A 115,343-nucleotide genomic window follows, 5' to 3' on the forward strand; every position below is an offset into this window, starting at 1 on the left:
CGCATAAGGGAAAGCGTCCGAGAGCTTCAATACCTCATCATACGTCAATCTGCCCATCAGCACCGTGCCTACGGTGTCATAAAAGTCGGCATATCCATTGTCCCCACCATCCCCTTTGACATCATACAGCCAGTCCACCGAGCCATCTGGCAGCGCTATATACCCGTCGAGACTCATGGCAATATACAGCACAACTTCATTTGATTTCATATCCTTCATCGTTTATCGCTCCTTTCTATCTCCTATGCTACAATGTATTTATGACATAATTTGTCGTAGTTAAAAGGCGATTTTAATTTAATTTTTTGGCTAAAAGGAGTACCTGATGAACGAACGCCGGATTGCTCTTATGAGGATACTGGATTCCCGAAAAAAATATACGGCACGTGAGCTTGCCGAACGTTTTGATGTCTCCGTGAGGACGATACAAAGAGATCTCGACTATTTGCAGCAGACCGGGTTACCGCTTTATACCGAAACGGGTCCTCATGGCGGATACAGGGCGCTCCCCAATCGACTGCTTCCGCCCCTTCATCTTGCCCGCGACGAAGCCTTGGGACTTTTTCTCATGCTGCAACTGCTGGAAGAGATCCCTGATATCCCTTTCGGATCGATTCGAGAGCATGTATCCGAGCAATATTATGCCGGGCTTCCACAGGATGTGAGGGACAGCATTGATCAATTGAAGGACTATATCTCTTTTCGCATGATGCCTACTCACGCAGAGTCGCCCTACACCTCGCTCATTTTGGAGGCTGCGTTGAATAAGCGCCAGGTGAAGATGCATTACCGCTCCGCTTCCGGGGAAAGGTGGACTGAAGTATATCCGGTCGGGCTATATTTTGATCACGGATATTGGTACATGCCAGCGCATAGCAAAGACCGGATTATCCTGTACCGTTCAGATCGCATAATTGCAATGACGATGCTGGAACAAACCTTACCCAGCCTTCCCACACTTCGGGAATGGATGGCTTCAGATGATTCTCGTACGGGAATTCCGTCAAAAATAAAGTTTACCGCGTTTGGTGCCCGGCTGGCGGAATCAGATCCGCTCTTCCAGAATGTCTGCCATCAGGAATGGGAGGGATATATTCCGTCCGGGGAATTGAGTTATGTATCCAGACTCCTGTTAAAGTATGGGCCAGAGGCCGAGGTTATATATCCAAAAGAGCTGCGTATGCGGGTCAGACAACTGTTGCAGGACAGCCTAAATTCTTATCTGAGGGATGCGGAAGCTGATTGATGAAGAAAAAGAGGCTTGATCCTATAGATTGAGTCTTTTTTGTATAGTTAATCACATGAATACTTAAGGTTATTAACTTATGAGTTTCCATTTATTTTTGCGATAAAGTTTTGAAAAGAGCCCGTTTTCGTATATGATGAAGAGTAATAATTCAAAAGGCTGGACGGGAGACAGATATGAATCAACCGCTTTATGGAATATGGCTCGGAGATGTGTTTTTTTGCTTTTCTGGTGAGACGTCAGAACCACGTATTGATGCGTGGAGCAGTGTGGTCCGCAGGCTGACGCTGAAGGGAGACCTTCGGCCGTTTCGACAGGCTGCGTTGCGTCTTGCTGAGGTGCGGATACCAAACACCGCTCGTGTGGAAGTCGCAGGCAGAGGAGGCAAAAGACGCTCCATGCTGGGGCGCACGCTGGAGGGCCTGGCGCTGGAACCGCGCGAAACGCTGGCCCTGCTGACTCGCATGGACGAAAAGGGCTGTGCCGCGTCAGGCATTACGCTGGGAGAGGAAATGCAATATTGGCAAAAGGCTGCTTATTTTGCGCTGGAACTGATGCAGCGGGGCGAAATTGCGCCATCGCTTACAGAGGCGCGTCCATCGGGACCGCGCCGTCGCGGCCCGGAGGCGGCGGTTGGGGTGTGGATTCCCCAGCTGCGCCAAGAGGAGGACGTTCGCCGCTTTCATGAGCTGGCTTCGGCGATGCCAGCCGTCTGCATGGCGGCTCCCGCCGCCCTCGCGGGCAAGGAGCCGGAAACACGGGAGGATGCAGCGGGAATCGTACTCTATTCCTTCCTGTGTGCGGTCATCCATGCGGAAACGACTGCGGTACTGGCAGCCTCAGACCGTGAGCTGAGCAGATATCGTGCAGAGTATCGGCGCGGGAGATCGCCGCTGGCAGAACTGTGGTGGAACAGTCTGCTGACAGGTTCCCGCCCGATTGCGATACAGGGAACGCCTGCCGAAATGGAGGAGCTGGTTCTCCAGGCGGCCTCTCTTGAAGGCAGTTCAATGCCGGTCACGGAACGGGAGGACCAGGAGCCGATCGAAGGACAGCTTCGTCTGTGCCTTCGTCTGGAGCCTTCACTGGAAGAGAATGTGAAGGAATGGCGCATCACCTTTTGGGCGGAAAGCGATGCCGAGCCAGGGCTGCGACTGCCTGCCTTGGCGCTGTGGGCTCATCCCGAGCGCGACCTGGTGCGCGGCACCATCCTGTACCGCCAAGTGCAGGCCCAGCTATTAATGCGGCTTGGACAGGCGGCCGAGGCGGCACCCATACTGCAAGAAGCGTTGAGTCGCCCCTATCCCGAGGGCCTCACGCTGGAGCCGGAGCTGTTCTTCCGCTTCCTGACGGAAGCCGTACCCGCTCTGCAAAAGAACGGCACGACCGTGCAAATGCCTTCACGCTGGAGCCGGGAGGGCCGCCGCCGTGCAGGCTTGCGGCTCAAAATGCGTTCAGCGGAGCGCGGCACACCGCCGGAAGGCGTGAATACCGACACATCGACGGTCGGTATTAACCGTATGATTTCCTTTGATGCCGAGGCTGTACTGGGCGATACGACCTTGACGATGGAGGAATTGGAAAGCATCGTCGCGGCCAATTTGCCATATGTACGTCTGGGAGGCGAATGGATCGAGGTCGATCCGAAGGAAATCCGTCAGGTACTGCGTTTTATTAAGCGCGGTGAAGAAGGCGAAATGACCTTGTCCGAGTGGATGCATCTGGCCGCGGAAAATGAAGCCGCAGGTGAGGCCTCATGGAAGGGCTTGTCCATCTTTGGCGCAGAATCCGCCGGGTTGCTGGCCTCTCTGGTTGAGGGCGGTATGCTTCGTTCTGTGGAGCCGCGCCCTGTACCGAAGACGCTGCATGGCGCATTGCGGCCTTATCAGGAACGCGGCTTCCAATGGCTGGCTGCCATGCGCGGGCTGGGCTTCGGTGTCTGCCTTGCGGACGACATGGGGCTAGGTAAAACGATTCAGGTTATTACCTGCTTACTCGATGGCGGCATCGGCGCGACGGATCAGCGTCCGGCGCTGATCGTCTGTCCGACCTCGCTGCTCGGTAACTGGCAGCGGGAGCTGAAGCGTTTTTCGCCGGATTTGTCGCTTTATATTCATCACGGCAACCAACGACTTCACGGGGAGGCATTCCAAGAAAGCGTCCGCGAATATGATGTCGTTCTCACGACCTACCATTTGGCGGGACGGGACGGCAGCGATTTATCTGCGGTCTATTGGTCCTCCATCGTGCTGGATGAGGCGCAATATATTAAAAATGCACGGACAAAGCAGGCTCAGAGCGTAATGAAGCTGTCAGCACCGCATCGGATTGCCATGACGGGCACCCCGGTGGAGAACCGGCTGAGTGAGCTGTGGTCCATTTTTCAATTTCTGAATCCGGGTTACCTCGGCACCTCATCTTCATTCCGTCAGCGCTACAGTATGGTGGGAGAGGAGAGAGGGGGCGCGCTGCGTGAGCTGTATCGTCTCGTCTCGCCGTTCATGCTGCGTCGGCTTAAAAGCGACCCGGATATACGCAAGGATTTGCCGGAGAAGCTGGAATTGAAATCGTATTGTGTGCTGACTCCAGAGCAGGCGGGATTGTATCGCGGCGTGGTGGATCAGTTGATGGGGACACTGGACGGACAGATCGGCATTGCCCGCAAGGGGCTTGTCCTGTCTTCGCTGACCAAGCTCAAGCAAATTTGTGACCATCCGGGTCTGATCATTCCGGGCCGGGCTGACACTGGGAAAACTGAAAATTCGGGCAAAATGGAACGGCTGCTGGAGTTGGTGGAGACCATCCGGGAGAATGGAGAATCCGCTCTGATTTTCACCCAATATGTGTCTATGGGAGAGCTGTTGGTAGCACGGCTGGCCCGTATTTTTGGGGAAGAACCCTATTTCCTACATGGGGGGCTGACGAAAACCAGACGGGACGAAATCGTCCACAATTTTCAGCAGGGGGAAGGGCCGAATATATTCGTGCTTTCCCTGCGGGCGGGCGGCGTTGGCCTGAATCTGACGCGTGCTAGTCATGTTATTCACTATGACCGCTGGTGGAATCCTGCGGTAGAAAATCAGGCGACGGACCGGGTATTCCGCATCGGTCAAAGCCGGAACGTGCAGGTGCATAAGCTGATCTGCCAAGGTACGCTGGAGGAACGGATCGACGAGCTGATCGAGAGCAAAAAGGCGCTTTCCGAGCAGGTTGTCGGCTCCGGTGAGCATTGGCTAACGGAAATGACTGACGATGAATTGCGTGGTCTGATTGCGCTGCAAAATGATATATGGATTGAGTGAGCACAGAAAGGATGAAGACGATGACAAGGCTGCGTGTGAAACTGCGGGTAACTAGCGGTCAATGGGAGGCGGAAGTAGAGGAGTATGGGACGGACAACGGTTCGGCGACTGCTCAGGCTGCCCGCTGGACTGGCACCGTGCCTGTACTGGACCCGGAACAGCAGACGGCATGGCTGGAGCAGCTAAAGGCGGAGCCTTGGGACATATACCGTTTTATACAGGGGGAAGCCTGCCTCTCGCTGGATGAGGTCGTACAGGTAGCAGCCGCTGCGGCTACATCCAATCTGGAGGACGGCGCTGGTGCAGCCGACGAAGCGAAGAAGGCTCTCCAAGCGGGGCTGGAAAGCGAGCCGCTGCTTGGGCTGGAACTGATCGGAATGACGCGTGAAGCACTGCTGGAATTCGTATTCAGCGCTTGGGCAGGTGAACTGTCCCATGTGCAGGGGACATCTCCCGCCCTTGAGCCAACCTCGCGGTCAGAGGGCGCACGCAGCGGATCGTCGGCGATCAGCGAATGGATTGCTGAGTCTGCCGCCGAAGGAGCCTTGCACCGTCCCGGCGCGGGCTTTCATGCCATTGAGATTCGCCTGCCACAGAAGCTTGCTCGTATGAATGTAGCGGATATTACGGTATTGCTGCCGGGTCTGCCCCGTGCGGAAGAGGCGCTGAAGCTCATACGTGAGCGTGTAGCTGAACGCGCCCGGGCCACAATTCCGCAAAAACGTCATACTCCCTAACAATTCGGGTCTATTCTTTCTTTTTCGGGCCTATTCAGCTTCATCGAACTGGATCACGGCTTCGAAGAGTATCGGAAGTTCAGTTACAATAGGGGAACGGAAAACCATAGTAAGCCATGCATCAAATGTAATATTGGAGGAGATACCCGCATGAAACAACATATGCAACAGAAACGGACCCCTCAGCGCTGGAGCAAAGCGCTGATCCCGGGACTGATCCTGCCGGGGCTGCTGTTGGCAGCGTGCCAGCAGGGAGGTTCGGGCGGACAGGAAAGCGAGCCGCTGAAATCATCCCCGACGACGCAGGAGAGCGTGCAGCCTGCTACCCAGTCGAATGCGAGCAATCGTAGCACTGAAACTGGACAGGCTGATCCCGTGATGGCGCTGCGAAGCGAGAGTGCGCTGCAAGCCACAGTGGAGGAAGATGGGGGTACGGCCATCGTCACTAACGCGACGTCTGATACCGTCGTGGTGAACAAAAAGCGCAGCTTGCCTGTAGGCTATGCCCCGGATGATCTGGTGGAGCCGAAGGTGCCTTTTTCCTTCGAAGGTCCACATGAGAAGCGACATATGCGGAAGGAAGCGGCAGAGGCACTGGAGAAGCTGTTCGACGGTGCGAAGAAGGACGGCATGGAGCTGCGTGCTGTATCGGGATACCGTTCCTATAAGCGACAGGTTTCCATTTTCAACAACAATGTGAAGACAAAAGGGCAGGAATATGCCTCTAAAGTTAGCGCGGTACCGGGTACAAGCGAGCACCAGACAGGATTGGCCATTGATGTGTCCAGTCCAAGCGTAGGCAATGTGCTGGAGCAATCCTTCGGAGCCTCCAGGGAAGGCGAGTGGTTGGAGAAGCATGCACCGGAATACGGATTTATTATTCGTTATATGAAGGACAAGGAAGATGTGACCGGCTATGTATACGAGCCTTGGCATATTCGTTATGTGGGAATTGACATCGCAGAGGATGTAGCCAAGCAGGGAATGACGCTGGAGGAATATTTTGACGAGAAAAATATCAAGCTGTAGCAGCCGAGAACAAAGCCGTAATCCTGGGGATTGCGGCAGCAGCGGCTATTCCAAATAGTACAACAAACTTTTTGAAGTCCGCATCATTAATCATATTATATGATGTTAAAAACAGTAAAATAAGCTCTACAGAATCTTGATATCTTTGTCGTTACCTGCTCTCTTTGGCAGCCAAGCAAGAGAATGGCTAAATCCTATGCTATAATGTAAAGGATTAACAATAAAGAGCGGTCAAAAGAGGTTTTATTCATTTATGACAAAATTGGTGAACGTCATGCAGGCAAAGCATATAACACTTTTTAAATATATAACCATCATGCTGTTTATTTTTGCTGCATTAGTCGGCATGAGATGGGCGTGGTCTGTCGTTTTTCCCGTATACGACCACCAGCCCCGTGCTGTTGGCGGCGTGCTTGACCTGCGCGGTATTGATCTGGAAAATTCCCCTGTGCTCTATTTGAATGGAGAATGGGAGTTTTATCCTGAAAATTTTGTTACGGGAGACGAGTTTCTGGAGAAGGAACCCGAAGCAAGCCATGTTACCGTACCAGGTGACTGGGGGAGCGCGCTTCAGCAGCATTCAAACAACTCGTACGGGTATGGAACGTATCGTCTTCGCATTTTGATTGATTCGCTTCAGACTCCTGTTTCATTCTGGTTTAAAAAAATTGAGGCGGCATCGGAAATTGAAATTAACGGAAAAAATTTTGCCATTATGGGCAAGCTAGCCGACGCTGCTAATGAATATACACCCAAAAGCATCTCTTTTACCTCTACTTATGACACAGAAGGAGTGACCGAGATTGAACTGGTCATTCGTGCGGCCAATTTCGACAACCCCTATAAGGGCGGCATTGTAACTCCGATTCGCTTTGGCACTGCGGCCACTATTGATTTTGTGCGCTGGTACTCGATTGGATTTCAGATGTTCATTTTTCTTATTCTGCTGCTTCATTGCCTGTATGCTTGCATTCTCTATCTATTCAGCTCAAAAGAGAGGACCTTGTTGATCGCAGCGCTGTTAACGATATCCGTTGGTATTACGATTCTAGTAAGTCACGATAATATACTCTTGTTATGGCTGCCGATTAACTATACATGGGCAATCAAAATTAGACTGATCACTGTGCTGTGGCAAAATGTGTTTCTGCTTCTGCTATTCAAAAGCTTCAACGCAGCCCCGCTGCGAGAAAAATGGTTCCAAACCTACATTGCAGCGAATGTTGCTCTTACCGGCATTTTCCTGGTCTCACCAGCCAATATTGCTTATGCAATCGTCCATTTCAATGTATTTCAAACGATTAATTTCATATCAGTCGTCTGGTTTATATACATAGTAGGAACGATGATTTTGCAAAAAAATAAAGATAATGACGTCATTTTCTTGCTGTTCTCCGCAACAAGCATCTTATCCAACTTACTGTGGAGTATTGCTGAGAGCGCAAGAGATGTTACGACCGTCTACTATCCCATCGACATTATTTTTGCTATTACCGGCTTTTCGGCCTATTGGTTTAAAAAGTATTTTCGAAATTCGATAGAAAACATGGAATTGAACAAGCAGCTACAAAAAGCGGATAAAATTAAGGACCAGTTTTTGGCTAATACGTCCCATGAGCTCCGCACGCCGCTGCACGGTATTATGAACATCGCTTATAACGTTGTCACCAAAGAGAAGACCAGGCTTGCGAAAAGCAGCCTTGAGGATATGCAGCTGCTCATTACGATCAGCAGACGGATGTCACAGCTGCTTGGCGATCTTCTCGATGTCGTTCGGCTTCAGGAACGGCGCATTGTTTTGCAGCGGGAGCCCCTCAGCATTCAGTCCATCGCTCCTGGCGTTGTCGCAATGCTGCAATTTATGAAGGAAAGCAAGCCAATCGAACTGCATATGGAGATACCGGAATCGCTGCCTTTGGTATTGGCGGATGAGAAAAGGCTCGTTCAAATTTTGTATAACCTGCTGCATAATGCGCTTAAATATACCGAGGAGGGAAGCATCTCCGTCTCAGCCGAAATTCGGGACAGGCAGGCTGTTATTCATATTGCCGATACGGGGCCCGGCATGGATGAGGCGACCCAGTCGCGTATTTTTCTCCCTTATGAGCAAGGCTCTGATGGAATAAGCGGTGAGCAGGGCATCGGACTGGGCTTAAGCATTTGCAAGCAGCTTGTCGAGCTGCATAATGGCGACTTGACGGTTCGCTCCAAATTGGGAAAGGGCTCCGTTTTCAGCTTTAATCTGCCTTTAGCAGACGCAGCAGATTTTGAACCCAATCAGGTCCCTATTGCTCAGGCACAAACGAAGGGAATAATAGATGAGGTGCCTGCTGGCTTTCTTTTTCCGCACTCCATTGGGGAAATGGAAGCTGCCGCCGCACTGCCGCCGCTGTTAAAGGAGGACAAAGCCTATATAATTGCCGTTGATGATAATCCGGTCAACCTAAATGTTCTTGTCAGTATCCTTTCAACGGAGCCTTATAACATTACTACCGCTCGTTCCGGACGGGAGGCGATAGAATTGCTGGGGACCAGGCAGTGGGATCTGCTCATAGCCGATGTTATGATGCCGCAAATGTCCGGCTATGAATTAACACAGAAGGTTAGAGAGCAGTTTTCCATGTCAGAGCTTCCTGTGCTGCTCCTTACCGCACGCAGCCAGCAAGCGGACATTTACACCGGATTTTCAGCAGGGGCAAGCGACTATGTGACGAAGCCCGTAGACGCTTTGGAGTTAAAATATCGGATCAGGGCATTGATAGCCCTAAAGCAATCCATTAAAGAGCGTCTACGTGTGGAGGCTGCCTATTTGCAAGCGCAAATCCAGCCCCACTTCCTATTCAACACCCTTAATTCGTTAATGGCGTTAAGCGATATCGATACGGAAAGCATGCGCAAGCTGGGTGAGGCCTTCTCGTCCTTTTTACGAATTAGCTTTGATTATCTCAATACGGGGGAGCTAGTAGAGCTGGCTCATGAACTCGCGCTCGTTGAAGCCTATCTATACATCGAAAAAACGCGGTTCGGGGATCGGCTGTCGATTAAATGGGAGGTGGAGACGGGCATGCGGCTGCTGCTTCCTCCGCTCTCAATTCAGCCGCTGGTAGAAAACGCCGTCAAACACGGTCTTCTCAGCCGAAACGCAGGCGGTACGATTCAGCTGTCCATTACTCGCCGGGAGGGCTTCACCCTTATTGAAGTTAAAGATAACGGCAAGGGAATGGAGCAGGAAAAGGTCAATCAATTGCAAAATGCAACTCAGAGTGAAAAAGCAGGCATTGGCATCCCTAATACGAATCGGCGATTGCAGCAGCTGTACGGTCAAGGCTTGTCGATCGTGAGCCGTGTTAATGAAGGAACAACCGTGTCGTTTGTTATTCCGGATAGATAGTAACAAGGCTCACGTCCTGGGCAGGGATGATACCATGACGTGAGCCTAGCTCAAATTGCCGCTTCTCTGATCGTGACGAGTCCGGGTAATAACTCTTCCGGATTATCTTCTAAAAATTGGACGGGTAGGTACATTTTTAATGTGAATTGGTATAGAGAAGGTGTGAAAAAGATCTGTGAAACCGACATCGGAATGCAGGTCTTTTTTTATTTTATGGACCACTTTCGTTTCTGTGGGGACTATTCTGCAAAGCTACGGGTGATACTGCATAGCAAAAAGGAGTTTGATACAGGCGTTAAGCCAAATTGAAGAGAAAGGAATTCTGATCACATGAGTACCTCCATCTCCCCAACCAAGCCCATTCGTATGGGTGTCATCGGCCTGGGCCTTATCGCTGAATATCACATTAGATCCCTGCAAACCATCTCGGGGGTTTCTCTTGTGGCCGTTAGTGATGTGAACCCCAATCGCCTTCAATTGCTGGGTAAGCAATTGCAACTGCCTGCTTCCAAGCAATATCCCCATTATGAAGCCTTAATCCGTGACCCGGAGGTGGATGCGATTCTGTCGCTGACACCCAACGATGTGCATTTTGACATCATTCGTATTGCTCTGGAAGAACACAAAGCTGTACTGGCGGAAAAACCGTTGACACTCACGTGGGGGGAAGCGGATCAGTTGAAAAAGCTGTATACAGCGAACCCGGTGCCTTTTCTGGTTCATTATAAGCATCGTTACGGCGCTGCTTTCCAATATGCCAAGCAATTGCTGGATGAACACAGGCTGGGCAACATCTATAACATTCAATTTCGATATCTGATGGATGCATTCTCACCATATCGTCAACATCCGTATACATGGCGGCATAATTTAGCGAAGGCAGGCTCCGGGGTCGTGGGCGATACAGCCTCGCATATTATTGACCTGGCCCGTTTTCTGGTGGGTGAATTTAAAAGCGTCGCGGCGCTGCTACATACGATTACACCCGAGCGGCCTGATCCGGTCACAGGTCTGCCTGTAAAAGTGGATGTGGAAGACTTCGCTGCTTTCCATGGCATCGTAGGCGATAATACCGTCGGCACGTTCATTACCCACAAAAATGCCATTGGCAAACGTCACGATATCGAAGTTGATATCTATGGCGAGCTGGGTGCGCTGCACGCCAGTCTCAACAACCGGGAAAATGTTCGCATTGTGCTGCGAGATCTGGAGCACCCGGATGCGGAATACGAGAATTGGGCTGTCCCTGCTATCTATGATCATACGGCCTATGGAGACTTTGTTAAGCTGGCAAGGGGAGAGTCCGTGGATCGTGCCCCATTGTTCGAGGACGGGTACAAAAACCAGTGGGTCCTCGAAAAAATACTGCAATCCTGGAAAGAGAATGGATGTTTAGTGGAAGTGTAGAGAGAAAAAAGTCCTGGACTACCGCTAGTGGATTCAACTATCGTGTCTCGTGAGTTGAATCCACCTCTTTGTATCCATTCAAATGAATCCTGCCTCGATCTGTTGAATAATGGTCAGCAGAAAGGCTTCAGCCAAGCTGTTTTTCAAAATAACCTGTTTGGCTTCCTCCAGCGTAAACCAACGTGCTTGGTCTACTTCCGCACTGAGAGCATCCAGCTTGTCATCGTTCACAATGGATACAAAGTTCAGCATCAGCGTATTGGTTCGTTCAAAATACTCGCTGCGCATATATGTATACTCATCCACTTGCAATCCTACTTCTTCCATGACCTCGCGCACCAATGTCTGCTCGGCGGATTCACCCTTGTTCACATAACCAGCCAGCAAAATAAAATCCTTGATATTGTACTGCTGTATAAGCAGCACTTTATTTCTCTGCCGATTGATCACAGCGGTGCTGATCGCTGTACTGAATATCGGGAATCGAAAGACCTGGCATGTACTGCAATAGGGAATAGGGCCTTCGCCTTCACACTCCTTCACGATTAGTTTTGTTCCACATTCATAGCAATACTTCATCTAAGCGCCACCTTATATCACATTTTCAAATTGTAAATGCTGCTTGTTATTCCTTGTTCGTACTTCGTACGGAATACTCATCATCTTAATTCCACCATACCCATTCTGTCTATGAGCGTTTTCGTTCTTCGGCAGCTGTTATTTCTTTTTCTCCTGTATCTTTGCCCGTCTGGACCCGATCAGCCGCCAGCCTGTCAGTAGTGCCGCCACCAGACAAATGGACGCGGAAGTCATAAAGACCACGTGCATTCCTGACAGAAAAATTTCCGGGTGACCCGGAACCAACCCGGTGACTCGATAACCAGCCTCTTTGCTCATAATATAAAACAGGATCGACGTGGCCAAGGTAATCCCCACCACCATGCCGACGTTGCGGACCAATGAATTGACACTCCCGGCTGAGCCGAGCTGCGTGCGTGGCACCTTGGACATGATTAGTGAATTGTTCGGCGACTGGAATAATCCACTGCCGATACCCAGCATAGCGATCCAAAGACCCACAAACGGAACGGGGCTGCCTGCATGGAGACGAGCCAACCCAATCTGGGCGACTACCATGACTACCAGTCCGGCAAAGGTGAGCAGCTCAGACCCGATTTTATCTGAAAGCGCACCGCTGAGAGGGGCAACGATAACCATGGAGATGGGAAACAGCATCAGCAGGAACCCTGCATAAAAAGGTGACAAGTTCAGCATATTCTGCGCATAGAAAGGCGAAATGATATTAAAGCAGAAATTAGCGGCGAATACGAGAAAAGCACATAGAATACTGAGCGAGAACAACGGATTCTTGAATAAAGCGAGCTGTAACAACGGCTGTGGACGGCGAATTTCCACCCGAAGGAATACCGCAAAAGCAATCACGGCAATTACCAACAAAGCCATGATGCGGATGTCTCCATATCCGACCTGTTGTCCCAGTAGCAATCCGGCGAACAAGGTGAGGATAAAAACAGCAAACACCAGACTGCCGGGAACGTCGATCTTGTCTGTCACCTTGATCAGATCCTTTGGCAGCAGCTTCCAACCGAGAAAAACGGCCACCAGACCAATCGGTACATTGACCCAGAAAATATATTGCCAGCCTAGTGAAGAGACGATAATACCACCCAAGCTGGGTCCCGCGATACTGCCGAGGGAAACGAAGGTTCCGACTAGGCCGAGTGCCTTGCCTCGTTCAGTGGAAGGAAAGATATCCGTGACGATTCCCTGGCTGTTGGCCATGGTCATAGATGCCCCGAGCGCCTGAATGATTCGGGAGATCAGCAGCATGGGCAGCGAAAGGCTGAGACCGCACAGCAGTGAGCCAAGGATGAACACGATCGTGCCGATCTTGAATATTTTAATTTTGCCGACCATATCTCCAAGCTTGCCAAAAAATAAAATGGCTGTACATATAGCCATCAAATAGGCTGTTGTGACCCATTCAATCTGTGCTACGGGTAAATTGAGCGTGCGGGACAAAACGGGTAGAGCAATATTGACGATGCTTCCATCCAGCGTGGACATAAACGTAAACAGATTCAATACAATCAAAATCATCCAACGTTTCTTCTGGATTTCGCTATTTTCCTGATACGTTGCGGCAGCTGTAGCAGTTGAACTCATGATTAACACCTCTTTATCGTTGACCATTACTATTTAGTTGCGCTCGCAACTAAATGACGGTTCTAGTGTACAGCAAATTAGTTGCGCACGCAACAATATTGTTGTAAAATTTGCCTTGGTCCTACCCGAAGATTTGCCATATTTAAGCCACTGAGGTGTATTTAATGAGAAAAAAACCGATTGGAAAGCTGATTTCCCACCTGTACCGACGAAATCAAAAAATACTGTCCCAAAAACTGGCTCCTTATGGGATCGGCAGCGGGGGCCAACACAGCTTTTTAAAGCTTATTTTGCAGCATCCGGGCATTACACAGGAACAGTTGACAAACGAACTTAAATTTGACAAAGCAACTACTGCGCGTTCTGTGAAACAATTGGAGGAATCGGGTTACATTGAGCGAGAAACGGACCCGAATGATCGACGTTCCCATCTTTTGTTTCCAACGGCCAAGGCATTAGAATTTTATCCTGTCCTGCAAGGAATCTTGGATGAGTTCAATGCTGATCTTGTCCATAATTTATCTGATGAGGAAGAAGACCTGCTTATCGCTCTGCTGCAAAAGATTAGTATAGACCCTGGTGAATAAAGGTATACAGTGGAATCCTTGGCCGCCCCCCCCCCCATCGGCTCCAAAATACATCTCCAATAAAATCAAGCCTGTTTCAATCTTTAGAGGGTGTTTGACTATACCAGGCTAAAGTCATTGAATATATTGTTATCATTCATCTTATTTAAAGGTTTTCAAAAAATGGGGAGGAGATCACATTGGCTATCCGCTACAGCATCGTCATTCCAACCTATAATCGAGCCCAACAGCTGCTGCTCACACTCGTTTCATTTGAAACACAAACTTATCCGAAGCATCTATTCGAAGTGATTGTAGCTGATGACGGTTCTACAGATGGAACGAAGGAAATGGTCGAAAGTTTCCAAGCATCCTATCCTCTGATCTATGTTGCCCATCCAGAACAACGCGGTCGATCTGCCGTTCGAAATTTGGGCCTGCGCCGTGCCAAGGGGTTATACATCATCTTCTGCGACGCTGACTTTTTGGTGTTACCTGAATTCATTAGAATTGTGAGCCGTTATCATCGTAAATATCCCAAAGCTGTGCTTTCAGGCTTCCCTCACTCGTGGGATGATGCTTATACCCATTATTACCCTGGTTTTTCTCCTGAAGAAAAGGAGCATTGTCGGAGTATACTCACACAATCAGGCTTATGGAACCCTCACGTTGAAGCAGCAAATGAAATTGTCCCGATCATAACGCCAGAAGATATCCTTCACCAAACGGGTGCATTGTCCAAGGTTATGATCCCTTCCAGAGTTCCCCCAAATATTAAAAAGCAATTTGCCAAAACGGATGTAGCTCCTTGGACGTTATTAGTTACACGTTGTGTATCCATCAGACGCAGCCATTTGGCTCGTATTGGAGGTTTCAATGAACGGTTTGTACTCTATGGACTCGAAGACTGGGACCTTGGCTACAGGCTGCATCGATTGAAAATTCCTTTTTATTGCATCAAAGAGGTAGTCGGATATCACCAGGAGCATCCAACCCACCTCAGAGGAAACGTTTTAAATACGGAAAATCTAAAAATTATGTTTGAAACCTACGGATTCAATGACTCCTCGTTAAATTTATTCGCCCTTGTACATCCATCCCTGGATTTAGAGACTTACAAAAATACGTTGCGGGTACTGCGCAGGGGAAGCCGATCCAAGCAAACACGTTCGTCAGCGCTGTTGTTGAGGAGAACACTGCGAATGGCAGCCAGGCAGTTCGTTCAACCAAACCATACCCATGCGTATAAAAAATCATTACGATGGATAAAAAAGAATGCAGAGGGCCGAAAAAGTCGAGTCGCTCAGGTTTTACGAGACATGGTGCTGAAGTCTGAAAAGCTGGTAGAGTAGTATTGCTCGTTTTCAACGTGCAGCTCATACCTATCACATCTTCCCTATTGTGTGAAGGTAATTCAGGAAATGAAAAATCCACAATCTCACTCGATTGTGGATATAGGAGAAAGATTCAATATGGCTACAGACCGTGTCTACTCCGTACGCAAGAACATAATCATTAAAATGGCTGTTCCCAAAAGGAAACAAAGGGGGGAATAGAGCACACTGTCCCATTTTGCAAAAACGGTTCCTTTCTTTCTCTTGAAGAACCCTACCCATTTGAAATCTCCTATAGAACGTAAAATAAATAAACAAGACAACAAGCCTGCTCCGTAGGAATAGAAGGGGTTGAAAAGCAGGAATGGTGTAACTCCCCCTAGTTCCAAGACGAACCAAGCGGCTAAAGCTAGTAAAATGGCTACAATCGCTGTACCTATTTTGGAGGGCTCAAAGAGCCTATTCGTTCCTGTGCTTGGAATCGCTGCCTTAATGCCTGTTTTTCCACCGAATACCCAATATACATGCATGCCACTCAGTACCAAAAGAATTCCGCCAACTGCCCATGTAAGTAAATCCAACATGTGACATCCTCCTTAAACTGAAATCCACTCCGTCCAAATCATGTGAATATGTTGCTGAATGGCTTCATCACTTAACGTCTCTTGTTTGTGCCGCTCATACCACCCTAAGTAATAATGGTACAACATCCATGATCTCTGGAGGGCTTTCTCTGGCTGCATACCCTTTTGGATAAATAACTGCTGCATAAACTCCATTCTCATTTGTTCCACTTCATCCAGAATGGAGTGATACGTACCATCCTTCAATGACAGCTTCCGTAGATAAAACAAGAAATCGCCCCGTTTCGTCGTCCCGAACATCCGGGTCAGCACGTCTCTGATTCGTTCGTCTGCGGTAGCATGGATGATGGACGCTGCAATAACCTGTTGTGTTGTCTGTTCCTTCCATGTCTCAACAATCTGTCTAATATAGCTGCTGCGATTGTTAAAATACCAATAAAAACTGCTTTTGCTGCATCCTAAAGAAACAGCCATTTTTTCGATAACGAGCTGCTCGATTCCACCCTGTTCAAACCGTTTGATTCCTTCTTGGATCCATTGCTCTTCTGTGACAATGATTTTGGGCAACTTTCCTTTCCCCCTCTTTTTTTGTACGATACCGTCTAGATGAGTATTATATTACAGCGTTTTTTGAGTCGTGTAAACATATGGACATCCGTTCTCACAACCAGATTATGAATATGAGGAGTGAAACTTACATAAACAGCCACTTGAAATAGCTGCGGATTTGATCTATAATGCTGTAGCATATAGTGATATTCAAGGCATTGACCAAAGACATGATTTCCTTGAAGGGCCGTTCAGAGAGAAAAGACTTGGCTGAGAGCTTTTCCGGCAACCGCATGTGAAGTTACCCCTTTGTAGCCGTGACGTTGAACCTGTAGCTGTGCAATGTGACAGTGACATCAGTAAGCGCCTACCGATTGATCCCCGTTAACGGATACCAATGGAGGGTCACGCATGTCGTGCATAAGCATGTTTTAATGAACATGAATGTACGTGCAGGAGCGGACCGAACTAGGGTGGAACCACGAGCTGAACGCACTCGTCCCTTGAGGGAGAGAGGCGTTTTTTTGCGTTCAATTTTGATATATAGCATGTACCTACAATTTGAATGGAGGCTTTAATCGTGAGTATTCAGGTGAAATTGCCAGATGGAGCGGTACGCGAGTACGAGCAGGGCGTAACAATCGCTGATGTGGCGGGTTCGATCAGCTCCGGGCTGAAAAAGAACGCAGTAGCAGGTAAAGTGAATGGGAAGGCTGTGGATCTGAACACCGTTTTGGAGCAGAACGTTGATCTTGAAATTATTACGCTGGACGGTGCGGACGGTCTGGAAATTTATCGTCACAGCACAGCGCATTTGCTGGCACAAGCCCTCAAACGCATTTATGGCGAGAAAAACGTAAAGCTGGGTATTGGTCCGGTCATTGACAGCGGCTTCTACTATGACATTGATATCGAAAACCCGTTGTCCGTTGACGATCTGGCGAAGATCGAGAAGGAAATGACGAAGATTGCCCAGGAAAATCTGCCGATTACACGTCGTGTGGTCAGCCGTGAGGAAGCAACTCGTATTTTTGGAGAGCTGGAAGATCCATTGAAGCTGGAACTGATTCGTGATTTGCCGGAGGAAGCGGAAATTACGATCTATGATCAGGGCGAATTTTTTGACCTGTGTCGTGGGCCGCATTTGCCATCTACAGGCCGCATTAAAGCTTTTAAACTGCTGAGTGTAGCAGGCGCATACTGGAGAGGCGATTCCAACAACAAGATGCTGCAACGTATCTACGGAACTGCATTCCCGAAAAAAGCACAGCTAGACGAGCATCTGCACTTGCTGGAGGAAGCGAAAAAACGCGACCACCGCAAGCTGGGTAAAGAGCTGGAGCTGTTCATGTTCTCCGAGGAAGCACCGGGTATGCCGTTCTATCTTCCTAAAGGTATGGTTGTCCGTACTGCACTGGAGGATTACTCCCGTGAAATTCAACGCTTGCATGGCTATGAGGAAGTACGCACACCGCTGATGATGAACAATCGTCTGTGGGAGCAATCGGGACACTATGAGCATTACAAGGAAAATATGTACTTCTCCGAAGTGGATGAAACTACGTTTGCTCTGAAACCGATGAACTGCCCGGGGCATATGCTTGTGTTTAAAAATGAGCTTCATTCCTACCGCGATCTGCCGATTCGTATCTCCGAATTTGGACAAGTGCATCGTCATGAGCTGTCTGGCGCGTTGAACGGTATGATGCGTGTTCGTACTTTCTGTCAGGATGATGCGCATATTTTTGTTACTCCGGGTCAGATTGAGCAAGAGATTACAGATGTCATCAAGCTGATTAACGAAATGTATAGTGTGTTTGGCTTTGATTTTACAGTGGAGCTGTCCACACGTCCGGATGACTTTATGGGCGAGCCAGCGCTGTGGGATCAGGCGGAGCAAGCTCTGCAAAACGTGCTGGATCACCTGGGCATCAGCTACCGTATCAATGCGGGAGATGGAGCGTTTTACGGTCCGAAAATCGACTTCCACATTCTCGATGCACTCAAACGTAGCTGGCAGTGCGGAACGATCCAATTGGACTTCCAAATGCCAGAGAAGTTCGACCTCACCTATGTGGGCGAGGACAACCAGAAGCACCGTCCAGTCGTTATTCACCGTGCCATCTACGGTTCGATTGACCGCTTCATGGGCATCCTGACCGAGCATTTTACAGGTGCGTTCCCATTGTGGCTGGCTCCTGTTCATGCGAAGCTGTTGCCTGTATCCGAGAACTATATCGAGACTGCCAATGAGATACAGGAAGCGCTGCTGCAAGCGGGTCTGCGTGTCGAAGTAGATACTCGCAATGAGAAGCTTGGTTATAAAATCCGCGAGGCACAATTGGAAAAGGTTCCATATATGTTCGTCATCGGTGAAAATGAAAAAACAACCGGTACTGTAGCGGTTCGCAAACGTGGCGAAGGCGATCTGGGATCGCTCAGCATTGCTGACATCGTTGAGAAAATCAGCACTGAAATTCGAGAGAAGCAATAAACTCTGAATAAAAGAAATAGAGCAAGACAAAAAAATATAGAGCAAAGAGCGCTCAAGCCACGATAAAAGTGGTTTTGAGCGCTCTTTATTTATATAATCAGGATTTTTGCAAAATCCTCATAATGCATAATTAGCAATGCTGAGGCTGAACGAGGCTGTTGACGCCTCAGCCCAATGTTCAAGGATCATGTACACCAATGTCTAGCAGGTCTGTGGCCGGGATTCGGTGTGATCCGTGGCAAGGGAGAGTGTCTTCGAAGAGGATTCCGCAGCAGTTGGATGCTCCGGGGAGTCTGCTTGCTCCTGTTCCTCGCTGAGGGACAAGATTTCGCCGCGCAGCTTGAGCATTTTCTGATCCAGCTCATAGGTTGCACGCGCAGCCTCGGATAATCCGTTAACGACATGCTCAGGCACTTTCTTATCGAACTTATAGTACAGAATATGCTCCATGCTGGCCCAGAAATCCATAGCCAGTGTGCGGAGCTGAATTTCAACCTTGATCCAGCGCGTACCTTCAAACAGAATTAGCGGAACTTCTACAATCACATGAAGGCTCTGATAGCCGTTGGGCTTGGGTTGGGCAATATAGTCCTTGATCTCCAGAATACGGATGTCTTCCCGTGTGCGCAGGTGATCCATCAGGCGGTAAATATCTTTCACAAAAGCACACACGACTCGCATTCCCGCGATGTCATGAATTTCACGCAGTATATTGTCCAGGGTGACTTCATACCCTTTGCGTCGAACCTTTTCCACAATGCTGTGAGGCTCTTTGATTCGGGTCTTGATATGCTCAATCGGGCTAAAGCCGTCCATCAGCTTCCATTCGGTCTGAATCAGCTTGATTTTGTTCTTTAATTCCTCCAGAGCCAACTGATAAAGGACCGGGATTTTTCTCCATTCCTCCAGTTGCTTGGCGTTAACTCCATTCTGCTCCAGCTGTAGCTGAAATTCCTGTAAGGGCAAAGGGACAGCATTCAAGTGCTTCCAATCCGGTTCATTCACAGGCCATTCTCCTAAGTGAGGCTTACGATGTCCTCGTTCTATTTCGTAAATATGCACTACCGTATATATTGTACACTATGTCAAAACCTACAGGCAAAGGAGAAGAGGGAGCGGGAAGAAAAAAAGGATAACAATTTGTATTGTAAAACCGAGTAAACCGATGTATAATTGCTGAAATGTTGCTTCGAAGCATTTTTTTAAAAATTACATGAAGCTCTGTTATAGTCATCTATTCAATATAAATTACAGAAAAAGAGGTCGAGAGAAATGGCAAAAGTAGAAAGCTTTCAACTAGATCACACGATTGTAAAAGCCCCTTATGTAAGAGCAGCTGGAGTAGAGCATGACGAAAAAGGAAGCACAGTCCAAAAGTATGACTTGAGATTTTTACAGCCGAATGAGGATGCGATTCCAACAGCCGCTGTACATACACTGGAACACTTGTTGGCGACGTATTTGAGAGATGAAATTAAAGGGATTATCGATATTTCTCCAATGGGATGCAGAACCGGGTTTTATTTGATTCTTTGGAACGAGCATGAGCCCGAGGAAATTGCAGTCGCTTTGGAAAAAACCTTGAAAAGAATTCTGGAAACCACGGAGGTTCCGGCTGTTACACCTTTGGAATGCGGGAACTACAAGGACCACTCTCTTTTCTCAGCACAGGAATATGTGAAAATTGTATTGGAAGCGGGTATTAGCCGAGATCCTTTCGAAAGAGTATTGTAATTTATGATTTCGATCGACCTATCTCATCAGACAGCGGTAGTGACAGGTGGCAAGTCAGGCATAGGCAAGGGAATTGTAGAGCTTTTTATTCAAAGCGGGGCCAAAGTGATTTCTGCTGATATTTCTTATGAAGAGCCGTATCGAGTGGTTCATCCGCAGTTGGTTGAAACTCACTTGGACATTTCCAGGCCGGACGATATTGAGAGATGGTGCAATGTACTGTTCAGCGAAACGGGAGTTCCCGATATATTGGTAAACTGTGCGGGCACTTCCACGATGGACTATGTCATTGATAGCGAGTTAGCAGACTGGGAGAAGGTATTTTCTATTAATTCAACTGGATTGTATGTGGCGTCCAAACGTTTTGCCAAAGAAATGGTGAATGCTCATAAGCCGGGACGAATTATTCAAATCGCTTCACAGGCTGGAAAAAATGGATATCGGGCAATGGGAGGGTATTGCGCCTCCAAGCACGCGGTTCTCGGATTAACCAAGGTCATGGCGATTGAGCTTGCACCGCAAAATATTTTGGTTAATGCGGTCTGTCCCGGCATTGTGGAAACGCCGATGAAGCATCGGGAACGGATTGAGGGGGGCGTCATTCGTGGAATGACCGCTCAAGAAATATATGAGGAGGATTGTTCTCAGGTACCTCTGGGAAGAACGGCCGAGGTGGAGGACGTCGCCAATGTGGTGCTGTTTTTGGCAAGTCCGCTTTCTGCCTATATGACAGGGCAAGCGATTAATGTTACAGGCGGAATGACGATGCACTAGATCTGGGGGGAAGTAGAGATGAGGAAATCATTCGTTTTACTATTGGGAATCAGTTTATTATTAGTAGCTGCAGGATGTGGCAATAAAAGCTCTGACAGTAGTGGTGCCAGCTCCACTTCCGGTTCGGAAACACAGAAAATAGTCATCGGCTCCATGGGCTCGGACGCACAGATCTGGAAGCATATTGCCCAGTCTCAAGCAGCCAAGGATGCCAAGCTGGACATTCAAGTGAAGGAAATTAACGGAGGAATCGAAACGAACAATGCCACCAAGGAAGGCGAAGTGGATGTGAATGCATTCCAGTCGTGGGCTTATCTCGTTACCTATAACAAGGAAAGCAAGGCAGATTTGAAGGCTATTGCCACAACCTATCTGGAGCCGATGGGTATCTACTCACAAAAATTCAAAAGCATTGATGAAGTGACGGACGGGGCTTTGGTGGCTTTGGCAGATAATCCGGCCAATACGGCAAGAGGTTTGAAGCTGTTGGAGGCATCCGGCCTAATTAAGCTGAAAGCAGATTTTGATGATGCTTTAGGCACGGTCAATGATATCACCAGCAATCCTAAAAACCTGAAATTTGAGCTGATCGACGATAAAACAGGGCCGCGTGTGATTCAGGATGTGGGCTTGGTATTGATCGGGAACACGATTGCTCTAGAGGGTGGCCTGAATGTACTTAAAGATTCTTTGTTCCACGAAGAGATCAGTCAGGCGACTAAAAATAATATCAATGTCCTGGTTACCTCATCCGATAAGGCGAATGACAAAGGACTTCAAAAGTTGGCAGATCTGTATCATAGCGAGGATACCCAAAAATACATTAAAGATGAATTTGGCGGCACCAAAGTAGAGGTTAAAGAGCCTGTTTCTTATTTGGAAGGAAAGTAATACTCGGAAGTAGTAGTCGTTAAAATCATAGTTGAGCGATAGAGGAATGACAGGATGATCCCGATTTCCTCTATTTGCCCATTTTATTGATTATAAATCCAAAAACACAATGTACCGAATATGCAAATAAGCGACAAAGGATATAGCAGCCACTTGCTAACCCTATTTTTAAAAATGATTACCAAACAAACAATACATATCCACGCAACTATCAATTGCCAGAAACCCAATGAATCAACACCTCCCCATGACAGATACTTCGACAAAGTGAACGGACCGACCCAATAGTTCCCAAAAGTTGTGATTGGTCAATATTACTAAATCCATCTTCATGCTAGTATTGCAGATGTGCTAAACTTTTCACCTTTTATTTTTATAAATTAGCGAACTAGCCGCGCTAACTGAGCCTTGAGATAATGCAAGGAGTCCGACTACCACAGTCGAGAGTAAACCTGTCTTCTTTTTCATTTAAAATGGAATTATTGTGTAAATATATTTCCGATATTATCATAGATATAGTATAATGCTCAGTTATTGGAGGTGATGATATTTTTGGTCAAAAAAATAAAATAATTAAGTTCACTTTAAGAATTGTATTTATTTTACTAATATTGGGCTGGATTTATTATTATTCAGGATCTCATCCAAGTGAAACCGCTAAATTAGTCGAAGTTCATGATGATTACTTAGTCATCCAAAGCGATGCCTCTAACGGAGGCGAGATTAAAAAATTATATATTTCTTCAAAATCCGTTATCCCTCCTCTTGTTGTGGGGAAAGAATATTACTTCGTGTCAGACCAAAGGTATTTTCAACGTCCTTATATCCGTTTTGTAGAAGACTAAAACATGAAAGGTCGCTTTGTTGTCCTTTCACAAAAGCGTATTTCTGTTTCCACTCTCTTAAAGTATTTATGGAAATGGTATAAATAGAAAATGACAGATATATAATGAACAATAAGCACCATCATAACCATGTAGCTAGTGGTTTTGATGGTGCTTTTATACATTTTCAGGGGAAGAATGATTTAGTTTATGCCTATCTGGCCGGGATGCTGCGTGTCCCCTCTGTCATCGGGGATGAGCAGAGCGGGCACACTGGCGGCGTGCCTGCTCCAGCCGAAGCCGTTCGGCGGGCGCCTGTCGTATCGCGCCGCATCCACGCCTTGCAGGCGTCGTCGGTGCATTTCCACACGGGCACGCTGATGCGTGGCTCCTCCCGTGTACTTGCCACCGACGAGGCCGTCCGCGCGGACCCGCTGCCCGGTCCGGGTCTGCTGCTCACGCGGGCAGCCGTGCTGGACACGGCCGCTCCGCTGCTGGAGCGGCTACCATGCCCGGCAGCTCCCTTCGGCTGGCTGAAGCTGGTGCGCCGCGTTTCCTGCTTGGAAGCCTCAGGGGGTGTGACCCCATAGGCTTCCAGCAGGAAGCGCGACACGGCGGCAGGCTTGCCGTGGTTGGAGGCGGGGGAGGTGATGTATAGCAGCTCCTTCGCCCGGGTGACGGCCACGTAGGCGAGGCGGCGCTCTTCCTCCAGCGCCGCGTCGTTATCTACGGCCGCTGCGGGGGCTGCGCCTGCCCGCCGATCCTCTGGCAGCTCGCTGTGCAACGCAGAGCTGTGCGGCAGGATGCCTTCGCTGGCGCCGATCCAGTAGACGCAAGGGAACTCCAGTCCCTTGGCTCGGTGGATCGTCATGAGGCGGACAGCATCGCTGTCTTCCTCTCTGCGCAGCGATTCCATCTGACGGTGGCGCTCGGAAAGCTCGTCCGCAAAGCTGACGAACGCCTCCACCGTGTCAAACCGCTTCGCCGCCGTTTCCAGCTCCTCCAGGCTTTCCTGCATTGTTTCCTTATAATGAGTCCATGCGCCTGTATCGCCGCTTTCCAAATATTTATCATAGAAAACACGCCGCATTTCCTGAATGGCATAGGTCGGCTTCATCGTGGTGAGGCTGCGAATCAGCCGGATACGCTCCTTCACCTGTTCACGCTGAAAGTCGCGCAGCCGATCCCAACGGCTGAGATGGATTAACGGATATTTTTTAGCCTGCTGCTTTTCCTCGCGCATAATCCATTCCATCCCTGCTTCACGGGAGACATACAGCGGCCCAAGGGTACTCGGAATGGATTCCATCCGCCGGGGGTTCAACGACAGACGCAAGTGATCCATCAAGGGACGAATCAGGGATTGGTCATAAAATACAGCCCCGGCTCCGTACTGAATAAACGGTACATCCCGCATGATTAATTGCTCAAAAATAGAACGGCTTCCGCTGGCTGTCCGATGCAAAATTGCGATATCCCTATAGCGAAGCCGACCTTCCTCTACCTGTCCGAGCAGATGTGTAACAATATGCGCCGCTTCTTCCTCCGGCCCGGATGGCGTGGCAAACTGTGGGGGCAGGCCCTCACGTCCGGCAGCCGACAGGCGCTTGGAGCGTCGGTGGACGTTTTTGGCGACAATGTTGGAGCCCAGCCCCAAAATCCGCGCATCGCTGCGGTAATTAATATCAAGGGTAATGACTTTCGCATCCTTGTAGACCTTGTCGAACTCCAGAATGGATTCCTGACGTGCCCCGTTAAAGGTGTAGATCGTCTGGTCATCATCACCGACGACCATCAGATTGCGGTGACGGGCAGCCAATCGCTGCACCATTTCATATTGCAGGGCATTCGTATCCTGAAACTCATCGACCATGATGTGGGAAAAACGCCGTTGAAGCGGCTGAAGCACATCCGGGTCACGTAGTAGAACGGAAGCACGCAGCAGAATATCGTCAAAATCCATTTTATTGCGTTCCTGCTTCCAGGCTTCATAAGCGAGCATGGCACGCTTGGCATCCGATTCCTCGCGTACGGTTTCCGGCAGCTCGTCTGCGCTGCGGCCTTCCGCCTTCCAGGCGGAGAGGGCGGACAGCAGGCTTTCAGGCTGGAAGGCCTCGCTAAGCCCGAGCTGGCGCAGCATCATTTTCATAACGGTGTGCTGGGCCTGCGTTTCGCCGAATACTTCATCCTGCACACCGCGATGCCGCAGCATCGCCAAAGCGAACGAGTGGAAGGTACGCGCTTGGACGGCACGTGCGGCTGCCGGGCGCACACCGGGCAGTCCTGCGATGCGCAGCTTCATTTCGGCAGCCGCCTTGCTGGTGAAGGTCACCAGCAGGATGGACGATGCAGGAACATCTCGCAGTGCCATCAGGTAGCCCGCACGGGCGGCCAACACGGTGGTTTTGCCGCAACCTGCCCCGGCTAGTGTCAGCAGGGGGCCTTTACCATGACGGACAGCCTGAATTTGCGGGCGATTCAAGTGAATACCCGCGTTCTCCAAAGCTCTGAAATAAGCCGAGTCGCCGTCACTGTCAGATACCAGCGTTGAGCTGGTATCCATAGAAGCACGGGGGGCCTGCGGGCTTGACGCTGAATAAGGAACCCCGATAGGACGGGGGTAAAAAGCAGGATTTGGGTCCATGATCCTGAAACCCCTTTCGATTATAAAATCTTCCATTTTCACAAATGGGGGTAGTTTTTGGTATGATAGAGTTCTAGTCAGCATAAGCTGCTCTTGAGAACAAGACGATGGACTGAAATATATGCTGAAACGCATGCGGGTCTGGACAGATCGTTAGAACGTCAGAACGTTGCCGCTGATGTTTGCATCCTTCAAAAAGGCGATATGACCGCATTCCATTATACAGGAGTTCGAGGTTTGCCAACAGAAAAAAACTTGGATATATGCACGGTACGGGGAAATCCGGCTGGATATAGGGAGGAAATCACGATGAATCTGATTCAACGTATTAAAGAAGGCGCGAATCGCGCTACAGAAAAGGCACAGCATGCTGTCGAGATTAGTAAAATAAATTCACAAATTACAACGATTCAGCAGGAAATGGATGTTCATTTTTTGCGAATGGGTCAAATTTTTTATGAAGGCTACCGGGCATCCGATATGTCGGTGGCAGAAAAGGAAATGACACAGCTATCTACCGCTTGTGATGAGCTACAGGATGAAATTGACGAGCTGCGCGGTAGAATTGCAGAGCTGAAAAATGCTTATTTATGCACCTGTGGAGCTGTTGTGCCGCTGGATGCGAATTTTTGCCCGAAATGTGGGCGCAAGCTGAATGAGGGACAGGCTGCTTCCAAGCAAGTGGCTGCTGTGCGCGAAGAAGTGCCCACGGGTGTATATTCGTTTGATCTGCGCAAGCAAGAAGAACCAGCCAAGAGCTCTGAGCCTGCTTACAACCATTACGAAGAGCATGGGCCGTATGATCAGCATGAACTGGAGCAGCATGAGCTGAATGAAACACATGATCCATCCAGCCTGGACCGTAACTATACAGTTTCCGATTTTACACCGGAAGAAAAAGCGGCCTTCGATGAAGAGTGGGAGCGTCGTCGCCAGGAAGAACTGGAGCAAGAGCACCGTCGATTGGAGGAGCTGGAACGTGAACGGGAGCGTCAGGAGGAACTGGACGAGCGTATTCGATACTGGAAGGCCAACAACTCCGAGGCAGAAAAGCCAGCAATTCCGGCTGCACAGGTACGTGAGAATGTGAAATGCCAAATTTGCACAGCCGAGCTGCCCAAAGGCTCCAAGTGGTGCCCGCGTTGCGGAGCTGAACAGATTTGACGCAGCCGAGCAGGCTACCGCAGGACATGGACAGAACGCCGGGCAGCATAGGGGGAACGGAATATATGGAGCGTTTGCTGCAACATCTGCGGAATCTGGGATTTACGGAAATGGAAGCCAAGGTTATGATCGAGCTATCAAGGCAAAATGCGGCCTCCGGCTATGAAGTCGCCAAGCGTCTGGGTGCATCACGCTCCAACGTATACGCGGCTTTGCAGCGTCTGGCCGGGCAGGGGTATCTCAGGGCGAGTGCTGGAGAGCCTGTGCGCTACAGCATGCTGCCGTCGGATGAGCTGACCCGGATGATTGAAGGGCAGTTGCAGGAGTCCCTGCGTGCGATTGAGAAGGAAATGCCAAGAGCAGAGCCAGCCCAGCCGACCTTTTATAACGCGGAGGGCGACCGGAATGTACTGGAAAGCCTGTCACGTGAGCTGGAACGGGCGGAGCATGAGATTGTGCTTGATTTGTGGCGGGAGGAAGCTGAGCTGTTACGGGCAGAATTGGAAAAAGCCGAAAAACGGGGTGTACGGCTGCTATGGTCCTGCGATAATGGCGAAAGCGTGCTGGGACCGTGGCTGCCGCGAGCGTCTGGCAACAACGGACAGGAGCCAGCGGGGCGCAAATTTTCTTTTGTCATTGATCGGCGCTGGTGCATGCTGGGCATGCGGGGAGAGAATTGCCCGACACAGGCGCTCATTACCGAGCATCCGGTGATGACAGGACTGCTGCTGAATCATTTTGCCCAGGATCTGATTCTGTACGAGCTGGAGCATGACATGGGCAGTGAACTGTCGACCCGGTATGGCTGGCGGTATGAGGGCATAATCGGTAAATATATGTCCGCTGGAGAATAAAATAAGTTTTATCGGGCGGGAAGTTCCATCAGAGCCCGGCATATAGATGTAATGTATCCGGCCTTATGAGGTACGAATTGATCCGATGTGATCAGGCGACGATGCTGTTCGGGGCTCGGCCCCGAGGATATGCCGTTGGCTTCGAGAAAAGGAATGCGGCCTTCGAAGAGGGCCAGTGCCTGTTCGAGGTCTGCCTCGTATAGCCCGGCCACTTCTTCTTGCTGGAGACGATAGTCCTCCAATGGCTGGTTCGACAGCAATCCAAACACCGAGCTGACCTCACGGTCCCAAAAAGATGTGCCCTGCGCGGTTCCTTTGCTCTCATATCGGACGGCCATCAGCGGTGTCAATGAGGTAAAGGGAACGTGAATGCCCAGTTCTTCCTCTAACTCACGTGCTGCCTGAGATACCTCCTCACCTGCCGTTAAATGGCCTGCTGCCGTAATATCGTAGTAGCCGGGAAAAGTGTCCTTCGTATCCTGGCGCTGTTGAAAAAGCAAGCGGCGGCCTGTTGAAGTATCTCGTGCCAGCCAGCAGTGAAAGGTATGGTGCCAGTATCCCTTGGCGTGTGCATCTTGGCGGGAAGCTGTGCCAAGGGGCTTATCTTCATCATCATAGATGTCCAGAAGCTCGCTAGTCATCGTGGTTCCTCCTCATTATAAGCAGATGTAAAAGGTCTATTTTACAGTATAACGTGTTTTCCGTCCTGACGATATGAAGGCGGCTATGGAATGTGGAGTGGGGTTTGGGGTATGCTGGGAACGTGGAGATTTACGCCATAAAAATAGGTATACGATCGAAAGGAGCGATTTTACATGGAATGTATCGTACATTTTCGGGTCATGCATCCGGAAGAACCCAAGGAGCTGCGCGGATTGATTATGCTGGAAAGCGGTGGCAAGCCGGGTATTGATCAAATCACGGATATGTTCAAAAATATGGGTTATGATGTCCGTCCGGACAATCCGGAGGAATTGATTTTCAAGCCAGTCGATGCCAGAGCGAATTATACATATATCCGGGTTATTGAGCTGGATACGGGTGAGGAAGTTTATCAGGAAGACCGGGATTTACGTGCGATCCTTGAAACCTTGCTGAATAAGCATTAAGAGTTTAGGAGGGCTACGAATAGGATGAGATCAAGCTGTCCTGTTGTCATTTCATAGAAACGGAGAAAAGAAATATGAGATTGTATATCATTCGGCACGCAGATCCTGATTATCCGAACAATACCATAACTCCGGAAGGGCATTTAGAGGCTCAGGCCCTGGCCAAGCGGCTTTCCAGTCATGGACTGGACCGTATTTATGCTTCTCCTATGGGGCGTGCGCTGGATACGATGCGATACACCGCCGATTCTCTCGGTATGACTCATGAAGTGGAGCACTGGACGCAGGAGCTGGGATTGAAGCTGGAGGAAACGCCTTACGGGCGTCTCTCTCATTGGGATTTACCCGGTGAAGTGATCCGCTCTGAGATGCCTCTGCCGACGCATGACTCCTGGAAGGAGATTTCCTATTATCAGGGAACGCAAAGCCCCGAAACCTTCGAGCAGCTAAAGCTGCATTCCGATGAATTCTTGAAGCGCCAAGGCTTTGAGCGGGTTGGGGGCAAATATCGGATTTTGAAGCATACCGAAGACCGGGTGGCCGTATTTTGCCATGGCGGCTTCGGACTGACCTGGCTTGCCCATCTACTGGAGCTGCCACTGGCCCTAGTCTGGTCCGGTTTCTGGATGCCGCCTAGCTCCGTAACCACGATCTTGTTTGATGAGCGTTCCAAGGAGTGGGCGACTCCCCGTTGCATCGGCTTCGGTGACGTCTCCCATCTATACGCAGAGGGCTTGCCCGTCAGGCCCCGTGGCATTATCACCAATTTTAGCTGATCAAGCCTTCAATACTATAATCAAAGCGGCTTAGACGTTTCATCGTCTAAGCCGCTTTTTGTAGTTATATCAATGGTTCTTGATCGACGCTTCCCGGCTGAAATCGGTTAGTGTGCTTCTACGTAACCTTCCAGCTTGGAGGTACAATGTGCGCAGCGGGTTGCAGCCTTGGGAATTTCCGACAGACAGTGTGGACACTCCTTGGTCGTTTTTTCTTGAGGAGGTTTTTCTTCCTCTTTACGCTTCAGCATGTTGATTCCTTTGACCAGCAGGAACACGCAGAAGGCCACGATCATAAAGTCAAGCAGGACGTTAATAAACTGTCCGTAAGCAAGAACGGCGATCCCTGCATCTTTGGCTTGTGCCAGAGTCATGCGTGTACCGTCAGCATTCAAAGGCTCGGCAGTTCTTAAAGCAACATATAGGTCTGGAAAATTCATGCCGCCCAGAAGCTTACCAATCGGAGGCATAATAATATCATTTACTACAGAAGTGACAATCTTGCCGAACGCTCCACCGATGATAACACCGACCGCGAGATCAATCACGTTACCCCGTACAGCAAATTCCTTAAACTCCTTAATAAAACCTTTTCCGTTCATATGAATGCTCACCTTCTTTACATAAAATCATTTATCTATAATACATGCTATGTCAATTGAGGGCAATTCCAAATTGTTTATATTGCACCTTGTCACAAATCCACAGCTTCATTTGTCTTCTAAGTGTAAACCAATGATGGAGGCGATGTTTCGTGAGTTTAAGACTGAATTACAGAGCAGTGAGCCCAAGTACGTTTAAGACTATGATGGAGATGGAAAAATATATTTCCGGACGTTTTACAGACAAGGTGCTGTATGAGCTGCTGAAAATCAGAGTATCCCAGATCAACGGGTGTTCCTATTGCTTGGACATGCATGCCAAGGATCTACTGAAACTGGGGGACTATGGGGATCACATTTTGCAGTTGGCCCTGTGGCGTGAGATTCCTTTGTTCACACAAAAAGAACGTGCTATGCTTGAATTAGCTGAAGCAGTTACCCGTATTTCTGAACAAGGGGTGCCTGCGGATTTGTATAATCGGGTCAGGGAACATTTTAGTGAGGAAGAATATGTGGACTTAATCATGGCGGTTAACGTCATTAACAGTTGGAACCGGATTGCTATTGCGACGGGGATGTATCCGGGTAGTCTCTAATCGAACAGGGGGCCATACTTTGACTGGCAAAGAACACGGGATTGAACCAGAATCGGCGGATTTAAGTCTGGAGGAGCTATATCAAAGGTATCGTAAATATTCTTTTGCCATTGCTTATCGAATGCTTGGGACAGTAACGGATGCCGAGGATGTAGTTCAAGACTGCTTTGTCGAATTGAGGAATAAGCCCCTGAAGAACTTACAGAATCCCAAAGCCTATGTTGCCAAAATGACGATGAATCGGTGTCTGAATCTGCTGAACTCTGCGCGGAAGCAAAGAGAGACATATGTTGGACAGTGGCTGCCAGAGCCGCTTGGTGAGAGCGCCGATCTGCCAGCGGATTGGTTGGAGCGTAAAGATATGATATCTTACGCTTTTCTGGTTCTGTTGGAGCAGCTCAAGCCGATGGAACGGGCTGTTTTTGTGCTCAGGGAAGCTTTTCAATATGACTATAAAGAGATCGCGGAATTACTGGGAAAGACCGAAAGTAACTGTCGTCAGCTGTTCAGTCGCTCCCGCCGTATTCTTGCTTCCGAGGAATCTGCCCATGCTGATTCGATTAGCGGCAGTACGATGAATCCTTCCAGAATAAAGGTGCTGGAACGTTTTACGGCCGCCTTTCTCGCCTACGATGTTAGCGCTATGCTGGAGCTGCTGGCTGAGCAGCCCGTATTTGTGGCAGATGGCGGAGGCAATGTGCATACGGTGATGAGACCCATGGTCGTTCGCAAAGGCGTTCTCGCCTTGCTAACCTCTCGTCGGGTATTAACCGTATTACGGGAGAGAGAACTGGTTCGCACCGTTATCAATGGTGAGGTACAGCTCGTATTCTTGAAAGAAGGCACAGTGAGGGAGGTCTTGTGCATCAGTCTGACACCGGACGGGGAGCATATTCAGGATTTTTACTTGATGATCAATCCGGACAAGCTGGGGCATATTCGGGTATGAGCATAAAAAAGGCGACAAGCCACAAAAACCTTGATTCCTTCTCAGGATCAAGGTTTTTGCTGTTTTTAAATCCTGGTTAAATATACACATGCTCTCACAACTGCCGAGCTTGATGGAGGGCTAGATCACCCATCCAAGGAAGCTTGAGCCACTTGCCTTGTCCAGCATGAATGATCAGGACGATCCATAAGACGATGCCTGCCAGTGTCAGCAGGGAAGCGAGTGGAGGGCCGAGTAGCGGAATGAGTCCTGCGAGCACATGCCCGATCATGAGGGCTACGAACAGAAAAATGGATTGTAGAGCGTGAAACAGAACGAACCGACTTTTCTTTTCCAGCAACACGAAGGCCAATGCACCAAGGAATGCGAACAGGTAGCACAGGACAGCTGCTATATTTTCATCCATTCCTGTGGAAGACTTGTAGACTGACATGTAAGGCCAATCCCCCTTTATAGGTTATTCATACGCAAGCTCCGTACTATACAGGGTATGAGGACAGGAATTAAGGTTATGCCAACCTGCGGCAGAAAAAGTTCAAGCCGAGCATGTGTATAAAAACACGAAAAAAACTGAACGAGTAGGTTTCGCTCAGCCTTTTTCAACGTTATCCACATTTTTTGCACATGTTGTACGCAATTTATCCACTGATTCATAATATTTATCCACAAAATAAACAGTTGTTATACACAATTTGTGCACAAATTGTAGACAACATAGGTTGTATCCACGCTTTGTACACAAATTGTGCACAATATATCAACAAGATATACTTATCTGTGGATATTTTATTTAGATACTTTCTTTCCCGTATTAACGATCTCCGCGTTGTAAACGGCGGCGGGGATGTGTAATTTTACCCTTTTTATTCTCGTCATCCTCTTTGGGGACAAGTCGTTCATCGGTACGTCCGTCATGATGATTGTCAAAGGCGTATTCGGTCATTTTCCACTCGGAATCGCCTAGAACAACATCGGCGGGAAAATGCTGTCCCCGATGTAAATGCTGCTCATGTCCGTCCTCATCGACATAAATACCGTCTACTTCTACCTTCTCACCCGTTAGCGGGAGCAAATCCTTTCCTTTGCGTTCCATTGGTATCCCCTCCGTCTGACTTTTTCAATGTTAATTTGTCCGTATGGAAGGGATTTTATCCACAAGCTGGTGCAAAATATCCTCGGCAATCCGGTCTGCAGGATGAGGTTTGCGTAATTGCTCAATGGACTGTTTCATTCCTATAGCGAGAGAGGGATTGGAGATCAGGTCGACGCAATGTTGAATCAGCTCTTGCGTATTACGGGCAATGCGAGCGGCTCCCTTTTGCTCCAGATACAGGGCGTTATTCAGCTCCTGACCGGGTACAGGCTTGAACACAAGGATGGGCAACTCGGAGGCGATGCTTTCCGAGAGAGTGATGCCGCCGGGCTTGGTAATGACCATATCGCTTGCGTGCATAAGTGCGGGTACATAGTCGATGAATCCGAAGATGTGGATATCGGGGTGGTCTGCATACAGCCCATCCAACTCGGCTTTTAGCTGCGGATTACGTCCGCAGACGATCAGTAGCCGCAGCTGCGGGAGGCGGCTCAATTGCCGACAGATGTCCAATATACCGGACATCACACCATAGGCACCTGCCATAATGAGCAGCGTTGTAGTTCCCGGATCTGGCAGTGGAATTGGATAATCATCAACCACATCAGCATCTTCTGGATCAGTATCATCAGCAAGCCTTTTATAAAACGAAGCATGAATGGGGATACCTGTGGCGACAATCCGCTCAAGAGAAATTCCCCGCTGTGCGGCTTCCTGCTGTATATCCTCGGTTGCCACATAGTAGCGGTCGATATCGGGATGCAGCCAACGTCCGTGCAGGTCAAAATCCGTAACCACGTTTACAAGGGGCAGCTTCATCCCCAATTTGCGGCGTAACGCCGGGAGAGCGAGCTGCGGGAACGTATGTATGACAAGGTCAGGCTTCTCCTTTTCCAGAGTGAACGCAAGCTGGCGCATTCCAAAGGAATGCAGCACACTGCCAAAGGCTGATTTTGCCTGCATTTCACGGGTTATGTTATAGACCCAACCGTAAAGCCAGGGAATGGTCTTGAAGCTTTGCATATAGACAAATTTGGTTAAACCGTTCAACCAGGGGTGGGATTCAGCCATCAGGTCAAGTAACCGAACCTCGCAGCGTCCGAGCCTCCGCAAGCTGTCCATAATAGCTCGGGCGGCTTGCACATGGCCTTCTCCGTAGCTGGCATACAATATTAAAATTTTTGGTGCTGCGGCTTCCATCATGTCTAGCCCCCTATAATTCAATAAGCACATGTAGCTCACTTCAGGAACGTTCGTTTCCATTCTCCTTGTATGTTTATTTATTTTACCCCAAACACATACGCCGCAAAAGCCGATAAATAGGTATACCCTCCTGTAATAGCCAAGATGGCAACTCCAATATGACGTGTAGCGTAAAATTTGGGTAAATTATATGTAAAATTTCTGGAAAGCTGAAAGCTGTACTTGAATATGTTATACTAGGGTAGTGATTCAGCCAATAGAAATTCGGTTAATAATAGTGTCAGGTACATGCCTTGCATAAGGCGTTCCCGACCTAAGCTGCAATTAGACATACTACTTCACTGCATAAGGACATCAATACTTTTCGGCATTCTCTTCAACGGAGCACTTATTTTCAACGTTTTGGGAGGGAGTAACATGGCAACGAAAGGTCACAATGAAGTTAAGGAAAGTCTGCGGGAAATGACTCGAATTTTCCGGCCTAAGGATCCCAAAAAATTTGTAAAGGAATATGTGCGAAAATACCGGATTACAGGAGGGTATGAGGAAGAGTTGACCATGGTGGTGGAAAACGAACTCGGTCGCATAAATTCTTCAGTATCTTAAAGGGTTCGATGACCCGCAAAACATAGGATTACGACTTTTATAAACCGTCTATCCACAGAGGAGACGGTTTTTTTGTGTCCGCCCTGCATACAATGGGATAGGTCGTAAAGGAGGCGGATTCCAATGGAGATAGCCATACGGACACCGGAGGAAATCGGCTATATGAGGGAGGCCGGACGTATTTTGGCAGATTGTCATCGTGCGTTGGAGAGTCGTATCCTTCCGGGAATGACCACGCTGGAAATAGATGCGTGGGTAGAGCAATTTTTGAGCAAGCGGGGAGCCACGCCTGAGCAAAAAGGCTATAGGGGCTTTCCTTATGCCACCTGCGCTTCGGTCAACGAGGTGGTATGCCACGGCTTTCCCTCGGAGCGGGTGCTTCATGACGGGGATATTGTGACCATCGACATCGTCGTCAATAAGGATGGCTGGCTGGCCGACCGGGGCTGGACCTATGCAGTAGGTAACGTCAGTCGCCCGGTAGCGAGGTTGTTACGGCAAACGCATAAGGCACTGGTACGCGGAATCGAGGCAGCCCGTCCGGGCAGGAAGCTGGGTGACATTGGGCACGCAGTGGAAAAAGCGGCAGGTTGGCGGCGGTACGGCATCGTTAAGCCCTTGATCGGGCACGGTATTGGTCGTGAGATGCACGAGCCGCCGGATGTTTTGCACTATGGCCGTGCTGGAACGGGGCTGCCGCTGCGCGAAGGGATGGTAATCACCATCGAGCCGGTATTTACCCTCGGAACGGAGGGGGCTGTATTGTGGGGGGATGATGGCTGGACCATCACCTCGGCGGACGGCAGTTGGGGCGCACAATATGAGCACACGATTGCGATCACGAAGAACGGCCCGTACATTTTGACCGCATAAGGATCGGTACAGCCATAGGGAGTCCCATTTCACCTGGCATGTGCAAGGGGCTCTCTTGGCAGGCTTTTTTATTCAGGAGGACACGCTCATCGTGTTCAGAGAGATTTTTCGGTAAAGCCACAAATAGATACCTAATTCGACGGGTGAGGAAACGGCCATAACGATTCCTGCCACCTGTCCGTCCAGCCCCGGGAAAAAGGAGATGCATAGAATGAGCGCGAGAATCGCAAAGGAAACGGAGAACAATCTGCCGATGAAAACAGGTTTGGTATTGCCGATCAATATCGACCGTCCAATGAAATATTCTACCCATGGATAAAATGCAACATAGATTGAAAGTATGCGAAGCAAGCCTCTCGTTTCTACCAGCAGTTCCCCTTCCAGTCCCAACACATTCCGCAAAATAGGGTCACCTGCAAATTCAAAGGACAACAGCAGCAATAATAATGGCGACAGGGCGGACAGAACGCTCAAAAATATCAGAACCTCCCGACGCTTGCTCGTGTAGAATTGAATGACAATCTGATGCAGGGAGCTACAAAACCAGACGAACAGATTCAGGATTTGCAAAGCGACGGAGAAGGACGCTACGGCCAATAATGGATCGGTTGTATTGTTCAGCGCAGCCTGTATGGACGGATTCAGAACAACTAGCACCAGCGCCGAATACAGCAAGGGAAGATAAAATGGAAGCAGATGCCTTGCATGGTGAATGGTTTGCTGGCCGTTGTCAGGTGGGAGCTTTCTTTTCAAAACGCGGCCTTCCAAAAAGGTAACGACCAGTTCAATGAAGATACCTGCAATAAAGATGGCAGCACCAATCCGCCCGTCATTTGTCCAGCCGGCCTGAATTAGAAACCAGGATGCGATTAGCATCGTGACAATACGGATAGATGAGCTGAACGTCATCCAGGCCGTCCGGTGCTTGTTAATGATAAGCCCCTGATAGATGTTGCGGACGGCTACTAGTATGTATAGCAGAGTAAGCACCTGAAACACACTTTTGGTGGGTTCGATCAAGGCTGGAGATACGCCAAATACATAGTGAAAGACCAGATTACCAGCAGGTGAAAGACCAATACTCCAGCCGATAACCAGTACAGCCGCCGCTACACACGCACATAAAATACCGATGGAACGAACGGATTGACGGTCATATCCGAATTTCGTGGTCATCTGTCGTACGGCGGTTAACGGGGTTTCCAGCAGCAGGCACAGGCTGACTGCCACCGCATAGCTGCTCAATGTGAACGAGGGATGCTCCGAGCGTGCGAGCACGGCATTGACGATGACATGGGTCAGCGCGGCAATCAATGATGAGATGCCAAGCGGAACGTAGAATGAAATGATTTTATTCAAGTCCAATCCTCCAGTAATGAATGATGAGTAAAGGGATTGCCGTTGCATCGAACTTCCGTAAACAATGGTAATTCTTATTATAGATCAAGAATGGGCTCGTCGGTATAATAGAAAGCATAATATTGGAAATGGAAGTGGAGCCAAAATGATGATCAGAGAAGCGACGATATCAGATGCGGCAGGCATCGCCAAGGTGCATGTGGATTGCTGGAGAACCACCTACAAAAATATCATACCCGCTGAGGCTCTGGAGCGGCTTTCCTACGAGCAAAGAACAGAGCTGTGGAAATCAAATATATCCAGTGAAGACGATCATCAGGTATATGTGGTTGAAAATGAGAAGGGGGAAATCAGCGGATTTGTAAGTGGAGGGCCGGAAAAGTCAGGTGAATATCCCCCGTATGAGGGAGAGGTAACTGCTATTTATGTGTTAAAAGAATACCACAGTCTAGGATGGGGAAAGCAATTATTCATGCGTCTTCTTCAACATTTAAGCAGTATGGACATACACTCTGCCATCGTGTGGGTGTTAGCAGATAATCCGGCTCGCTATTTTTATGAGCAACCGGGGGCTAAGCTTATAGTTGAGCAGCACCTTATAAAAATGGGTGACAAGAACCTGAACATGGTGGCTTACGGGTGGGAACATAAATAGCGGAATGTACAAATGGAAAGGAGTCTTTCTCTACATGTAAAGTGGAGAAGACTCCTTTGATGTTACCTGGAAACAAAGGTATACGGCGAGTCATCTTTGTGTAGCGGATAATGATTAATCGGATAAAATCCGTTTCTGTCCTTCCAGAGCGCGAATAGGCGCGATATTTTGTGTGAATTCCAGCGTCCCCAGATAGCGGCCCTCTGAATCACGGATTGCGAAGTACCGAATGTAGACGAATTTATCTTTAATCGGTATCCAAAAATCCTCAGCATCCTTGCGTCCGGCTTTAAAATCCTCCAGCAGCTTCTCTACGACATGCACGCTTTGCGGCGGGTGGCAATTCTGCACGGTACGTCCAATGACGGCCTTCGTACGGGCGAATATTCGCTCTTTGCCATGGGAGAAGTAACGAACGACATCATTTTCATCTATAAAGGTCAGATCGACGGGTAGATGATTCAACAGCAGCTCCAATTGTTGCACAGACACAATCCCCGTCTCGAATCGCACAAAGCCTTGGGGAGTTCCTGATGTTCCTTCCTTTTGCTCATCCATTTCGACAGGCTCCTCTGCTCGCTCAGGTATCCATTCCCGCTCAGGAGCGGTCAGGCAGAACCCGATTTCTGCACTTTCACGAGCTATTTTCAGCCACTCATCCTCTGTTAGCTTACCCAGCGCCATCGGCAGCAGAATATTCTCTTCCTTGAATATCATTTCGTTCACTTCGGTCATGATATGGGTGAGCGTCTGCCCAATCTGTTCACGATCTCCGTTATATTCAGCGAGCAGACTCTTCGCCTCCTTGATGGCGGCACGAATGCTGTCGTCCACACCCCACATGACTTTGGTTGGACCAAAAATTCCATAGCGTTCTAGATAAGGAAAGACCAGATTTTCTTTGCGGCTATAGTGCTTATCCAGATCCAGCAGCAGACTTAAATCCTCCAGCAGCTTGTAAATGATTTTGGGGCTATCATCCTTTTGGAATTGATCTGCGTGCAGTGCGAGCTGGAAGTTGACCAGCCGTTCAATCTCCCGATTTTCCAGCTTGAAGGTATGAACGGGATGTCCCGGCTGTTCCTCCGGTCCGGAAGGACGGTGAATATCCTCAATCGAGCCCTTGAATATCGACGTGTGGACGGAACAGAGACGCTGCACCTCCGACACGGGGATTCCTTCCTCGGTCATCAGGGCGTGCTCCATGGCCGAAATTTCTGCTACACTTACCCCGCCAACTGCCACTGCGAAGCGCGCTTTGACTTCATCCACGCTTTTCCCGTCATGTAGTTCCTTCATAATTTCCTTTAATATTTGCTGGCGTTCTGTGAGTTCCTTTGCTGTGTGTTCGCGGTTATTGATCAGCTCGCTCATGATGGTTCGCTCCTTTATGTTTGAATGCGTTTATCGCCTTGAATGAGAATGTTTATCAGTTACAGGGTAGCATAGGTATTCGCGGGATTTTGTGATTGTACGCACAATTTGGCAGAGTGGACGGATAGGGATTGACAGGTGTGATTCTTAGTTTATATACTGTGCATAAAGATATATACAGTAATAACACTGTATGCTGTGACGGCACCTCAGAAATCATATGAGGCTGAGACGTCGTTACGGACAGTGCAGAAGGGACCTGGATAAGAATATGACAATCATGAAGCAGGCATGGATGATCACCCGTCAGGATTTTCGCAATAATCCTTATGTAATGCTGTGGACGTTACTGTTTATTATGTACCTGGGTGTTACCATGAGCTTTGTTGTAAGTATGCAGTTGGGTGATAGTGCAGCCTTGAATCCGGCAGCCGATTTTGTCATGCTGGTGCTGATTCCGTTTCTTGGATTCATTTATAACCGTCGTGCCTTCAAATATTTGCAGGAGGATTCTTATACGCACATGCTGGCTTTTCTCCGCATATTGCCCATACCGGTGAGCGCGGTGATTATAAGTCGAATTCAACAGGCGGTTTTGGCGTTTATCGTGAATAGCGTGTTATTTTTTATCCTTTTGTTTACGTTATCAGGTACGCTTCGGGTATATGCTGGCACGGGCTTTTTTGTATCGTTTGCGCTCACCTGGGTCGGTTATGGGATGCTGATTCAGGCCATTTATATTCATTTGGAGTTTCTTAAAAAAGGGAAAGCCTATTTCTGGCTATCGCTTGTGATCATGCTGGTTTGCGGAATCATTGCGATGGCAGTTCGAATATACGGGGTGAATCTGGTATCGACGACGGCATATTTCAGCAAGGAGTGGCAGCTATTATCTCCGGTGATGTGGGGAGCGCTGGCGGCAGGGGCTATCGGGATGTTCGTGTCCTACCGGATGACATTGCGCAGGCTCATGAAGCGGGATCTGGCTTAGGGGCGTGTATACAAAGATAAATAAGGGGGGAGAAGCAGGTGAACATACCGGTGCAAATTGATGAGAATAGCGCGGAACCGCTATATGCACAGATTGAAAAGCAGCTTCGTTCACTCATCGTGACCGGGCAGATTGCAGCGGGAACGCTGCTTCCCTCCATACGGGAGTTTGCGGGGACACTCCGTTGCAGCGTGATTACCGTCCGGCGGGTCTATCAGGATTTGGAAAACGAAGGCTTGCTTCGTACCCGGCAGGGAACGGGAACCTTCGTAGCTCTGGTCGAGGAAGATCTACGCTCAGGCTACCGCCTTAAGGCAGTGACCGAGGCATTGGAGGCAGCAATTGCTACAGGTATGGCGGTACAGATGACAGAACAGGAATTGTTGGAACTTTTCGCAGACATGGTGAAGAGAAAGTATAAAGTCCAAGCGAAGGAGTGATGCCCGTGGAAACACCAATCATAGAGATGAGCCAAGTCTATAAAAAGCGGGGAAACCGGGGAATCGGGCCGATTAATTTGACGATTGAACCGGGCTATGTGGTCGCTTTGGCAGGACATAACGGGTCAGGGAAAAGCACTTTGCTGCATCTGCTAACCCAGCTTGTCCACCCGGATTCCGGTGTAATTCGCTGGTTCGGTCAGGCGTACCCGGATGGTATGCCCGTAGATACGCGGCAGTGGGTTGGATATGTGCCGGAGCAGCCGACCCGTGAGGAAGACCGACTTACAGCAGAAGCAGCAGCGGCTTTTCGGGCGTTGTGGTATCCGGGCTGGGACGAAACCCGATTCCAGCGGTTGCTGGAACGCTTTCAGGTTCCACAGCATACGAGATTATCGCGTATGTCCAAGGGAGAGCGCCGCAAGTTTGAGCTGGCTGCTGCTTTGGCGCCTCATCCCCGTTTGTTGCTGCTCGACGAGCCTTCGTCGGGATTGGACCCTTTTGCATGGAAGATTATGCTGGAGGAACTGCGGGATTGTATGGAAAACGGCAAAACGACGGTTATTATTGCGACTCATATCATGGACGAGATCAAGCGTTTGGCCGATTATATTGTCCTGATGCATGAAGGACGGCTGCTCGGCAAGCTGGAAAAGGACCACCTGCTCGAAAATAGCAAGGAAATGTGGTTTGAGGGTACATCTGAGGAAGCATCGGAGCTGCCGGGGGTTATAGAGATAGAGAGTGAAGGCGGATTGCAGCGGATTGTAACGTTGGAGGCCGGAGAAGCCGGCGCGATATTGGAACAGGCGGGTATTCGTCCGATCCGTGTGCGGAGTCTGGAGCTGGATGATATTTTATGGTATTGGTCTGAGGGGCAATTAGCAGGTGAAGAATAGATTATAGAGCGGAAAAAGGGGGCTGGAGATTCATGAGTATGCTGCAATTGGAGCAGGTTGTGAAGCAATATGGCAACCACACGGCGGTTAACGGCATTTCGCTGGATGTGAACGGCGGGGAGATTTACGGACTGTTGGGAGGCAATGGAGCAGGCAAAACGACAACGATGCGCATGGTGCTTGGTCTAATTTACCCTGACGGGGGAAGCATTCAATATGAGGGCAAGCCATACAGCAAGGAGCTTCAACGAACGATGGGTTATTTGCCTGAGGAACGAGGGTTGTATCCCAAGGTAAAGGTGAGCGAGCAAATTAACTATTTGGGCAGGCTGCGAGGAATGTCAGCCAAGGATGCGGACAAAAGTCTGCGCTACTGGCTGGAACGCTTTGGCGTGCCGGAATATTATGACAAGCGGATAGAGGAGCTATCCAAGGGGAATCAGCAGAAAATGGGCTTTATTGCTGCCGTTGTGCATCGCCCGACGCTGCTCATTTTGGATGAGGCGTTCAGCGGACTTGATCCTGTGAACGTCGAGCTGCTGAAGGATACGGTGAAGGAGCTGCGGGACGACGGGGCTGCAATTTTATTCTCGACCCACCGGATGGAGCATGTGGAGGAACTGTGCCGCCATATTACGATTTTGCATCGTTCGAATACCGTTGTACAGGGAAGCGTGTCGGAGATTAAAGGCCGCTACCCGCGTGAAAAAGTTCGTCTCATCGCCACAGGCGAAGTGAAGGGACTGGATCAACTGCCCGGCGTGCGGCGTGTAGAGCGAATGGATCGGGGCTGGCTGCTGCATATTGAACAGCCGGATGCGGCCAAGTTCATTTTACAGACGGCGCTGGAGCAAACGGATGTCGAGCATTTTGAAATTAAAGAGCCTACGCTGAATGAAATTTTCATACGAGAGGTGGGTGATTCTCATGAATAGACTGGGTACGGTTATCGGTTTTACGTTTCGCCAGAAGGCGAGAACCAAATCTTTTCTCATTACGACGCTGGTGCTGGCCTTGCTCATTACTCTTGGCATGAATCTGCCGTATCTGCTTTCTTTGTTTAAGGGAGAAGGAATGGGTGGAGCAGGGGGTTCCGGTAAATCGGCTGCTGAGCATCATCGCTTGGGACTGATCGCCGGAAGCCGGACAGAAGTAGCGAATCAACTGGAGCAATTTACAAAGGCTCAGCCCAACCCGGCAGCTACCTGGGTGCGTTATGACAACCCACAAGCTCCAGCAATGCAGCAAGCCTTGAAAGACGGGGAGCTGCAAGGCTATGTGGAGTTCACGGAGCCTGCCGCAAAGGGAGAAGCTTTTCCCAAAGTAGAGTACGTATCTATTGAAAAAGCACCATCCCCGGCTGTAATCACACTGCTGCAAACCGGACTTCAGGAGGCAAAGGTCAAGGCTATGATCGGTGTGAATACCTTGACCAGTGAGCAAGTCCGTGAAATTAGTACGCCTGTTACCGTGCACAGTCGAGAAGTGAACAGTCCCTCTGAAACAGGTCAGGCTGCTGGAACAGAGGACCAAGAAGCTTCCATGATTAACTATGGCTTGGTCTATGTACTCATGATTTTGTTTTTCACCTCGTCGATGATGACAGGCAATATGATTGCCTCAGAAGTGACTTCGGAAAAAAGCTCACGCATCATGGAAATTCTCATCACGAGCGTATCTCCTTTGACCCAGATGTTTGGGAAAATTATTGGTATCTTCCTGGTGGGTCTGCTGCAAATTGCTGTTTTTGCCGCTGTGGTGTGCGCCAACCTTATGCTGCCGCATAACAGCGCTATCCTCAGTTCGGCTGGGCTGGATCTGTCGCAGTTGAATACCACAGTGCTTGGATATGGCCTGGTTTTCTACATCCTCGGTTACTTCCTGTACGCGGTATTGTTCGCTGCTGTCGGCTCCATTGTCAGCCGTACCGAAGAATTGGGGCAGGCGGTCATGCCGATTACCATGTTGTCACTGGCAGCCTTTTATATCGGTATCTTCAATATCGCCGCACCTGACACGATGTTCGTCAAGGTCGCCGGGTATATTCCGTTTTTTTCGCCGACCGTCATGCTGCTGCGGATTGGTCTGGAGCGGGCGAGCCTGCTGGAGATCTGGCTGTCACTTGCCATACTGGTTGCATCCATTCTGTTCTTCGGCTGGCTAGCCGCCAAAATCTACCGTACTGGTGTCTTAATGTACGGCAAGCGCCCTTCATTCAAGGAGCTAAGAAAGGCCATGAAGGCGTATAAGATATAGGATTGAATTTGATTTTTGTGTGTGGTGTCATAATTAATGAGAATATTTTCAGATCAAATGAGAAAAAAATTTCACAATTGATGAGAAATGAATATTTATGCATCGGTATACATTAGTTAAGTTACGGTGCGGCCTTCATTTTGACACCTTGTTCTAGCGATGGTTTGGGTACTGAAATTGGATGAGAAGATTATTTTCCTTATTGGCTAGTATGGTAGTACTGTATCTCTTTTTCCACAAAAGGATACCAAAAACGTTTGATGCCGCACAATGAATGATACCTACAGAAGCGATTAAAAATCCAAAAAATGTTCCGTATGTCCTGGATCATTCTCGCGGTGCTGTTGGTTGGCTACTTCAGTAAAGGGGCTATTTCCTATGGGAGATAGTCCTTATTTTCTTTCAAGAAGCATTGATTATGCTATTTTTAGCATTCGAGATTTAATGACAGACCCAATAGGGAATTATCTCTTCAAACGTAATACTTGTTGTCTGACTTCCTTTTGCAGCGATCTACGTTGTTCTTCCATTTCTAACGCTAATGATATTTGGACCGCAGGTCCTGAGAGAGTAGGACGCAGCCAAGACTCAAAAGATATGCTCGATTAATTGCGGTCATAAATAGTTATTATTTACCGATCGTTCTCAATATGTTATATTGTTGATGTAGGAGGAATAGGTTAATGTCTAACAAAATCGCACTTGTAACAGGTGCAAATAAAGGAATCGGTTTCGAAGTTGCCAGACAATTAGGTCAGCAAGGAATAACAGTATTGGTTGGTGCACGTACGAAATCGAAGGCCGACGAGGCTGCAAGCAAACTGCAGGTTGAAGGTATTCAAGCTATTGGTGTACAGCTCGAAGTTACGAATGCTGAGCACATTGCTGAATTGGTTCACTTCATTGATAAGGAATATGGCCGTCTAGATATACTGGTGAACAATGCGGGAATCTTGGTCGAAAATTCGGGATATGAAGGGGATTTCCTGCGTGATACGTTCGAAGTAAACACCTTCGCGCCATATTATATTACGGAAGCTTTGTTGCCACTGTTATTAAAAAGCGATGCGGGAAGAATCGTCAATCAAAGCAGTGCTTTGGGATCGATTCAGTTAAATTTATCCAACGAATCTGTGCAGGCGATGGCCAGTCCAGCATATTCGGCATCCAAAGCATCACTAAATTTGCTTACGGTATATTGGTCACAAAAATGGAAGGACACAAACCTGAAAATCAATTCCACGCATCCAGGCTTGGTCAAAACGCAAATGGGTGGGGAAAATGCAGAGCTGTCCGAAGCAGATGGAGCGATTACAGCAGTTCGGTTAGCGACTTTGCCAGAGGACGGCCCGACCGGTGAATTCTATTACATGGACACTCAAGTTCCGTGGTAACCAAATTTAATCATGACCTCGTCGGTGAACTCACATCGTAAGTGATGAATTGTGAGGAACTGGAGACATGAAAGATATATCAATTATGGCTTAGCCATTAATGCATAAGAGTAGTGGTGGATAGATGCAGTCGCAGCTTTTGAATTGATTGGGATCATCTGTTCAAAAGAAAATCAGAGAATTTTTGCAAATATATTAGAATGATCGTTCTTATTATAACAGATGGAGAGGGGATGGATTGAACATGGAATATCGTGTATTAGGAAATACAGGCCTTAAAGTAAGCAGTTTTGTATTAGGTACAGGTACATTTGGTTTTTGGGGGAATAACACGGAGAAAGAAGCTGCAGTCATGTTGGATGAAGCTTTGGCTGGAGGAATTAACCTGATCGATACTGCGGATGTCTATTCAAGTGGTCAATCCGAAGAAATTCTGGGTCACATTCTAAAAGAACGCAGACAGGATGTTATTCTGGCCACGAAAGGCGGAATGCCCATGGGTAGTGGACTTAATCAATCCGGTAACTCGAAATATTGGATTAAGCGTGCAGTTGAGGGTAGCTTGAGAAGGTTGCAAACGGATTATATCGATTTGTATCAACTACATCAGCCGGATCTCCATACCGATATTGAAGAGAGTCTTGACGCACTTACGGACCAGGTTCGTGAAGGGAAGATTCGCTATATTGGTACATCCAATTTTCAGGCATGGCAAGTGACCGAAGCTCAATGGACTAGCGAACGCAAAAATGTAGCACGTTTTGTCTCTGAGCAAGCCCCGTATTCCATTTTAAACCGAAGTATCGAATTCGATCTACTTGCTGCCACAGCAAAATATGGAATGGGTGTTTTGGTTTGGAGCCCACTTTCGGGGGGCTTATTAACGGGAAAATACCGTTCAGGAGAAGCTGTCGCCCCGGATTCAAGAGCAGCCACCTTCGCTGGACGCTTAAAATCTGTTGTTGACCCTAATCGAGAAGAAAACCGCATCAAGTTTGAAGCCATATCCAAACTCCAAACACTTGCAGATGAAGCAGGATTAACTTTACCTCATCTTGCCATGGCATTCACACAAGCTCATTCGTCCATTACTTCTGCCATTGTTGGGGCAAGAACAATTGAACAACTCCGGGAAACGTTAAAGGGTAGTGACATCCGATTAAGCAGCGATATACTGGATGCGATAGATGCCATTGTTCCACCAGGAGTAACCCTAGATGCGTTGGAAAAAGGTTGGACACCCGATTGGTTACAAGCAGACAAACGAAGAATCCTGAGTTAAGTATATAAGATAGGCATCATACCTGTATTCCATACACCAAGAATAAAATCAAGCGACTTATCGTTTGATTTTATTCACGTTCCTCTTTCCAGTTTGCCGATCGTTCACTTCAATGTATAATGATGATTCGAGGTGATTACAATGGCAAGATCCAAGGAATTTGAAGTTAATGAAGTATTAGATAAAGCAATACGCCTGTTCTGGGCACAAGGATATGAGAAAACTTCAATGCAAGAATTGGTTAATTTTATGGGCATTCACCGAAGAAGTATCTATGATACTTTTGGTGATAAGCATGCCTTATTTATGAAGGCACTCGAACGATATGAAACGAAGCAGACCAGCAAAATGAAATGTCTGGTTGAAAGACAAAAACCGGTCAAGGGCTTAATTCGAGAAATGTTCGAGTCGACATTAAGAAATGAAGGAGAACCTCTAGGATGTTTCCTCGTGAATTCAGGCGTGGAACTGGGCGTGTTGGATCCAGAAGTTGCATCCCTGGTACAGAAGAGTTATACCCAAACTGAGGAATTATTGGCTACCCTTATTCTGGAGGGGCAGCAAACGGGTGAGATCAAGGCTAACTTTGAACCTAGAGTTATTTCCCATTATTTAATGAATGCCTGGTTGGGGCTACGGACGTTGGTTAAGACAACAACGGATCAACAAAAATTAAAGGATATTATTGATATGACACTGTCCGGATTAGATTAAAAGTGTAATTACAACTTATCGGGCAAAAGGAGTCACCTAAATGGAAGTTTTTTGTTTCCGCGATACAAGTTCTTGTCCCTCTAGCGGAGGAAAGAACTTGTATCTTATGCCCCAAACAAGACAAGAAATTCGGTCTCAAAATTAAAATTTTTAGCCGCGAAAATAATTCTTTACTGTTCGTTCTAAAATCGATATACTTAAAGCAAGTTAGATCTAACTTTTTTTACCCGAATAAGAATGATCGTTCTAAATTAATTTGTTTTTGAAATTCATGTACAATAATCTGCATTTTATGAAGGAGAGAATATTATGAAGTACACAGTTATCACAGGAGCAAGTTCAGGAATTGGATATGAGACGGCATTGGCATTTGCTGCACGTGGCAAAAACTTAATTTTGGTAGCTAGAAGATTAGATAAGTTAGAAGAGCTTAAATCAACAATTCAGGAAATTGATCCTAATGTAAATGTTATTGTTCGTACAAGTGATCTGTCTGTTACAGATCAGGCCTACACACTGTATAACAATTTAAAGGAATACCAAATTGAGACCTGGATTAATAATGCGGGGCTCGGTGAAGCTTCATTTGTAGTAGAACAGAATTTAGATAAAGTTGAAACTATGTTACGTGTTAACATCGAATCCTTGACGATCCTTTCTACACTATATGTGCGAGATTATGCTGATGTAGAAGGAACTCAGTTAATTAACGTATCATCCGCACTCGGATATGCCATTGCTGTTGGGAGCGTTGCTTATTCCGCATCCAAATACTACGTTAGTGCCTTCACAGAAGGGCTTGCAAAAGAACTAGAACTGAAAGGAGCAAAACTAAAGGCAAAAGTTTTAGCACCAGCTATAACGGAAACGGAATTCGTGAAGAAATCAATAGATGCTGAAGAATTTGATTACAAAGCAAACATGCCTAAGTACCACACTGCCAAACAAATGGCGGGCTTCATGGTAGATCTTTATGATTGCAACGAGGTGGTAGGGATTGTAGACCAGAACTATGATTTCAATCTGAGAGGCGAAATATATCCAATAATTTCAGAATTTTAAATCGAATTTATATATCCGTATAACTTCATTTGAAGAGGAGAGTATCAGAATGGAAAAGTTGTGGAGTAAAACGAACATTGGAATAATGGTACTACCTCATCGTTTAGCAATGGCACCAATGACACGTAGTAGATCGCAAGAAGATGGTACACCGGGATTTTATACGGATAAGCATATTAAAGGATGGAAAAAGGTTACAGTGCAGTGCATGAAGCAGGTGGTTATATGTATATCCAATTAATGCATGCTGGTCGCATGTCGCACCCAGACAATACACACATCATCGTCAACCTGTTGCGCCATCTGCAATCGCGCCAGGTGTAGAAATGTTTACTGCTAAAGGTATGCAGGACATCCCCGTTCCGCGTGAGTTAAGCAAAGAGGATATTCAAACGACTATTGCAGATTTCCGAAAAGCAGCAGCAGCGGCTATTAAAGCAGGTGCAGACGGCGTGGAGCTCATTGCTTATACGATGTGGGGTTGTATCGACCTGGTTAGTGCTTCAACAGGCGAAATGAAAAAACGCTACGGTTTCATCCATGTCAACAAAGACAACGATGGCAATGGTGACCTGAGCAGAACGCCGAAGAAGAGCTTCTACTGGTACAAAAAAGTCATTGAATCCAATGGCGAAGAACTGTAGCCAAATTTGTTTTTGCCCAAGCACAAGAATAGCATGCTTAAGAAACCGTGATAGTTGCGGTTTTTTTGTTTTCTCTATAGGGGGTGTTCAGACAACAATTTTTATGGCTAGCTACAAAAGGAGAATAAACAGAACCTCGTTTGGGAACCCCGCAACAAACTGCTGGTTTAAAAGGTTCTCATGAGAAAGCCTGTTTCCCATCTTGGTTGTGTTCGGCTACAACGATACAGCGTGTTCGCGGAGATGCCCAAGATGACCTTTTCATTGCCAAGTTGATGGAAATGACTTGCTAGATATCATGTTGTCTGAAGTGTCCGAGTGAAGCAAGTTCAAGTTCCCGAGGCCCTTGCATTTTTTCAGTCTTACTCATTTATATTATGAGAAGATGGGGTCACCGACTAATTGTCGAATAACCTTAGAATTTGATGTATTATGGATTTAACAAGTTTTTAGGGACCAAGGAGGGTCATAGTTTGTCTACACCGAGAAGAGCCGAACATCGTCAAAGTAAAAAGATAAGTCTCATATCGTTGCTTACGGGCTTGGTGACGCTGGTGGTTCTGCTAACCTCAAGCATTCTTCTGGTTGGTTCTTATGAGTCCCAAAAGAAATCATTGACGGAGACGACGCTCTATCTGAATTACTCCAACGCTGATCGCATTTCCAGGACGATGGATTCTTTATTTAGATCCATGCGCGGCAGCTTGGAATACAGTGCCGATAAACTTTCCGATGTTGATGCCATGACTTCGAAGCAAGTGGACGATTATTTAGATCTGATGCGCAACAGCAGCAATTTCTTCAATTCCATCACAGTGGTCGAAGCCAACGGGCTGATCCGCAATGTAGCGCCGGCTAGAGTGGGAACGGCAGGTCAGCATATCACGTCTAAGGCCAGTCTGGAAGCTTTGGCACTCCAAAAACCGTATATTTCTTCCCCTTACATGACTCCAAACACTAAGAGACTCATCGTATTTATGAGTCAACCGATTTTCAGCAGCTCCGATAAATATCTCGGTATTTTGAGCGGCACGTTTTATCTTCAGGAGAACAATATCCTGTCAGATATTTTTGGCAACGGTAATGTGGACGATTCCGGTTCTTATTATTATATTGTGGATTCCAACGGACGTCTGCTGTATCACCCGGACAAGCAGCTCCTCGGGAAGGATGTCAGCAGCAACAAGGTAGTGCAGAAGTTGATGAAGGGGGAAAGCGGGGAACAGCAAGTTCGCAACACCAGTGGCGTCGAGATGCTTGCCGGGTACTCCAGTGTTCCGGCCAACGGATGGGGAATTGTGGTCGTTTCGCCGATTAGTCTAATCCATCATCAACTGATGGGTCAAATTCAGACCATTCTCTGGTATTCGTTGTTTCCGTTCATCATGCTGCTGATAGGAGTCATACTTGTGGCGTACATGTTAGCCCGGCCTTTCGTCCATCTGGCAAATCTGGTGAGTAAGATGGGCAAGGAAGAGATTGTAATGCCGGAAGCGAAGTCGCACTGGAGCCAGGAGGCCGATTTGCTCACCAAGGCTGTATTGCTTGCCGTGTTGAATATTCAGAAGCAGACGGATCAATTGACCCAGGAAGCTGTGACGGATGTTCTGACCGGATTAATGAACCGAAGATCGCTTGAAAATACGATGAGTCAATGGATGGCCTCTGGTCTGCCATTTTCGCTCATTATGCTGGATGTAGACAAATTTAAATTCGTAAACGACACCTACGGCCATCTCATCGGTGACGAAGTTCTGAAACATGTTGCCGAAGTTATAGTTACCTCGCTTCGCCCGGATGATGTCTGCTATCGCTACGGCGGCGAAGAGTTCGTCATTCTGCTGAACCGACCTGAGGAAGCCTTCAACGTAGCGGAAAGAGTCCGTCGGGCTTTGGAACAAAGCAGGGCTCCCATTCCGACACGAGTTACGGTTTCTCTGGGCATCGCCCATTATCCTTTGCATGCGTCAGAACGGGAAGAGCTGATAGAGAAGGCGGATCAGGCATTGTACCTGGCCAAGAGCAGAGGAAGAAACAGAACGATAGTCTCTGAGGGTTAAAGTAACTCCTCAAAATGCTTACAACCAGCATATTTGCGCGGAATGGACTGTAATCTATTTCTGACCTCTCAGCCGTCGCCTCTTCTTGTTATAATTTTATTGATAATAAATTAATTGGTTGGTGGACCAACCAATTATCATCTTTTAATTAGGTATGCTGCCGGTCGTAAGGGATCATCCATGAGAATGGTGCATGCAGTGAACGGGGGACTCATCTATGGGTCAACCCTTCAGATTATTTCGATATTCCAAAGGAGAGCAGCCCATTATTTTTTTGAACAGTCTGGAGAAGTAATAAGGGTCCCTAAAACCGAGTTGTATGCTAATTTCTTTAATAGAAGCATTCGTTAAGTCCAAAAGCTGACTGGCCCTCTGTATCTTCATTCTTAAATAGTAATCCACTGGAGAGTAGCCGGTTGATTGCTTGAATATCAAGTTTAAATGCTGCTTGGATACCTGAACATGCCGACTAAGCTCCTCCAACGAGACGGTGGATTCCAATTGTTCGCGCATATAACGTGTTGCCTTATCAACATGGCTCTGGTACGTACTGTCTTCCTTGCGAAATGCAACGGATAATACAAAACTCAGCAGATAACGAACAGTTTGCGACACTTGAACTAAATGTATAATAGAGTATGATTTGTTCAATAAAAGGTCGTAACACTGATGAAATAGCTCCAGTAGTTTGACTTCATCACTGGCAGCCATTGTAACATACGTTTTACAAGGCTCAAATAATGCCATGAAATCGTCCATTTGGTCCCCTTGGAGATGAAACCAGTAAATCGTCCAAGGATCTACATCGTCAGCCCCATAAGCATGCGGCATGTCCCTGGGAATGTAAGCAAAGCTTTGCTCCGTCATGCAAATGGTTACGTTATCCACCGTTCGTACCCAACCTTTCCCGCGGGCACAGTAAATGAATATATAAGAGTCACAACCATGCGTTCTTTCACGAAAATGATGGCGGGCATGGCTAAAGCAGCCTATATCCGTAATATATAGATTTCGTGTAAGCGGATTCAATTTTAATTTATTCAACATATAGGGCGGAAGGACATATAACCTTTCACCCTCAAATCCATCAGCTTTCTTATTCATAATCTATTCATCTCCCAGCCGGATGCATCTCTAATCATGAAATACGTATATAGTCCATCATAAACAGTGGATTGTCAATTGTATGTAGTGTCGCTTACTTGTAAGCTCTGAATATAAGAGCGACTATAAAGGAGTGATGGATTTGAGCATCTTCGACGCTAAGGCACGCGTGTGGGAGGAAACTGTGCAGATCCCTACGTACGGCATTGGCAAACCCGACAAAAATCCAATGTTTCTGGAGAAACGTGTCTACCAAGGAAGCTCCGGTCGAGTGTATCCGCATCCGGTAATTGATAAAATTGAGAATGATAAGAAACTGGAAAATTACCAAGTGGTTTTTCTGGAAAATAAATATTTGCGTATTGAGATCATGCCAGAGCTGGGAGGTCGTATTTATCGTGCGGTCGACAAGACCAACGGTTACGATTTTGTTTACTATAACAAGGTCATCAAACCAGCGCTTGTGGGCTTATTGGGGCCATGGATATCGGGAGGCATTGAGTTTAACTGGCCTCAGCATCACCGTCCCAACACTTACGGACCTGTCGAATACAAGCTGGAAGAACATGAGGACGGTAGCGCGACGGTATGGGTGAGCGAAATTGACCGCATGTTCGGCACGAAAGTAACCGCTGGTTTTACACTTCAACCGGATAAAGCATACCTTAAAATGGGGGCCCAGCTATACAACCGGACTGCCGAGCCTCAAACGTTTCTATGGTGGGCAAATCCAGCCGTAGCGGTACATGATCACACTCAATCTGTTTTTCCTCCGGACGTATCAGCCGTGTTCGACCATGGAAAGCGAGATGTATCCCGTTTCCCGATCGCTACAGGCATTTATTATAAAATGGATTATTCTGAAGGCGTAGATATCTCCCGATACAAAAATATTCCTGTCCCCACTTCATATATGGCCTATAAATCGGACTACAATTTCATAGGTGGTTATGACCATATGAAACAAGCCGGGCTTTTGCATGTGGCCAACCATCATATCTCTCCCGGAAAAAAGCAATGGACATGGGGGAATGGCGAATTCGGCCAGGCATGGGATCGGAATCTAACTGACGAAGACGGTCCTTACATCGAGTTGATGACGGGTGTATATACCGATAACCAACCTGATTTTACATGGCTTCAGCCGTATGAAGAAAAATCGTTCTCGCAGTATTTTATGCCTTATAAACATATTGGTATGGTCAAAAATGCTTCAATTGATGCAGCTGTAAGTTTGGACATGGATCGCAGTGAAGGGACAGCACAGATTGGAGTCTATGTGACTTCTCCATTTCGTAAAGCCGTCGTGGAATTAAGCAGCCAGCGGAGACTCTATATTAAAGAATCTGTAGATTTGGAACCTAGTATGGCCTTTGTACAGAAAATCGATCTCTTGGCTGATGATGATGAACTATGCTTAACTGTCAAAGACGCGACAGGGAGGGAGCTGATTAGCTACCAGCCGAGGAAAAAGCAAGTTGAACAGATGCCTGCTGCGGCAACACCCTTGCCGGAACCGGAGGAATTAAGAACGAACGAAGAATTGTATTTAGCTGGTCAACACTTGGAGCAATACCGTCATGCCACCTTCAAACCCGAGGCGTATTATCTGGAGGGCCTGAAAAGAGATGAGGAAGACAGCCGCATAAATGTGGCATATGGTACGTTGCTTCTCCGTAGAGGGTTGTATTCAGCAAGCGAAGCGTGCTTCCGTAAAGCCATTTCGCGGGTAACCTGGCGTAACGCTAACCCCTATGACGGTGAGGCCTATTATCAGCTTGGTTTATCGTTAAAACATCAAGGGCGACTGGATGAGGCGTTCTCTGCATTTTATAAATCAGTGTGGAGTGCGGCATGGCAAGACAGCGGGTATTTCTCACTTGCGCAGATTGCGACAGAAAAAGGGAACTATGAAGAAGCATTGGAGCTTGTGGAGCGTTCGATCATCCGAAATGCTCGCAACTACAAAGCACGCAACCTAAAGTCGGCTATTTTTCGTAAGCTTGGCAACTACGAAGCGGCAGTAGCTTTTTCCAAGGAAACGATTAAGCTCGATATCGCCGATTTTGGAGCTTACCGTGAGCAAGGATTATCACTAGAGGCTCTCGGGTTACGATCTGATGCTATAACGGTCTTCGATGAATTGAAAAAATGGACGCGTGGAGATGTGCACAATGATATAGCCATAGCCTCGGATTATGCGGCGGCAGGACTCTATGAGGATGCGGCATTCGTGCTGGAAGGCGCTTCAGAGCAGGCGCAAACCTACCCTATGCTGCATTACATTCAGGCCTTCTGCTATGCTAAAATCGGCAAGCACGAGCAGGCGAACAGGGCTCTCGCTCAGGCAGCCGAAGCAGTACCCGATTACTGCTTTCCCAACACTCTGTTTGAGTACGACGTGTTGCAATTTGCAGTTCAAACGAAACCGGGGGATGGAAAGGCACATTATTACTTGGGCAATTTACTCTATGATAAGAAACGGCACTTGGATGCCATTGCTTGCTGGGAAACATCTCGTACCATTGATGATACCTTCCCCGTCGTTCACCGTAATCTTGCTCTTGGATATTTTAACAAGCAAGGCCAAATAGAGCAGGCTCGCCAATCGTTAGAGCAGGCCTTTGCAGGCAATACATCAGACGCGCGTGTTCTTTATGAGCTTGACCAGCTTTATAAGAAACTGAATATCAAGCCTGATGACAGATTGAACCTGCTGGAGAGTTATCCGGGGATCGTAAAGCTTCGCGATGATCTGTTTTTGGAATATGTAACCGTTCACAATATTATGAAGCAGCACAAGATAGCGTTATCCTTGCTGACAGGCAGAACATTTCATCCATGGGAAGGCGGAGAGGGTAAGGTAACTGGACAGTATAAGCAGGCCAAAGTAGAGCTTGCCAAGTCCGACCTGAGGTCTGGGCGGATTGAGCAGGCTGTAAAAGGGCTGCGGGAGGCTTTAGTTTATCCAGAGAATCTTGGAGAAGGCAAGCTAAAGGGTTCGCAGGATAATGATATCTACTATTATTTGGGCTGCGCGTATGAGCGATTGAAATTAACAGATGAGGCAGCGCAGGCCTTTTCCACGGCCTCTCAAGGACTGAAGGAACCCATCAACCCCATGTATTACAACGATCAACAGCCGGATATGATATTTTACCAAGGATTGGCCTGGAAGAAACTTGGTCATGTAAAGGAAGGCAATCGCCGATTCAACAAGCTAATTGATTACGCTGAAAGACACTTGTTCGAACCCGTGAAAATGGATTACTTCGCGGTTTCGTTACCCGACTTTCTCATTTTTGAAGATGATTTGAATATTCGTAATCAGATCCATTGTACCTATATGAAAGCACTGGGCTTGCTTGGATTAGGGCGACAAGACGAGGCTATCCTGCATTTTGAATCTGTGCTTAAGCTGGAAGCTAACCACCAAGGAGCATTGAATCATATGGACTGGGAGGGAAGCTCAAATGAGTAATCTCTTGAGAAATGTACCACGCAAATTGACGATCACGATGTGGGATTTCTCTTGGTATACAATGACACAGGAAGGTGAGCCCTATAGCGATCTTGAAGCCCGTTTTAAAGAAGCGGTCCAAAGAGGCTACAATACGATCCGAATATGTGCTATGCCATTCATGTTGTTTACGGCTGATGGCAAACGCCCCGGACCCTTGGAGTTTGCCAACCTTGGGGAAGTAGGCCAGCGTACGCGCTGGTATAACTGTCGCGGCGGCGCAGTGCTGGATGGGCATGCTCATTTGCTTGAGCTGTTTAGACAAGCAAAGGCTCATAACTGTTACATTATGTTATCCTCTTGGGAATATCAGCAGAGTCCCAGCTTCCTGGCTCATGCTGAGCTTAGAGATGCATTAGCTGCAATTCCTCCTAAGGAAAGATTTATGACCATCGCAAGATCGATGGATCAGTTGATTCGTTTCGTTACAGCGGAAGGCTATAGGAACCAGATTATCTATACAGAGTTGCACAATGAAGTGGAGTTTGGACAGTTAAACGTTGTCGGAACGTCTGAAGGCATAGCTGAAACGGATGTATCAGCCCTCATTGAAGCCATGCAGCCCTATGTAGAGGAAGCTGTTGGATATCTTCGCCAATGTCATCCCGATATTAGGATGACGGCCAGCTATACGTTAAATGAAGCCTACCCTAAAGCTTACGTCGCACGTAATATGCAGGTTGCCCATTTTCATCTTTATATTAAAGGGATGCTCAATGAGCTTATGGAAGCCGCAGGGCTTGATGATGAGTTGTCGCCATTCCCCAATCGATTCGTACAATCCCTATTAAGAGAAGACGCTCCTCCATTTGCAGAGTGGACCCTGCCTTCGGAGCAAAATTGGCGGATGGAAGGTAATCCGGTTGGCATGAGGCTTATTTATTTGCATGACTGGGCAGACCCGGATCAATGGGATTTATTTTTGTACGACCGGTATGGAGACCATAAAATGGCCATGTTGCAGAAGGCGGACACCCGATTGGAAGAAATACATGAATGGACCCGTCATTCCGGCATTCCCATTGTCATAGGAGAAGGCTATGTAGGCTACACGCCGCTGTACGCCCAATTTGAAGAAGGCCCAGTCGGCAAGTTTATCGCTGAATATGTGCTGCGAAAAGGAATGGCACTTGGTTTCTGGGGAATGACCCTCTGCTCCAACTGTGCTCCGCATCATCCATTCTGGAATGATGTAGCCTGGCAGCGCAAGTGGAATCAATTTATCCTGAATTCAATATGAACGAATGAGGGGAGTGAACTTCATGAGAAACTATCGAATTACGGTCAAAGACGATCACAAGCATATTGTTAAAGGTCATATCCAGCTTGGTGGCACCCATCCAAAAGGAGAGGAGATCGGATTCACCAACTATTTTATGGAGAAGGACGGAGAGCCCTTTTTCGGCATTTGTGGTGAATTCCATTATGCCCGTTACGATGAACGCTATTGGGAAGATGAATTGGTTAAAATAAAAATGGGCGGCGTAAACATCATTGCAACCTATATTTTTTGGAACCTTCACGAAGAAATTGAGGGTGCTTTTAATTGGAGTGGGAACAGAAACCTTCGCCGTTTCATCGAGTTGTGCGATAAACATCAGCTATACGTCATGATTCGGATCGGACCCTTCAATCATGGGGAAATCCGAAACGGCGGTATACCGGATTGGTTATTCGGTCGGCCCTTTGAGGTTCGTTCTAATGATGAGGGGTATCTGTTTTATACAAGAAGAATGTATAACCAAATCGGCATCCAGGTTAAGGGATTGTTATATAAGGAGGGGGGGCCGATCATCGGCACCCAAATCGAAAACGAGCATCATCATGCATCTTCCCAGTGGGCATTGACTGTAGGAATTAATGATATGTGGTTAAACAGCGGAAGTGACGGTAACTCACATATGTTAAAACTGAAAGAAATAGCTCTGGAAGCAGGGATTGATACTCCAATCTATACCTGCACAGGATGGGGAGGAGCAACAACCCCTGTACCTGATATGCTGCCCTTGTGGGGCGGGTATGCCTACTGGCCATGGATCTATTACGAAGAGGGACGTTTGGAGGGGATGAACGAGCATCCTGCGACACCGGAATACATTTTCCGAGATAAGCATAATAACAAGATTCCAAAGAGCTACAATTTCGAGCCTCAATACGCCCCTGAAGATTATCCGTACGCTTGCTGCGAGATGGGTGGCGGCATGGTTCAGTTTTATAAATACCGGTTTGCCTTTCCCTATCGTAGTGTTCCAGCAATGACTGTCATGAAGGTTGCAGAAGGCTGTAACCTGATCGGATACTATATGTATCATGGGGGTTCGAATCCTCGGGGGGAGGTTAACCCGTTCACAAATGATCTGGCCACACCTAAAATATCCTATGATTTCAATGCCATGATCGGTGAATTCGGTCAAGTAAGAGAATCATACCAAAGAACAAAGCTCCAGCATTATTTTTTTTCAACGTTCCAAAAGCAATTCTCCCTAACGAAGACCATTCTGCCAGGCGATACGTCCCATATGGATCCTTACGATGTGAATACCTTGCGATATGCAGTTCGCTCCAGTGCCGGATCGGGTTACCTGTTTCTAAATAATTTCCAAGACCATGCCGAAAATGTCGACCTGTGCGATTTTAATGTAAGCATTGAGCTACCCGAGGAAACGATTGTCATCCCTAGTCAAGGGGAGCTGACGTTAGGACGTGAAAGCTTCGCTATATTGCCATTTAATTTCAATCTGGATGGAATGAAGCTCAACTATGCAACGTCACAGCTGATAACAAGGATAGAAGAGGCTGGAGAAGTATATTATTTTTTCTTTATACCGGAGGGCATGACAGGAACTTATGCAATGGAGTCAAAAGATATGATCAGTGCCACCATCGACAAAGGTTCGATAGACCAAATGGATGGGAACACGCTCATTAAGGTTGCTGAAGAGGAAGATAGTCTCATCCACCTGGTATCTAAAAGTGGCAAAAAAGTCGCCATCTACACGATGACTGATGAACAAAGTCTTAATTTTTGGAAGGTAAACCTGCAAGGTCGGGACAGAGTCATAGTGACAAGTGCCAATGTACTTGTATCTGGAGCTGAGATCAAGCTGGAGTCAACGGACCAGGAGATTGTAACACTGAGTGTATTCCCGGATTTTGACACCCCGATCACATCGATTTCTGGTGGAGAGCTGCTTGAAATAACAGAAAGTAAATTCTTTATAACGTATCATTTAAGGGCTCCTAAGAAAGAAATCCAGTTCTATTTGAAAAGGGTTAATGACGATAAACTTACTCTTGGTTTCGAAATAAATGCCTTTGACGGAATCAAGGAGGCTCTACTACGTATCGGTTATACTGGAGATATTGGTTATGCTTTTATTGATGGCGAACTGATTCACGATAACTTCTGCAACCATACGACCTGGGAAATGGGTTTGAAACCATTTGAACATCGGCTTATCGAGCAAGGAATGTATGTGTATGTTTCCCCCATTCGAAAAGGTAAGGTTCTCAACAGCAATACGACCATGGCTGGCTGGAAAGAGACGACAGAGGAACGAATCGTGGACATCGGCTCGGTCAGCATTGTACCTGTGTATGAGATCAAAATCACCATGTAACATGGTCCTCATCATTTAGTTCCTGATTAGAAAAGGGGAGACCTATAACCGTTACTAACAGAAGCTGTTGTGAGTAACGGTTATGATGGAATTTGCTGAATTAATGAGGGGCGAGGAGATCTTCCGCAATCTTTACTAAGTCCTGCTTGACCAACGGACTATTCGGATTGTCATAAATCTCGTAGAACAAATGATGGTTGTCATCTTTCCAACCAAGCCGATTTTTGCTTGTATTAGTTGGCTGTTTTGTCTTACCTGATCCGATGTAATATGCCTCGGTTCCCTTAATCGTCAACTTTTCAGCCGAATCTCGATCATTCTGAAAGATAGTCAGCTTGGATTCAGGTGTGAGTGTACTGATGGAAATGCTCACATAGTTGCTTCCTTTCACATACCGCGCTGTAGTAAGGTCCGCCTTTTTCCAGTTCAGCTTCTTTATAAACATCTTTTCACCTGCTGGAGCGGTTTTGGACTTTTGGATGAGCTCATCAACTAGAGTGCGATATTCTGCATTATTCAGAGATTTAGGGTACATAAAAGCAGGATACACATATCCGTAATCGAAATGGTAGCCGTCCGGCAGATGAGATGGACTATACAAGAGTGGTGCATGCGTCCGTTTAATTTCTTTCTGAAAGCTGCTGAAACTGGAGAATTCAACCCACTTATATTCAAATTTGACCGGATTAAGTCGGTCTTCGTTATTCATAAAATCATCCTTAACGTAATAGGCAGCATATTCTCCCGGCTGAAGCTGATTTTTTACCTTTTGGCTGTATGTATCCAGCACCTGTAAATACTTTTTAACAGAATCCGAGGGTTCATAAAATTTAGCTGTATGTAATACGATGTCACCCTTGCTGTTACGAAATTCAAGGTATTGCGAAGCCGCGTATCCGGTAATAGAAGCACCCAAAACAAAGAACGTGATCATAGCGGGGACTGCGATACCGGGTCGTAGACGCATTTTGGCAGTCGGTCCCGGTTTTCGTTGTCCCTTCTGATAGACCCGATCCATCACCTTGTCCGTGACATCAAACGCCTGGAGTTTCAACGCATTTTCCGGCAGTAAATCCATTTCCTTTATGCTTTTGTCTTGAACAGTGTGTTGAAGTTCACGCATTCCTCTTCCTCCTTCATAGCGTTCATTATTTTTTTGAGCTTTGTTTTCGTCCTGCCGTATTTTTTCTTGACCGCTTCCTGGCTTTTGTTCATGATTTCACCGATCTCGCCAAACGACTTTTCTTCAAAGATTCGCAGCACCAGCAGGCTTCGTTCTTCTGCTGTCAGTTTGTTCAGCGCCCGGCTGAGCGGTTCACTGAAAAGTTGGCTTTCTATATTCTGTGCAGCGCTGTCAGTGGTTGGCATGTTGTGGGTAAACAGACCAAGCTTAAATGCTCGTTGCAATTTCTTTCGGTGAATCAAGTTCAAGCAGTGATGATAAGCCATTTTATATAGCCAGGACGAGAAGCTCACAGTCGGCTTATACATGTTAATTTTCTCAAATGACTTAACGAGAATGTCCTGAACGGCGTCCTCGGCTTCTTGTTCGTTGCCCAGAAGCCGCCAGCAGTACACCAGAATCGGATGCTGGTACTTTTTTACGATAAAAGCGTAATCCTGGATTTCGCCTGCCTGAACCCGTTTAATCCTGTACTCTATTTCTTCATCCAAATCCTGAAGCACCTCCTCTGTGTCCAATATGCAGTTTATATACATATAACAATTGAAGTGAGCCCAAAGGGACACTTTTTCTACATATTCGCTAGAAAAGTCCTGAATTAAATATAGTATAAATAAATTTATACTATAGCCGGCTCCCTTGGAGCTGGCTGTTTTACTAAAAAGAATAGCATCCATGACTGAAATAAAATGGTACAATTGATGTGCATTCTCCATGAGGAGGGATACATGAATGACCATGACCATAGGACAGATTGTGAACCATCTGACCAAGGGAATAAGAACACCCAACACGACCGTAGATCTGCTTAACCCAGGGCATTTGGATACTGAGGTGCAAGGAATTGTAACCGCTTTCTGCGCGTCCCAATATGTGATAGAACAAGCTATTTCTCTAGGCGCAAATTTTATCATTACGCATGAAGGCATTTTTTATAGCCATCTGGGGATACAGGAATGTTTACGACATGATCCTGTCTTTTTGCAAAAATCCCGTCTGATTGCCGACTCGGGTCTAGGTATTTATCGTTTGCATGACACCATACACCGTTATCAGCCGGATGGAGTGATGGTTGGACTTCTCCAGGCACTTGATTGGCACACCTATGTTGTGAAACAGCAGCCGGCGTTCGCCATTTTGACAATTCCGGCTATGGAAGTGAAGGAGGTCGCCGAATATATCAAAGCCAAGCTTCATATTCGTTATGTACGGGTAGCTGGTGAGCTTTCCATGCCATGTGAACGAGTAGGGATTATGGTAGGTTACAGGGGAGGTGCTGAACCGGCCATTCCATTATTTCTAAATGAAAATGTGGATTTGATCATTGCTGGTGAAGGACCCGAATGGGAAACGCCAGAATATGTGAAAGATGCTGTCTATCAGGGCAGAAATAAAGCCCTTATTATGCTGGGACATGCCGAAAGCGAAGCACCTGGTATGAAATACCTCGCTGATGTGCTTTCCAGCCAATTCCCAACAATTCCTATACATTTTATTGAAGATCGCCCGGTGTTTCAAATATTGTAATGGAGAACACGTCTATTGTGATGATTATCCCGCATTGTTGTTATATCCGTTCATCAATTTTTATGAAATGGAGGCAAGATGATGGGAAGCAGAGTGATTACGTCATTCAACACAGACTGGAAATTTATAGAGGGTAATTACACAGGTGCCGAAAAGACAGATTATAACGATGAGCAATGGCGGCTCCTTCAAGTTCCTCATGACTGGAGTATAGAAAAATCCTTTGATCCACATATGCTGTATGGCGGGAATCAAGCTTATTTGCCCAGATGGTCTGTTGGATGGTATAGAAAGCATTTTAATGTGAAGCCCTCTTCTCCCAAACAGCGCGTTTACATACAATTTGATGGTATTCACAATAATAGTGAGGTTTGGATCAATGGGCATTTTGTGGGCAAGCGGCCTTATGGATATGTTAGTTTTCAATATGATTTGACCCCATATATTCGGTGGAATGAGGATAACGTGATTGCTGTCAAAGTGGACAATACGACTCTTCCGCCTGACAGATGGTATTCGGGGTCCGGTATTTATCGTAATGTGTGGCTGATTTGTACGGATTATATTCATGTCACCGGATGGGGGACTTACATCACCACACCTGAAATTTCGCCAGATGAAGCCAAGGTGAGTGCCAGAATCCAGATTACTAATCATCATGAGCATGCTGTAGAGTGTAATATGGTGACTGAAATTCTGGATTCACAGGGACAAGTAAAAGGAAAAATTGAAAACCGAGTGACTCTATCGGGCTTTGAAACGGGCGAAATGGAGCAAAAAACGCGGATTTTAGAGCCAGAATTGTGGTCACCGGAGAACCCGGTGCTCTATGAAGCTCAAACCATCATTTATTGCGACAATAAAGAGGTAGATTGTTATCGAACCCCTTTTGGCATAAGAGAAGTGAAGCTGGACGCTCAAAAGGGGCTATTTCTGAATGGAAGCAGCTTGAAGCTAAAGGGAGTTTGTATTCACCATGATTTAGGCTGTCTGGGAGCTGCTTACCATGATACGGCCATGAAGAGAAGGCTACAGAGGCTGAAGGAGATGGGCTGTAACTCGATTCGTTTTGCTCATAATCCGATGGCGCCTGAATTGTTGGATCTTTGTGATCAGATGGGATTCCTGGTAATGGATGAAGCTTTTGACAAATGGAAATCTCTTTCCTATGAGCATTTATTTGATGAATGGTGGGAAAAGGACCTGGAGGCGATGCTCGTAAGAGACAGGAACCATCCCAGCGTTTTCATATGGAGTGTGGGGAATGAAGTAGAGAACCAGGGTCAACCGTCCATGCTCAAAATGCTGGAGCAGCTCGTTGCCTTTTGCCATGAAAAGGACCCCACCCGGCCTGTTACCTGTGCGCTTGAGCCACATAATACACCGATCAGCCTGCGTGATGGTTCGATTCAAGCTAAGGTGGAGCATACCAGGCTGCTGGCACAACGAGTGGACGTTCTGGGGTTAAACTATCAGGAGCAGTGGTATGAGCACTACAGAAGGGCCATGCCGGATACGCTAATCATTGGAACGGAGACTTTTCCGTATTATCGTGGTAAGGATAATCGGGTTAAAGGTTATTTGCCCCACAATCCCTGGTTTGATGTCGCTAATCACGATTATGTGATCGGTCAATTTGTGTGGAGTGGAATTGACTATCTGGGAGAAACAAGCTATCCCTCCAAAGGGTGGTCGTCGGGCCTGATTGATACTTGCGGGTTCCGCAAGCCTGTGTCCTTTCTTCAACAAAGTTTATGGTCAGATGAGCCTATTGTGCACATTGCTGTACTTCACGAACGTATGAAGCCGGAACACAATCCATCGTGGACGATGCACTGGAAATGTCCGGGTATGGAAGATCATTGGACATTTCCTGAATATGGCGGAAAATTGATACGGTTAGTTACCTTCACCAATTGTGAGCGCGTGGAATTGATCGTGAACAATGAATCTTATGGTGAAAGAAAGCTTGTCGATTACCCTGATCATTTAATCATATGGGAGCTTCCCTATACACCAGGCAAAATCCGGGCTATTGGCAGTAATGGAGATCATAAGGTCTGTGTGCATGAATTAACCACTGCCGGGCTTCCTTATGGTCTAAAGTTGCAGGCTGATCGGGCGGTTCTACCTGCCAATGGTCATGAAATATCTCATGTGGAGGTAACTGTCACAGACCAAGATGGAATTATTGTACCTAATCAGGAATTTGATGTAACATTTAAACTGCATGGTAATGGTCGTATCCTTGGAATAGATAACGGCGATCTCACCCGTGATGAACCCTTCCAGGGAAACCAGATACGAACACACAGAGGCAGGTGTCTTGTTATAGTGCAATCCGGGTATCTGGCAGGTGAGCTGTTGCTTCAAGCTTCAGCAGATGGAGGGTTGCAGGGGGAAGCCAGACTAAATATTGAGCATGAATACAAATGACAATTCAAGGTTGAGGAAACGGTCCATCTGGCGCGTAAAGCGGATGTAGCTGTATTGGTACGGTAGTAGTGCCTCCAGTTCGGCGTAGCCTTACCGATACGGTAACGTCCGAGCTTGTGATCGAGCGTTCATGATAGGTCTGATGATTCATTTTGGAGCGGTGCGCGTTTTTTCACTCGTCTTTGTCCTTTGAAAAACAGTCGAGTTTAAAATTGAAAATGTTGTGTAACTCACAATATTTTCGGAAATAATTATGATAACTCCTTTATGGTGAGCTAGCTTTTGTTAAGAGTTTTTGAAAAACGCATTGTGAAAGGTCTTTGCGTTTTTTTACGCTTTGTTTTCTTCTAAATATAAGCAGTGAGGATGTGTTTCGCATTGCCCAAAACCAATATAAACGGATATAGTATGCATTACACGGATCGTGGAAAAGGGACGGCAATCCTGTTCATTCATCCTCCAGTGTTGACAAGTTCGAATTTTCAATATCAAATTCAGGAATTGTCCGATCGTTTTCGTACAGTAGCTTTTGATATTCGGGGCCATGGTCAAAGTGAGCCTTCCAAGAAAGCGATTACCTATCCGTTAATTGCCGAGGATATGAAGCAGCTTATGGACGAGTTGAAGATAGAGAGGGCATTTTTATGCGGTTATTCGATAGGTGGCTCCATTGTGCTTGACTTTCTGTTAGCCTATCCTGATCGATCCCTGGGCGGCATTATCATCGGTGGCATGTCGGAAGTTGGGGGTAGGGAATTAAAAAACAAAATATCACTTGGACATATGTTCTCCAAACTGGGATTGATCAGTCCGATTGCTTTCTCCACTGCTTGGAGTCAAGCTCATAAAAATTTATCCTTGTTCTGGACGTTGTTTAACGATGCCAGAAAAGGAAACGCCAAAAACGCGGAGCAATATTACAATTATAGTCTGCACTATAACTGTACAGCACATTTGCAGGAAATAAATCATCGCGTCCTGTTAATTTACGGAGAGAAAGACAAACTCTTTTATCCATATGCCCGGTTGTTGCATGAACGATTGCCCCAAAACGAGCTGATTTTTATTGAGGATATGGATCATCGAATTCCTACGAAAGCAGCCAAACCATTAAACCGATTAATTAGCCAGTTTGTAAGCCGCTTCTGAAAAAATTCAGGAGCGGATTGGCCGTATCTCATGATTTCTGTCTCATCGACATCCGCTCCCTGATGGTAACCACCAAATTCACCAATAATCAATGGAAGTCCTTTATTCAGCAGATGAGCCTAAATCCGTAATGGTTAACTTGACATCGAAAGTTACGGGTATTTGACTGAATTTATAATCCCAATCATCCTTTACTTTTTTCCACACTTGAGGTTTTTCAATATATAAGTGTTCGCCAAAACCGGCAACATCGACTTTATATTGCGATTGCAGCTTGTGCATAAGAGTTTTAAGCCTTCTTGTTACTTCTTTTTCAAACTCTTTCTCAGCCTTTTTCATGTTTTGTGTCTTGGTCGGGTCCAATTTATCATCCCAGTCTTCAATTAAACGCCCTTTGGATTCAATCTTGACATGAAAGGAGATGTTATTTCCCTCGGTCACCTTAGTCGTTATTTTGCTATTTACCGACTTGATCTCATAAGTTATAGGTTGATTCCGCTCATCATATGTTTTGATAGCTCCACCCTCAACATCATCTTTAATCCATGCAATACTCTCCACGTCTTGTTGCCCCAAATTGCCGAGCCAGTGGCCGGTGTCTCCCTTAATAATGCTGGCACCTGAAAATTCAAATTCTCCTTCGGCTTCAATAATGTTTTGCAGGATATAGCTTTTTTTGGAATGCATCAACCCATCCAATTCAGACAAATTGATCCCTCTCATTAACTTGCTGGTTCTGAAATGGTTACGAACCATATACAATATATGGAAGGAAGGGACCTCGTCCTTATATTTTGTGACCAATGTGTTAGCTGCTCGTCCCTTACTTAAGAAAACCAGGCAGCTCGGTCGAATATCATTATCACGAAGCACAAAATCCATTAATTGCTGCATCGTCTGTTGTTTCGCCAGTTCGGTAGAAACCACGATGACCTTCAGGTGGTGACCAATAATCGGGCGATCCAAGCGGATGGAGAATTGCCGGAAGATTTCAAGTACAGAATCCCCGGTGCCAGCTATATTGATATAGTTTGGCCCTTGTCCACCGGCTTGTTTTGCTGCGTTTCCAAAAGACTTTTTGGGGACGATTTGCACAGTGGCAGTAATTTTATTTTTCTTGAAGTAACGGCTGCCTTCCTTCTCCAGGTCCTGTTCCACTGTGCTGGGCTCACCCTTATCCAGTGACAGTCCTGTATACATGCTTAGTTCTTCTATTTCTCTGCTGCTCCAGCAACCGACTTGACTTACCAGAAGAATGAAGGCAAGCAGCAAAGATAGGATATGTCGTCTATACATTTTGCTTCATTCCCTTCTTCCTAATTATAAAAATGATGGAAAGAGTTACCGGGACGAGAAAAAATAAAATGATTCCCATGTATCCGATCGCATCGCCCAGACTAAACACCTCAGTCATACGTACAGGAACCATAGTGGAGATGAAAATAAGCGGGATTAAGACAAATATGGCATAGCGATATTGAAGGCCAAACACCTGTGAGACACCTAAGGATGCATTGAAGAAAAAACTGCAGAAATTACAAAACATTTGCATCATCCAAATCACTAGCAGCGGAAACTCAAGACGTTCAAAAAGAAACCCCGGGATTTCAAAGCTGCGCATTAAATTAATGGTGGGCCAGGTGCTTGTCACAGTGGAGTCCACCGATAACCCGCCGACTACCATAACTACTGTCAAAAAGTACAATATCCAAGGGATGCTGATTCCTGCTACCATGGTCTTGGCCGCTTTTTCAGGGTGCTGCAAGAAAGCGACCAATGTCATGATGACTTCACATCCAGTGAAAACAAGGACAGTCGACTTTAGTCCCTTAACTACTGGAAGAATACCGTTACTCAATACAGGACGAAGATGGTCAATTTCAAAGACTTTTAGGCTAAGGACAAAACAGAGGAGCAGAAAGAAAAGACTGATCGGGAGTACAATCTGGTATAACCGCGCGATGGGATTAATGCCTCCAAAAACCAGATAACTTCCCACCCAGATGAATGGAATTACAATCGCCCAGATGGGTGTCCCTTCAAGCAGAAAATACAACGTTACTTCAGCTAAAACGCGAATCTCAAAGCCAGCGATGATGATAAAGTATATGATTAATAACAGACTTAAAAATCCTCCCGGAATGATACCCACGATTCTTCTGGAGTATTGATACACAGTGTTACCGGGAAATTGTTGGCTTAATTTCACCATAAGCAAGACCACGAATATGACAATACATCCGCCGATCAGGACAGAAAGCCATGCATCAGGAGTCTTTACCGTCTCACTTACACCTCTCGGGAGTGTCAAAATCCCTGCTCCCAATACGGTATTGGTCAGGAATACTGCCGCCTGTTTAGATGTGATCTTATCATCAGAGCGTCTGAACACAATTTTCCCTCCTTCCTCCGGGTGCTATGATTTACGCTTGCTTTGCTGAGTTTTCATCATAACGGGTCTTCGTTTCATCAAAGTCAAAGGAGCTCGTATAAACACATCCTTCCAGTCGCTTAGACGCATAGGGGAGAAGGGAGTCACATATGGTACGCCAAAGCTCTTCAATTTCGTCAGATGGATACAAATGATCAGGAAGAACAAAACCGTACCGAACATGCCCAGAAGGGCTGCAAAGAGCATTCCGGCGAAACGTAAGAGGCGCAGGGTAATGCCAGCGCTGTATGACGGTATCGAAAACGATGAAATGGCAGTAACCGAAACAACAATCACAAGGAAAGGACTAACAATGCCCGCATTGACAGCAGCGTCGCCGATGACCAAGCCTCCCACAATGCCCATGGCAGGACCAATAGGCTTGGGCAATCGTATGCCGGCTTCCCGCAGGATTTCGATAGAGATTTCCAGAATCATAACTTCGATGACAGATGGAAAAGGGACGCCTTGACGGGTCTCGATGATGCTAACGATCAGCTTGGTTGGGATCAAACCGGGATGAAACGATATAAAAGAGATATATAAAGCAGGACCCATAAGCGCTATAAAAGCTCCGCAAAATCGCAACACGCGTAAAAGTGTCCCTGGAATCCAGCGCTCATAATAGTCCTCAGGAGATTGGAGCAGCATACTGAAGGTCACCGGAACAATAAGTGCAAAGGGAGTACCATCCAGCAGAATCGCTACTCTTCCTTCCAACAAAGCACTCATGACACGGTCGGGGCGCTCAGTATTATGCGCTTGCTGGAACGGGCTTAAATAATTGTCTTCAATAAGTTGCTCCACATAACCGGATTCAGGTAAAAAATCCATGTCAATTTTTGAAATTCTGTCCTTCACTTCCTGAAGAAGATCCGGATTTACAATATCCTTGATGTACGCGATAACCAGATCTTTTTTGATTCTGCTTCCAACTTGGAATTTCTTTATTTCCAGACCTTTGTTTAGGCCTTGACGTCTAAGCATCGAAGTGTTTTCACTTAATACTTCCGTAAAGCCGATTCTGGGACCCCGAAGTAATGCTTCAGAGGTCGGCTCATTCACGGGTCGAACAGGGCCGTTAGGGGGCCCGACCAGCAGTGCTTCATTTATTCCTTCAATTAATAACACGGTATAGCCCAAAAGGATTAATTCGTACAGATTCTCCATATCTGTAACTTCACTAATTTGCGTAAGTGGCATCAAGCTTTCTTTTATAAAAGACTTACTTATACTTTCTGACTGTTCCTGTTGGCCCTCAAGCATCAATACCTGCAATACCTGCTTGTTTATAAGCCCCTCATCCTGCATACCTTCTATGAAGATTAACACCGACCGTGCATGAAATTTCTTCGCCATAAACTCACGAAAATGCACATCACTATTCTCGCCTATAGCCTCTTGGAGTGATTTCAAATCGGTATCATAATCCCCTGTAATTTTGGAGCCTGTTGCATGCTGCTGATCAGCGTTGTCTTTATCATCCTTAGGACGGTCAGCAGGTTGTTTGGAATTCGCTCCCTTACTTCCTACAAGTGAATAAATCGAGCGGTTTATATAATAAATTCCTAATGGAAAAATCAACGCGAGGGCTGCCTGAAATAACGTAGCCCAGCTTGGAATATAAGGTACTATTTTAGACCACATGATGATGACCCCCAAACGATTCAATTCATGTCCCCGTAGAATAGCAGGTTGTTCATAAAGTATTCCTTGTAAAGGATTTATTTACTCATTAAACGGTCTGATGACTTGCTATCTCTTCATATTTTTGTGGAAATCTGAAAACTTTGGATGGGGAAATGGTAGAAGAAAGCAAAAAAACCGCTTCTGGAGCATGTTGAATGGTAGTTCCATTCTTCCAGAGGACGGTTTCTTTGTCGATTAATCTATAAAATATATAATGTGGAGTGCTATAGAAGTTAAGCTGTTCTGTAGAAAGGATTGCTGTGCGATTAATTAACGGATAGGGATATCCCTTGTACTTTGACGTTTATCATGCCAATGGATAGGCCCGTATATTTCTCAATGGCTTCCCGAACATTCTTCTGTAATTCTCTGCCTACATCGTACATTCTTGTTCCGTAATGAACGACAATGCTTAATTCGACATCCAGTCTTGATTCTGTCAGATGAAGTTCAATGCCATTTTGCAGGCTTTTCCCACTTAACTTGTTAGTGATTCCTTCGACGACTCCTGTTGACATTGATGCAATTCCCATTGTTGCCGTTGCTGTCTTACCAATGATTTTAGAAATAGCATCTTTGGAAATTGCAATACTCCCCAGTACGTTTTGAATTAACATGTAGATTCCTCCTCGCGTGCAGTTGCTTTGAATCCATGGTAAAAAGTATTTACAACCAGTGCCGCTGCAGAATTTTTCGCAATATTGCCGTTCCTTACTTGCTGCCATGTTAGAAATAGCAGCGAGTAGAGGACATTCATGATCCAATCTTTATCGATATGCGGGTGAAAATAACCTTTTTGTTGCAATATTTCAATCACATGCAAGATGGGTTCCCTTAGCTTCTGATCCGCTTCATCAATTTCCTTGTTGAAGTTGACGGATGCATCATGAGCAAGAAAATAAATTTTGTCTCCTAACGGAATAAGTGCCTCAATCAACTCTGGAATGTAATTTTCATAGTTTTCCTCGTTCAAGGAAATCCTTTTCATGGTTTCACTTACGACTTCGATGGCCCGAAATCCAAGATAAATCATCAGTTGCTCTCTGTTTTCAACATATCGATGCAATGTGGCAATACCAATTTCTGCATAATCAGCAATCTCGTTCATGGAAGCGTTTGGCTTTTCAATAAGTAGCATGGTAGCTACATCCAAAAGGCTGTTAAGCCTCACTTGCTTGATCGTTGTCATGTCTCTCTTCATTGGAACCCCTTATTTATTTGATATCATTTATTATTAATTGATAGTTTTTTATATCATTTGATTAAATTCTAAATCAAATATTGAGAAGAGTCAAATAGGAGCATCCACTTTTCAAAAATCGTCATAATAACTCAATTTCAGTTTCTTACCTTAATCCCTTGAATTCGAATAGGGAAATCCCTAAACATTTAAGGTTTTAATTATATTGTGATTGTAATCACATGTAACGCAACTCACGACATTAGAATAGAAGCATAAGCAGTATTCATAAGAACGCAGGCAATGTCGTCGAATGAATGGAGGAATCGGCATATGGCAAACAGTAAACAGAAGCTTGTTGTTATAGGGAACGGGATGGCTGGTATCAATACGGTCGAACAAATTCTAAAATTAACGGATAAATATGAAATTACGGTCCTTGGAAATGAGCCTCATCCGAACTATAACAGGATTATGCTCTCTTATGTTTTGGAGGGAAGTAAAACCATTGAGGACATCATTCTGAACGATTTGCAATGGTACGAGGACCAAGGTATTACTTTATATACTGGGAAAACGGTGCGAAGCATCGACGGAGAAAGAAAGAGGATTTACACTGAGGACGGACTTGAAATAGATTACGATGTAGCTTTGGTGGCTACTGGCTCTCAATCGTTTATCTTGCCTATTCCGGGAAAAGAATTACCAGGCGTCATCGGTTTTAGAGATATCGCCGATTGCTCGGCCATGCTTGAGGCGGCGAAAACCTATAAAACGGCAGCAGTCATTGGTGGAGGGCTGTTGGGACTGGAAGCGGCTAAAGGCTTGGTCAATCTCGGTATGGACGTAACGGTCGTTCATTTGATGGAGGATTTGATGGAGCGTCAGCTGGACCGGGAAGCCTCTGCGATGCTGAGGGCAGAACTAGAACGCCAGGGAATCAAATTTGCTATGCAAATGCAAACTGCAGAGGTGTATGGTCAAGATCGGGTACAGGGGCTGCGGTTTTCGGACGGAAGCGAACTGGCAGCAGATTTGGTCGTTATGGCCGTAGGGATCAAGCCTAATATTCAGGTTGCTGTGCAAAGTGGCATGGAAACGAACCGTGGAATTGTGGTCAATGATTTGATGAGGACCTCCATGCCAGATGTATATGCTGTAGGGGAGTGTGTTGAACACCGCGGGATCTGTTACGGCCTGGTTGCGCCGCTTTTTGAACAGGGAAGTGTGCTCGCAAAGCATTTGGCAGGTGTGGATACAGAAGGCTATACGGGATCAGTGGTTTCCACCAAGCTCAAAATTTCAGGAGTGGATGTTTTCTCGGCTGGCGAATTCATAACCAGTTCTGAACATACGGTGATTGTAGCAAAGGATGAATGGAAGCATACTTACAAAAAAGTGCTGCTTCGGGAAAACAGGATTGTTGGAGCCGTACTGTTCGGAGATGTTAGCGAATCTGCTAGTCTTCAGAAGTATGTGCGGCAGCAAACGTTGATGACAGATGAGATATATGGACAGCTCATGGGTACCGGATGCAGTAAAGACGGGGCTAAAACCTTATCCGCTGAAACGATGGCTGATGATGAAATTGTCTGCGGCTGCAACGGTGTGACCAAAAAGGCAATTGTTGATGCGATCCATGAAAATGGATTGACCACAGTCGACGAAATTAAGGCATGTACCGGGGCAACGCGGTCCTGCGGAGGGTGCAAGCCGGTCGTTGAACAAATTCTCCAGTATGTTCTTGGAGACAGCTTCAAGACGGCTGCCAAGCAAGGAATATGTGGCTGCACAACATGGAGCCGGGATGAAATTGTTGGAGCTATCAAAACCAAGGGGCTTACAACGACACGTGAAGTTATGAATGTACTAGGTTGGCATAATGATGAAGGATGCTCCAAATGTCGCCCGGCACTGAATTATTATTTGGGGATGATGAACCCGGATACCTATGAAAATGAGGAAGATTCACGTTTTGTGAACGAGCGGCTGCACGCGAACATTCAAAAGGATGGAACGTTTACAGTTGTTCCAAGAATGTACGGTGGTGTAACAACTCCAGAGGATTTGAAGAAAATAGCTGATGTTTCTCTTAAATACAACGTTAAAGTCGTTAAAGTAACAGGAGGACAACGGCTTGACTTGATTGGTGTCCGTAAAGAGGATTTGCCTAAAGTATGGGAAGAACTCGATATGCCGTCAGGATATGCCTATGCCAAATCTCTTCGTACAGTTAAAACCTGTGTTGGATCACAATTTTGCCGTTTTGGCACACAGGACTCGATGGGAATGGGAGAGTTGCTGGAACGGAAATTTGAAAGATTGGATTTTCCGGCAAAATTTAAATTAGCGGTCAATGGATGTCCGCGCAATTGTGCCGAATCATGTACGAAGGATATCGGGATTGTAGGCAATGATGGAGGCTGGGAGATTTTTATCGGTGGAAACGGTGGTATAAAAGCACGGTTGGCTGATTCGCTGTGTAAAGTGAAAACTGACGATGAACTGATTGAGATTGTGGGAAGCGTGATGCAACTGTACCGGGAAACAGGCCAATATCTGGAGCGTACTTCGGAATGGGTGGAACGGACCGGCCTTGAAGAGATTCGGAAGGCTGTCGTTCACGATGTAGATCATCGCAAGGCTTTAATAGAACGGATCGAATTTGCACTGCAACAGGTTGAAGACCCATGGAAAAAGATCATCAACGATGCCGATTCGCGCAAAAATTTATTTGAAGTCGTTACACCGTCTGTTGTGTGAATGTATTTAAAATCTTGCCTGGAGAAGGGAGCAATCAAGCGAATGATCAAGCATGCTGAGTGGCTTATCGTCGGTCATAGTAAGGATTTCCCCAATAGAATTGGGCGGACGATCCGGTTGGATGATAACGAAATCGCGGTTTTTCGCACTTCGGAGAACAAGCTTTACGCTGTTGAAAATTCCAGCCCGCATCCTAAAGGGGGGCCGCTTACCGAAGCGATGGTATCCGGTCATTACATTTATGACCCGCTATGTGATTGGAAGATTGATTTGGAGACGGGTATCGTTCAAGAGCCTGATACCGGACAAATTAAAACATTCACCATTCGGGAAGATGGAGAAGAAGTGAAAATATCTCTCTAATATAAATGACAAGAGCCCCGCAGGACCAAATCTTGCGGGGCTCTTGTCATCTTGGATCAGGTAATAGTAATACCTGCGCTCGCATAACCCACGACGGTGTTTACGAGGGAGAGTCCCGTAGCTGTTGCAGAGAAGACAAGGAGCAGGCGAGTCTGCGCAGTTACTGGTATAGCCAATCCGGTAGTGATGCCATTGGAAATGGTACCCAAGGCAATGATGCCAGTCAGTGGTGGAGCTAATGTAACGGTAGCCCCAGGGACAGCTGTAAAGGTGTTATCAGGTGTAGTCGAACTAAACAACTGGGCAGTAATCGTCGCGGTTGATTCAACGAGAGCTAGCGCAGCTGTTGTGCTGAAATATCCAGCAATGGATGTAATTACGCCATCCCGTGGTACAGAAAAAGCAAAGTTAATTAGTGGCCCTACAAGTGTACCTGTCAGGTCAATGACTCCACCTAAAAGGCTAATACCTGTTGCCGAGCTTCCGAAGCCAATCAAACTCGTTGTTCCTACCAACCCGCCAGCAATGGTCGTCAGAATAGCAGGTCCTCCCGAAGCAAATGGAATGATTGCCCCCGAACCGGTGGCACCAGCCGCGCCCGTAGCGCCCGTAGCTCCGGTAGCACCCCCGGCGGGTCCTGCCGCGCCCGTGGCCCCGGTGGCCCCGGTAGCGCCAGCAGCCCCGGTGGGTCCAACAGGCCCAGCGGCTCCGATAGGCCCGGCAGCACCAACAGGCCCGGCAGCACCAACAGGTCCAACAGGCCCCACAGCTCCTTGTGGTCCGGCAGCACCCACCGGCCCTGGTCCACCGACAGGTCCTGGAGCACCGCCCGGACCAGCAGGTCCAGCAGGCCCAGCGGGCCCTTGTGGACCGGGGGTTCCTGCCGTGCCACCCAACGCAATACTGATAGCCGTTTCGGCGCTTCTGATTGCACTGATCAAACTGTCTTTAAGAGCAGGATCAAGGGGTTCCTGCAAAATAATAGACAATAAGACCTCCAACAGTTGTTGCAGTGTCGTTCCAACACCGATCGGGGAGAAAGGAGTGGCTTCCGACGCTACGATAGCCAGTTCCAACGCCGCTAATAAATCTGTCTTGACTGAGCCTCTAAGTCTCAATTTATTTGAGAAAGTTAATAACCGATGTAAAATCTGTTGCAATGAAGTTATATTAGCCGCAGACGGATGTGCGAAAACGAGCGGGATGATGGCGACTAATTCCTTAATCAGTTTGAGAAGTTCTTCCGTTTCTCTGCTAATTTTAGGTGGTTTGCAGTCCTCGTCTTTTTTTGAAGCCCCACTGAACCTGAACGGTTTTCTGTGTTTCATGTTCAAATATCTCCTCCTTCACATTTCTCCCTACTGTAGAGGTGACAGGTGGATCATCGCCCCGCTTCGCAGATATAACAGTATATTTTCTGAAGCGAAAAGGGTGAATCACCATACAACAATTATTATTGGAGGCTTGTACATAAGCTTTAATATCGATTTTCTGTATTTCCAAACCGGGCTTCACCTATTGAAATAGCAAGTCCTTCCGATATAGCATTCTGAATTGCACTATCCGAGTTCGTCTTGAACAAAATATTCACGTCACCAAACTGCTCGGTAAAGTTTCTAATAAACATATCTATATAGTCATCCTTATATAAGTCCATATCAATCACAAACAAAGCGCGGTCTCCAAATAACTCGGAAACCGCGCTGTTTTGCTTATACTCCACTAATATATCTAGATCCATTGGGTACTTAGTCAGTCTTATTTGAAAATACGTTCCAGCAGTTCAGCCATTTCACCTCGGCTGATAGCTGCTTTGGGTTGGAGCGTTCCATCAGGATAGCTGCTGATCCATCCGGAGGATACGGCTTTTTCCAAGGCTGCGGAAGCCCATGCAGCGATCTGCTGTTTATCCTTATAGGATTGCAAGGTGACCGCGCTTGTGGTGGCAGATGCCTTATCCGCCATCGCATGTGACAATATCACCATCGCCTGTTCACGAGTAAGACTCTCATCGGGGCTGAATGTCTGAGTAGTTATGCCTTCGATCCATCCCTGACGATGAGCGGCTTCCACGGTGGATGCAGCCCAGTGCCCTTTCATATCTGTAAATGAGGTAGGCACACTCTCATCTCCATTGGTCCCCAACGCTCGGGTCAGTATGGATACAAATTCTGCGCGGCTTACTGCACGCTCCGGACGCATCTTGCCATCTTTGTAGCCTTGTAGCCAGCCTTTGTCTGCCAGCGATTGCAAGGATTTCGCCGCCCAATGGCCTTGGATATCCGACCATACCGTAGCTGCACCTTGCGAATCCGCTGAATTTGTTGTGCCGTCCTGTACGTTTGTATTATCGGATGGAGATTTTGTATGGGTAGAAACTGCAATCGCAAAGGTACTAAACCGGGTCGTATCGAAGCCCACAGCCGACAGGTTCCCTTTTGAATCCCTCACAGCCGTACCTTTTAGAATCTCCTGCTCTCCATTGTCATGAATAACGAGAACAGAAAACTGGGGTTCCTTGCCCTGCAATTCACGGATGGACTCGGCATCCAGCGGCAGAACGATGTGCGATGTACTACCTGTAACGTTAGCCTTGATTTCCACAGCCGTGCCAATCAGTTTCAGGCTGGATTGTTGTCCGGCCCAATCGCGGATCTGCTGTGTACGCTGTGCATCTGCCCGTTGGAATGACAATGCAACGTCCTGCTGACCCGAGAACATACGGGTTAAGGCATCACTGGATAGCATCAGTGTTCCATATTGGGATATGACTGCGGCCCCGACTTTATCCCATGTATTCAGCGAAGAATAGGGAAGAACAACACGGCTGGTATCCTTTTCCTGTTCCAGATGAATATCCGCGTAAGCCTTGCCTTCCAGGCGGGCCTGAGTGATTTGTCCATCCAGAAATGCCGAAGAAGGAGTAAAGATGATGATGGCTTTTCCCTGTTCAGAAAATCCGGGTTGCAGTTGTATAAGAGAGTTGTTGTAGTCTTCGTCTTGGTCTTTTTTATTAGAATTGCCCGTGTCTACAATGACCTTAGCAGGAACGGTTACTTCGATCTGTTGTGTCAGGGCGTGAGAACCATCGCTTACCTTGGTGACCTCCAGTATTACGGTAACCGCTGTTTGGGTTGCTGCCGGGAAGATAGCTCCATCTGTGCGAATCATATCCGGCTGGCTAGTGCGGCTGATGACCAGGCGGAAGCCCTCAGGTACAGCAGGCAGCTTGAGCAGGGTATCATTTGCAGCAGGTGTTGTTAGGCTTGTGATGGAATCGGCTACACGTTGGGCAGTGAGTCCTTGGGCATACACCAATCTGGAAGGAGCGCTCTCCATGCCATTCACGATCTGTAGCACGTAATAGCTGATTCCCTCAGGAACAGGCGTAAATATATATTTCCCTTCTCCCGAAGCGGTCCCTTCGGCAATAAGCTCCTGCTGGGCATTGTACAGCTCAAGCCGTGCACCCGGCCAGGCGCCTGTAACGAGCACCGAGGGGTTAGTGTCATTGCCCGCTGTGGCTTCAATAGCATGGGGAAGCACGCTTATGTGTCTTTCGGCTGGCTCAGCCGACCAACCAGATTGATCGCTATAAACATAGTTCAATACATATACACCGGGCGCATTCGTATCCACATTGCCGATGCCTGACAGATCTGATACCAGAATATTACCGTATACGCTGTCCAGCACGCTGGCTCCCGGATCGGTGAAGGTGCTGCCAGCTTCCAGAATGATCGGGTTGTTGCCGTTCAAACGTACATAGGGTGTATTCGGTAACGCCTTCAATACTGTGATTATGAATGTTCTTTGTACAGAGGTTGGGCCTTTGGATATAGTTGCTATTAATTGTACATTTACATCACCGTCTATATACTTCGGCCGATTCACCTGCCCCGTACTGCTGAGAACATCCGGTTGATCCGAAGACCAATCAATACGTGTGTCAAATGCTCCTGTATTGGGCAAAGTGATGGAATCCTTAATCCCTTGGGAGTATTCCAGTTTCAGGGTGTTTGCTGCCAAATTCACCGCTTCATCAGCGCTTACGGGCAGTGAAGGCACGAGCAGGCTGAATTTTTTACGAAGCTCCGTTCCGCCTCTTGTCAGAACAGCTTCCAGTGTAATGGGTTGATCGCCCTGTACATAGCTCGGGAACGTGACCTGACCGTTGTGATCCAGGAACTCGGGGTGATTCGAAGTCCACGACACCTGAACGCCGTTCAAGCCTTCTTTCGGCAAATATACGTCCCCGGTTACGGTGGTTACGGGTACATCAAGTGCCGCGTAAGCTGCGTTTACAGCTTCAATATCGTTCATCGGCAGACTGAGCACATGTGCAGTGAAATTTTTTGTTTTCGTTAAGCCTTCGAGAAGCAGGACAGCCGTCAGGGTAACATCTGTATTTCCATCAATATAGGAGGGTCTGCTAAGTGTTCCATCGGGTGCAATAACAAGCGGGTTAGCAGAGGACCATTCGATCTGGACGCCACCATAGCCGGATAATGGGAGAGAGACATTTTCTTGCACTGCGGACAAATTGCCCAAGGATAGGCTATCTGCTGCCTGGTCCAGTGTGTCCTGGGCATTTACCTTCAATACAGTAACCTCAAAGGTTTGAGTATCCGAAGCGGTTCCCTTAGTAATCGTCGCGGTCAGTTTTACTTTCCGGTCGCCCAGATCGTAGCGCGGGCGTGTGACAGTCCCCTCATTGGTGATAATATCCGGGGTATCCGAACTCCAACTCACCGTTGTATCGTTCAATCCAGTCAGTGGGAGTGTCAGCCGTTGTGATACCGCAGCAGCCGAATCTCCTGATGCGAAGCCTGGAGCCAGTGCAGCTTTGGCCTGTGCAACATATTCCGCATCGGTCACTATATTCACCGTGACCTCTACGGGAGCACTATTGCCCTGAACGTTCACAGCCTGAAGGCTGTAAAGAGCCGCACCGGAAGGTAACGACGAAGCATCTGTGAATTGGGTTAATGGCCCTGTATACAGGGTAACGTTATTTCTGATGACCTTGTATGAAGTTGCGTAAGGAACGGCATCCCAGCTCAATTCCACCGCATTTCCTTTTTGGGTTCCTGTAAAATGACCTGGAGCCTGTGGAACGGGCAATCGTTCCCCATAAGCCTCAAATTCCATGACAGAAGCCCACTGGTTGTTTCTCGCATTTCCTTGATCAATATACAAGCGCAAGTATCGTGCAGTCACCGGGGAAATGCTTCGGCTATAACGAGCGTTAGCGTTATTTTGAACAGTATCGGAAGTAACCCAATTCGTTCCATCACTGCTCGTTTGCAATCGGAAACTGTAAGGATCGCGTTGATCCTGCCATCCATTCATGATTCCCATACCTGTTATACCGTAGCGATCTACGATAAACCAGTCCCTCAGATCTATCTGAATCCATTTTTCACCGTTGCTGGCTTGATACCAGCGGCTTGTCGGCTCATAGGAGCCGTCCACTGCTTTGGCGGGTTCATAGGGCTGGCTGTAGCCGCTTGAGGTTACCGGTTTGTTGAGTACTACATTTTGTAAGCCAGCGGCATGAGCTTCATTCGTCCCTATGAGCAGAACCGCACCACCGATAATGGGCAGCAGTGGAATGAGCAAATGATAGGGTTTTATTTTGTTGCGTGTGAAGTTATTGCCTTCGAGCACGCGATCACCTCTTCTTCAGAAAAATAGCATAGCGCTTGGTACACTTATTATGAGCGAGGCGGGTATACACCCTGAGTTGCGATGTAGTAGTTCACGTTCGGCATTGGAGAAGCCCCGCGCAGGTCAGGTAAAGCAAAGGTGGTTCTTCCATCGCCACCAAAATTAGTGCCCAGCAGAGAGAATAATACCTCATTTTGCGAAATGCTCAAGAGCTGACCCTCGCATTTTAACCATCCATTAGGAGCATAAGTATACGGGTACAACGTAATTTCTCCGATATAAGGCTCATACCCCGCGTGTGCCTGCTTGGGACTTACCGCCGTTCCTCCAACCAAAATGACCGCTAACAAACTCAACACAGCGGTTTTCTTCCAAAAATGCTTCTTCATACTTGCAACCCCTTTCAGATTCGAATAATGGACAAAAAAATCAATGAATTTGTGACGCTAGTCATGGAATGAAATGATACTATCATGGAATTGGGTTTTTGGCATCGCTAGACACCCATCAAATCCACCATTTTATACCTTTTATTAGGCGAGAATTTTATCGCACCAAGTAAGCATTCCTTAAAGGGAATATTCCTTGTTATGTCTCGAATGTGATCTGATGGTGAGGTGCGGATCAATGTTCATGCATTTTTTTTTCTAATCCCGGTAAATATATATACAAAATCGTATGTAGGCGAAGGGGGAAGGGACAGTGTGGCAGACAATTGTAACTCATATACCCAAATGTACAGTGTTAATGCAGGCTATCTTTTTGTCCCTTGTATCTTTACTCATCTTGTTGGCGTTCGACAAATTAAAACAGTCGATGGCAGAGAAAGCAGACGCAAGGAGCAAATAGAACTGCTCGAAGAATGCGACCATACAGAGGAAAATGCTCACGTTCCTGCTGAAAGCAAAGATTCGAATGTACGTAGGAATGAGGACGAGAGCTATTCTGAGGATTATGAGGCGAATGTAACGAAGATGAGACAAGCCATCACGGATATGGCTGATGTTAACGAAAAGTCTATTTTTCTGGATCATTTACAGGCTAGGGTGAGTCTGTTTTGTGTAGATGGCTTAACGGACAGGGCTAGCATGGATCAAAATATAATAAAGCCATTGTCAGAATCGGTATTGCGAGGTCCACGGATTGGCTTCACAGAGGTACTCAGCGATAATACAGCCTTATTTCGCAGATACGGAGAAAGTACCGAACTGGCCATGCATTCCTTCAAAGTCGGCAAAAGGGTGCAAAAGCAGCTTATGGTTGTCTATTTCAGGGACATTGCTAATTCTGAGCTTGTAGAGGAGGTCAAACGACGGATCAAAACCATTGGTGTGGATGAAGTCATGGAATCAGGCTATGTAGAGCAACTCATCGAGGACAATTTTCTCAGTCCTTTTATGCAAATTCAAAATACGGAGAGACCTTCGAAAAATGAACATAAAAACGAAGTAGGCGGAATGGTGCTGTACAAGCGAAGCGGTCGCTTTTGTCCCCGGATTTCTACCCCACTATAGATTTTATTCCAGAAATCCGGGGGCGGTGGCGATGGGGAGCACCATCCGACTGCGCAGTGGCGCGATAGGTAACTTTTAAGTTCGGCTTATACATTTCCCTAATTCTCTTGGATAGCAATTACGGTTTAATCAAACAGCGGCAGCGTTTCTTCCAACCACGTAATATAGCTTTCTTCCCGATTAATGGCACGGCTCAGCACCAGATAATGTCCGAATTGTTCAGAGTCGGGAGATTGAAGGTTTTCGTCCAGCAGCCGGAGTGAAGTCTTGCTCTCGTATAAATGCTCCAGCTTCTCTTTGCGTTTGGCAATCTGGTCCTCGAACAATCGCTTGTTCTCTTCTTTCGGGATGGCTGCTGAAAAATATAGCATAAGCATAAATTCATCCTTTTCCGTTTCCGGTAAATCTTTGGGACTCAGCAGCCATTCGGTCAGCTCCCGGGTTCCCTTGGGCGTGATGCAGTACAGCTTCTTTTCCAGCTTGGCTCCTGTAATGGAGGTGCGATATTCGATTAACTCTTCTTCGGTCAGCCTTTTGAGCTCAGGATAAATCTGACTGTGCTTGGCGCTCCAAAATTGCCCGATTTCCTTCTTGAATTGGCTCGTAATATCGTAGCCGCTCATTTCCTCTTTGTGAATTAGGCCCAGAATGGCATATTTTAATATACGTTTCAACGTAGCTCTCCTCGCAATGCGGTATTTGACAGTAGTATACCACAGTGCTACAATTTATATGTAATTAAAAACATGTTTAGATTTACATGTTTAAGATTCTATACTTATTATTTTTGCATGATGTTCAATTCATGACAACTCATAATACGGAAAGAAGGATGCAGGATGGACAAGTTTATCGGCAGTCACATGATCTACACCTACGAGAATGGTTGGGAATACGAAATTTATATTAAAAATGAAGACACAATCGATTATCGCATTCATAGCGGCATGGTAGGCGGACGTTGGGTACGTGACCAGAAGGTGAATCTGGTAAAGCTGGTGGAGAATGTGTACAAAGTGTCTTGGACCGAACCGACTGGTACTGACGTTTCTTTGAACTTTATGCCAGAGGAAAAAAGAATGCACGGCATTATTTTCTTCCCTAAATGGGTTCATGAGCATCCGGAAATCACTGTACGCTATCAGAACGATTTTATTCCGCTGATGGAAGAATCACGTGAAAAGTACGAAACCTATCCCAAATATGTTGTCCCTGAATTTGCAGATATTACATTCATAGAAAATGCGGGTGTAAACAACGAAAAATTGATTTCTCAAGCACCCTACGCAGGAATGACAGACGATATTCGTGCAGGTAAGCTGCAAGCATAATCAAGCATTTGCTGATGGTGTAAAGCCTGGGTCTGTGATGAGCAGCTCAGGCTTTTTTGTGCTGATTGGAGAGAGGGGGATTATCAGTGAGCGGGATTTAGAATGAATAGTAGACCAGACCATGCTCGATCAGATAAGAACGGCTAATCCGTGGTTTGACGATGGGCGTTGCAAGAGAGAGACTTTGCAGGTTCACGTGGGTGGTCAGGTCGGATAAGGCGGACAGAGCCAGCTCTGCTTTGACATGTCCCCAGTTGTCAGCGTGGTGCTGAATATATTGGTGAGCCTCGGTAAAGGATAGACCCTTGAGCAAGGTAAACACGGAAGCCCATCGGACGAGGTCGAAGGTTCCTTTGATTTCAGGTAGCTCATATTCTGCCATACCTTGAGCGCCGTTACACGACATGGTGAGCAAGCCACAGCAGCGGTGCTGAACATGTTTAGAGTCTGGAAACTGACGATAGTCATACTGAATGATTGCCATGGAACCAATCCGTAATTGAGTTGCTTTGGACGTTTTGGGCTGGGCAAGCGTCATGCTCATGCTAGAATGACCTCCTTCGATTCACCGTAAATAGGGATGGGAGAATCATACGTCACAGCGGATGTAATGTAAATCACAAACAAGGGCTTAAAATGAGGATGAGTAACGAAAACCGACTTTTAATACTCATGAAAGCGGATACTTTCATCCGTTTCTTTTATTATCTTGCCGATAGTCCTTTATAATGACAAAAAGACAACCCCGGATATCCTTATCCCGGGGATTGTCTTTATGCTCTCTTAGATCCAAAAATCATAAAACTGATCGCGGCTAGAACCCAGACACCAATACCGCCATAGAGCATGATCAAGCCAAAGCCGTGCACAAGCGCTGCATGGACGACGGCTCCAGACGCATCCAGTGAGGATAGTTCTGGCAAACTCTGCTTGAGAGATACAGTATTTCCGACGGCTATTTTTTCGGCTACAGACCGCAATTGCACTGCATTGAGAGTCCCGGAAAGGGCACCCTTCAAATAGGACAGAATACCTTCCTGCAAGATGAATCCCATCACAGCGATGTTGATGGCTAGACTGATCAATCTGGCACTCATATCTATACCGGAAGCCATGCCTGCACGGGCACTCGGGACAGAGCCGGTAGTCGTGTTGGTCACAGGCGTGTTGGTTAAGCCCAGTCCTATACCAGCCAACAAGGAGCCAGGGAGCATGGTCAACCAACTGGCGTGATCGCTGCCGCTGCCATATTTCATTAAAATGAAGCCCATACCGAGGATGAACATACCTGATGGAATGACTATGCGCGGCTGATAGCGGAGTGAAAAACGCTCTGCCAGAGGTGGAATTACCAAGGTGGGCAGAGCATAAGCCAAGAGAGACAGCCCGGCGGGTACGATGCCGTAACCCAGGCCACTCTGGAAATAGATCGGCAGATAGATCATGAACGGCCAGAAACTGAAGTTCATGCCGATGGAGCCAAGGAGAGCGCCAGAGAAATTACGTATCTTGAATACGGAAAAGTCAAACATCGGATGGGCGCTGAGCTTTTCCGCAAATAGAAAAATAATGAAACTTATTGCTACTGCAATAAGGATGCTGATGGATGCTCTGCTGGTAAAGCCGAGTTCTGGCCCTTGCGTGATAAAGTATGCAAGGCCAAAAACTGTCAACGAAAGCGTGATGATGCCGATAATGTCCAACTTTTTCACCTGCGGATCGCTGGACTCCTCTATGCCACCGAAAACAAGAATCAAAGTGAGGATGGTCAACGGAACGTGGACCAGGAAAACCCAATGCCAGTTCAACACGGCCACGATCATGCCGCCGATGATAGGTCCAAAACCGAGGCCGACACCGAACACGATCCCCCATATGCCAAAGGCTTTGCTGCGTTCTTGTCCTTCCTGAAACCGATGTGAAAGAATTGCTATCTGGCAAATCTGCATCGCACCAGCACCCACCCCTTGAAGAAACCGGCTGATGATCAGAACCGATGTGCTTTGCGCCAAGCCACAAATCAAGGATGTAATACCGAACAAGACGAGGCTGATAATAAAAATACGCCTCCTTCCATACCGGTCAGCCAGCGTTCCAACAGCCATCAGAACTGTGGCACATGCAATGGTGTAAGCGTTCATAATCCATTGCATATCCTTAAGATCGCCATGCAATACTTTTTCCAGAGTTGGCAGTATCACTGGCACACTGGAAATTTCGAGGCCGAACATCAATGCGGACAAACATATAGCGGCCAATGCAATGATGTTTTTGCGGGAGAAGGATAGGCTCACTGCGAGGTCCCCCCAGACTTTTGTTCATCTGCTACTGTTCCTGCCTTATTTAATACGTATTTGCTCAAGGGCAGCCATCCTCTCTATCTTTTCATGTTTGGTTCACCTTATCGATGTGAGTTTTATTATATAATCTATTTCATTCATTTTACATAACGCAATCAATCCATTATGATGACTATACAAAGTAATTAAATGAATTTCTCATAAAAACGTTAAATTTAAAGGAGAGCATTCAAAGTGGATCATGTAGACAAACAAATCCTCTTTCATCTTCAAAGTCAGGCAAGGATTTCAATGACGGAGTTAGGAAAATGCGTGGGTTTGTCCCAACCTGCTGTAACAGAACGAGTTAAACGAATGGAAGAAAAAGGGGTTATCAAGGAGTATCGCACTATCATCTCTCCTGAAAAAATAGGAAAGGATACGGCAGCCTATATATTGTTTCGGACTAGAGATTGCCATGCATTTCTTGATTTTGTCCATACATCTCCACATGTTGCCGAGTGCCACCGTATAAGCGGAGAACACAGTTATTTATTAAAAGTAGTGACCAGCTCGACGCGCACCCTCGAAGAGTTTAGCAACCAGTGTGATAAGTATGGAACCTACACGAGCCTGCTTGTCATGTCGTCACCGATCGATCATAGACTTCTCATTCATTCTCTGGAAGAAGCAAGTGGAGCTGCTCATTCAGAAAAAGATTAAGGATGAAAGAAGACACCCTCGGGTATCGGTATCCCCGGGGGTGTCTTCATCATGAAAATATATAGTTAAGCTGATTAAACGGGCGTTACGTCCTGAATCGCTTCTTCTTCTTTCCAAATCACGTTCTCGCGATAGTTTGATCCCCAATCGTACATCGCTCTCAGTACCGGAATCAGGCTTTCGCCATGCTCGGTCAATGAGTATTCCACATGCGGAGGAACGACAGGATAGACTTTACGAAGAATGAGTTGATCCTCCTCCAACTCGCGCAACTGGTTGGTCAGCATTTTTTGCGTAATGTGGGGAATCAGCTTTTTCAGTTCACCGAACCGCTTGGTGCCTTCTAGGCCGAGATGCCACAAAATAATCAGCTTCCATTTTCCGCCGATGACTGCGAGAGTTAATTCTTTATCACAATTAATCAGCTTCAAATCAATCCGGTCTTTTACAGTAGTGATGTTCATCGACCTCCTGTCCGTAGTTACTCTAAGTATACTATTTATGGCTACTATACGCAAAAGGGGATACATCCATTTTGGAAACTAACCATACTTTTGGATACGGATGGACCGGACAGTGACGAGTAATGATTTGTGAGCGTTTGGGAAAGCTATGACGGTTAAAAAGGAATGACGATGGTGTTAAATGATTCCGGCTCCAGCTCAAAATGATGTGTACCCTCTCCAGCGGACAGATTCAGCACACGTGATTCGTAGAACGGGTTGGCAATGACCACTACCGTTTGTCCGTCAGCATTGCGGAAAGCAACGACATTTCCCGTCCATGATCCATGGAGTCCAATGCGTCTCGCACCCGGCAATACAAAATGAGAAAAGTGCTTCATCACGTAATATTCCGGGTTCAGGGTACGCTTACGATCCGCCGGATCAACGGTGATCATCGAATTTTGCTCCCATCCCCATGTGCTCTTGCCTTTCGGCTCCAAAACCATGTTCCAGTAAATATAAGCATTCACGCCATTGGTGAAGTAGTGCTGGTACAGGTTATATACATATTTGGCATAGTCCCACGAATTTTCTCCGTTCCCGCACTCATTTTCTGTCTGCATGTAACGAAGCTCGGGATAGCTGGCTACGGTGCGCTGGATGGCGTTTTTACCTGCCCACTGATAGCCCACGCCCTTAATATATTTGTAGGCCTCTGGGTCACTCAGCACGGTATGGGCATATTCATCGAACCCGGTGGATGTTTTCTTCATTAATTCTTCCCACGGATCGGGGGCATTAATGGTACCCAGCCAAATTTCAGTATCCAGTCCGTGCTCCTCGAAGGCAGGGCCCAAGTAGTCGCGGATAAATTCCCGCAGTTGTTCTCCGGTCCATACACAGGAAGGGAATTTTTGATCGGCAATGACTTCATTTTGAACATGGACCTGATGAATCGTAATGCCTGCCTCGCGGTAAGCCTGCACAAATTTGACGAAGTATAATGCATACGCTTTCAAAATATCCTTTTCCCAGCGCAGTGTGCCATAATTGTAGGCCTTGGGCGATTTCATCCATGTCGGCGGGCTCCAGGGTGAAGCGAACAGCTTCAAGTCCGGGTTAAGTTGTAATGCTTCCCGAATAAAAGGAATGAGATACTGCTGATCACGCTCGATGGAAAAATGCTTCATCTCCACGTCGCCATCCGTTTCATTGTGGCTGTACCATTCCAGCGCGTAGTCACTGGCTCCAATAGGGAGTCGACAAATCGTGAATTTGTGCTCGCCCTCCGGGTGGAAGAGAGAATGAAGCACCTGCGCCCGTTCGTCGCTCTTCAAATGATTCAAGGCCACATAGCTCAGTTCATTAAAACAGCCGCCAAAGCCTTCGACGAGCTGATGCGTTTCCCCCGTAATGGTCAGGTTGGCCTGCTCTTGGGTTTCGCTAAGATGATGAGATCGGGATTGCCAAGCTTGAGCTTTGGAAGTGGAAAACCACTGAATGGTCTGATTGGACATATATTACCCTCCTGTGAACGCTTTTTGTATCTCTTCTTATTATAGGGTAGGATCATAGGAGATGAGATGGTCTGAGCCAAGACAAATTTGCCCTAATCCAAGCTGGATTCTGCTGATCAGAAGTGCCAAGAACACATAAAGAACACATGTCTTTGGTATGCTGATGTCCTAGAATGACCGAAAGAGGTAAGTCAATTGAAAAAAAGGGTTCTTCTCGTCGAGGATGAAATACGAATCCGTGAAGTCATTGCGGATTATTTTAAACAGAATAATTGGGAAGTCTATGAAGCAGGCAATGGAAAAGATGCGCTTATCTGGTTTGATTCGGTGCAGCCCGACCTGATCATACTCGATATTATGATGCCGGAGCTGGATGGTTGGCAGGTATGCCGTCAGGTTCGCAGCCGTTCCGGGGTGCCGATCATTTTACTGACCGCCAAATCCGGTGATGATGATAAAATATTGGGCTTTGGGCTGGGAGCAGATGACTACGTTACCAAGCCTTTTAGCCCCAAGGTGCTGATCGCCCGCGCGAACGCGCTGATGAAACGGGTAGAGGGCCATGTGCTGCCTGAATCACATGTCCAGCGGTTCGGCACGGCGATTCTCAATACGATGGCTCGTCGGCTTGAGGTGGATCAGGCGGAAGTCGAGCTGACGCCCAAGGAGTATGAGTTGCTGCGGCTGCTTATACATAACAAAGGTATGGTCATTTCACGGGATGCGATACTTAGCCGGGTATGGGGGATCGACTTTGAAGGAGACACACGGGTCGTGGATACGCATATCAAAAAGCTGAGAAGCAAGCTGGGCCGTGAATCACGCCATATCCGAACTGTTTTTGGTACAGGCTACAGGTTTGAGGAGGAAGAATGAACAAACGGGGAGTTACCTTTAAATTGTTCATTATGACCGTTGTATTTTTTCTTTGTTTTTACGGCATGGTGATTTTGAGCCAATTGCTGTTTTTTGAAAAATTTTATCAGCAGCAGAAGATTGGACGCGTGGAAAGCCGTTTGCAAAGCTTTGGTCAAAGCTATGTCAAGGAAGTTTGGGGCTCCGACAAGGTTTCACGGGAGGCAGCCCGTTTTATGTTTCAGAATAAGAATCAGTTGGCGATTGTCACTTTGGACGGCAAAGTAAAGCTGGATGACCCGTTCCATATCAATCTCAGAAAAGCAGACGGACAGATCGTTAAAATATCGCTGTCTCTGTTTATGAGCCAATTTGGAGATGAACTGAGGGCGGCCCGGATTCAGCCGGGCGACTCATTAACCGTTGAAGGCGAAGTGTTGGAAACCAACGGCATCTCTTCTGCCCATTTCATTTATCCGACAGGCATTCAGAAGCCTGGCTCCAAACCTATAGGAACGACATCGGAAGAGGCGAGCACAGAGGGCGGTGTAAGGTTGTCCGGTACGGTGACAGAAATTGTGCTGCCGGATCTGAAAACCTGGAGCCAGCGGCAAGGCTTGCTGTTTAGTGCTTTGGAGGAATGGTTTCCTTTGTCGCAGACCCATTTGGAGAAGCTCAAGAATTTTGAAGTGCTGGAGGAAGAGTGGACGGAGCCTTGGACGGGTGTGCGTAATGCAGTCATTGTCCATCCTGTGCGACAAAGCACCGGAGAGATCGACCTGCTGTTCACAGTGACATCGTTGCAGGAAATCAGCGAGACGAATGAAGCTCTGCGCTGGTTCTATCTGTACTTGGGCATCGGGGGTTTTGCGCTGATTCTTATTTTGTCCTTGTTCTATTCCCGAATGGTAACCCGTCCGCTTATTGCCTTGAACAATACTGCCAAACGGATGGCTAAGCTCGATTTTACAGCCCATACACCGATTCGGCAAAATGATGAGCTGGGCAGCCTGTCCTACAGCATGTATACCCTGTCCCAGAACCTGGACACCGCTTTGCGCGAGCTTCAGGAGGCTAACCAGCAACTGGTTGAGGACATGGAGCAGAAACAGAGGATGGAGGCTGTGCAGCAGGACTTTTTTGCCAACGCCTCTCATGAGCTGAAGACCCCGCTTAGTATTGTTAAAGGCTTCGCAGAAGGGCTACAGGATGGCGTTAGTGCCGGTAAGCAGGACCACTATATCAAGGTGATTGTGGAGGAAGCGGACAAAATGGAGCGACTGGTCAAGGATATGCTAGATCTCGCCAAGCTGGAGTCCGGTACTCTCAAGCTTCGCAAAACGACCTTTATACTGAGCGAGCTGGTGGAGGAAGTTGTGGATAAGCTGTTCCATCTGCTAAAGGAAAAGCATCTGGAGGCGGTCATTATCCCTGCGAATGAGCTGCCGATTCATGCCGATGCCGGATGGCTGGAGCAGGTGATTTTCAACTTCGTCATCAATGCCATCCGGCATGCCGATGAAGGAAGTTCGATTACGATCCGTATCGAAGGCTCCGGGGAAATCAATACCTTTTCCATTGAAAATAAAGGGGAAACGATTCCCGACGATCAGCTGGAGCAAATTTGGGAACGCTTTTACCGGGCCGAGCTTTCACGCAGCCGTCAGACAGGGGGAACCGGACTGGGACTGTCGATCGTCAAACGGATTTTGGATTTGCACGATTTTCGCTATATGGCGGAGAATACCAAGGATGGCGTTCGATTTGTCGTCATATTCGGAGGTTAAGCTATGGCAAAGGAGTCAAGCAGTATGAAATGGAATTGGTTACCCTCACTATGCACGATTGCAAATCTGGGGGCAGGGGTACTATCCCTGTTTTACACGATTCATGAGCAATATACGACCGCTTTTATTCTGATTATGGTGGCTGCCTTGTGGGATGTGCTGGACGGTTTACTGGCAAGGCTGCTGCATTGCTCCAGTGATTTTGGCAAGCAGCTCGATTCGCTGGCAGATGTAGTCTCATTTGGCGTTGCCCCTGCTTTCTTGACCTTGTTCTACCAACTGGGAGGTACACATTGGATGGGGCCCCTTGTGGCTGTTTTGTTTGTGATATGCGGTGCGGTAAGGCTGGCAAGATTCAATCTGTTAGCTTTTAGTAAAGGCTTCGTAGGCATGCCAATTACGGCTGCGGGTGTGATTTTGTCCTTCATGTTTTTATGGAGTGAGCATTTGCGGCCCGAATTATTGCTTGGGCTCATGGTAGTGCTTTCTTTCCTGATGGTTAGCCGTATTCCGTTCCCGTCCTTCAAAAAATAACCGATCAGGAGGTGGCACCCTATGGAATGGGCCATGAGTATGATTACACAATACGGGTACATTGCTATTTTTGCACTTCTTGCTCTCGGAATTATCGGCCTTCCGATTCCTGATGAAATTATTATGGTCTTTGTCGGCTATCTGTCCTCCATCATGGTACTGAATTATTCAATGTCTGTACTGGTCAGCTTTATGGGGGCCATGACAGGCATGATGATCAGCTACACACTGGGCAAAAAGCTGGGACAGCCTTTGGTGGATAAGCACGGCAAGTGGTTCGGGCTGACACCAAAGCGGTTTGCAAGGGTGAAGGCGTGGTTTACACGCTTCGGGCTGTGGACCATTCTGGTCGGTTATTTCATTCCGGGAGTCAGGCATGCGACAAGCTATTTGTCTGGAATTAGCGCAATGCCTGTTCGAAAATATATGCTGGTGGCAAGTACAGGTTCTCTCGTATGGACCCTTATTTTTATCTCCATTGGTTATGTTACCGGAGCAAATATACACTTTCAGTAAGGCTATACCAAAAGTAATGTAGCATTTTTCATGTATTCCACCGATAATAATAAAGAAACGGTACAACCAGTGAGGGGATCTGTAGTGAACGCTTTTATGAAGCATACTGAAAAATTACCTAGTTTTCTGCAAATGATTCTGAATATCTCGTTGTTTCTGGTCGGACTGATTTTAAGCTTCTTGCTGCTGAAAGAAACATGGTCCATTTTCTCCTATGTTTTCTTGTCTACAGAGTTGGATAAGAATTACTACGAATTCACGGATGAGCTGCTTGTATTCTTTATGTATTTTGAGTTCATCGCATTAATTGTTAAGTACTTTAAAACTAATTTCCATTTTCCTTTACGTTATTTCATCTATATTGGCATTACGGCTGTCATCAGGCTCATTATTGTAGATCACGATGATGCCAAGAATACATTTTGGTGGTCCATTGCCATCCTGATCATGGTAGGTTCTCTATTGATCGCTAACAGTAAATTGTTAAAAAGAGAAAGCTGATCGTTAGGACAGATTACAAGGTTGACAGTCAAGAAGGAGAGAGGGAATAAAGACGAATGGTAAGAAATTGGATGAATCATGCGGGTGTTAGGCGGGGAGCCGTCCTTGCGATAATCATTTTGGCGTTGTTTTTATTAAGAAGCATGATGAATATTATTTTGTTAACCCTGCTGCTTACGATCCTGATCGGCAGTATATATAACGGAGTGACCAAGCTGATTAAGCGGTTCGCCAATGTGCCGCCTACGATTGTGCTGCTACTGGTGTATGTGGTGCTGATTCTGATCATCGTATGGGGAGTTTACCGGATGGTGCCGCTGATTAGCGTGCAGGTCAAGCAGGTGTACCTCATGATTCAGCAAGCATATATGTACCCGGATCGTAACAAATGGAACGAAACGATTATCGAATTTATGAATACGCTGAATGTTCAACGACTATTTGAGCCTGGCTTGAATGCAGTCATGAAAGTAAGTCAATTGGGCACACAACTGCTGGTGTCGATTATTTTGAGTTTATTCTTCCTGATGGAAAAATCCTATATTACACGCTTTACAGCTACGTTTAAGTATAGCAAGCTAGGGTGGTTTTTTGAAGAAGTGGGTCACTTTGGCCGCATGTTCCTGGATACGTTCGGGAAGGTGCTGGAGGCTCAACTGCTGATTTCACTGATTAACTGTATATTGACCACAATAGCGCTCTGGATTATGGGTTTTCCCAATCTGCTCGGTCTTGCATTGATCATCTTCGTATTGGGTCTGGTTCCGGTGGCAGGTGTGTTCATCTCACTGTTGCCGCTCGGTCTGATCGCCTTTAGCGTCGGAGGCATTCATTATGTTATCTATCTGATCATTCTGATCGTGGTGATCCATGCGATTGAAGCCTATTTCTTGAATCCGAAGCTGATGTCATCCAAAACCAATTTACCGATTTTCTTTACCTTTGTTGTCCTGATTTTCTCTGAACATCTGATTGGGATTTGGGGGTTGATTGTTGGTATTCCGCTGTTCGTCTTCTTCCTTGATCTGATCGGGGTACAGCGCAAGCAAGAGAAGGATACCTGATTTAACGAATGCCTGCGAAGCCGCAGGCATTTTTAAATTCTGGGTTATCTGTAGTACACTGAGTATAAAGATGTTGCCAGTTAAATAAGGAAACGAGATGATAAGGGTGGATCAGAAAACCAAGATACTGGCTATATCGGGGAGCCTTCGTCAAAAGTCCTCCAATACAGCCTTATTAAAGGCTACCATTGGGTTAGCGCCAGAGAATATGATATTTACGATGTATAACGGATTGGGTGAGCTTCCTCATTTTAACCCGGATCTGGATGTAGAAGACGGGCCGGCTTCCGTCAAGGAGCTGCGGGAACAACTGAAAGAAGCGGATGGGATATTGATCTGTACGCCGGAATATGGGAATGGTGTTCCGGGTACTTTGAAAAATGCATTGGATTGGATCGTTTCTTCGGGTGAATTTGTAAATAAACCTACAGCAGTTATTAGCGCGTCACCTTCTCCTATGGGGGGGAATCTGGCCCATGCCTCTCTGTTGCTCACACTGCAAATGATCAATGCCGAGATTGTGGAAAATGGAAAGGTCATTATTCCGCATATCACATTGAAGCTAAACCAGGAAGGCGTAGTTACCGATTCTGAAACCAGGCAGGAGTTATATGCATTACTTCAAGGGCTTGAGCAAGCTTGCTCAAGATAGACAGTTTAGAGTAAAACAAAAGCAGACCCTTCATGAACACATCATGGAAGGATCTGCTTTTTAACTTAATTAAATGTTAGATAGTATCCAATAAGCTCTCATATACCTTTAATCGGGCATATACCGTTTCAAGTATCGGATATGCATCATTACTGCCAGAAGCCAATGCAAGAAGTGAACCATGCAGGTGACTCGCTTCAATCGGAAGCTTTTTATGCATATCACGCTGCATGGATGACATCATCTCCGGTCGTAAGGACTCCATCGTTTTCAATGTATGAGCTTCCATCTCTGAATCAATCGGCATCCCTGCGTTGCGAGCAAGTGTGACCATCTCATGCAGCAGCTTTTCGTATATAGCACGTGACTCTGCCGTGGCAAGTATAGTCCCGACAGAGGTATCCATTAGTGTTGTGATTCCGCTCAAGCTGGCAACAAATATATATTTCTGCCAAACTTCACGCTGGATATCCTGACTGCGTGTGACTATGAAGCCTGCATGATCAAGATGATTCAGCAGTATTTGTGTACGCTCTGATTGCACACCGTTCCATTCACCGAAGACGATACGGTGGAATGGACTTGTCTGAACGACAGAACCATCATGATCTAGCGTAGTTTCGATATAACAAAGTCCGCCTAGCACTTTTTCCGGCCCGAACTGCTTGCGTAAAGAGTCAAAATGTTCATAACCATTAAGTAACGGAAGAATGATGGTACGTTCACCGATATAGGGCTCAAGATCGAATTGCAATTGGGGCAGATGATACGCTTTGACCGCAACGATAATGCAGTCGAACGGCTCGACAGCTTCACCATATGTAATAGTACGGATTGGCGTCTGGAAATCTCCATGAACACTTTTAACAATCAGACCGTTCTCTTCCAACTGAGATTTTTTGGAAGGACGTACGAAGAAGGTCACGTCTTCTCCTTTTTGAACAAGACGTCCCCCGAAGTAGCCTCCTATCGCCCCTGCACCTACAATCAAAAATCGCATCATAGGGTCCCTCCCTTTGCTTTTGCATTCCCATACAGTCGTTCTACTACGTTCTCATCTGCTTTAAAAACACGCTCTTCGCCCGGAAAAGAGCGATCCTTCACGTCCTTGACATATTGCCCGATGCTGTCGCGGATCAGAGTACCTATATCCGAATATGTTTTTACGAACTTTTTCTCCCGGTAAGGAGAGGAGTATTGCAGCATGTCATGGTGGACTATACCAGCTTCCTCAGCCAAACGAGCAGATGGATAGTCATACGCCGTGATCATGCTTATAGGTAAACCTTCTCGTTTCATTTTCTTCAATTGCCAAATATTAAGCGCTTTTGGGGTTGCCATGGTTACATCCAATCCTTTCCCTACCTTTGTTTTAGATCACAAAAAAAACCTTTCAGCACATGGCCGAAAAGGTCCGAAAGGCAAAAAAAGAGTCAATTTGCGACCGTTCTTTTGTCTCGGTCCTTGCGGATCAGAGCAAAATCCAACGAGTTCACCTCCATAGGCTCACACATCTACATATTGAATTACACTAAACTAGAGTACCGTTCGAAGTTGTCGATACAGCCTCTCACGGAAGTATATCAAAATATAGGGTTCTTGCATAACTTTCTCTGCAATACGAACAGAACAAGCCCTTCCAACTTCCTGATAGGAAGTGAAAGGGCTGTTCAGCTTGCAGATACAGTATATGAAATATCGCTCAAAGCTTTAGGAAAGGTAAACGACCATTGAGAAAATCCGGGCAGAACGGCGGAAAAGGGCATAAAGAAATCCCGTCAGCATTAACGCCCATAGAACAAGGTCCACAATCGGAATCGTCCCGAAGATCACTCCTTTTGCCTGCGCGTCATACTCTCATTGTAGCATGGACGTGATGTATTTGAAGAGCATGAAGATGATATAATAGGGCACAAATAGGTTTATAGGGCGATGACTAGAGCAGAGGAGAGAAGGCTGATGTATGAGAAGATTGTGGCATATGGTCTAAGCAAAAAAGAAGCGATAGAGGATTACCCTTTTGGTCCTGAGCCACTGGTGCTGAAGGTGGGAGGCAAAGTATTTGCTCTCCTAAGGGAAGCGAATGGAATTTGCCAAGTATCTTTGAAATGTGATCCGGTTATTGCGGAAAACCTGCGCGAGCAAAACAAGGCGATTAAGCCAGGCTATCATTTAAATAAAAAGCATTGGAACACGGTAACGGTCGATTCTACTTTCCCTCTGGAGGATTTGTACAGCATGATCGACCACTCGTACGATCTGGTTTTCAAAAGCTTGACCAAAGCGCAACGTGAAGCCATTACGATGAGAATACGGGCAACCGATCTGTGAAAGGTGTGTTATAAACCAGCATACCATCTTTGGCGAGGTAACCGATGGAATGGAGCATGTCGAAGCACTCAAGCGGGGAGACCGGATGCTTGATATCGAACATTTTTACTTGACAGAAAATACTTAAAGATATATTCTTAATTTAAAGATAACTCATTTAAAAATAATATCAAGGAGTGGAACTGGACATGGGCGAATTGGTAAATATTATTCAAGAGAGAAGATCTGCTTCTAAATTTATGCCTGATGTTGCAATAGATAAAAAAGAACTGGAAGAAATATTCCAGCTAGTGAAGTTTGCTCCATCGGCTTTTAATTTACAGCATGCGCATTATATCGTGGTACAGGATGCAGATACAAAACAAAGACTGCATGACGAGGCAAGCAAGCAGTATAAAATATTAACGTCTTCGGCCGCAATTGTGGTGCTCGGGGATACAGAGGCTTATACAAAAGTAGCTGAATATAATGAAGGCTTTCTGAATCTAGGCGTCCTGAGCAAACAGGAATATGACAGAGAGGTGGAATCGGTGACCCAGTTCTATCGCCAGCGAGGACCTGTCTTCCAAAGAGAAGAAGCGATCCGCAATGCCAGTCTGTCGGCTATGCAGTTCATGTTGATTGCCAAGGACAAAGGCTGGGACACTTGCCCAATGATCGGCTTTGACCCGGAGAAGGTACAGGAAGTATTGAATATTCCAGAAAATCTCGTGCCAGTTATGCTGATTACCTTGGGCAAAGAGGATGAATCGGGTCAGCGGCCACGCGGATATCGCAAGCCGGTTGGACAATTTGTGAGCTATAACGGATTTTGAAATTTATTAAATACATGAGTCTAACAAAAGGAGTGATTGAAATGTCATTGAAAACCGCAGGAATTCACCATATCACGTCCTTTGCAGCAGATCCGCAGGGCAACGTTGATTTTTACGCAGGCGTGCTTGGACTGAGATTAATTAAAAAGACGATCAATTTTGATGCTCCTGAAGTATATCATTTGTATTTTGGTAATGAACAAGGCAACCCGGGAACGATTATTACCTTTTTTCCGGCTCCGGGTACACGCAAGGGTAAGCTCGGAGGCGGGCAAGTAGGAATTACAACGTATGTAGTGCCGCCGGGTACTCTGGATTACTGGGAAAACCGCTTGCACAGCTTGAAGGTATCCTTCACGAAATCAGCTCGTTTCGGCGAATCATTTATTCAGTTTCAGGATAATGAAGGCTTGCGTCTTGAACTGGTGGAGCGGAAAGAAGGCCCGGCGAACACGTGGACAGCAGGCGGTGTACCTGCGGATAAAGCCATCAAGGGCTTTGGCGGTGCCGTGCTGTTCAGTGCTAATTCCAAGCATACGCAAGGTGTACTGGAGAATATTCTGGGCATGACTCCCATCGGAGAAGACGCTGATGCAGGCTACATTCGCTATCGGGCGACTGGGGATTTGGGCAACCTGATCGACATTCCGGTCAAAGATGTACCGTGGGGCAACGGTGGCGCGGGTACGGTTCACCATATCGCCTGGCGTGCACAGGACGATGCGGAACATCAGGTGTGGAACGAAACGGTTCGCCAGCATGGCTTTGGGACGAGTGGTATTGTGGATCGCCAATACTTCAATGCAGTATACTTCCGCGAGCAAGGTGGTATTTTGTTCGAGATTGCGACCGATCCGCCCGGCTTCACTGTAGATGAGGAATTGAATGAATTGGGTCACAAGCTGATGCTGCCTGAGTGGTATGAGCCTCAGCGTTCCGTGATTGAGTCTAATCTGGTTCCCGTTGAAGTTAGAGTATTGAAGCAGGATTAATCATGATGGTTCAGATATATAAGGATAAGTAACAAAAGGTCCAATTGCGGGGTGGTTCTACCGCAATTTGGACCTTTTCGTTTTTGGATTTTTCCAGTGGGCCATACTCCATGTGCTGTCTCAATAGTTCGGCTTCATAGCGGTTAAAGCTGCCTAGATCATTAACAGTTCACGAATCTCCAGCTCAGTTAGTGCCGAAATGGTTTCTTGTCCCGGCTGGATAACCTGGTCGATGAGATTTTTCTTTTTTTGCTGTAATTCATACATCTTGTCCTCTACGGTACCTTGTGCGACGAGACGAATTACCTGCACGACTTTTTTCTGGCCCATCCGGTGGGCGCGATTGGCAGCCTGCTCCTCTACAGCAGGATTCCACCACAGATCATACAAAATGACGGTATCTGCTCCAGTGAGATTCAGGCCGGTTCCTCCTGCTTTCAGCGAAATCAGGAACAGATCGCGTTCTCCTTCATTAAAACGGCTGCACAACTCCACACGTTCCGAAGCGGGAGTCTGCCCGTCCAGATAAAAGTAGGGCACTCCTTCCTGAGCCAACTCGCGTCCGATCAATCGAAGCATCGTCGTGAATTGTGAAAAGATGAGCATCCGCTTGCCCGAACTAAGGCATTCCGTAATGATCTCAAGCAACTGCTCAAACTTGGCTGAGCTTCCGGTGTAGCCCTCGATGAACAAGCCCGGATGACAACAAAGCTGGCGAAGCCGGGTCAGCCCCGCAAGGATCTTGATCCTGTTTTTCTGGAAGCCTTCCTCATTCAGATGCTTTAATGTCTCATGCTGGAGCTTGGCCAGATAGGCCGTATACAGCTTCTTCTGATCCGGCAGGAGCCGCGACACCTGAACGGATTCGATTTTTTCAGGTAGCTCCTTCAGGACGTCGCTCTTGAGGCGGCGCAGCAGAAACGGCCGTACCCGCTTGGCGATCACATTCCGGGTGAGATTGTGAAATGCTCTTTTTCCACCGGGAAATAGCTCGGGAAATACAACATCGAAGATGGACCATAGCTCCTCCAGTGTATTTTCCACCGGTGTTCCGGTAAGGGCAAAACGGTAACGGGCTGTTACATCCTTCACAGCCTGTGCCGTTTGGGTGGCATGGTTCTTGAATGCCTGCGCCTCGTCCAGAATCAGCGTGTGGAACGATAGCTTGCCGTACAAGTCTGCATCCCGACGCAGCAGAGGATAGGAGGTGATGATGACATCATACCGCGCTGCGTCCCTAATGATTCGACTACGCTCATCCGCGTTACCGTCTGCAATGGCGACGCGGATATGGGGTGCAAACTTCTCCAGCTCATTCCGCCAGTTGTACACCAGTGACGCAGGAGACACGATGATGGCTGGAAGCTGCTGCTTACGGATTTCCGGCAGTACAGAGACGAGGAAGGCGATGCTTTGCAGCGTTTTGCCCAGTCCCATATCATCTGCCAAAATGCCCCCGAAACGGTAATGCGCCAGCGTCTTGAGCCATTGAAAGCCGTAAACCTGATAATCCCTCAGGATCGGTGCTAGTGTGTCGGGTACTGGAAAGTCGAGATGATCGGGATTGCGTATATTCTCCAGCAGTTGGCGAAACGTTTTACCCAGCGTCAGGTTCTTCCCTTGATCATGGGGATCTATTAAATACAGTCCTTGCGTAACGGGTATGCGAATTTGTGCGGCATCCAGGTCGCTTTTGCGAATTCCCGTTTCGTTCATGAACCGGATCAGTTCCATGTATTCCTCTGTTTCCAGCGGCAGCAAAGCGCCATTCGGCAAGCGGTGATATCTTCGCTTTTCCTCCAATGATTTTAGCAGCTGGCGGATTTCGGATTCCGGAATGCCTTCGATATCAAATTTAAATTCAAGCCAATCGGTGCGTTCGTCCAGCTCTACTCGTACCTTCGGGGTGGGCAGGGTATTGTTTATTTTCGATTTAACAGCACCTGTGGCATATACCTCTACCAGCTTTTCCAGCTGTGGCACCGTATGATACAAAAAATCATATTCCGCATCCTCATCTTCCATAACATATCCACTGTCTGTCTTGGCGAAGGAGCTATGCTCCATCAGATCCAAAATCTGCTGTTCCTGCTCTCCATCCCGTATCAGAATGCGCTCGTTGTCAGGTTTTCGTTCGTCGATCTCCAGTGGGTTCATGATGATCTCCCCGTATTGGAACTCTAGTCCAGCCAGCAGCTTGTCTCTTACCCGATCCAGATATAGCTTCGCCTTCAATGGCTGCTGTGTGACCCGCTCAGAGACAGAACGTGTCATATGGACACGTCCAAGCTTCATCAGCCCGGGAACAACCTTGTCCATAAAGGACTCCATCTGTTCCGGCGCAATCTGAATCTTCCGCTTATGATGGACTTCGACCATCCGTTTTAGCTCGGACAGACGTTGCAGCGGATCATTCTTTTGCTTTACGAGCTTGCCCTCGGCAATGACGATGCCGTAGTCCTCCATAATGGTTAGATCATCCAGTCCTTGAATGCTTAGCTGGTAGCCTTCGGTGTCAGCCTCGGCTTTATCGAATTCGAATTGCAGCGGCAGCATGTTGTCCGACTGAGGAATGCCCTCGGTTGTGTTTCCGTGAATTTCAAATTGGATTCCCTGTGCTGCTGCCAGCAAGGGGAACAGCTTTTCCCAAGCCGCGGGTGGAATGAGCAGCATCCGTTCTCCACTCATATGGCTGCCAGAGGATGAATACGTACCCGAGGTTTCTCGGATCATGCTCTCATTACGGCGAACCTGAACCAACTGCTGAAGAATGGCGTCATGTTCGAGTCTAAATCGGTACAACTGAGGCTCGTATGAAAAGTTTCTTGTAAACATGTAGCTGTCACCACGATCAATGCTGTCGAGAAAAGGTCGTATTTTCTGAACGATATACAATCGTTTGGGTCCTGCTTTCATCTCTATACCAAACACGTACTTCTGGTAACCATAGGCAAAGGGACGAATCACAAACTGAAAATCCAGAATAGCGCGGGTATCCAGCAGGGTAGGGGTGCTGCGAAGCGGCTTCTTGCTGCTGAATAGCTTTAGCATACTGTCGGTCAGCTGGAGGTCGCTCTGCGTGATACCGGAGAATCGTGCCGCCCGGGCGTGATCATACTGAGCAGCGGTAGCGGTATAGATTCCGTCTGCTTCAGTTCCTTGTACTGAATCCTGGGTCATGCCCGAATGGAGTCTGGAAGCATAAGAACGCACAGACATACTTTTTCCGCTCAGCATTTCATGGACGTTAATAAGAACAGCGGCAATATGCTTACAATACCGTCCAGTGGTCTGAAATGTGCTACAGGTGCATTCCGCGCGGATACTGCCGTTGGGGCGGATCATAGCGGCAACCGCATAGAAGCGACTTCCTTTGATCGTAGCCTCATACACACCATCATCATGATCTATTTGCGTGAAGGCCACTCTTTTGGCCCGATAATAGGCGTCCCCGTCGTCATAAGCGGCTTGACTGCATAGCTGTCTAATGACCCGCCGGGTAAGTTCAAAGCTCATGGCTCGCAATCCTCTCCTGAGTCGTTCCGTTTTCTTTTATGATAACAGAACAGGCGTAATCGTGGACACATGCGGATGGTTATTTGTCCGTTTGGAATATTTTGATATTGTTTTTACAAGCTGTACATAGCAGGATACAATGGAAGTGTATAGAAAGGAGGCGGACGTTTTTGCAAGAAGAAGATAAAAAGGCTAATTCCAAATCCGGCTCATCCAAATGGTATCTAGGCAGTGCGGCGGCGCTGCTTCTTTTGAAAGGGAAGTCGTTGCTAGCTCTATTGAAATTTGGTAAATTCGGCGGTGCGCTGATATCTATGGCGACGACGATTGGCTTCTACGCGCTGCTGTACCCGTGGGGGTTTGCGGTTGGTTTTGTGCTGCTGCTGTTCGTGCATGAGCTGGGGCATGTATGGGCTGCCAAGCGGAAAGGGCTTCCCGTATCGGCACCGTTGTTTATTCCTTTTCTGGGTGCGCTGATTACGATGAAACGGCATCCCCTGGATGCGCAAACAGAGGCGTATGTGGCGATGGGCGGCCCGTTACTGGGAACGGTTGGGGCTATGGCGGTATATGCGGGAGCCTATGCAACGGACAGTCCGCTATTGTATGCACTGGCGTATGTCGGTTTTTTCCTGAATCTGCTCAATCTGCTGCCAATTCACCCGCTCGACGGTGGACGAATTTCCACGGCAGTAACGCGGTGGTTGTGGCTAGTCGGCTTGGTGGGTGGAATCGTCGTCATTGTGTATTTAAAATCTCTTCTATTTTTCCTGATATGGGCGCTCTTCGCCTACGATTTGTACAAAAAATATGTTAAACGCAATAAAGGAGAGGTCAAGGTCCTATCTTCATTGCAAAAGCCGCTGGTTAACGTACAGCATCTGTATGAGCAAGGATACCCGCTACCCGGACCGGAGCATACCCGTAGACTATCCTTTAATACCTACTCGGATCTGGAAGGACAGCAATATGTGACGGTGTATATGGAAAGTCTGGATGTGGAGCAGACGCTTTTGCTGCCACAGCAGTGTCTTGTCCAGGATGTACGGCTGAATGGTGTGGAGCATATCCCGACACCGGATGCGTACCAGCTTAAATTGCTGTGTGAGATTGACTACCTTCCGTTTGAAAATGATAAATATTACGAGGTACCCACGTCATCACGCTGGAAATTCGGGATCGGTTATTTGGGGCTGGCCTTGTTCTTAATGGCGATAATGTATGTGGTGCATCAGCATATTGGGGATGTAAGGCTGTGACCCGAATACCCTGAAGGAGTAATCCTGGATGGAGCACGTGTCGATAGCAATAAAATAGAAAGAGCGCGGCAACTGGGATGTTCGGTGTCACGCTCTTTTTATCACTATGAAAATAGCGAAGTCTCTGTTACCGTGTCTCTATTTAGCTACCTTAATCCTGCTCAGTAACCGGACTCAGCGTTTGGCGGTATTTGAGCGGACTGGTGCCGGTCCAGCGCTTGAACTGTCTGCTGAAATGAGCCAAGCTGGAGTATCCGAGCAGGGAGGCTATCTTGTTCAGCGGCAGATTGGGCTGCTGGATTAGCACTTTCGCCTCGTGCAACTTCGTCTCCGACAGGTAATGACGCGGCGAATAGCCGTATACCTTGCGGAATACCTCCTGTGCGTATCCGGGACTGATCCCGAGGGAGGCTGCCACATCCTCAATGCGGAACGTCGGCTCGGCAGATTCATCATCCCGATAAGGCTTGAATCTGGATTGAATGGCCTCCATAATGGCCTTGGCATACTGAACGGATGAGGGCGAAAGCGTAGGCTCCATCCCGGTAGATATCATTTGCGAGAATATTCCGAACAGCTCAAACAAGGCAATTTGCATGCGAAAACGATCCGCTGTCGTATATTTTCCGTTCTCCTGCATCATGCCAATCCAACTGTGCACGACCTTTTGCAGCTTCATGTTCGTTTCAGTACCGGCCGGGAAAAAAAGCTGATTGCTCTTAATCATCTCCTGACGGAATAACGGATCGTCTATATTAAAATGGGAGCTGAAATAATACATCCCGTCTGGGGAAGCACATTGACTCACATGCTTGAATCCCGGTGGAATGATCAGAATATCCCCGACCCCAACCGAATACACATTGTTTTCCATAATCGTCTCCTGACGACCCTCCAAAATCAGTACAATTTCAAAACCGATATGCGACTCTTCTGGCATACACCAGTTTGTTTTTACCCGGTGAATATGTGCGCCGAAAAATTTTACATTCCAGTCAATATTAGGAAGCCAATGGCAATTTTCGAACAGAGCTGGATCCACTCCAGGATTCAATATCATCAGATCACCTTCGATTAGGGCAAATTTTACACCGCTTAGACAATCTCATTGTACCTAACATGTGGCTATAATAAAAGAGCGTTTACAAATCCTATACTATAAGCTTTTATATAAGATAGCACTTATATAAGGATTGATTGAAAACGGTTCCATTTTGGAATCAGGGGGAACTATGTAAACAACTTTCCAAACCGCAAAATAATGCGCATAGCACATGACACTCTACTACGAACATATTGGAGGACGATCTGATGAAAAAGCTGCTGTATGGCGTTGCTTATTATGATGAATATATGCCTTATGACCGTCTGGACCAAGATATTCAAATGATGAAGGATGCGGGCATCAACGTGGTTCGAATTGCCGAATCCACCTGGAGTACGCATGAACCGCAAAACGGAGTATTTGATTTCACCTCGGTAGACCGGGTGCTGGATGCAATGCATAAGGCGGGTATTGAGGTCATTGTAGGCACGCCAACCTATGCTGTACCGACATGGCTGGTCAAGGAGCATCCTGACGTATTGGCGACAACACCACAGGGCCCGGGTAAATACGGGGCCCGTCAGATTATGGACATTACGAACCCGGTGTACCTGTTCCATGCTGAACGAATTATACGCAAGCTGATTGGACGGGTAAGCCAGCATCCGGCGGTGATCGGTTTTCAGACAGATAACGAAACGAAGCATTACAATACAAGCGGGCCGAATGTGCAATTGCGATTCGTTAAGCATTTGCGTGAGCAGTTTGAATCACTGGAAGAGCTGAACCGCAAATTCGGCCTTGATTACTGGAGCAATCGGATCAATAGCTGGGAGGACTTCCCTTCGGTGGTCGGGACGATTAATGGAAGTCTGGGCGCAGCCTTTTCCCAATTCCAGCGCAAGCTGGTCACGGATTTCCTAGCCTGGCAGGTTGCGCTCGTGAATGAATACAAGCGGGAAGACCAGTTTGTTACGCAAAACTTTGATTTTGAGTGGAGAGGCTATTCGTTCGGCATTCAGCCGGATGTGGATCATTTTGCGGCGTCTCAGGCATTTGATGTGACGGGGGTGGATATTTACCATCCAACACAGGATGATTTGACCGGGATTGAAATTTCCTTCGGTGGTGATGTGGCGCGCTCCACGAAGAATAATAATTATTTGGTGCTGGAAACGGAAGCGCAGGCTTTTACCCATTGGGTTCCTTATCCGGGACAATTGCGACTGCAAGCGTTCAGTCATCTGGCTTCCGGGGCCAATATGGTGGCCTACTGGCATTGGCATTCCATCCATAATTCCTTCGAAACCTACTGGAAGGGTCTGCTGAGTCATGATTTTGAACCCAATCCTGTCTATGAGGAAGCACAGACGATTGGGAAGGATTTTGCAAGATTATCCCCTCATCTGGTGAACCTGAAAAAGAAAAACAAGACAGCGATCCTCGTCAGTAACGAAGCGTTAACGTCGATTAACTGGTTCAAGTTCAATATGAACAGTCCACTGAATTACAATGACATTGTACGTCGCTTGTATGACGAGCTGTATAAGCTGAATATCGGTACGGACATCGTTCATCCAGGTACGGAGTCATTTGACGGCTATGATCTCTTGATCGTACCCGTTCTCTATTCTGCACCGAATGCATTACTGGAAAAGCTGAACCGTTATGTGGAAAACGGCGGTCATGTGGTATACACGTTCCGAAGCGGGTTTACCGATGAGCATGTGCAGGTGAGAACCTCCCGGCAGCCGGGCGTGATTAGCGAAGCTTGCGGCATTCATTACAGTCTGTTCGTGGAGCCGAAAAATGTAACGCTCAAGGATAATCCTTTTGAAGTGACAGCAGAGGAGAATCAGGTGGATACGTGGATGGAGCTGATTACACCGACAACTGCCGAGGTGTTGGCCTATTACGACCATCCGCATTGGGGCAAATATGCCGCAATTACACAAAACCGTTATGGTCAAGGAACGGCGACCTACATCGGCTGTGTCGTAAGCTCGGCGGTCATTCGTGAGCTATTCCGTTCTGTTGCGAAGCAGGCGGGAGTGTGGGGAGTGGACCAGGAAGCGTCGTATCCGATCATTGTTAAATCCGGTACAAATGAGCTGGGACGGACGGTTCGGTATTATTTTAACTATTCCGAACAAGCAGGCTCAGTTGTGTATCCGCATGGAGGCGGCAAGGAGCTGATCGGACAGCAGACAGTTGCTCAAGGACAAACGCTTCAATTAGAGCCTTGGAGTGTTATAATTATCGAAGAAGCGTAAATGATGAGTAATGAGCTGAAATCGACATATAAATGAAATCATATATGTGTCCAGCCGGGAATACCCGGAAAATGAGCGCCCCTGCGTATAGCGGGGCGTTTTCGCATATGGCTGAACAGAGGAGAGCATCACTATGCCAACCCGAGTAGTCCGCTGGTTTCGGGCGCTGACAGCCCCCTATCGACGCAGCATTCAGCTCAAGCTGATTCTGACGATGATCGTCCTTTCTGTGTTGCCGGTCATCGCCGTTACGGTGCTGGCTGCGGAAAAAAGCAGAGCGTCGATGGAAACCGAAGTGGTGGAGACGAATATGTCCAATATGAAATGGACGGGAATCTATGTCAGTGACCAGTTAGATCGTCTGAACCACCTGATTTACAGCATTCAGATCAGCCCCGATCTGAGCGATTATTTGAATGAGCGTGAGCCGGGCAATCTTTCCAGCCAATTTAATGCACAGCGGAAAATGCTCAATACGCTGGCGAATGTATATTATTCGGCCGGGAGCCATGTGATCGGCATCCAGCTCTATTTGAAGCAGCCGCAAACGCTGTTTACTTTCAATGGTATGCAAAATGACATTACGACGGTGAACGGTATACCCTCTCAGTATGCTGAGATGTGGAAAGCGAATAAGGATTATTCGATTCGCACAAGCCACGCTGACCCGGAACGATTTATACTGACGCGCAGTATTCGGCGTTTTGAAGATCGGAAGCAGACGGGAGCTATTTCGCTGGATGTACTGTGGTCCCAATTCGATCAGACGCTGGGTTTGCTGGGTCAGGGGGACCAGCAGCAGGTTTTTATTACAGATTCGGATGGAAAGGTGATGTATCCGTCGCAGGTCCACCAGTCGCCTCCTGCGGAGGTATTAACAGCACTGCGTGATGTTCGGCCGGGTCCGGGAATGATCAAGACTGCTGGTAATTATGTGTTTTATAATGATTTGGATGTGGTAGGGCTGCGGCTAGTCAAAATCGTACCTACTTCCTCCATTAACCATAGCGCTTTTTCGACCATGCTGTACGGGATTATTATAGGCGGGATTTCCATATTGGTTTCGATCTGCATTGCTGTTTTCATCGCATGGCGTACAGCACGCCCGATTGTTCATTTGGCCCGTTCGGTGCAGGAACTGGATATGATCAAGGGACCTGCTGGAGAACCCAGTACACGCCCGGATGAGATTGGAATGCTGGAAAGAAGTTTGCATGGCATGGCAGGACGAATCCGCGAGCATATCCAGACGGAATACAGTATAAATTTACAAAAAAAGACGGCTGAGCTAAAAGCGCTTCAGGCGCAGATTCATCCCCATTTTCTGCAAAATACGCTGCAAATGATTGGTAGCATGGTATTTTCTCAAAAGCCGGAGGACACGTATGAGGTCATTCGGTCGCTGAGTGAGATGTTCCGCTACGTGGTACGGGAGCCGCAGGATATGGCCTCTTTACGTGCGGAAATTGACCATGTAGGCCATTATATGCGCATCCAGCAGCGACGGTTTCCGCGACGACTGGTGTTTCAGGTGGAGACGGATGAACAGGTGCTGGATGTTCGTCTGCCCAAGCTGTCGCTTCAGCCATTGCTGGAAAATGCGTTTCAGCACGGACTGGACCGTAAGGCGGGAGCATGGTGGGTGGGAATCCGAGTAGAGATTATGGAAGAAGACCTATGCATTACAGTCTGCGATAATGGTAGCGGCATGACTCACGACAGGCTGGAAGAAGTAAGGGCACGACTGGAAAATTCATCAGAGGAGCCGATCTGGGCGCAGGGCAGTCATATCGGATTAAGCAATGTGGCTTCACGCATAAGGATGAATTTTGGAGTGAATTACGGGGTGACAATAGACAGTAAGCCGGGAATCGGTACACGTGTCACCATTCGCGTTCCATTCATATCAGCAGGGGAGGGAAATGGATGATCCGAGTATTAATCGTCGACGATGAGCCGTGGAACCGGGATATTCTAAAGACATTTGGCGCATGGGAAAGGCTTGGAATGTCGGTGGTTGGCGAAGCAGAGGATGGAGATGAGGCGTTCAGGCTCGCCGGGGAATTATCCCCGCAGATTGTGATTACCGACATGCGTATGCCAGGAGCGGACGGAGTGGAGCTGCTGCAAGCGCTGAATCACCATTTTCCCGATATGAAAATTATTGTCGTGAGCGGCTATGACGACTTCGCGTATGCCAAACATGCCATTCGGTACAAGGCCGTCGATTACTTGCTGAAGCCCGTCAATCCCGTCGAGCTGAATGCGGTGCTGCTTAAATGCAAAGACGATCTGGAGGCCAAGGAAGCGGAACAGCAGCAGCAGGAGGCGGTGGAGCTGGACTATGAGTTCTTCCACAAGCTGTCCCGGTATAAGCAACTGCTGCGGCTTTATTTTAATGAGCTGAACCGGGAAGGCGTACAAATGACATGTAAGCAGGTTTTGCAGGAACTGGAGAGCTACGGGGAATCCAGTCCACATATGCTGGGCAGGCTGGTGCAGGAGCTTCTTTCCCAGCTTAAAGAGCTGGCAGCGTCCAACGGGCTGGATACGCCCACTGCCAAGGCTGGATTTCCGCTTTCGCAGGACATGCTATCCTCTGCGGATCGTGCGCTGGAGTTCCTGTCGGTATGTTATGTGCAGGAGCTGGAGCAACTCATTCGGCAGCGGAAGTATAAGAACAAGCTGAATCTGGAGGAGGTTCGGCGCTATATGGACAGCCACTTTGCAGAGCCGATTACACTGGAGCAACTGGCGAAAAACTTTTTTGTCAGCAAGGAGTATATGAGCAAGGTATTCAAGCAGGAGTATGGTCAAAATGTAACGGACTATATCGTGCAGCGGAGAATGGAAAAAGCGCGCGAGTGGCTGACAGATAAACAGATTTCGATTAAAGCGGTGGCGGAGATGGCGGGATATGAGGACGTATCGTATTTCTATCGGGTGTTTAAAAGGCATTTTGGCATGGCGCCCGGTGAAATGAGGAAGGAGCAATGATGTAGAGAGGATCACAGCCGTAGTTTAAAAAAATCCAACCCAACAGGCTAATGATGTCCAATGGCAGAAGTGACCTCCCACTTTATAATGAAAGCGTATACAAAACAAGCAGTACAAAGGAATTAGCAGCCAGTGGGTCACAGTTATTTTCAAAATAGGGGAGGTCATTTTGCATGAAATTATGGAAAGGTGTATTGAGCACAATGCTGGTTGGCACGTTGTTGGCCGGGTGTGGAGCGAATTCTTCAGGTAGTGACAGCAGCGGTTCCGGTGGAGACGGTAAAACGGTTAATCTCAAAATGTTTATCGCCCAGCCTCGTTTGAAGGAGCATTACGATAAATATATTAATGCATTCGTAGCGAAGGAAAAGAAAGATAAAAATATCGACGTTACGGTGCAACTGGAGATGCCGCCTGCCGACAATGCCCCACAAATTTTGAAGACAAGACTCGCATCTAACGATGCGCCGGATGTGTTCGCTCTGCATGCAGTGAATGAAATTCCTCCGTTCTATAAAGCGGGCTATTTGGAGGACTTGTCCGGGCAGCCATTTGTTAGCAAATTAATGGATAGCGTGAAGCCTTCAGTGACGACGAAAGACGGCAAGGTCGTGGCAGTTCCTTTGGAAACGATTTCATGGGGCTACTTGTACAATAAAAAGATATTTAAGGACCTGGATTTGAAGCCACCGGGAACACTGACCGAAATGAAGGCTGTGGTCGAGAAACTGAAAGCGAATAATGTGAAGCCGTTCCTGCTGTCCTACAAGGAATCCTGGATTCCACAGTTGTTTGTACCGCTGACAGCGGGTGCGATGATGAACACACAGAACAAGGATTTTATCGACCGGATGAATCAGGACAAAGGCTCATTTTCCGAAATGAAGAGTATGTTCGACATTATTGATCTGGTGAACAGCAACGGTACAGACAAGGCGCTGGAAATTGGCGGGGATGACGGTTCGGCGGCCTTTGCTGCGGGGAAAGCAGCGATGTGGATTCAAGGGCCATGGTTTGCGGAAACGATTTTGAAATCTGATCCGAAGATGGATTTTGGGGTAGCCCCACTCCCGATCAACGATGATCCGAATGCGACATTGATCAATCTGTCCACTTCGACTTCGCTGGCTGTATCCTCTACAAGCAAAAATAAAGAGGTTGCGCTCGATTTTGTCAACTATGTATTGGACGATAAGGATTCCAGCGCATTCTATGAAGCATTGAAATTCAACCCGATCTCTAAAGTGCATACGTTCAAAAGCTATCCTTGGGTCAATGACGCTACCGAATATGTGAAAGCAGGCAAGTCGTATCAAGATCCGTCCATTCCGCAAGCGGTCAAGGATGAGGCAGGCAAATCGCTGCAATCCTACTATGCAGGCCAGCTCTCGCAGGATGACGTGATTAAGGCGCTGGATAAGGCATGGAAATCGTATAACAAAGTGAACAAGTAAAGGAAACCTACAGAAATACATCAGGAGGGGGAGACTCCATGCCCTTTAAAATCTATAAAAAATATGTGATGCTGCTGGCGTTTACCGCCCCGGCGCTGATCTTTTACGCCATCTTCCTGCTTATTCCGACGATCAGCGGCATGTACTACAGCTTTACAGACTGGAACGGTTTGAATCCGAATTACAGCTTTATCGGCTTGGGAAACTTTGTGGAGGCGCTGAAGGAGGACCCGGATTTTCTAAATTCACTCTGGTTTACGCTCAAATATGTACTGGTCATGATTGTACTGCAAAATGTGCTGGCGCTAGTGCTGGCGGTGCTGATTGAATCACGTACGCGCACCAAAGGATTTTTTCGGACGATATTTTTTATGCCCAATATGATCAGTACCATTATTAGCGCATTTATGTGGACGTTCGTGTTTTCCTCCGTGCTGCCGCAGATTGCCGAAAAGACAGCTATCGCCTTTTTGGGCCAATCGTGGCTGGGCGATCCGAAGGTATCTTTCTTTTCCATCATTATTGTGTCGCTCTGGAATGGTGTCGGCTATATGATGATCATTTATCTGGCTGCGCTTCAGGGTGTACCGCAAAGCTTGAAGGAGGCCGCTATTATTGACGGGGCGAACGCGTTCCAGACGTTAAGAAGTGTGACGCTGCCGATGATTACCCATGCGATTACGATCTGTTTCTTCCTCACGCTGAACGGTGCCTTCAAGGTCTACGAGGTCGTCTATGGACTGACTGGCGGGGGGCCGGGGCGCAGTACGCAGGTGATTACGATGAACATTTATGAGGAGGCGTTTTCCAACAACTTCCGTTATGGTTATGCGAGTGCCAAATCTCTTATTTTGTTCGCCATCGTGCTGATCTTCACGCTAATTCAGCTACGTGTAATGAAGAAGAGGGAGGTGGAGGCATGAGGCTAAAAAAAGCCAATTCCTTGCTGGTTACTCTGATCCTCTGTGTGGGCGCTGTGGTGTCCTTCTTCCCGATCTACATGGCGGTAATTAATTCCTTTAAAACGCAGGGTGAGATGTTCGCATCCTTTACGGCGCTGCCGACGAAGCTTCATTTTGAAAATTACAGTCAGGCTTTTCACCAGACCCATTTGCTGAACAGTGCTCTTAATTCCACAATTATTTCTTTTATTGGAATAGGCGGCATCGTGATCTGTTCGGCGCTGGCGGGCTACAAGCTCTCTCGTACACGGGGAAAAATGAGCAGTGCGATCTTCTTCCTGTTTGTCGCATCCATGCTGGTACCGTTTCACTCCATTATGATACCGCTTACACGTATGGCAAAGGATTTGTCCGTCCAAGGCAGTACGTATGGCCTGGCGCTGATCTATATCGGCTTGGGTGTAAATATGGCGATCTTTTTGTACCATGGATTCGTCAAATCCATCCCGCGTGAGCTGGAGGAATCGGCACAGATGGATGGCTGTAATGAATTCCAAACGTTCTTTCGGATTATATTTCCTTTGCTGCTGCCGATCACTGTCACGATTGCGATTTTGGATTTCCTGTGGATTTGGAACGACTTTTTACTTCCATTGTTGATGCTGACGGATGTGAACCACTACACCCTGATTCTTTCGACAAACATGCTGTTCGGGGAGTATAACAAGGAATGGTCGCTCATTCTGGCTGCACTTGTACTGACCTCCATCCCGGTTATCCTGATCTATTCGTTCTTCCAAAAATTCATCATGGAGGGCATTGCAGAGGGAGCAATTAAGGGATAAAATGGAAAGCCTTCCTATCAACAAGGAAGGCTTTTTTTCTGACTCAGCTTTTTTCGCGCCAACGTTTCAATAAAAAGATAGGAAGGGTTACAAACAAAATTGCAAAGGCTACAATGATCCACCACTGAGGGTCAATGATATACAACACGACTCCGATCAGCAGGACTGTTGTTATTATGGAAATTCTCACCTTCAACATTGTGCTTTTACTCACCCTAGCTTCTAATTTTGGCAGCGTTATGAGGGTGATTGCAGTTAACACCGCAAAAAATATTGAGGTGAATGAATTATACATAATATCAGCTCCTTGATCTACCCACCCAGGATTGTTCGGATTTAATGTGATAAAACAAAAATCCTCCGTTAAGACAACTTTCACTTCGAGAAGTTAGTTTATAATTAATAATAAAAGCGTAACTGTTATCAGAGTTAGATATATACTAGAAACCAGTTTTCCCATTTCAGCTCCAAATGCTTTAGGATTTTTATATCCAATGATTAAACTGGGAATAAAGAAAATAATGGATAGAAAAAAGGTGTAGTGAAACCCAGTATTATTAACACGGTTAGACCATGCGGGCAATCCTAAAAGGGAAAGCAACTGATCCCCCAATATGTAATTGCCAAATTCAAAAGAAACAAGCATACCAAGAAGAGATAAAAGCAGTGAAAGTGATCCCCAACCTACTTTTTTTTCGTTTTTCTTTAGAAAATTGAATATAACTAGTAAAATCGCAATGGCTTGTATGCTGTATGTCAATATTGATGAAAATGAATGCTCCATGAAGGACCTCCTTGAAATTATTTGTCTATGTAATATATGAAGTAAAGTCTACAAACAATACTAGTGGCCCTTAAAGATGTGTTAGGAGCCACCAGTAAAAACTAATTTATTGTTACATAATGAGAGCCAGTTACACTTTCACTGTATACTGTCCCAGCACCTTGAAAGAAAATAACTAAACTATATCTTCCAGAGCCCTTTGTTAGCCACTTTTAAGTTGCTCATTTACAGATTCAACAACTTAAGAGTAGTTATCAAAGACCTTTTCGGTAACCACTTCTTTCATTACTTAACACAACCGTAACATATATAAGGAATCATTTGTATAATTATTTTGAATAAAATGTAAAATCATACTAAGGTACCATACTACCATATTTATCCTTTCGTTTATAAAATTACTCTCATTCAAAGCATATATTTCTATCTTTATGAAAATAAGGATCATATGTCTTGGAGGGGTGTATACAATGAATGATGCGATAATGAAAAGAGATTTAGATAGCTTAGGGAGAGTTGTAATCCCAGTGGAAATAAGAAATCGATTGGGTATCAACAAGAACACAGAAATGGAGTTTTTCATAACTGAAAGCGCTATTGTTATGCGTAGATTAGAAAGTGAATCATGTCTCCTATGCGGAGGAAACAAACAACTCATTTGCTTCAAAAAATCTTATGTATGTATCTACTGTGCAAATGGCCTCAAAGGGTAACCCAATCGCTGAAAGTCAGCTACTTTCTACATCAGGAGATATTCAAAATTTAACCGATGCACAAATGGTTAAGCTCCTGCTAAGCCTCATGAAACAATATCCTGGTGCTTCCATGAAAACCTACGCGCAGCTATTAAAGATCTCACCAACTTATGTCTCTTTCCTTAAAAGTAAGACGATTGAAATAGATCTCCTTAAGTAAGACTAAGTGTTAAAATAACTGCATGAGCGGCCTAATCACAAGTTTCCCGCCCAATCGGTTATATTTAAGCAATCGGATTTTTTTCTCTTACATAAAAATGGCGGTTATATTGATTTATGAGTTCGTCCAGGATCATAGATTGTTTTAGTACACTGGCGTGAGCGAATCCGTATTTTGCTTGCAAATCATAGAGTTTTTGCCGATCTTCCTCCAACCGTTGACGCAAAATGTCGTCTCTTATCATAATATATCCCTCCTTTTCATATTTTCAGTTTAGGGAAGTATGTATGAACTTACAATAAATAATAGTTTGGTATATTTTTTTGTTTAAATCAAAAAAAGACCTGCTCCTATAAGCAGGTCTCGAAATCAAATATTTATTTAATACTAAAGATTCTTCACATGCCCCCATGGTTTCCTGTCGGCTCATAATTATTCCCATTACCTTGGTATGGGAAGGGGGGAATCACTATCGTCAATAATAGAAAGCTAGTCACCAATAAGATCAAAGCCATTTTACTCTTCATGTACATCCACCTGCACCTCACTAATCAGATTTCGGTAGGCTGCTTGTGTCTCAGATGATGCATTCTCTCTAAAAGACTCAAACAGTTTCACACATTCAAGTATATATGACTTATTATTAATTGCAGTAGATTTTTCCAAACAGCTTAACAAAAATCTAAAACCTTTTGAAAACACATTCTTATGCAAATAGTAAACAGCTAACTGTTTCGTGAAATGAGTTAAGCGTTCTGTGATAAATTGTTGATTGTAAACGCCACCACTTTCTTGCTCCTCCAGAAGTGATAATATCTCTGGTTCAAACTGCATAAGTATATCATCTACATTTATAGTGTATTGGTTAGCTGCATCAATGATGTTATCTAATCCGGGAAGTATCTCTTCTTTTTTCGAAGAGAAATAAGCAATGTAATCAGGAATTACGCTTACTTCGCCGGACATCAGCTTATTGACATAAATATTAGCTTTTGCCCACGTTTCATACTGATGCTTCCACCTCAAGGAGCTTTCATCTGTTTCCTTTACCCAGCTAAGATCAGAGTAAGCGTAATTATGCTTAAGAGCCTGTTCATAGTCTTTTTTAACGTAACAAACCTCGGCTTGAAGTAAATGTGAGAATGCCCAGTAAGCAAACGTAGGAGGTGAACCCTGATTCTTTAAGATATCTTCATCTACATTTTGGTGTTTACGTTCCGATTTCATTTGTACTTCGGCCAAATTTCTTAATGCTATAGCGAACTTATCTACCTTCTCCCACTTGCGCAATGTGCGATATGTGTTAACCAAATCCTTTAACGCATCTAACTGGTCAATTTCATCAAGACGATTAACATAAGTCTCAAACTGTACAGCAGCTTCATAACTTCTCTCTTGGTCATCTCCTTGCCTGCTCTGAAACAGGCGGTACTGACATATAGCCAAGCGCTCCGAGTGCTGCTTATTTTCACTTAGAGCAACATTCTCATAAAGTATGGCCGCTGCTTCATACAGTTTTTCTTGGAAAAGCTGCTCGGCAAGTTGGAATAAAGGATCGGCATAGCCCAACTTATCCAATAGCATATTCACGACTTGATGAATGCAATCCAACTTGTTTAATTTTGCACAATTTTCCAAAAATGGACTCATTCTACGCCAGTTGGGACTAGCATCAGCCAAACATTCGGGGATATAACGTTCATAATAATAACCAACGGGATGCCCCATCGCTTCTGTAATTCGGTCTAGCTGATAGACTGAGAACTTACGGTTTCCATTAATGAGGCTGCTAACTGTGCCGGGATTCATCTTTGCTTTTCTAGCCAGATCGCTAATGTTTAAATCATGTTCGGTCATGTACTTGATCAATTCTGCGAGTATCGTGGTTGTATGGGACAAAATAAACCACCCCTTTAAAGGAAACTTATTAGGATATCAACCTATTTAAAATAGAAACATCAGAATCAAATGATAAAATGTCAATTTCGGAAATGAGTATACCATCTTTTGGGATGTTTTCATATACATTTCAATACGGGATTCTTACCTTTAATGCTTTACCTAATCACAAGAATCCCGCTGCAACAGCGATCGTAAGATCAAATGGAACGCGGAGCGGCCTTAGCCATACAATATTTCATCTGAATGTAAAAGGGGATGATTATGTTGGCTACCTTCTCGGCCGCCCTTCAAGTGAAAAAGCGGATGGCCAA

At 46.8% G+C, this 115,343-nt stretch carries 99 protein-coding genes and 6 pseudogenes (2 of these 105 running past the window's edge); 64 read left to right on the forward strand and 41 right to left on the reverse strand.

From position 1 onward, the window contains the following. On the reverse strand, nucleotides 1–219 hold the beginning of the coding sequence (locus NST83_RS02860; protein ID WP_342416498.1) for a dihydrofolate reductase family protein. The gene continues 321 nt to the left of window position 1, outside the view; 219 of the gene's 540 nt are visible here — the first part of the coding sequence; the start codon lies at nucleotides 217–219; its stop codon lies off the left edge, out of view. 106 nt (nucleotides 220–325) lie between these two features. Here NST83_RS02860 and NST83_RS02865 point away from each other — a divergent pair, with 106 nt between their 5' ends. From NST83_RS02865 to NST83_RS02890, 6 genes are all read left to right on the forward strand, one after another. Further along, on the forward strand, nucleotides 326–1,246 hold the full coding sequence (locus NST83_RS02865) for a YafY family protein (RefSeq protein ID WP_342416499.1): 921 nt from the start codon (nucleotides 326–328) through the stop codon (nucleotides 1,244–1,246). Nucleotides 1,247–1,422: 176 nt separating this feature from the next. Beyond that, entirely contained in the window at nucleotides 1,423–4,548 is a 3,126-nt protein-coding gene (locus tag NST83_RS02870; protein ID WP_342416500.1) for a DEAD/DEAH box helicase, read from the forward strand. A gap of 20 nt (nucleotides 4,549–4,568) precedes the next feature. Then, complete coding sequence (locus NST83_RS02875) at nucleotides 4,569–5,285, forward strand: phosphoribosylglycinamide synthetase (RefSeq protein WP_342416501.1); 717 nt, start codon at nucleotides 4,569–4,571, stop codon at nucleotides 5,283–5,285. Between the two features lie 150 nt (nucleotides 5,286–5,435). Beyond that, a complete protein-coding gene (locus NST83_RS02880; protein WP_342416502.1) occupies nucleotides 5,436–6,314 on the forward strand; it encodes a M15 family metallopeptidase in 879 nt (292 codons plus the stop codon). A 253-nt stretch (nucleotides 6,315–6,567) separates the two neighbouring features. After that, on the forward strand, nucleotides 6,568–9,705 hold the full coding sequence (locus NST83_RS02885; RefSeq protein ID WP_342416503.1) for an ATP-binding protein: 3,138 nt from the start codon (nucleotides 6,568–6,570) through the stop codon (nucleotides 9,703–9,705). A gap of 330 nt (nucleotides 9,706–10,035) precedes the next feature. Then, the gene (locus tag NST83_RS02890; RefSeq protein ID WP_342416504.1) at nucleotides 10,036–11,112 is read left to right on the forward strand and encodes a Gfo/Idh/MocA family oxidoreductase; all 1,077 of its coding nucleotides are present in this window, start codon (nucleotides 10,036–10,038) and stop codon (nucleotides 11,110–11,112) included. Between the two features lie 78 nt (nucleotides 11,113–11,190). Here the strand turns inward: NST83_RS02890 and NST83_RS02895 are convergent, their stop codons facing one another. Together NST83_RS02895 and NST83_RS02900 are read right to left on the reverse strand one after the other, a co-directional pair. Then, complete coding sequence (locus tag NST83_RS02895; protein WP_342416505.1) at nucleotides 11,191–11,691, reverse strand: NUDIX domain-containing protein; 501 nt, start codon at nucleotides 11,689–11,691, stop codon at nucleotides 11,191–11,193. A gap of 138 nt (nucleotides 11,692–11,829) precedes the next feature. After that, on the reverse strand, nucleotides 11,830–13,299 hold the full coding sequence (locus NST83_RS02900) for a DHA2 family efflux MFS transporter permease subunit (protein ID WP_342416506.1): 1,470 nt from the start codon (nucleotides 13,297–13,299) through the stop codon (nucleotides 11,830–11,832). 164 nt (nucleotides 13,300–13,463) lie between these two features. Here NST83_RS02900 and NST83_RS02905 point away from each other — a divergent pair, with 164 nt between their 5' ends. Then, nucleotides 13,464–13,886 carry a MarR family transcriptional regulator gene (locus NST83_RS02905; protein ID WP_342416507.1) on the forward strand — a complete coding sequence of 141 codons (423 nt, stop codon included), beginning with the start codon at nucleotides 13,464–13,466 and terminating at the stop codon, nucleotides 13,884–13,886. A 179-nt stretch (nucleotides 13,887–14,065) separates the two neighbouring features. Then, nucleotides 14,066–15,217, forward strand: coding sequence for a glycosyltransferase family 2 protein (locus tag NST83_RS02910; protein ID WP_342416508.1), 1,152 nt, complete (start codon nucleotides 14,066–14,068; stop codon nucleotides 15,215–15,217). A gap of 137 nt (nucleotides 15,218–15,354) precedes the next feature. On the opposite strand, the gene NST83_RS02915 is transcribed toward NST83_RS02910, so the two are convergent. From NST83_RS02915 to NST83_RS02925, 3 genes are all read right to left on the reverse strand, one after another. Continuing rightward, a complete protein-coding gene (locus NST83_RS02915) occupies nucleotides 15,355–15,783 on the reverse strand; it encodes a DUF3995 domain-containing protein (RefSeq protein ID WP_342416509.1) in 429 nt (142 codons plus the stop codon). Between the two features lie 12 nt (nucleotides 15,784–15,795). Continuing rightward, the gene (locus tag NST83_RS02920; RefSeq protein WP_342416510.1) at nucleotides 15,796–16,350 is read right to left on the reverse strand and encodes a TetR/AcrR family transcriptional regulator; all 555 of its coding nucleotides are present in this window, start codon (nucleotides 16,348–16,350) and stop codon (nucleotides 15,796–15,798) included. 127 nt (nucleotides 16,351–16,477) lie between these two features. After that, nucleotides 16,478–16,627 carry a hypothetical protein gene (locus tag NST83_RS02925; protein WP_170970768.1) on the reverse strand — a complete coding sequence of 50 codons (150 nt, stop codon included), beginning with the start codon at nucleotides 16,625–16,627 and terminating at the stop codon, nucleotides 16,478–16,480. Nucleotides 16,628–16,912: 285 nt separating this feature from the next. On the opposite strand from NST83_RS02925, the gene thrS reads away from it, so the two are divergent. Continuing rightward, on the forward strand, nucleotides 16,913–18,826 hold the full coding sequence (thrS, locus tag NST83_RS02930) for a threonine--tRNA ligase (protein ID WP_342416511.1): 1,914 nt from the start codon (nucleotides 16,913–16,915) through the stop codon (nucleotides 18,824–18,826). A gap of 201 nt (nucleotides 18,827–19,027) precedes the next feature. On the opposite strand, the gene NST83_RS02935 is transcribed toward thrS, so the two are convergent. Beyond that, nucleotides 19,028–19,831, reverse strand: a complete 804-nt coding sequence (locus tag NST83_RS02935) for a GTP pyrophosphokinase family protein (protein ID WP_137061431.1) — start codon at nucleotides 19,829–19,831, stop codon at nucleotides 19,028–19,030. 267 nt (nucleotides 19,832–20,098) lie between these two features. Here NST83_RS02935 and NST83_RS02940 point away from each other — a divergent pair, with 267 nt between their 5' ends. Genes NST83_RS02940 through NST83_RS02950 form a run of 3 tightly spaced genes read left to right on the forward strand, consistent with a single transcriptional unit; the run spans nucleotide 20,099 to nucleotide 22,225 of the window. Beyond that, nucleotides 20,099–20,560 (forward strand): S-ribosylhomocysteine lyase, encoded by a 462-nt coding sequence (locus NST83_RS02940; protein ID WP_137061432.1) that lies wholly within the window; start codon nucleotides 20,099–20,101, stop codon nucleotides 20,558–20,560. Nucleotides 20,561–20,563: 3 nt separating this feature from the next. Then, the gene (locus NST83_RS02945) at nucleotides 20,564–21,334 is read left to right on the forward strand and encodes an SDR family NAD(P)-dependent oxidoreductase (protein WP_342416512.1); all 771 of its coding nucleotides are present in this window, start codon (nucleotides 20,564–20,566) and stop codon (nucleotides 21,332–21,334) included. Between the two features lie 18 nt (nucleotides 21,335–21,352). Further along, a complete protein-coding gene (locus tag NST83_RS02950) occupies nucleotides 21,353–22,225 on the forward strand; it encodes a MetQ/NlpA family ABC transporter substrate-binding protein (protein ID WP_342416513.1) in 873 nt (290 codons plus the stop codon). A 1,038-nt stretch (nucleotides 22,226–23,263) separates the two neighbouring features. On the opposite strand, the gene NST83_RS02955 is transcribed toward NST83_RS02950, so the two are convergent. Further along, nucleotides 23,264–25,693, reverse strand: a complete 2,430-nt coding sequence (locus NST83_RS02955; protein ID WP_342416514.1) for a UvrD-helicase domain-containing protein — start codon at nucleotides 25,691–25,693, stop codon at nucleotides 23,264–23,266. Nucleotides 25,694–26,002: 309 nt separating this feature from the next. Between NST83_RS02955 and NST83_RS02960 the strand changes: the two genes are divergently transcribed. Together NST83_RS02960 and NST83_RS02965 are read left to right on the forward strand one after the other, a co-directional pair. Then, a complete protein-coding gene (locus NST83_RS02960) occupies nucleotides 26,003–26,857 on the forward strand; it encodes a zinc ribbon domain-containing protein (protein ID WP_342416515.1) in 855 nt (284 codons plus the stop codon). Nucleotides 26,858–26,922: 65 nt separating this feature from the next. Continuing rightward, a complete protein-coding gene (locus tag NST83_RS02965) occupies nucleotides 26,923–27,711 on the forward strand; it encodes a helix-turn-helix domain-containing protein (protein WP_342417857.1) in 789 nt (262 codons plus the stop codon). Between the two features lie 8 nt (nucleotides 27,712–27,719). Here NST83_RS02965 and NST83_RS02970 read toward each other — a convergent pair whose 3' ends face one another. Beyond that, complete coding sequence (locus NST83_RS02970) at nucleotides 27,720–28,352, reverse strand: NUDIX domain-containing protein (RefSeq protein WP_342416516.1); 633 nt, start codon at nucleotides 28,350–28,352, stop codon at nucleotides 27,720–27,722. A gap of 174 nt (nucleotides 28,353–28,526) precedes the next feature. Between NST83_RS02970 and NST83_RS02975 the strand changes: the two genes are divergently transcribed. Both NST83_RS02975 and NST83_RS02980 read left to right on the forward strand, forming a co-directional pair. Beyond that, a complete protein-coding gene (locus tag NST83_RS02975; RefSeq protein WP_013308601.1) occupies nucleotides 28,527–28,820 on the forward strand; it encodes a hypothetical protein in 294 nt (97 codons plus the stop codon). Between the two features lie 74 nt (nucleotides 28,821–28,894). After that, nucleotides 28,895–29,596: a histidine phosphatase family protein gene (locus NST83_RS02980; RefSeq protein ID WP_342416517.1), complete on the forward strand. Its 702-nt coding sequence runs from the start codon at nucleotides 28,895–28,897 to the stop codon at nucleotides 29,594–29,596. A gap of 107 nt (nucleotides 29,597–29,703) precedes the next feature. Here the strand turns inward: NST83_RS02980 and mscL are convergent, their stop codons facing one another. Beyond that, nucleotides 29,704–30,198, reverse strand: coding sequence for a large conductance mechanosensitive channel protein MscL (gene mscL / locus NST83_RS02985; protein WP_137061441.1), 495 nt, complete (start codon nucleotides 30,196–30,198; stop codon nucleotides 29,704–29,706). 152 nt (nucleotides 30,199–30,350) lie between these two features. On the opposite strand from mscL, the gene NST83_RS02990 reads away from it, so the two are divergent. Both NST83_RS02990 and NST83_RS02995 read left to right on the forward strand, forming a co-directional pair. Further along, entirely contained in the window at nucleotides 30,351–30,794 is a 444-nt protein-coding gene (locus NST83_RS02990) for a carboxymuconolactone decarboxylase family protein (protein WP_137061442.1), read from the forward strand. A 19-nt stretch (nucleotides 30,795–30,813) separates the two neighbouring features. Further along, nucleotides 30,814–31,743: a sigma-70 family RNA polymerase sigma factor gene (locus NST83_RS02995; protein WP_342416518.1), complete on the forward strand. Its 930-nt coding sequence runs from the start codon at nucleotides 30,814–30,816 to the stop codon at nucleotides 31,741–31,743. Nucleotides 31,744–31,837: 94 nt separating this feature from the next. Here the strand turns inward: NST83_RS02995 and NST83_RS03000 are convergent, their stop codons facing one another. The 3 genes from NST83_RS03000 to NST83_RS03010 form a co-directional block, all read right to left on the reverse strand. Further along, nucleotides 31,838–32,176: a DUF4870 domain-containing protein gene (locus NST83_RS03000; RefSeq protein ID WP_342416519.1), complete on the reverse strand. Its 339-nt coding sequence runs from the start codon at nucleotides 32,174–32,176 to the stop codon at nucleotides 31,838–31,840. 378 nt (nucleotides 32,177–32,554) lie between these two features. After that, complete coding sequence (locus tag NST83_RS03005; protein WP_137061445.1) at nucleotides 32,555–32,836, reverse strand: transposase; 282 nt, start codon at nucleotides 32,834–32,836, stop codon at nucleotides 32,555–32,557. Between the two features lie 30 nt (nucleotides 32,837–32,866). After that, nucleotides 32,867–34,036: a glycosyltransferase gene (locus NST83_RS03010; RefSeq protein ID WP_342417858.1), complete on the reverse strand. Its 1,170-nt coding sequence runs from the start codon at nucleotides 34,034–34,036 to the stop codon at nucleotides 32,867–32,869. Nucleotides 34,037–34,456: 420 nt separating this feature from the next. Between NST83_RS03010 and NST83_RS03015 the strand changes: the two genes are divergently transcribed. Next, a complete protein-coding gene (locus NST83_RS03015) occupies nucleotides 34,457–34,645 on the forward strand; it encodes a hypothetical protein (protein WP_007428354.1) in 189 nt (62 codons plus the stop codon). 123 nt (nucleotides 34,646–34,768) lie between these two features. Beyond that, nucleotides 34,769–35,518: a type I methionyl aminopeptidase gene (gene map, locus NST83_RS03020; RefSeq protein ID WP_342416520.1), complete on the forward strand. Its 750-nt coding sequence runs from the start codon at nucleotides 34,769–34,771 to the stop codon at nucleotides 35,516–35,518. A 72-nt stretch (nucleotides 35,519–35,590) separates the two neighbouring features. Here map and NST83_RS03025 read toward each other — a convergent pair whose 3' ends face one another. Further along, the gene (locus NST83_RS03025; RefSeq protein ID WP_137061447.1) at nucleotides 35,591–36,877 is read right to left on the reverse strand and encodes a hypothetical protein; all 1,287 of its coding nucleotides are present in this window, start codon (nucleotides 36,875–36,877) and stop codon (nucleotides 35,591–35,593) included. Nucleotides 36,878–37,022: 145 nt separating this feature from the next. Between NST83_RS03025 and NST83_RS03030 the strand changes: the two genes are divergently transcribed. Further along, the gene (locus NST83_RS03030) at nucleotides 37,023–37,532 is read left to right on the forward strand and encodes a GNAT family N-acetyltransferase (RefSeq protein WP_342416521.1); all 510 of its coding nucleotides are present in this window, start codon (nucleotides 37,023–37,025) and stop codon (nucleotides 37,530–37,532) included. 114 nt (nucleotides 37,533–37,646) lie between these two features. On the opposite strand, the gene NST83_RS03035 is transcribed toward NST83_RS03030, so the two are convergent. Next, nucleotides 37,647–38,906 (reverse strand): DUF438 domain-containing protein, encoded by a 1,260-nt coding sequence (locus tag NST83_RS03035; RefSeq protein ID WP_342416522.1) that lies wholly within the window; start codon nucleotides 38,904–38,906, stop codon nucleotides 37,647–37,649. Between the two features lie 271 nt (nucleotides 38,907–39,177). On the opposite strand from NST83_RS03035, the gene NST83_RS03040 reads away from it, so the two are divergent. The 14 genes and pseudogenes from NST83_RS03040 (at nucleotide 39,178) to NST83_RS03105 (ending at nucleotide 50,648) form a co-directional block, all read left to right on the forward strand. Then, nucleotides 39,178–39,897, forward strand: coding sequence for a hypothetical protein (locus NST83_RS03040; RefSeq protein WP_137061450.1), 720 nt, complete (start codon nucleotides 39,178–39,180; stop codon nucleotides 39,895–39,897). A 38-nt stretch (nucleotides 39,898–39,935) separates the two neighbouring features. Beyond that, complete coding sequence (locus NST83_RS03045; protein WP_342416523.1) at nucleotides 39,936–40,337, forward strand: GntR family transcriptional regulator; 402 nt, start codon at nucleotides 39,936–39,938, stop codon at nucleotides 40,335–40,337. 26 nt (nucleotides 40,338–40,363) lie between these two features. Beyond that, a complete protein-coding gene (locus tag NST83_RS03050) occupies nucleotides 40,364–41,236 on the forward strand; it encodes an ABC transporter ATP-binding protein (protein ID WP_342417859.1) in 873 nt (290 codons plus the stop codon). Between the two features lie 32 nt (nucleotides 41,237–41,268). Further along, entirely contained in the window at nucleotides 41,269–42,171 is a 903-nt protein-coding gene (locus tag NST83_RS03055) for an ATP-binding cassette domain-containing protein (protein ID WP_342416524.1), read from the forward strand. After that, the gene (locus NST83_RS03060; protein ID WP_342416525.1) at nucleotides 42,164–43,492 is read left to right on the forward strand and encodes an ABC transporter permease; all 1,329 of its coding nucleotides are present in this window, start codon (nucleotides 42,164–42,166) and stop codon (nucleotides 43,490–43,492) included. The genes NST83_RS03055 and NST83_RS03060 overlap by 8 nt, the downstream gene beginning before the upstream one ends. 190 nt (nucleotides 43,493–43,682) lie before the next feature. After that, nucleotides 43,683–43,848 (forward strand): annotated as a pseudogene (locus NST83_RS03065) (ArsB/NhaD family transporter); the annotation flags it as partial. 327 nt (nucleotides 43,849–44,175) lie between these two features. Further along, nucleotides 44,176–44,886, forward strand: a complete 711-nt coding sequence (locus tag NST83_RS03070; protein ID WP_342416526.1) for an SDR family oxidoreductase — start codon at nucleotides 44,176–44,178, stop codon at nucleotides 44,884–44,886. Between the two features lie 244 nt (nucleotides 44,887–45,130). Next, nucleotides 45,131–46,168, forward strand: a complete 1,038-nt coding sequence (locus NST83_RS03075; protein WP_342416527.1) for an aldo/keto reductase — start codon at nucleotides 45,131–45,133, stop codon at nucleotides 46,166–46,168. A 141-nt stretch (nucleotides 46,169–46,309) separates the two neighbouring features. After that, entirely contained in the window at nucleotides 46,310–46,882 is a 573-nt protein-coding gene (locus tag NST83_RS03080) for a TetR/AcrR family transcriptional regulator (protein WP_342416528.1), read from the forward strand. Nucleotides 46,883–47,191: 309 nt separating this feature from the next. Further along, entirely contained in the window at nucleotides 47,192–47,944 is a 753-nt protein-coding gene (locus NST83_RS03085; RefSeq protein WP_342416529.1) for an SDR family NAD(P)-dependent oxidoreductase, read from the forward strand. A gap of 49 nt (nucleotides 47,945–47,993) precedes the next feature. Further along, nucleotides 47,994–48,185 carry a hypothetical protein gene (locus NST83_RS03090; RefSeq protein WP_342416530.1) on the forward strand — a complete coding sequence of 64 codons (192 nt, stop codon included), beginning with the start codon at nucleotides 47,994–47,996 and terminating at the stop codon, nucleotides 48,183–48,185. An 85-nt stretch (nucleotides 48,186–48,270) separates the two neighbouring features. Further along, nucleotides 48,271–48,348, forward strand: a pseudogene (locus tag NST83_RS03095) (hypothetical protein); the annotation flags it as partial. A gap of 30 nt (nucleotides 48,349–48,378) precedes the next feature. Continuing rightward, nucleotides 48,379–48,588: pseudogene (locus NST83_RS03100) on the forward strand (family 1 glycosylhydrolase); the annotation flags it as partial. A gap of 473 nt (nucleotides 48,589–49,061) precedes the next feature. Beyond that, complete coding sequence (locus NST83_RS03105; RefSeq protein WP_342416531.1) at nucleotides 49,062–50,648, forward strand: diguanylate cyclase; 1,587 nt, start codon at nucleotides 49,062–49,064, stop codon at nucleotides 50,646–50,648. Nucleotides 50,649–50,870: 222 nt separating this feature from the next. Here NST83_RS03105 and NST83_RS03110 read toward each other — a convergent pair whose 3' ends face one another. Then, the gene (locus NST83_RS03110) at nucleotides 50,871–51,752 is read right to left on the reverse strand and encodes a helix-turn-helix domain-containing protein (RefSeq protein WP_342416532.1); all 882 of its coding nucleotides are present in this window, start codon (nucleotides 51,750–51,752) and stop codon (nucleotides 50,871–50,873) included. Between the two features lie 136 nt (nucleotides 51,753–51,888). Between NST83_RS03110 and NST83_RS03115 the strand changes: the two genes are divergently transcribed. From NST83_RS03115 to NST83_RS03125, 3 genes are read left to right on the forward strand one after another with little or no spacing between them, the layout of a single operon-like run. Continuing rightward, nucleotides 51,889–55,233, forward strand: coding sequence for a DUF5107 domain-containing protein (locus NST83_RS03115; protein ID WP_342416533.1), 3,345 nt, complete (start codon nucleotides 51,889–51,891; stop codon nucleotides 55,231–55,233). Then, nucleotides 55,226–56,512: a cellulase-like family protein gene (locus NST83_RS03120; protein WP_342416534.1), complete on the forward strand. Its 1,287-nt coding sequence runs from the start codon at nucleotides 55,226–55,228 to the stop codon at nucleotides 56,510–56,512. Before NST83_RS03115 ends, NST83_RS03120 begins: the two co-directional genes overlap by 8 nt. Nucleotides 56,513–56,534: 22 nt before the next feature. Next, the gene (locus NST83_RS03125) at nucleotides 56,535–58,892 is read left to right on the forward strand and encodes a beta-galactosidase (protein WP_342416535.1); all 2,358 of its coding nucleotides are present in this window, start codon (nucleotides 56,535–56,537) and stop codon (nucleotides 58,890–58,892) included. A gap of 100 nt (nucleotides 58,893–58,992) precedes the next feature. On the opposite strand, the gene NST83_RS03130 is transcribed toward NST83_RS03125, so the two are convergent. After that, nucleotides 58,993–60,015, reverse strand: coding sequence for a DUF4367 domain-containing protein (locus tag NST83_RS03130; RefSeq protein ID WP_342416536.1), 1,023 nt, complete (start codon nucleotides 60,013–60,015; stop codon nucleotides 58,993–58,995). Next, nucleotides 59,976–60,566: a sigma-70 family RNA polymerase sigma factor gene (locus NST83_RS03135; RefSeq protein WP_342416537.1), complete on the reverse strand. Its 591-nt coding sequence runs from the start codon at nucleotides 60,564–60,566 to the stop codon at nucleotides 59,976–59,978. The genes NST83_RS03130 and NST83_RS03135 overlap by 40 nt, the downstream gene beginning before the upstream one ends. A gap of 241 nt (nucleotides 60,567–60,807) precedes the next feature. On the opposite strand from NST83_RS03135, the gene NST83_RS03140 reads away from it, so the two are divergent. From NST83_RS03140 to NST83_RS03150, 3 genes are all read left to right on the forward strand, one after another. After that, on the forward strand, nucleotides 60,808–61,602 hold the full coding sequence (locus tag NST83_RS03140; protein WP_342416538.1) for a Nif3-like dinuclear metal center hexameric protein: 795 nt from the start codon (nucleotides 60,808–60,810) through the stop codon (nucleotides 61,600–61,602). An 81-nt stretch (nucleotides 61,603–61,683) separates the two neighbouring features. Further along, the gene (locus NST83_RS03145; RefSeq protein WP_342417860.1) at nucleotides 61,684–64,038 is read left to right on the forward strand and encodes a glycoside hydrolase family 2 TIM barrel-domain containing protein; all 2,355 of its coding nucleotides are present in this window, start codon (nucleotides 61,684–61,686) and stop codon (nucleotides 64,036–64,038) included. A gap of 378 nt (nucleotides 64,039–64,416) precedes the next feature. Then, nucleotides 64,417–65,187 (forward strand): alpha/beta hydrolase, encoded by a 771-nt coding sequence (locus NST83_RS03150; protein WP_137061468.1) that lies wholly within the window; start codon nucleotides 64,417–64,419, stop codon nucleotides 65,185–65,187. A 14-nt stretch (nucleotides 65,188–65,201) separates the two neighbouring features. Here the strand turns inward: NST83_RS03150 and NST83_RS03155 are convergent. The 6 genes and pseudogenes from NST83_RS03155 to NST83_RS03180 form a co-directional block, all read right to left on the reverse strand. Further along, a pseudogene (locus NST83_RS03155) lies at nucleotides 65,202–65,303 on the reverse strand (glycoside hydrolase family 5 protein); the annotation flags it as partial. After that, the gene (locus NST83_RS03160; RefSeq protein WP_342416539.1) at nucleotides 65,290–66,483 is read right to left on the reverse strand and encodes a Ger(x)C family spore germination protein; all 1,194 of its coding nucleotides are present in this window, start codon (nucleotides 66,481–66,483) and stop codon (nucleotides 65,290–65,292) included. The pseudogene NST83_RS03155 and the gene NST83_RS03160, both read right to left, overlap by 14 nt. Next, the gene (locus tag NST83_RS03165) at nucleotides 66,476–67,579 is read right to left on the reverse strand and encodes a GerAB/ArcD/ProY family transporter (RefSeq protein WP_342416540.1); all 1,104 of its coding nucleotides are present in this window, start codon (nucleotides 67,577–67,579) and stop codon (nucleotides 66,476–66,478) included. The genes NST83_RS03160 and NST83_RS03165 overlap by 8 nt, the downstream gene beginning before the upstream one ends. A 24-nt stretch (nucleotides 67,580–67,603) precedes the next feature. Continuing rightward, entirely contained in the window at nucleotides 67,604–69,265 is a 1,662-nt protein-coding gene (locus NST83_RS03170) for a spore germination protein (RefSeq protein WP_342416541.1), read from the reverse strand. Nucleotides 69,266–69,573: 308 nt separating this feature from the next. Continuing rightward, the gene (locus tag NST83_RS03175; RefSeq protein ID WP_137061472.1) at nucleotides 69,574–69,924 is read right to left on the reverse strand and encodes an Asp23/Gls24 family envelope stress response protein; all 351 of its coding nucleotides are present in this window, start codon (nucleotides 69,922–69,924) and stop codon (nucleotides 69,574–69,576) included. After that, a complete protein-coding gene (locus tag NST83_RS03180) occupies nucleotides 69,918–70,508 on the reverse strand; it encodes a helix-turn-helix domain-containing protein (protein ID WP_342416542.1) in 591 nt (196 codons plus the stop codon). The genes NST83_RS03175 and NST83_RS03180 overlap by 7 nt, the downstream gene beginning before the upstream one ends. 312 nt (nucleotides 70,509–70,820) lie before the next feature. Here NST83_RS03180 and nirB point away from each other — a divergent pair, with 312 nt between their 5' ends. Both nirB and nirD read left to right on the forward strand, forming a co-directional pair. After that, entirely contained in the window at nucleotides 70,821–73,250 is a 2,430-nt protein-coding gene (nirB, locus tag NST83_RS03185) for a nitrite reductase large subunit NirB (protein WP_342416543.1), read from the forward strand. Between the two features lie 42 nt (nucleotides 73,251–73,292). Continuing rightward, a complete protein-coding gene (gene nirD, locus NST83_RS03190) occupies nucleotides 73,293–73,613 on the forward strand; it encodes a nitrite reductase small subunit NirD (protein ID WP_342416544.1) in 321 nt (106 codons plus the stop codon). Between the two features lie 56 nt (nucleotides 73,614–73,669). Here nirD and NST83_RS03195 read toward each other — a convergent pair whose 3' ends face one another. The 4 genes from NST83_RS03195 to NST83_RS03210 form a co-directional block, all read right to left on the reverse strand. Further along, on the reverse strand, nucleotides 73,670–74,941 hold the full coding sequence (locus tag NST83_RS03195; RefSeq protein WP_342416545.1) for an exosporium glycoprotein BclB-related protein: 1,272 nt from the start codon (nucleotides 74,939–74,941) through the stop codon (nucleotides 73,670–73,672). 149 nt (nucleotides 74,942–75,090) lie between these two features. Beyond that, nucleotides 75,091–75,240, reverse strand: coding sequence for a hypothetical protein (locus tag NST83_RS03200; RefSeq protein WP_342416546.1), 150 nt, complete (start codon nucleotides 75,238–75,240; stop codon nucleotides 75,091–75,093). Between the two features lie 131 nt (nucleotides 75,241–75,371). Next, a complete protein-coding gene (locus tag NST83_RS03205) occupies nucleotides 75,372–79,283 on the reverse strand; it encodes an immunoglobulin-like domain-containing protein (protein WP_342416547.1) in 3,912 nt (1,303 codons plus the stop codon). Nucleotides 79,284–79,330: 47 nt separating this feature from the next. Continuing rightward, the gene (locus tag NST83_RS03210; protein WP_342416548.1) at nucleotides 79,331–79,672 is read right to left on the reverse strand and encodes a tail fiber protein; all 342 of its coding nucleotides are present in this window, start codon (nucleotides 79,670–79,672) and stop codon (nucleotides 79,331–79,333) included. 313 nt (nucleotides 79,673–79,985) lie between these two features. Between NST83_RS03210 and NST83_RS03215 the strand changes: the two are divergent. Next, a pseudogene (locus NST83_RS03215) lies at nucleotides 79,986–80,707 on the forward strand (spore germination protein); the annotation flags it as partial. A 215-nt stretch (nucleotides 80,708–80,922) separates the two neighbouring features. On the opposite strand, the gene NST83_RS03220 reads toward NST83_RS03215, so the two are convergent. After that, the gene (locus NST83_RS03220) at nucleotides 80,923–81,471 is read right to left on the reverse strand and encodes a PadR family transcriptional regulator (RefSeq protein ID WP_137061482.1); all 549 of its coding nucleotides are present in this window, start codon (nucleotides 81,469–81,471) and stop codon (nucleotides 80,923–80,925) included. A 165-nt stretch (nucleotides 81,472–81,636) separates the two neighbouring features. Here NST83_RS03220 and NST83_RS03225 point away from each other — a divergent pair, with 165 nt between their 5' ends. After that, the gene (locus tag NST83_RS03225; RefSeq protein ID WP_014279672.1) at nucleotides 81,637–82,128 is read left to right on the forward strand and encodes a phenolic acid decarboxylase; all 492 of its coding nucleotides are present in this window, start codon (nucleotides 81,637–81,639) and stop codon (nucleotides 82,126–82,128) included. A 97-nt stretch (nucleotides 82,129–82,225) separates the two neighbouring features. Here NST83_RS03225 and NST83_RS03230 read toward each other — a convergent pair whose 3' ends face one another. Next, a complete protein-coding gene (locus tag NST83_RS03230; protein ID WP_342416549.1) occupies nucleotides 82,226–82,672 on the reverse strand; it encodes a hypothetical protein in 447 nt (148 codons plus the stop codon). Nucleotides 82,673–82,901: 229 nt separating this feature from the next. Further along, a complete protein-coding gene (locus NST83_RS03235) occupies nucleotides 82,902–84,422 on the reverse strand; it encodes an MFS transporter (RefSeq protein ID WP_342416550.1) in 1,521 nt (506 codons plus the stop codon). A 240-nt stretch (nucleotides 84,423–84,662) separates the two neighbouring features. On the opposite strand from NST83_RS03235, the gene NST83_RS03240 reads away from it, so the two are divergent. After that, nucleotides 84,663–85,130 carry an Lrp/AsnC family transcriptional regulator gene (locus NST83_RS03240; protein ID WP_137061485.1) on the forward strand — a complete coding sequence of 156 codons (468 nt, stop codon included), beginning with the start codon at nucleotides 84,663–84,665 and terminating at the stop codon, nucleotides 85,128–85,130. 74 nt (nucleotides 85,131–85,204) lie between these two features. Here NST83_RS03240 and NST83_RS03245 read toward each other — a convergent pair whose 3' ends face one another. Together NST83_RS03245 and NST83_RS03250 are read right to left on the reverse strand one after the other, a co-directional pair. Then, the gene (locus NST83_RS03245) at nucleotides 85,205–85,594 is read right to left on the reverse strand and encodes a helix-turn-helix domain-containing protein (RefSeq protein WP_137061486.1); all 390 of its coding nucleotides are present in this window, start codon (nucleotides 85,592–85,594) and stop codon (nucleotides 85,205–85,207) included. 155 nt (nucleotides 85,595–85,749) lie between these two features. Further along, nucleotides 85,750–87,093, reverse strand: a complete 1,344-nt coding sequence (locus NST83_RS03250) for a glycoside hydrolase family 30 protein (protein WP_342416551.1) — start codon at nucleotides 87,091–87,093, stop codon at nucleotides 85,750–85,752. A gap of 195 nt (nucleotides 87,094–87,288) precedes the next feature. Between NST83_RS03250 and NST83_RS03255 the strand changes: the two genes are divergently transcribed. The 7 genes from NST83_RS03255 (at nucleotide 87,289) to NST83_RS03285 (ending at nucleotide 93,002) form a co-directional block, all read left to right on the forward strand. Beyond that, nucleotides 87,289–87,969 carry a response regulator transcription factor gene (locus NST83_RS03255; RefSeq protein ID WP_342416552.1) on the forward strand — a complete coding sequence of 227 codons (681 nt, stop codon included), beginning with the start codon at nucleotides 87,289–87,291 and terminating at the stop codon, nucleotides 87,967–87,969. Then, a complete protein-coding gene (locus NST83_RS03260) occupies nucleotides 87,966–89,735 on the forward strand; it encodes a HAMP domain-containing sensor histidine kinase (protein WP_342416553.1) in 1,770 nt (589 codons plus the stop codon). The genes NST83_RS03255 and NST83_RS03260 overlap by 4 nt, the downstream gene beginning before the upstream one ends. Nucleotides 89,736–89,759: 24 nt before the next feature. Beyond that, nucleotides 89,760–90,269 (forward strand): CDP-diacylglycerol--serine O-phosphatidyltransferase, encoded by a 510-nt coding sequence (gene pssA, locus NST83_RS03265; protein ID WP_137061596.1) that lies wholly within the window; start codon nucleotides 89,760–89,762, stop codon nucleotides 90,267–90,269. 21 nt (nucleotides 90,270–90,290) lie between these two features. Then, nucleotides 90,291–90,785 (forward strand): DedA family protein, encoded by a 495-nt coding sequence (locus NST83_RS03270; protein ID WP_342416554.1) that lies wholly within the window; start codon nucleotides 90,291–90,293, stop codon nucleotides 90,783–90,785. An 84-nt stretch (nucleotides 90,786–90,869) separates the two neighbouring features. Beyond that, entirely contained in the window at nucleotides 90,870–91,286 is a 417-nt protein-coding gene (gene psiE / locus NST83_RS03275) for a phosphate-starvation-inducible protein PsiE (protein ID WP_137061491.1), read from the forward strand. A gap of 56 nt (nucleotides 91,287–91,342) precedes the next feature. Next, entirely contained in the window at nucleotides 91,343–92,350 is a 1,008-nt protein-coding gene (locus NST83_RS03280) for an AI-2E family transporter (protein ID WP_342416555.1), read from the forward strand. A 97-nt stretch (nucleotides 92,351–92,447) separates the two neighbouring features. Beyond that, nucleotides 92,448–93,002: an NADPH-dependent FMN reductase gene (locus NST83_RS03285; RefSeq protein ID WP_342416556.1), complete on the forward strand. Its 555-nt coding sequence runs from the start codon at nucleotides 92,448–92,450 to the stop codon at nucleotides 93,000–93,002. A gap of 76 nt (nucleotides 93,003–93,078) precedes the next feature. On the opposite strand, the gene NST83_RS03290 is transcribed toward NST83_RS03285, so the two are convergent. Next, on the reverse strand, nucleotides 93,079–94,002 hold the full coding sequence (locus tag NST83_RS03290; protein ID WP_342417861.1) for a ketopantoate reductase family protein: 924 nt from the start codon (nucleotides 94,000–94,002) through the stop codon (nucleotides 93,079–93,081). Beyond that, nucleotides 94,002–94,223, reverse strand: a pseudogene (locus NST83_RS03295) (3-methyl-2-oxobutanoate hydroxymethyltransferase); the annotation flags it as partial. The gene NST83_RS03290 and the pseudogene NST83_RS03295, both read right to left, overlap by 1 nt. Nucleotides 94,224–94,961: 738 nt before the next feature. Between NST83_RS03295 and NST83_RS03300 the strand changes: the two are divergent. From NST83_RS03300 to NST83_RS03310, 3 genes are all read left to right on the forward strand, one after another. Further along, entirely contained in the window at nucleotides 94,962–95,333 is a 372-nt protein-coding gene (locus tag NST83_RS03300) for an MmcQ/YjbR family DNA-binding protein (RefSeq protein WP_342416557.1), read from the forward strand. A 188-nt stretch (nucleotides 95,334–95,521) separates the two neighbouring features. Continuing rightward, nucleotides 95,522–96,148, forward strand: a complete 627-nt coding sequence (locus NST83_RS03305) for a nitroreductase family protein (RefSeq protein WP_342416558.1) — start codon at nucleotides 95,522–95,524, stop codon at nucleotides 96,146–96,148. A 41-nt stretch (nucleotides 96,149–96,189) separates the two neighbouring features. Beyond that, nucleotides 96,190–97,140: a ring-cleaving dioxygenase gene (locus NST83_RS03310; RefSeq protein ID WP_342416559.1), complete on the forward strand. Its 951-nt coding sequence runs from the start codon at nucleotides 96,190–96,192 to the stop codon at nucleotides 97,138–97,140. 153 nt (nucleotides 97,141–97,293) lie between these two features. Here NST83_RS03310 and NST83_RS03315 read toward each other — a convergent pair whose 3' ends face one another. Continuing rightward, nucleotides 97,294–100,656, reverse strand: coding sequence for an SNF2 helicase associated domain-containing protein (locus tag NST83_RS03315; protein WP_342416560.1), 3,363 nt, complete (start codon nucleotides 100,654–100,656; stop codon nucleotides 97,294–97,296). A 170-nt stretch (nucleotides 100,657–100,826) separates the two neighbouring features. On the opposite strand from NST83_RS03315, the gene NST83_RS03320 reads away from it, so the two are divergent. Next, nucleotides 100,827–101,915 (forward strand): site-2 protease family protein, encoded by a 1,089-nt coding sequence (locus NST83_RS03320; RefSeq protein ID WP_342416561.1) that lies wholly within the window; start codon nucleotides 100,827–100,829, stop codon nucleotides 101,913–101,915. 151 nt (nucleotides 101,916–102,066) lie between these two features. On the opposite strand, the gene NST83_RS03325 is transcribed toward NST83_RS03320, so the two are convergent. After that, nucleotides 102,067–102,975: an AraC family transcriptional regulator gene (locus tag NST83_RS03325; RefSeq protein ID WP_342416562.1), complete on the reverse strand. Its 909-nt coding sequence runs from the start codon at nucleotides 102,973–102,975 to the stop codon at nucleotides 102,067–102,069. A gap of 251 nt (nucleotides 102,976–103,226) precedes the next feature. Between NST83_RS03325 and NST83_RS03330 the strand changes: the two genes are divergently transcribed. The 6 genes from NST83_RS03330 (at nucleotide 103,227) to NST83_RS03355 (ending at nucleotide 111,431) form a co-directional block, all read left to right on the forward strand. After that, on the forward strand, nucleotides 103,227–105,233 hold the full coding sequence (locus NST83_RS03330; RefSeq protein WP_137061503.1) for a beta-galactosidase: 2,007 nt from the start codon (nucleotides 103,227–103,229) through the stop codon (nucleotides 105,231–105,233). Nucleotides 105,234–105,366: 133 nt separating this feature from the next. After that, nucleotides 105,367–107,163 carry a histidine kinase gene (locus NST83_RS03335; protein WP_342416563.1) on the forward strand — a complete coding sequence of 599 codons (1,797 nt, stop codon included), beginning with the start codon at nucleotides 105,367–105,369 and terminating at the stop codon, nucleotides 107,161–107,163. Beyond that, nucleotides 107,160–108,230: a response regulator gene (locus NST83_RS03340; RefSeq protein ID WP_342416564.1), complete on the forward strand. Its 1,071-nt coding sequence runs from the start codon at nucleotides 107,160–107,162 to the stop codon at nucleotides 108,228–108,230. Before NST83_RS03335 ends, NST83_RS03340 begins: the two co-directional genes overlap by 4 nt. Before the next feature lie 173 nt (nucleotides 108,231–108,403). Then, the gene (locus NST83_RS03345) at nucleotides 108,404–109,684 is read left to right on the forward strand and encodes an extracellular solute-binding protein (protein WP_137061506.1); all 1,281 of its coding nucleotides are present in this window, start codon (nucleotides 108,404–108,406) and stop codon (nucleotides 109,682–109,684) included. Nucleotides 109,685–109,722: 38 nt separating this feature from the next. After that, entirely contained in the window at nucleotides 109,723–110,607 is an 885-nt protein-coding gene (locus NST83_RS03350) for a sugar ABC transporter permease (RefSeq protein WP_137061507.1), read from the forward strand. Continuing rightward, entirely contained in the window at nucleotides 110,604–111,431 is an 828-nt protein-coding gene (locus NST83_RS03355; RefSeq protein ID WP_137061508.1) for a carbohydrate ABC transporter permease, read from the forward strand. The genes NST83_RS03350 and NST83_RS03355 overlap by 4 nt, the downstream gene beginning before the upstream one ends. 43 nt (nucleotides 111,432–111,474) lie before the next feature. Here the strand turns inward: NST83_RS03355 and NST83_RS03360 are convergent, their stop codons facing one another. The 4 genes from NST83_RS03360 to NST83_RS03375 form a co-directional block, all read right to left on the reverse strand. After that, nucleotides 111,475–111,726 carry a hypothetical protein gene (locus NST83_RS03360; protein ID WP_342416565.1) on the reverse strand — a complete coding sequence of 84 codons (252 nt, stop codon included), beginning with the start codon at nucleotides 111,724–111,726 and terminating at the stop codon, nucleotides 111,475–111,477. A 93-nt stretch (nucleotides 111,727–111,819) separates the two neighbouring features. Further along, entirely contained in the window at nucleotides 111,820–112,215 is a 396-nt protein-coding gene (locus NST83_RS03365; protein WP_342416566.1) for a hypothetical protein, read from the reverse strand. Between the two features lie 979 nt (nucleotides 112,216–113,194). Then, entirely contained in the window at nucleotides 113,195–113,374 is a 180-nt protein-coding gene (locus NST83_RS03370; protein WP_342416567.1) for an aspartyl-phosphate phosphatase Spo0E family protein, read from the reverse strand. A 272-nt stretch (nucleotides 113,375–113,646) separates the two neighbouring features. After that, complete coding sequence (locus NST83_RS03375) at nucleotides 113,647–115,029, reverse strand: helix-turn-helix transcriptional regulator (protein ID WP_342416568.1); 1,383 nt, start codon at nucleotides 115,027–115,029, stop codon at nucleotides 113,647–113,649. Nucleotides 115,030–115,293: 264 nt separating this feature from the next. Here NST83_RS03375 and NST83_RS03380 point away from each other — a divergent pair, with 264 nt between their 5' ends. Further along, on the forward strand, nucleotides 115,294–115,343 hold the 5' end (the start) of the coding sequence (locus NST83_RS03380; RefSeq protein ID WP_342416569.1) for a hypothetical protein. 997 nt of this gene lie beyond the right edge of the window; the window shows 50 of its 1,047 coding nt (coding positions 1–50); it begins with the start codon at nucleotides 115,294–115,296; its stop codon lies off the right edge, out of view.

This window comes from Paenibacillus sp. FSL R10-2782, from assembly GCF_038592985.1.
GTDB classification, from domain to species: Bacteria; Bacillota; Bacilli; order Paenibacillales; family Paenibacillaceae; genus Paenibacillus; species Paenibacillus terrae_C.

Coding starts and splice junctions, on each gene's coding strand:
- NST83_RS02865 (WP_342416499.1), top strand. CDS start 326: ATGAACGAACGCCGGATTGCTCTTATGAGGATACTGGATTCCCGAAAA.
- NST83_RS02870 (WP_342416500.1), top strand. CDS start 1,423: ATGAATCAACCGCTTTATGGAATATGGCTCGGAGATGTGTTTTTTTGC.
- NST83_RS02875 (WP_342416501.1), top strand. CDS start 4,569: ATGACAAGGCTGCGTGTGAAACTGCGGGTAACTAGCGGTCAATGGGAG.
- NST83_RS02880 (WP_342416502.1), top strand. CDS start 5,436: ATGAAACAACATATGCAACAGAAACGGACCCCTCAGCGCTGGAGCAAA.
- NST83_RS02885 (WP_342416503.1), top strand. CDS start 6,568: ATGACAAAATTGGTGAACGTCATGCAGGCAAAGCATATAACACTTTTT.
- NST83_RS02890 (WP_342416504.1), top strand. CDS start 10,036: ATGAGTACCTCCATCTCCCCAACCAAGCCCATTCGTATGGGTGTCATC.
- NST83_RS02895 (WP_342416505.1), bottom strand. CDS start 11,691: ATGAAGTATTGCTATGAATGTGGAACAAAACTAATCGTGAAGGAGTGT.
- NST83_RS02900 (WP_342416506.1), bottom strand. CDS start 13,299: ATGAGTTCAACTGCTACAGCTGCCGCAACGTATCAGGAAAATAGCGAA.
- NST83_RS02905 (WP_342416507.1), top strand. CDS start 13,464: ATGAGAAAAAAACCGATTGGAAAGCTGATTTCCCACCTGTACCGACGA.
- NST83_RS02915 (WP_342416509.1), bottom strand. CDS start 15,783: ATGTTGGATTTACTTACATGGGCAGTTGGCGGAATTCTTTTGGTACTG.
- NST83_RS02925 (WP_170970768.1), bottom strand. CDS start 16,627: ATGCGGTTGCCGGAAAAGCTCTCAGCCAAGTCTTTTCTCTCTGAACGG.
- NST83_RS02940 (WP_137061432.1), top strand. CDS start 20,099: ATGGCAAAAGTAGAAAGCTTTCAACTAGATCACACGATTGTAAAAGCC.
- NST83_RS02945 (WP_342416512.1), top strand. CDS start 20,564: ATGATTTCGATCGACCTATCTCATCAGACAGCGGTAGTGACAGGTGGC.
- NST83_RS02950 (WP_342416513.1), top strand. CDS start 21,353: ATGAGGAAATCATTCGTTTTACTATTGGGAATCAGTTTATTATTAGTA.
- NST83_RS02955 (WP_342416514.1), bottom strand. CDS start 25,693: ATGGACCCAAATCCTGCTTTTTACCCCCGTCCTATCGGGGTTCCTTAT.
- NST83_RS02960 (WP_342416515.1), top strand. CDS start 26,003: ATGAATCTGATTCAACGTATTAAAGAAGGCGCGAATCGCGCTACAGAA.
- NST83_RS02965 (WP_342417857.1), top strand. CDS start 26,923: ATGGAGCGTTTGCTGCAACATCTGCGGAATCTGGGATTTACGGAAATG.
- NST83_RS02970 (WP_342416516.1), bottom strand. CDS start 28,352: ATGACTAGCGAGCTTCTGGACATCTATGATGATGAAGATAAGCCCCTT.
- NST83_RS02975 (WP_013308601.1), top strand. CDS start 28,527: ATGGAATGTATCGTACATTTTCGGGTCATGCATCCGGAAGAACCCAAG.
- NST83_RS02980 (WP_342416517.1), top strand. CDS start 28,895: ATGAGATTGTATATCATTCGGCACGCAGATCCTGATTATCCGAACAAT.
- mscL (WP_137061441.1), bottom strand. CDS start 30,198: ATGAACGGAAAAGGTTTTATTAAGGAGTTTAAGGAATTTGCTGTACGG.
- NST83_RS03000 (WP_342416519.1), bottom strand. CDS start 32,176: ATGTCAGTCTACAAGTCTTCCACAGGAATGGATGAAAATATAGCAGCT.
- NST83_RS03005 (WP_137061445.1), bottom strand. CDS start 32,836: ATGGAACGCAAAGGAAAGGATTTGCTCCCGCTAACGGGTGAGAAGGTA.
- NST83_RS03010 (WP_342417858.1), bottom strand. CDS start 34,036: ATGGAAGCCGCAGCACCAAAAATTTTAATATTGTATGCCAGCTACGGA.
- NST83_RS03015 (WP_007428354.1), top strand. CDS start 34,457: ATGGCAACGAAAGGTCACAATGAAGTTAAGGAAAGTCTGCGGGAAATG.
- map (WP_342416520.1), top strand. CDS start 34,769: ATGGAGATAGCCATACGGACACCGGAGGAAATCGGCTATATGAGGGAG.
- NST83_RS03030 (WP_342416521.1), top strand. CDS start 37,023: ATGATGATCAGAGAAGCGACGATATCAGATGCGGCAGGCATCGCCAAG.
- NST83_RS03035 (WP_342416522.1), bottom strand. CDS start 38,906: ATGAGCGAGCTGATCAATAACCGCGAACACACAGCAAAGGAACTCACA.
- NST83_RS03040 (WP_137061450.1), top strand. CDS start 39,178: ATGACAATCATGAAGCAGGCATGGATGATCACCCGTCAGGATTTTCGC.
- NST83_RS03050 (WP_342417859.1), top strand. CDS start 40,364: ATGAGCCAAGTCTATAAAAAGCGGGGAAACCGGGGAATCGGGCCGATT.
- NST83_RS03055 (WP_342416524.1), top strand. CDS start 41,269: ATGAGTATGCTGCAATTGGAGCAGGTTGTGAAGCAATATGGCAACCAC.
- NST83_RS03060 (WP_342416525.1), top strand. CDS start 42,164: ATGAATAGACTGGGTACGGTTATCGGTTTTACGTTTCGCCAGAAGGCG.
- NST83_RS03070 (WP_342416526.1), top strand. CDS start 44,176: ATGTCTAACAAAATCGCACTTGTAACAGGTGCAAATAAAGGAATCGGT.
- NST83_RS03075 (WP_342416527.1), top strand. CDS start 45,131: ATGGAATATCGTGTATTAGGAAATACAGGCCTTAAAGTAAGCAGTTTT.
- NST83_RS03080 (WP_342416528.1), top strand. CDS start 46,310: ATGGCAAGATCCAAGGAATTTGAAGTTAATGAAGTATTAGATAAAGCA.
- NST83_RS03085 (WP_342416529.1), top strand. CDS start 47,192: ATGAAGTACACAGTTATCACAGGAGCAAGTTCAGGAATTGGATATGAG.
- NST83_RS03090 (WP_342416530.1), top strand. CDS start 47,994: ATGGAAAAGTTGTGGAGTAAAACGAACATTGGAATAATGGTACTACCT.
- NST83_RS03110 (WP_342416532.1), bottom strand. CDS start 51,752: ATGAATAAGAAAGCTGATGGATTTGAGGGTGAAAGGTTATATGTCCTT.
- NST83_RS03115 (WP_342416533.1), top strand. CDS start 51,889: ATGGATTTGAGCATCTTCGACGCTAAGGCACGCGTGTGGGAGGAAACT.
- NST83_RS03120 (WP_342416534.1), top strand. CDS start 55,226: ATGAGTAATCTCTTGAGAAATGTACCACGCAAATTGACGATCACGATG.
- NST83_RS03125 (WP_342416535.1), top strand. CDS start 56,535: ATGAGAAACTATCGAATTACGGTCAAAGACGATCACAAGCATATTGTT.
- NST83_RS03130 (WP_342416536.1), bottom strand. CDS start 60,015: ATGCGTGAACTTCAACACACTGTTCAAGACAAAAGCATAAAGGAAATG.
- NST83_RS03140 (WP_342416538.1), top strand. CDS start 60,808: ATGACCATGACCATAGGACAGATTGTGAACCATCTGACCAAGGGAATA.
- NST83_RS03145 (WP_342417860.1), top strand. CDS start 61,684: ATGGGAAGCAGAGTGATTACGTCATTCAACACAGACTGGAAATTTATA.
- NST83_RS03160 (WP_342416539.1), bottom strand. CDS start 66,483: ATGTATAGACGACATATCCTATCTTTGCTGCTTGCCTTCATTCTTCTG.
- NST83_RS03170 (WP_342416541.1), bottom strand. CDS start 69,265: ATGTGGTCTAAAATAGTACCTTATATTCCAAGCTGGGCTACGTTATTT.
- NST83_RS03175 (WP_137061472.1), bottom strand. CDS start 69,924: ATGTTAATTCAAAACGTACTGGGGAGTATTGCAATTTCCAAAGATGCT.
- NST83_RS03180 (WP_342416542.1), bottom strand. CDS start 70,508: ATGAAGAGAGACATGACAACGATCAAGCAAGTGAGGCTTAACAGCCTT.
- nirB (WP_342416543.1), top strand. CDS start 70,821: ATGGCAAACAGTAAACAGAAGCTTGTTGTTATAGGGAACGGGATGGCT.
- nirD (WP_342416544.1), top strand. CDS start 73,293: ATGATCAAGCATGCTGAGTGGCTTATCGTCGGTCATAGTAAGGATTTC.
- NST83_RS03195 (WP_342416545.1), bottom strand. CDS start 74,941: ATGAAACACAGAAAACCGTTCAGGTTCAGTGGGGCTTCAAAAAAAGAC.
- NST83_RS03200 (WP_342416546.1), bottom strand. CDS start 75,240: ATGTTTATTAGAAACTTTACCGAGCAGTTTGGTGACGTGAATATTTTG.
- NST83_RS03210 (WP_342416548.1), bottom strand. CDS start 79,672: ATGAAGAAGCATTTTTGGAAGAAAACCGCTGTGTTGAGTTTGTTAGCG.
- NST83_RS03225 (WP_014279672.1), top strand. CDS start 81,637: ATGGACAAGTTTATCGGCAGTCACATGATCTACACCTACGAGAATGGT.
- NST83_RS03230 (WP_342416549.1), bottom strand. CDS start 82,672: ATGAGCATGACGCTTGCCCAGCCCAAAACGTCCAAAGCAACTCAATTA.
- NST83_RS03245 (WP_137061486.1), bottom strand. CDS start 85,594: ATGAACATCACTACTGTAAAAGACCGGATTGATTTGAAGCTGATTAAT.
- NST83_RS03250 (WP_342416551.1), bottom strand. CDS start 87,093: ATGTCCAATCAGACCATTCAGTGGTTTTCCACTTCCAAAGCTCAAGCT.
- NST83_RS03260 (WP_342416553.1), top strand. CDS start 87,966: ATGAACAAACGGGGAGTTACCTTTAAATTGTTCATTATGACCGTTGTA.
- pssA (WP_137061596.1), top strand. CDS start 89,760: ATGAAATGGAATTGGTTACCCTCACTATGCACGATTGCAAATCTGGGG.
- NST83_RS03270 (WP_342416554.1), top strand. CDS start 90,291: ATGGAATGGGCCATGAGTATGATTACACAATACGGGTACATTGCTATT.
- NST83_RS03280 (WP_342416555.1), top strand. CDS start 91,343: ATGGTAAGAAATTGGATGAATCATGCGGGTGTTAGGCGGGGAGCCGTC.
- NST83_RS03285 (WP_342416556.1), top strand. CDS start 92,448: ATGATAAGGGTGGATCAGAAAACCAAGATACTGGCTATATCGGGGAGC.
- NST83_RS03290 (WP_342417861.1), bottom strand. CDS start 94,002: ATGCGATTTTTGATTGTAGGTGCAGGGGCGATAGGAGGCTACTTCGGG.
- NST83_RS03300 (WP_342416557.1), top strand. CDS start 94,962: ATGTATGAGAAGATTGTGGCATATGGTCTAAGCAAAAAAGAAGCGATA.
- NST83_RS03305 (WP_342416558.1), top strand. CDS start 95,522: ATGGGCGAATTGGTAAATATTATTCAAGAGAGAAGATCTGCTTCTAAA.
- NST83_RS03310 (WP_342416559.1), top strand. CDS start 96,190: ATGTCATTGAAAACCGCAGGAATTCACCATATCACGTCCTTTGCAGCA.
- NST83_RS03315 (WP_342416560.1), bottom strand. CDS start 100,656: ATGAGCTTTGAACTTACCCGGCGGGTCATTAGACAGCTATGCAGTCAA.
- NST83_RS03325 (WP_342416562.1), bottom strand. CDS start 102,975: ATGATATTGAATCCTGGAGTGGATCCAGCTCTGTTCGAAAATTGCCAT.
- NST83_RS03330 (WP_137061503.1), top strand. CDS start 103,227: ATGAAAAAGCTGCTGTATGGCGTTGCTTATTATGATGAATATATGCCT.
- NST83_RS03335 (WP_342416563.1), top strand. CDS start 105,367: ATGCCAACCCGAGTAGTCCGCTGGTTTCGGGCGCTGACAGCCCCCTAT.
- NST83_RS03340 (WP_342416564.1), top strand. CDS start 107,160: ATGATCCGAGTATTAATCGTCGACGATGAGCCGTGGAACCGGGATATT.
- NST83_RS03345 (WP_137061506.1), top strand. CDS start 108,404: ATGAAATTATGGAAAGGTGTATTGAGCACAATGCTGGTTGGCACGTTG.
- NST83_RS03350 (WP_137061507.1), top strand. CDS start 109,723: ATGCCCTTTAAAATCTATAAAAAATATGTGATGCTGCTGGCGTTTACC.
- NST83_RS03355 (WP_137061508.1), top strand. CDS start 110,604: ATGAGGCTAAAAAAAGCCAATTCCTTGCTGGTTACTCTGATCCTCTGT.
- NST83_RS03360 (WP_342416565.1), bottom strand. CDS start 111,726: ATGTATAATTCATTCACCTCAATATTTTTTGCGGTGTTAACTGCAATC.
- NST83_RS03365 (WP_342416566.1), bottom strand. CDS start 112,215: ATGGAGCATTCATTTTCATCAATATTGACATACAGCATACAAGCCATT.
- NST83_RS03370 (WP_342416567.1), bottom strand. CDS start 113,374: ATGATAAGAGACGACATTTTGCGTCAACGGTTGGAGGAAGATCGGCAA.